Origin of the sequence: Streptomyces sp. NPDC056503 (assembly GCF_042794995.1) — a bacterium.
Taxonomy (GTDB): domain Bacteria; phylum Actinomycetota; class Actinomycetes; order Streptomycetales; family Streptomycetaceae; genus Streptomyces.
The window spans coordinates 1-104,646 of the sequence record NZ_JBHTST010000009.1 but is presented as its reverse complement, the minus strand read 5'-3'; the positions used below and the strand labels follow the sequence as shown (position 1 = coordinate 104,646).

Here is a 104,646-nt window from a genome sequence, read left to right as displayed (position 1 = left end):
GCCCCGGCCGGGCCCGGCCGGGGCCGACGGGACTGGCCCGGGGCCGCGCACCTCTGGAAGGATCGCCTCCCAAGGAACGCGAACTCGGGGGGCCCGTGCACGACTTGCAGCCGGACGATCCGGCCACCATCGGCCCGTACCGCCTCTCGGCGCGGCTCGGCGAGGGCGGCATGGGCCAGGTCTTCCTGGCCGTCTCCCGCAGCGGCCGGCGGCTCGCGGTGAAGGTGATCCGCCCCCAGATCGCCGCCGACCCCGGGTTCCGCGAGCGCTTCCGCCGCGAGGTGGCCGCCGCGAGGACCGTAGGCGGCTTCTGGACCGCGCCGCTCGTCGACGCCGACCCGGAGGGCCCGGTGCCCTGGGTGGCCAGCGACTACATCGACGCGCCCGACCTGGCGGCGCTCGTACGGGACCGGGGCCGGCTCCCCGAGCCGGAGCTGCGCTCGCTCGCCGCCGGTCTCGCCGAGGCCCTGGAGGCCATCCACCGGGCCGGTCTGGTGCACCGCGACCTGAAGCCGTCGAACATCCTGGTCACCGAGGACGGCCCGCGCGTCATCGACTTCGGCATCTCGAAGGCGGTGGAGGGCGCCACGGCCCTCACGGACACCGGCCTGGTCGTCGGCACCCCGGGGTTCATGAGCCCGGAGCAGGCCTCGGGGGCGCCGGTGGCCCCGTCGAGCGACGTCTTCTCGCTGGGCGCGGTCCTGGCCTACGCGGCGACCGCCCGGCCCCCCTTCGGCGAGGGCCCCGTCCCGGCCCTCCTCTACCGCGTCGTCCACGACGACCCGGACCTGGACGACGTCCCCCGGGAGCTGCGCGCGCTCGTCGCCGCGTGCATGGAGAAGACCCCAGAGCGGCGCCCGTCCGCCTCGCGGGTCCTGGACCTGCTGGGCACCGAGGCCCCGGCGGAGCCCCGGCGGCCGGTGCCCCCGCGGGCGGCTCCGACCCTGGCGGAGGCCCCGGCGGAGGCCCCGGCGGAGGCCCCGGCGACGGTGGAGGTGCGCGCGGGCCTGCTGGCGAAACCGAGCCGCCGCTCGAACAACAGCGACCTGCTGTTCTTCCTGGGCATATTCGCCGCGCTGCCCGGCTCCTTCGTGGTCGCCTTCTTCGCCCCCTGGCTCGTCACCGTCGCCGTCGCGGGGCTCGGCCTGGCCGCCCTGACGACCGGGACCGTCCTCGGCTCCGGGGAGCCCCCGGTGCGGCGCACGGTCACCCTGACCGAGGCGTATCTGCACTGCCGGTTCCAGAACCGCGTCTGGTCCTCGGCGTGGCCGGACGTCAGGCGCGTCACCGTGCGCCCCACGACGCCGCGCGTCCGGGACGAGCGCCGCTGGGAGGTGGCCGCCACCCTGGGCGCGGGGGTGCCGGCTCCCCCCGCCGGCTTCGCCAAGGGCGGCCAGGCCGTCATGCCCCTCGTCTTCGACGCCTCCGAGGACCCCCGCCCGGCGCTCCGGGAGCTCGACGCCGCGCTGCGCCGGCACGCGGGGAAGCGCTACTCCCCCGACCCCGGCCTCACCGGCTTCCTGGACCGGCCGCCGTCCGCTACTTCTCCGGGCGGGCCAGGCCGCGGCTGATGACGAGCCGCTGGATCTGGTTGGTGCCCTCGAAGATCTGCATGATCTTCGCTTCGCGCATGTAGCGCTCCACGGGGAAGTCGCGGGTGTAGCCGTAGCCGCCGAGGACCTGGACGGCGTCCGTGGTGACCTTCATGGCCGTGTCCGTGGCGATGAGCTTCGCCGCGCTGGCCTGGCGGCTGAAGGGGCGGCCGAGGTCGCGGCGGCGGGCTGCGTCGAGGTAGGTGGCGCGGGCCGCGTCGACGGCGGCGGCCATGTCGGCGAGGAGGAAGCCGAGGCCCTGGTGGTCGACGATCCGGCGGCCGAAGGTGGTGCGCTCGTTGGCGTAGTCGACGGCCGCGTCCAGGGCGGCCTGGGCGAGGCCGGTGGCGCAGGCGGCGATGCCGAGGCGGCCGTTGTCCAGGGCGCTGAAGGCGATCTGGAGACCCTGGCCCTCGGTGCCGATGAGCCGGTCCTCCTCGATGAGGGCGCCGTCCCAGTAGGCCGAGGTGGTGGGGACCGCCTGGAGGCCCATCTTGCGCTCGGGGGCGCCGAAGGAGAGGCCGTCGGTCTCGCCGGGGGCGAGGAAGCAGGAGATGCCGTGGCCGCCGGGGGCGGTGCGGGCGAAGAGGGCGTAGAAGCCGGCCTTGCCGCCGTGGGTGATCCACGCCTTGGTGCCGGTGATCCGGTAGCCGCCGCCGTCCTCCTGGCGCTCCGCCTTGCAGGAGAGGGCGGCGGCGTCGGAGCCGGCCTGCGGTTCGGAGAGGCTGTAGCCGCCGACGAGCCGGCCCTCCAGCATCGAGGGGAGCCAGCGCTCCTTCTGCGCGTCGGTGCCGAAGGCGTACAGCGGGTGGCAGGCCAGCGTGTGGACGCTGGTGGCGACGGCGACGGCCGCCCAGCGGGCGGCGAGCTCCTCCAGGACCTGGAGGTAGACCTCGTACGGCTGGCCGCCGCCGCCGTACTCCTCGGGGTAGGCGAGGCCGAGCAGGCCGGCCCGGCCGAGCGTGGTGAAGAGACCCTCGGGATAGGTCTCGGCGGCCTCGTGTGCGTCCACCCGCGGAGAGAGCTCGTTGTCGGCGATCTCGCGGGTGAGGGCGATGAGGTCCGCCGCCTCGGGGGTGGGAAGCAGGCGGTCGACATCCATGGCGACTCCATCGGCGCGCAAAGTGGTACTAGGACGGGTACTCCAGTACCGCTAAAAATAGCGCATGAGTCCGTGGACGTAACCCCTCCGTCCAGGCGGACCGGCATACTGTTCGGGTGATCGAGACCTCCGCCGCCGACGCCCCGAAGCTCACGGGCCGGGGAGCGGCACGCCGTTCCGCGCTCTTCGAGGAGCTGGTCGCCCTCCTCGTCGGCGAGGGCTTCGCCCGGCTGACCCTCGACGACCTGGCCGCCCGGCTGCACTGCTCCAAGCGGACCCTGTACGGCCTGGCCGGCAGCAAGGAGCAGCTGGTCCGGGCGGCCGTCGTCCACTTCTTCCGGCGCGCCACGGCCCGCGTCGAGTCCGTCCTCGCGGCGGCGAGCGGCCCCGCCGAGCGGCTCGCCGCCTACCTTCGGGCCGTCTCCGCCGAACTGGCCCCGGTCTCCCCGCAGTTCTTCGACGACGTGGCCGCCTTCGAGCCGGCCGCCGAGGTCTACGAGCGGAACACCCGCGCCGCCGCCGGCCGGGTGCAGCAGCTCATCGAGGAGGGCGTCAGCGCCGGCGTCTTCCGGGAGGTCCACGTGGCCTTCGCCGCCGACGTCATCGCCTCCGTGATGGTCCGCATCCAGCGCCGGCAGGTGGCCGCGTCCACCGGCCTCGCCGACGCCGAGGCCTACGACCAGCTGGCCGAGCTGCTGCTCAGCGGGCTGCGCCGGACCTGAGACGGCCGCACGATGAACCGCCCGAGCCCGTCCCACCTCCCGATGGACCACGACCGCGAGGGGCCCCAGTGACCAGACCGAACGGCCGGACCGTGCGGGACCTGCGGCGCGAGAACCGCACCGCGGTCCTCCGGCGGCTCTACTTCGACGGCCCGATGAGCCGCTTCTCGCTCGGCCCCGCCACCGGGCTCAGCTCCGGCTCGGTCAGCAACGTGGTGGCGGAGCTGGTCGCCGAGGGCCTCGTCGAGGAGGCCGGCAGCGTCGACTCGGCCGGCGGCCGGCCCCGGATCCTGCTGCGGGTCGCCCCCGCCAGCGGCCGCATGATCGGCGTGGACGTGGGCGAGACCCGGATCAGGATCGAGCTGTTCGACCTCACGCTCACCGAACTCGCCCGCGCCGAGCGCCCCTTGTCCCCCTCGGAGGAGGACGGCGAGCGGTACGACGTCGAGGTCGTCGTCGGCCACATCCGCGAGGGCATCGCCGAAGTGCTCCGCACCGCGGAGGTGCCCGCCGAGACGCTGCTCGGCGTCGGCGTCGGCGTCCCCGGCATCGTCGAGCACCCCGACGGCGGCGGGGCCGTCGTGCACGGCCAGACCGTCGGCTGGGACGCGGTGCCGCTGGAGCGGCTGCTGCGGGACGCGGTGGACCTGCCGCCGGAGGTCCCCTACCGGATCGACAACGGCGCCAAGACCCTGGGCCAGGCCGAGATGTGGTTCGGCGCGGGCCGGGGCGCGACCAGCGCGGTCGTGGTCCTCTTCGGCTCCGGCGTCGGAGCCTGCGTGACGACCGACCCGCTCGGCCCCGGGCGGGCCCTGGAATGGGGCCACCTGAAGGTGAGCGTCCGGGGACGCCGCTGCCGCTGCGGCGCCCAGGGCTGCCTGGAGGCGTACGCCGGGGCCGGGGCGCTGCTCGAACGGTGGCGGGAGGCGGGCGGCCGTCCGCCGGCCGGCGCCGACGAGGAGACGGCGCTCGCGGCGATGGCGGCGGCCGCGCGCCCCGACGACGGCGGCGCCCCCGACGCGGCCGCGCTCGCCGTCCTGGAGGAGACCGCCGAGTACCTGGGCGCCGGTTTCGCCGACCTGATCAACCTCTTCCAGCCGGAGCGGATCCTCGTCGGCGGCTGGGCGGGACTGCTGCTCGGCACCCGCTTCCTGGCGGCCGTCGAGGAGCACGCCCGCGCGTACGCCCTGGCGTACCCGGCGGCCCGGGTCACCCTCGGCATGGGCACGCTCGGCCCGGACGCGGTCACCGTCGGCGCGGCGATACTCCCCCTGGCCGACTTCTTCGCCCGGGGCGGCCGCCGCGAGGACCCGGGCCCCGTCGAGGCGTCCCCGGCCTGGGCGGAGACCGTACGGGAGCGCACCGCGCACTGAGGCACCGCGCACCCGCGGGCGCGCGCGGCCCCGCCCGGCGGGAGCGCTCGCGGCGGCTCCGGCGGCCGAGGAGGACGGGGCGCCGTCGTACGCCTGGGTACGGAGACGACGGGCCCGGGCGACGGGCCCGGGCGACGGTCTAGGCGACGGAGCCTATGCGGCCGGCGACCGGCGCGTCCGGGCCGTCGTGGTGGATCGGGGTGTGGGCGCCCGTGAGGGAGAGGCCGCTGCCGCCGCGGCGGTCGGCGACGATCTCCGCGGCGATCGACAGGGCCGTCTCCTCGGGGGTGCGGGCGCCGAGGTCGAGGCCGATCGGGGAGCGCAGCCGGGCGAGTTCGAGTTCGGTGACGCCGACCTCGCGGAGCCGCTCGTTGCGGTCCTCGTGGGTGCGGCGGGAGCCCATCGCGCCGACGTAGGCGACGGGGAGCCGGAGGGCGGCCTGGAGGAGGGGGACGTCGAACTTGGCGTCGTGGGTGAGCACGCAGAGCACGGTCCGGGCGTCGACCTCCGTCGACTCCAGGTAGCGGTGGGGCCACTCGACGACGATCTCGTCGGCCTCGGGGAAGCGGAGCTTCGTGGCGAAGACCGGGCGGGCGTCGCAGACGGTGACGTGGTAGCCGAGGAACTTGCCGACCCGGACGAGGGCGGAGGCGAAGTCGATGGCACCGAAGACGATCATGCGGGGCGCGGGGACGGAGGACTCGACGAGCAGCGTGAGCGGCTGCCCGCAGCGGCTGCCGTCCTCGCCGATCCCGACCGTGCCGGTGCGGCCGGCGTCGAGCAGCGCGCGGGCCTCGGCGGCGGCGGTGCGGTCCAGCTCCGGGTGGCCGCCGAGCTTCCCCTCGTACGAGCCGTCCGGGTGGACCAGGAGCGCCTGGCCGAGCAGTTCCTCGGGGCCGGAGACGATCCGGGCGAGGGCCGCCGCCTCCCCCGAGACGGCGGCGGCCAGCGCGGCGGGGAAGACCCCGCCGCGGACCGGGGTGACGAGGATGTCGATGATGCCGCCGCAGGTCAGGCCGACCGCGAAGGCGTCCTCGTCGCTGTAGCCGAAGCGTTCGACGACGACCTTGCCGTCGTCGAGGGCCGCCTGGCACAGCTCGTACACCGCACCCTCCACGCACCCGCCGGAGACCGAGCCGATCGCCGTGCCCTCGCTGTCGACGGCGAGGGCGGCGCCGGGCTGCCGGGGCGCGCTGCCGCCGACGGCCACCACGGTGGCCACGGCGAAGTCGCGTCCCTGCTCGACCCACCGGTGCAGCTCTTCGGCGATGTCCAGCATGTCGGTCTCCTTGGCGGTGTGAGGGGAGGGCGGTCGGGCGTCAGCTGACGCCCAGCCAACCCTCGATCGGGTGAAGGGCGAAGAACACGATGAATATCGCGGTCAGGCACCACATGAACGCGCCGACCTCGCGGGCCTTGCCCTGCGCCACCTTGATGACGGTGTAGGCGATGACGCCGGCCGCGACGCCCGGGGTGATGCTGTAGGTGAACGGCATCAGCACGACGGTCAGGAAGACCGGGATGGCGACGGAGCTGTCGCCCCAGTTCACGTGCTTGGCGTTCATCATCATCATCGCGCCGATGACGACCAGGGCGGCGGAGCCGACCTCGCGGGGCACGATCTGGGTGATCGGGGTGAAGAAGAGGCAGGCCGCGAAGAAGAGGCCGGTGATCACCGAGGAGAAGCCGGTGCGGGCGCCTTCGCCGACGCCGGTGGCGGACTCCACGAAGACGGTCTGGCCGGAGGCGCCGGAGACGCCGCCGATCGCGCCGCCCGCGCCGTCGATGAAGAGGGCCTTGGACAGGCCGGGCATGCGGCCCTTGTCGTCGGCGAGGTTGGCCTCGGTGCCGACGCCGATGATGGTGGCCATGGCGTCGAAGAAGCCGGCGAGGACCAGGGTGAAGACGATCACGCCGACGGTGATGTAGCCGACGTCGCCCCAGCCGCCGAAGGAGACGTCGCCGAAGAGCGAGAAGTCCGGGGCGGAGACCGCGCTGCCCTTGAGCTCCGGGGAGCCGTTGGCCCAGGCGCCCGGGCCCTTGGCCGGGATGTCGGCGACGGCGTTCACGATCAGCGAGACGATGGTGCCGCCGACGATGCCGATGAGGATCGCGCCCGGGACCTTGCGGGCCTGGAGGGCGAAGATCGCGAGCAGGGTGATCGCGAAGATCAGGACGGGCCAGCCGACGAGTTCGCCGCCGGAGCCCATGGTGACGGGCGGGCCGAACTGCGGGCCGGCGCCGACGAAGCCGGCCTTGTTGAAGCCGATCAGGGCGATGAAGAGGCCGATGCCGATGGTGATGCCGTGCTTGAGCGGCAGCGGGATGGCGTTCATGATCATCTCGCGGAGACCGGTGACCACCAGGAGGCAGATCACCAGACCGTAGACGACGCACATGCCCATGGCCTGCGGCCAGGTCATCTGGGGCACCACCTGGGTGGCGAGCACACCGGAGACGCTGAGGCCGGCCGCGAGCACGAGCGGCACCTTGCCGACGAAGCCCATGAGCAGGGTCGTCACCGCCGCCGCGAGGGCGGTCGCCGTGATGACGGCGGAGGAGGCGAGGACGTGCTTGTCGACGTCCGGGCCTCCGAGGAGGATCGGGTTGAGCAGGAGGATGTACGCCATCGCCATGAAGGTGGTGACGCCACCGCGGATCTCCGTTCCGACGGAGGATCCTCTCTCCGAGATGTGAAAGTACCGGTCGAGCCAAGACCGTCCGGCGGGGTTGCGCGAGCCGGAGCCCGCGTCTTCCGCGGCGGTCTTCGGCTCCACAGACGACTGGGTCATGGGGCCTACTCCCAAGGTTCAAAGGGGCACCCGCACGAGGGGGACTCGCATTCGCGGGATTTGGGAAACGCTGTTGGCTGCACGACCCGGGGGACGGCCCGAGACGAACGGGGTACTGCGGGTACTGCGGGTACTGCGGGTGTTTCCGGGTGGTACCGGGGTACTGCGCTCCGGGCGGTGCGGGCGGGAGGAAGGTGTGACGTTCCCGGGAGGCACGCACCGCCCGGAGGGGCTACAGGGTGCCGGTGAGCGCCTCGGGGCGGACCGGCGTCTTGTTGAGCTCCAGACCGGTCGCCGCCCGGATCGCCGCGAGGACGGCCGGGGTGGACGACAGGGTCGGGGCCTCGCCGATGCCCCGGACGCCGTACGGCGCGTTGGGGTCGGCCAGTTCGAGGTAGTCGACCGGGATGGTCGGCGTGTCGAGGATGGTGGGGATCAGGTAGTCCGTGAAGGAGGGGTTGCGCACCTTCGCGGTCTTCGGGTCGACGATGATCTCCTCCATCACCGCGACGCCCAGGCCCTGGGTGGTGCCACCCTGGATCTGGCCGACCACGGAGAGCGGGTTGACCGCCTTGCCGACGTCCTGGGCGCAGGCCAGCTCGATGACCTTCACGAGACCGAGCTCGGTGTCCACCTCGACCACCGCGCGGTGCGCGGCGAAGGCGTACTGGACGTGGCCGTCGCCCTGGCCGGTGACGAGGTCGAAGGCCTGGGTCGGACGGTGCCGCCACTCCTCCTCGATCTCGACGACCTGGTCCTCCAGGACGTCCGCGATGGTGGCGAGGGCCTCGCCGCCGTCGGTGACGACCTTGCCGCCCTCCAGGAGGAGTTCGGCGTTGGCCCACGCCGGGTGGTACGAGCCGAACTTGCGCCGGCCGATCTCCAGGACCTTCTCGCGGACGAGTTCGCAGGAGTTCTTGATGGCGCCGCCGGTCATGTACGTCTGGCGGCCCGCGGAGGTCGAACCGGCCGAGCCCACCTGCGTGTCCGCGGGGTGGATGGTGACCTGCTGGACACCGAGCTCGGTGCGGGCGATCTGCGCGTGGATCGTGACGCCGCCCTGGCCGACCTCCGCCATGGCGGTGTGGACCGTGGCGACGGCCTCGCCGTTGATGACCTCGATGCGGATCTTCGCGGTCGAGTAGTCGTCGAAGCCCTCGGAGAAGCCGACGTTCTTGATGCCGACGGCGTAGCCGACACCGCGTACGACGCCCTCGCCGTGCGAGGTGTTGGAGAGGCCGCCCGGCAGCGCGCGGACGTCCGCGCTCTCGCCGGCGGTCTCCCACTGGCGCTCCGGCGGCATCGGGCGGGCCTTGACCCGGCGGAGCAGCTCGGCGACCGGGGCCGGCGAGTCCACGACCTGGCCGGTCGGCATGATCGTGCCCTGCTCCATGGCGTTGAGCTGGCGCAGCTCCACCGGGTCCATGCCCAGCTTGGCCGCGAGCTTGTCCATCTGCGCCTCGTAGGCGAAGCAGGCCTGGACCGCGCCGAAGCCGCGCATGGCGCCGCAGGGCGGGTTGTTGGTGTAGAGGCCGATCGCCTCGATCTCCACGTCCTCGACGACGTAGGGGCCGACCGAGAGGGAGGAGGCGTTGCCGACGACCGAGGCCGTGGACGACGCGTACGCGCCGCCGTCGAGCACGATCTTGCACTTCATGTGCGTGAGCTTGCCGTCCTTGGTGGCGCCGTGCTCGTAGTAGAGCTTCGCCGGGTGCCGGTGGACGTGCCCGAAGAAGGACTCGTACCGGTTGTAGACCATCTTGACCGGCTTGCCGGTGCGCAGGGCGAGGATGGAGGCGAGGATCTGCATGGAGATGTCCTCGCGGCCGCCGAAGGCGCCGCCGACACCGGCCATGGTCATCCGGATCTTCTCCTCGGGCAGGCCGAGGCAGGGGGCGATCTGCTTGAGGTCCGAGTGCAGCCACTGGGTGGCGACGTACAGGTCGACGCCGCCGTCCTCGGCCGGTACGGCGAGGCCGGACTCGGGGCCGAGGAAGGCCTGGTCCTGCATGCCGAAGGTGTACTCGCCGGTGACGATCACGTCGGCGCGCTTGGCGGCCTCGGCGGCGTTGCCGCGGATGATCGGCTGGCGGTGCACGATGTTGGGGTGCGGGACGTGGCCGGAGTGGTGGTCGTCGCGGTTCTCGTGGACCAGGATCGCGTCCGGGGCGAGGGCGGAGGCCTCGTCCGTGATGACCGGGAGCTCCCGGTACTCGATCCTGATCTTGGCGGCGGCGCGGCGGGCGGTCTCCGGGTGGTCGGCGGCCACGAGGGCGACCGGCTCACCGTGGTGACGGACCTTGCCGTAGGCGAGGACCGGGGTGTCCTGGAACTCCATGCCGTAGTTCTTCGCGGCCGGCAGGTCCTCGTGGGTCAGCACGGCGTAGACGCCGTCCATCGTGAGGGCCTCGGAGGTGTCGATGGACACGATCTCGGCGTGCGCGACGGTGGAGCGGAGGATCTGGCCCCAGAGCATGTCCTCGTGCCACATGTCCGAGGAGTAGGCGAACTCGCCGGTGACCTTGAGGGTGCCGTCCGGGCGGAGCGTGGACTCGCCGATGCCGCCCTTGACGTGGTTCTGGGTGACGTCGGTGGGCGTGCCCACCGGTGCGGTACGGGTGTTCTGAGCCATCGTCAGACCGCCTCTCCCTGGCGCTCCTGGCGCGCGGCCGCGAGGCGGACGGCGTCGAGGATCTTCTCGTAACCGGTGCAGCGGCAGAGGTTGCCGGAGAGCGCCTCGCGGATGTCCGCGTCCGTCGGGGACGGGTTGCGCTCCAGCATCTCGTCGGCCGCGACGAGCAGGCCGGGGGTGCAGAAACCGCACTGGACCGCGCCGGCGTCGATGAACGCCTGCTGGATCGGGGAGAGTTCGACGCCCTCACCGGTCTGCGAGTCCTGCGGCTTCGCCTCCCACTTCTTGGCGGCGTCGACCGAGGTGCCGCAGGCGCCCGAGGCGCAGCCGCCGTGCTCCTCACGCTGCTTGGCGTAGTCCGCCAGGCCCTCGACCGTGACGACCTCGCGGCCCTCGACCTGACCGGCGGCGACCAGACAGGAACAGACCGGCACTCCGTCGAGGCGGACCGTGCAGGAGCCGCACTCGCCCTGCTCGCAGGCGTTCTTGGAGCCGGGCAGACCCAGGCGCTCACGCAGAACGTAGAGGAGCGACTCGCCCTCCCAGACGTCGTCGGCTTCCTGCGGACGACCGTTGACCGTGAAATTCACGCGCATGGTTATGCAGCTCCCTCAAGCGTGCGGCCGGCGCCGCGGTACTGCTCCCACGTCCAGCCGAGCTGGCGGCGAGCCATGATGCCGACGGCGTGGCGCCGGTACTTGGCGGTGCCCCGGACGTCGTCGATCGGGTTGGCGGCGGCCGAGCAGAGGTCGGCGAACTGCTTCGCGATCGAGGGGGTGATGATCTTCCCGTTGTCCCAGAAGCCGCCCTCCTCCAGGGCCGCGTTCAGGAAGGCCTCGGCCTCCTTGGCGCGGATCGGGGTCGGCGCGGCCGAACCGATGCCGGTGCGCACGGTCCGGGTCTCCGGGTGCAGCGCCAGGCCGAAGGCGCAGACGGCGATGACCATCGCGTTGCGGGTGCCGACCTTGGAGTACTGCTGGGGGCCGTCCGCCTTCTTGACGTGGACGGTCTTGATGAGCTCGTCGGGCTGGAGCGCGTTGCGCTTCACGCCCGTGTAGAACTCGTCGATCGGGATGAGGCGGCTGCCTCGCACCGACTCGACCTCGACCTCGGCGCCGGCGGCGAGGAGGGCGGGGTGGGCGTCACCGGCCGGGGAGGCGGTGCCGAGGTTGCCGCCGACGCCGCCGCGGTTGCGGATCTGCGGGGAGGCGACCGTGTGCGAGGCGAGCGCCAGGCCGGGCAGCTCGGCGCGCAGGTTCTCCATGATCTGCGTGTACGGAACGGAAGCGCCGAGTCGGACGTTCTCCTCGCCGACCTCCCACTCGCGCAGCAGCTCGACGCGGTTCAGGTCCAGCAGGTACTCGGGGCGCCGGTGGTCGAAGTTGATCTCGACCATGACGTCGGTACCGCCGGCGATGGGCACGGCTGTGGGGTGCTCGGCCTTGGCGGCGAGCGCCTCCTCCCAGCTGGCGGGGCGAAGGAAGTCCATGGTGGCTCTCTTCTAGTGATTCTGGTGGGGGTCGGACGTCTGGGCCCTGGGTGACGTTCGGCCCTCGACTTCGGTGTTCATGTCCTGTTCACGCGGTGTGTGGCCTAGTACACAAGCCACGATGGCCGGGGTGCAGTCACCGAAAACATGAAGGAGTTGGCCGGTGCCCCCGCACGTCTTGTAGATTCGAACGAAAGACGGGGAACGGAAACCTCACCGTTTTCCCCTGGAAACGGTGGCACCACCTTCACCGGCCCCACCGTCGAATACCCGACAACCCCGACCCCACCACCCACTCGAAGGAACGGCGGCGACACGATGCGGCTGCGCGCACTGCTGGAGAACGACGCGCTCGGGCTGCGCCTGCTGGGCGGCGAGGAGGAGCTGGACCGCTCCGTGCGTGGCGTGATGACCACGGACCTCAAGGATCCCAGCCGGTACCTGTCCGGCGGCGAGCTGGTCCTCACCGGCCTCGCCTGGCTGCGGGACGCGGCCGACGCCGAGCCCTTCGTCCGGATCCTGGCCTCCGCCGGGGTCTCCGCCCTCGCGGCCGGCGAGGCCGAGCTGGGCGACATTCCCGACCATCTGGTGGAGGCGTGTTCACGCCACCGGCTGCCGCTCTTCGCGGTCAACGAATCCGTTGCGTTCGCGACGATCACCGAACACGTCGTTCGACAGGTGTCGGGCGAGCGGGCCGGCGACCTGGCGGCCGTCGTCGATCGGCACAGGCGGCTGATGACCTCCGGCCCGACGGGCGGCGGCCCCGAGGCCGTCCTCGACCTGCTCGGCTCCGACCTGGACCTGCGCGCCTGGGTCCTCTCCCCCACCGGACGCCAGATCGCCGGCGCCGGGGAGCCGCTGGACCCGGCCCTCGCCGCCGGCCTGGCGGGCGAGCACCTGGCCGCCACCCGCACCGGCCGGCGCGGCCCGCACCGGCTGACCATGCAGGGCACCGCGTACTCGCTCTTCCCGATCCGCAACGTCGGCCGGGCCGCCGGGCCCGCCGCCCGGGACGTCCGGGAGACGGTGCTGTCCGACTGGCTGCTCGCCGTGGAGGCGGACGCCGGGGACTGGCCGGCCGCCCGGCTCGACCTGCTCCAGGGCGTCACCCAGCTGATCTCCGTCGAGCGCGACCGGCGCGACGCGGCCCGCACGGTGCGCCGCCGGCTCGCCCAGGAGGTCCTCGAACTGGTGCAGACGGGCGCCGCGCCCGCCGAGATCGCGGCCCGGCTGCGGGTCGCCGCCCCGGTGCTGCTGCCCGGCCTCGGCGCGGCCCCGCACTGGCAGGTCGTCGTGGCCCGGGTCGAGTGGGACCAGGAGGGCGGCCAGACGCCGGTGGAGCCCGGACCGGTCACCCAGGCGCTCCTGGAGGAGATCCTGGTGGACCCTGCGACCGTCGGCCCCGAGTCCGCCGACCGGATCGCCGTCGCCCACACCGGCGACGAGGCCATCGCGCTGGTGCCGCTGGCCGCGGGCCCGCTCCCGGAGAGCGAGGACGACGGCGCCTCGGGCGCCCTGGGCCTGCACGCGGACGCCCTGCTGGCGGCGGTACGGGCTCCGCTCTCGTCCGGCCTCGCCGACGACGGGCGGCTCACCCTGGGCGTCAGCGCCGCCGTGCACTCGGCGGAGGGGCTGCGCGGGGCCCTGGAGGAGGCCCGGCACGCCCGCCGGGTGGCCGCCGCCCGCCCCGGCCGGGTCTGCGCGGCCGGTCACCACGAGCTGGCCTCGCACGTGCTGCTGCTGCCCTTCGTCCCGGACGACGTGCGGCGCGCCTTCACGGCCCGGCTGCTCGACCCGCTGCGGGACTACGACCGGCGTCACCGGGCGGAGCTGATCCCGACCCTGGAGGCCTTCCTGGACTGCGACGGCTCCTGGACGCGCTGCGCCACCCGGCTGCACCTGCACGTGAACACGCTGCGCTACCGGGTCGGCCGCATCGAGCAGCTGACCGGGCGGGACCTGTCCCGTCTGGAGGACAAGCTCGACTTCTTCCTGGCCCTGCGGATGAGCTGACGGACGCGGCGCGGCGGATACGGAATTCACTCCTTCGGTTGAGTCCGGAGGAGTGAGGAAGAACCCTCCGCCGCGCCCCTCCGGCGGGGTCCGCCGAACCGTCCCCCTCCCTGATCACCGCCGTGATCACGGGCCACAGCGCCCTCTGACGCCCCGTCGGACCCGGTCCCGGCGGGGCGTCACGGCTGCCCCGCACCTTTGTGAAATTTTTCACCCGACCCCTTGGCCGGGTGCGGCCGTTCGTGCTGAGATGCCGTCCTACTCAACAGCTCGATGGCGCGCTCGGGGAGGGCAATGTGGCGGACACCGCCATGTCTGGTTCCGAATCAGGGGGCGGCGGAAGTCCGTCCCTCGCCTACGGCAAGGAGACTCCCGTGGAGACCGCCATATGGCGGCTCCGCTCCCGCGGCTGCTGGGCCGACGCGGCGGCACTGCTCGCCCCCCGCGCCCACGAACCGGCCGCGGCGCTCGAACGGGCCGCGCTGCTGATCGAGCGCTGCCTCTACACCGAACAGGGCTGGGCCGAGGCGGAGGAGGCGCTGCGCGCCGCCGAGGCGGTCGCCGGCAGCGACGAGGAGCGCGGGGCGGCGGCCTGCGAACGCGGCTATCTCGCCTACGCCTCCACGCTGTTGGGCGTCCGGGACCGGGCCGACGAGGCCCGGATGGCGCTGGGCCGCGCGGCGGCCCTGATCGCCCCCTCCGAGGCGGGCCGGCCGCTCCTGGACTACCGGCGCGGGCTGATCGCCCAGAACCTGGGCGACTCCCCGCAGGCGGCCCGGGCGGCGTACCGCCGCGCGCACGCCGGCGCCACCGCGCAGGGCGACTCGCTGCTGCTCTCCTCCACTTGGCGCCATCTCGCCGGACTGGCGCTGCGCGAGGGCGAGTTGGCGGAGGCCCGGCACGGCTTCGCCGAATCGCTGCGGATCCGGGAGGAGTTGGGCTACCTGGTGGGCACCGCTCCGGCGCTGACCGCGCTGGCCGACACGGAGACGGAACCGGAGGCCGGCCGGCTGCGCGCCGAGGCCCGCCGCCTCTTCCGCCTCCTCGGCGGCGTACCGACCTGGCTGGCCGGGCAGTTGACGCCCCGGACCGCCATGTGAGGGCGGCCGCACGGAGGGCGTCACCCCCCGTGCGGCTCCAGGCAGACGAGGCTCTCGTCGGTACCGACGACGAGCGCTCCGGTGGCGGTCACCGCGACGGCCCGGACCCCGGGTCCGGGCCGGAAGGCCCGGCGCCGGCCGCCCTCCGGCGGGATCAGCTCGACCCGGCCGTCGGCCCAGGCGACCGCGACGAGCGGGCCGCCGGGGGCGGGGGCGGCGTGCAGGGCGACCACCGGCGCCGGACGCTCCGCCAGCGGCTCGGGCACCGGGGCGCGGCCCGGGGTCCAGAGCCGTACGGTGCCGTCGGCGCCGCCCGAGCAGACGAACGGGGTCCCGGACTCGACGGCGGTCACGGCGGTGACCCGGCCGCTGTGCGAGGCGGCCTGGTGCAGGCCGTTGACGCCGAAGGCGTGGACCGAGCCGAGCCGGTCGCCCACCACCACCGAGCCCGCGATCGCGGCGAGCGCGGTGCCGGGGTGCCGGGACAGGGTGGTGGAGACGGCCTCGGTGAGCCGCTCCAGATAGGGCGGGCGGGGCGCCGTGCCCCGTACGGTGTGCAGCCGGCCGCGCTCGTCGAGCAGCAGCACCGTCCCGTCGGCGGTGGGCGCGAGGGCGGTGATCCGGCCCTGGACCCGGTGGGCGAGCCGGCCCTCGCCGGAGGCGTCGGCCTCCCGCAGCAGCCGCACCGTCCCCGTGCGGTCGCCCACCAGCACCAGATCGGCCGAGGGCCCGCCGGCGGTCGCGCCGAGCACCGCGACAGGACCGGGCCACGGCGGGGAGACGTCCCCCCGGTGCCGCGCCCAGCGCACCCGCCACGGCGCCGGGGCCGCCTGCTCGGCGAGCGCGGGCCGCAGCCGCGGATCGGCGCCGTCGCCGAGCGCGGTGAGCAGCACCAGGGCCCGGCCGGCCGGGCCGTCCGCCGCGCACAGCGCCTGCCCGGCCCGCAGCCAGGCGTCGCGCAGCCCGCCGTGGTCGTCGGCGGAGGCGGTCGCGTACCCGGTGGTGACGAGGAGGGGATCGGCGGCGCAGACGGCGACCGGGTCCGAGAGGTCGGGCAGCGGCGGTGCCGACGGCGGCGTCACCGGGCCCGCGTCCCCGTCGAGGTCGACCACGGTGGTGCGGGCGGCCCTGGGGGTGCGGACGCCGGTGCGGGCCTCCACCACGAGCCGGATCCGCCCGACCTCGGCGAGCCCGCCGAGCAGCTCGGCGACGGCGTCCGGTTCGGCGGCGGCGTGCAGATCGGTGAGGAGCAGCACGGTCCGCCCGGCACGGCGGGCCTCGCTGGTGGCGAGGGCGTGCCCGAGGTCGGCGGGGGTCCGCGCCACCACCCCCAGCCGGTTCGCGAGCGTCCAGGCCACTCCGAGCGCGCTCTGCCCGGCGAGCGGCACGAGCACCCGCTCGGTCCGGGCCCGTCCGCGCCGGGCCCGCGTCCCGTGCGCCGCCAGCCATCCGAGGAGCGCGCTCTTGCCGCTTCCCGGGGCGCCGGTGACCAGGCACAGCCGCGGCGCCTCGGGATCGGTGAGCCAGCCGAGCAGTGCGGCGGCCTCGGGCTCCGTGCCGCCGGGTATCCCCCTGGTCCGCGCGAGGCCGAGAGCTGGGGGGAGGGGTCGGCGTCCGCCCGCGGGGGACGGGGTCGCGGACGGCATGGGACACCTCACGGGCGACGCGGTGCGAACGGCTGTCTCCTCCGACCTTAGTGGGCCGGGGCCCGGCTGACCGCCCCCTCGGGAGGGGTCAGATCCCGGCGCCCGTGAAGTGCTCGCGGACCAGGGCCTCGACGACCGGGAGGTTCCGGGCGCCGAGGGCGTCGAGGAGGGCGGAGTGTTCGGCGGCGTCGGCGACGAGGTCCGCGTGACGGGGCGCGGGGGCGCTGAGGAGGGGCCACTGGGAGCGGCGGTGGAGGTCGTCGGCGATGACGAGGAGCTGTTCGTTGCCGGCGAGGGCGAGGACCGCGCGGTGGAAGGCCCGGTCGGTCTCCGCGTAGTGCGCGCGGTCGCCCCGGGCGGCGGCCGCTCCGGTCGCCTCGGCGAGCGGCCGGAGCGCGGCCCAGCGGCCGGCCGGGACGGTGCGGGCCAGCCGCAGCATGACCGGGACCTCGATCAGGGCGCGCACCTCGGCCAGCTCGGCCAGCTCGCGGGGGGTGCGGACGACGACGCGGAAGCCCCGGTTGGGGACGACCTCCACGGCGCCCTCGACGGCGAGGCGCTGCATGGCCTCGCGGACGGGGGTGGCGGAGACGCCGAACCGCTCGCCGAGGGCGGGCGCGGAGTACACCTCGCCGGGGCGCAGCTCGCCGGCGACGAGGGCGGTGCGGAGGGCGTCGAGGATCTGGCCCCGGACGGAGTGGCGCCGCACGGCGCGCGGGCCGTCGCCGGAGAAGGGGAGAGAAGGGAGAGGGTCGAGAGGAGAGAGAGAAGAGAGAGGGGGGAGCGGGGCCGGCGGAAGGGGCTGCTCGCCGTGGGTGTGCTCGCCCCGGGCCTGCTCGGGGACGCGCGCGGCGTCGGGGCCGGGCGCGGGGGCGGCCTCGTACGCGTACGGCCCGGTCGCGGGGTCGCCGAATCGCACGGACGGTCCATCCGTCGCCCGCTCGCGCGCTGCGCCCTGCTCCACCCGGGTCCTCCTGTGGCCTCGTGCCGGGCCCGGCTCGCGATACCCGGGCCCCCTGTGCACCATAGGCGAACGGACCGTTCCGCGGGGCCGCGCCCACGAGGCGCAGGTGGGAGCCGGTCTGCCGGTGGTGAGACGCGATGCCGTTTCGGGTAAGGTAAGGCTAACCTGCTAACGATCGCGATTCGGTGGTCCACATGACCGTCCACGCCCTGCTGCCCACCCCCCTCGCCTCGCCCGTCGCGGCCTCCTACGCCCGGCTCGCCGAGGTCTTCTCCGGCCTGCGGACCGAGGAGACGGCCGGGGACGAACGGCTGCCGAGCGGCGCCGGCTGGGTCCGCGCCGAGGAACTCGCGGCCGGCGGGGCCGTCCTGGACGCCTTCCTCGCCTGGGACAACGCCCAGGTCCTCCGTGACTACGGACAGCAGGCCCGCCCCGACGTGGTCGCGAGCTTCGGACTCCACCGCTACGCCTGGCCCGCCTGCCTGCTGGTGACCGTCCCCTGGTTCCTGCACCGCCGGGTCCCCCGCCTCCCCGTCGAGGCGGTCTCCTTCCAGCGGGCCCTCGGCCGCATGGCGGTCCGCGTCGAGGAGTTCGCCTGCCTGCCCGACGACCCGGCGGCCGCCCTGCCCGGCGCCCGCGTGGTCTCCGGCGAGGACGCCCTGCGCGCGGAGGTCCGCGCCTCGCTCGCCGAGCACTTCGAGGCCCTCCTCGGCGGCTTCGGCCCCCGGATGCGGCGCGGCCGCCGCGCCCTGTGGGGGATGGTGACGGACGAGATCGTCGAGAGCCTCTGGTACATCGGCGCCCTGCTCGGCGAGGAGGAGCGGGCCATGGCCGAGCTGGAGCTGCTGCTGCCGGGGAGCACCGGCAGGCCGGAGAAGCCGTACGCGGGCGGGGCCGGCTTCCGGCCGCTGCCCGGGACCGAGGGGCCGGACGGCGCCCCCCGCGCCACCCGGGACCGGGCCACCTGCTGCTTCTTCTACACCCTGCGCCCCGAGGACACCTGCATCACCTGCCCGCGCACCTGTGACGCGGACCGGGTCCGGCGGCTCGACGCGACCGCCTGAGCCACCCCTCGCCCCACCCGGCTCACACCACCCTCACGAGTGACGGGAGTCGAACGCAACTCCGTCCGGACGGCAAGCCGTTCGACCAGAAGGTACCTATTCGTATGCCCTGAGACCCCGTTGGCGTGCTCTTGCCCCGAAACCCCGTGTGGCCCGTGATCGGTCGGACAGTATGGGCGGCCAAACGCACCACTGCGATGCGAGGGACACCGCATGAGACTGACCGACATATCGCTGGACTGGCTGCTTCCGGGTGGCGTGATGGTGGCCGGAGTCCTGACGGCGGTGGCGGTGCTCGCGCGCGGGAAGCGCGCCGGTGACCAGGCCGCGGCCGAGGACTCCTGGGAGCGCAGCGAGGAGCGGCGCAGACGCAAGGAGGCCATCTACGGATTCGCCTCGTACGGGCTGCTGTTCTGCTGCGCCGCCGTCGCGGCGGCGCTCTCCTTCCACGGGCTCGTCGGCTTCGGCCGGCAGAACCTCAACCTGACGGGCGGCTGGGAGTACCTGGTCCCGTTCGGCCTCGACGGCGCCGCGATGTTCTGCTCGGTGCTCGCCGTCCGCGAGGCCAGCCACGGTGACGCGGCCCTCGGCTCGCGCCTCCTGGTCTGGCTCTTCGCGGGCGCGGCCGCCTGGTTCAACTGGGTGCACGCGCCGCGCGGCCTGGGCCACGACGGGGCCCCGCAGTTCTTCGCGGGGATGTCCCTGTCGGCCGCGGTCCTCTTCGACCGGGCGCTGAAGCAGACCCGCCGGGCGGCGCTGCGCGAGCAGGGCCTGGTGCCCCGCCCGCTGCCGCAGATCCGGATCGTGCGGTGGATAAGGGCTCCCCGGGAGACCTTCGCCGCCTGGTCGCTGATGCTCCTGGAAGGCGTACGGACCCTGGACGAGGCCGTGGACGAGGTCCGGGAGGACCGCCGGGAGAAGGAGCAGAACAGGATCCGCCGGCGCGAGCAGGCCAAGCTCGACCGGGCGCAGATCAAGGCCCTCAACCGCCAGCACCGGGCCTTCGGCCGGGGCGGCGGGCGCCAGGTGGAGGTGGCGGCGCTGACCGCCGCCCCCGGGACCGGCGGGGGCCAGGCCCCCGGGTCCGGGCCGGGTTCCGCGACGGCCTCGGTGACGGCCGCCGTCGCGGAACCCGCCATACCGGATCCGGGACAACTGCCGCTTCGGCCCCGGCCCTCCCTGCAAGCCGTCAGGGAAAGTGAGAAGCGGGAGTCGCGGACGGTGGACCTCACCGCCGAGGACGACACCCAGGCGCTGCCCCGGCTCGACTCCCTGGAGGCGAAGATCTCCGAGATGGAGCGGATGCTCGGCTAGCGGTACCGCGTCACCCGGCGGCGGGGTCGCCCCTCAGGCGGCCCCGCCGTTCAGTTCGAACCAGACGACCTTGCCCGTGCCGCGCTCCTCGATCCCCCAGGAGTCGGCGAGCTCCCGCACCAGGAAGAGTCCCCGGCCGCTCGTTCCGTCGTCGGCGGGCGGTACCGGCGACCCGGTGAGCCCGGCTTCGAAGTCGCGGACCTCGACCCGGAGTTGTCCGGGATCGACCGTCGCGGTGACCACCGCGCCGTGGTCGGTGTGGACCAGCGCGTTGGTGACCAGTTCGCTGGTGAGGAGCTCGGCCACGGCCCCAGCGTCCGGCCCTCCCCAGGCTCCCAGGAGTTCGCGTAACGCGTGGCGCACCTCCGGCACCGCCGTGAGGTCCGCCCCTCCCACCTTTCTGAGCAGTTGAGTCGGCTGTCGTGCCTTCCCGGCCATAGCCCCCACCCACACGGTCGCTTCGAACAGGCTCACGGAAGAGCCTGCCCCGCGAGCCGGTCCGCATGCGCCGCTCCCGGGGCCCTCAGGGGCGGGGCACGTTGCGCAGGTTGGATCGGGCCATCTGGAGCATCCGGCCCACTCCCCCGTCGAGGACGATCTTGCTGGCGGAGAGGGCGAAGCCGGTCACCATCTCGGCGCTGATCTTCGGGGGAATGGAGAGGGCGTTGGGGTCGGTGACGACGTCGACGAGGGCGGGGCCCTGGTGCCGGAAGGCGTCCTTGAGGGCGCCCGCCAGGTGCTTGGGCTTCTCGACCCGGACCCCGTAGGCGCCGGCAGCCCGGGCGACGGCGGCGAAGTCGGGGTTCCGGTTGTTCGTCCCGTACGAGGGCAGGCCGGCGACCAGCATCTCCAGCTCGACCATGCCGAGCGAGGAGTTGTTGAACAGCACGATCTTCACCGGGAGTTCGTACTGGACGAGGGTGAGGAAGTCGCCCATGAGCATGGAGAAGCCGCCGTCGCCGGAGAGCGAGACGACCTGCCGGCCCCGGTCGGTGAACTGGGCGCCGATCGCCTGCGGCAGCGCGTTGGCCATCGAGCCGTGGCTGAAGGAGCCGATGATCCGGCGGCGTCCGTTGGGGGTGAGGTAGCGGGCCGCCCAGACGTTGCACATACCGGTGTCGACGGTGAACACGGCGTCGTCGTCGGCGAGTTCGTCGAGGACGGAGGCGACGTACTCGGGGTGGATCGGCGTGTGCTTCTCGACCTTGCGGGTGTACGCCTTCACCACCCCCTCCAGGGCGTCGGCGTGCTTCTTCAGCATCTTGTCGAGGAAGCGGCGGTCGGTGCGCTCCCGGATCCGGGGCGTGACGCAGCGCAGGGTCTCGCGGACGTCGCCCCAGACGGCGAGGTCGAGCCGGGAGCGGCGGCCGAGGTGTTCGGGGCGGACGTCGACCTGCACGATCCGGACGTCGTCGGGGAGGAAGGCGTTGTACGGGAAGTCGGTGCCGAGCAGGATCAGCAGATCGCACTCGTGGGTGGCCTCGTAGGCGGCGCCGTAGCCGAGCAGTCCGCTCATGCCGACGTCGAAGGGGTTGTCGTACTGGATCCACTCCTTGCCCCGCAGGGCGTGGCCGACCGGGGCCTTGAGCCGCTCGGCGAACTGCATGACCTCGGGGTGGGCGCCGGCGGTGCCGCTGCCGCAGAAGAGCGTCACCCGTTCGGCCCCGTCGATCATCCGGACCAGGGCGTCGATCTCGGAGTCGCCGGGGCGGACGGTGGGGCGGGAGGTGACGAGAGCGGAGCCGGTGACCTTCTCGGGGGCGGGCTGGTCGGCGATGTCACCGGGGAGCGCCACCACCGAGACGCCGCCGCGGCCGACGGCGTGCTGGACGGCGGTGTGCAGCAGCCGGGGCATCTGCCGGGGGTTGGAGATGAGTTCGCTGTAGTGGCTGCACTCGCGGAACAGCTGGTCGGGGTGGGTCTCCTGGAAGTAGCCGAGCCCGATCTCGCTGGACGGGATGTGGGAGGCGAGGGCGAGGACGGGGGCCATCGAGCGGTGGGCGTCGTACAGGCCGTTGATGAGGTGGAGGTTGCCCGGGCCGCAGGAGCCGGCGCAGGCGGCGAGACGGCCGGTGATCTGGGCCTCGGCGCCCGCGGCGAAGGCGGCGGTCTCCTCGTGGCGCACCTGGATCCAGTCGATGGCGGGGTTGCGCCGGATGGCGTCGACGACCGGGTTCAGGCTGTCCCCGACCACGCCGTACAGGCGCTGCACACCGGCGCGGACGAGGACCTCGACGAATTGCTCCGCTACGTTCTGTTTGGCCATGGATCCATCAACACACGGCCGGGCGCCTCACGCCTCCCAGACGGCGGCCCCCGTACGGTCATCGGCGTACCCCGTCACCCTCAGCTGGGTGTCGGCGAGGAAGGCGGCGAGGCCGGGCGGTTCGGCGCCGGTCCAGCGGGCCGCCAGCTCGCGGGCGAGGGCGGGCTCGCCGCGCATCGGCTCGGCGAGTCCGGGCGAGGCGAGGAGGAGGGTGTCGCCGGGGCGGGCCACCGAGGCCCGGAAGCGGAACGGTTCGGCGGGCGGCGGGACGGGCTCCTCGATGAGCGGCCCGGGGGCGGTGGTGATGCCGAGGTCCATGGTGAGCCGGTCGCCCTCCTCGGTCACCTCCGGGATCCCGCGCGGCGGCGTCGAACCGAAGCCGACGACCGGCGCGCCGGTGACCGAGGCCGGGTCGGGCAGCAGCGGCTCGATGTCCTGCCAGGCGCCGTCGCGGAGCCGGAAGAGGCCTCCGCCGCCGATCCCGAAGAAGACCCGGGTGCGGCAGTCGGGGTCGGCGGGGATCAGCAGACAGCGCAGGGTGGCGGTGTACGTGTCGGCCGCGAGGCCCCGTTCGGCGGCGCGGGCCCGGAGCCGTCCGTAGGTGCGGTCGGTGAGCCGCTGGAGCCCCGACTTGAGCTCGCCGCGGCGGCCGGAGCGGATGTCCTCGGAGAGGCGGGCGTGACTGCGGCCGACGGCCTCGCCGATCCAGCGGCAGGCGTCGCCGGCGGCGAGGTGCGCCTCGTCGGCCGCGCGGGAGCCGGCCGCGACGGCGACCAGCACGAGCGCGGTCTCGTCGTGCCCGAACCGCGCGGTGAGCAGGGCGTCCCTGCGCGGTTCGCCCCGGTAGCGGGCGGAGTCGCCGCGGACGGAGGCGGCGCGGAGGGTGGCGGTGCCGTAGCGGGCGCCGTCGAGGACGGTGTCGGCGACCAGGTCGTCGAGTTCACCGGGCCGGGCGGCGGGCAGGGCGGTGGGCTCGGCCTCGTACGTGGGCGGCCGGCTGCCCAGGAAGCCGGTGCGGGGCCGGGGCACGGGCGGGGGCACGGGCACCTGGACGGTCGGCTCGTGCCCGAGGGGCAGCGCCACCCGCACGGTGGCGTCCCGATCGCTCCCGCTCCCGGTCTCGGGAACGGGGGCGGGGGCTGTGTCCGGGCCCGGTTCAGGTCCGGCTCCGGGTCCGCGTCCGGGGCGGCGTCCGGTCGCGGGCTCGGGCCCCGGATCCGGCTCCGGTTCCGGCTCCACCGCGGCGGGCGGCGGCGCCGCCGGAAAGGTCCGGGGTCCCCCGGTCGGCGCCTCCCAGGGAGCCGGCCCGAGCACGGCGGGCGCGGGCGGGACGGACGGCGGGGGCGGCGGCGGTGAGGGCGGCGGCGCGGAAGGCGCGGGCGGCGCGGAAGGCGCGGGCGGCGCGGCGGCTTGGGTCGCCTGGGCGGCGGAGGTGAAGTGGGCGTCCAGGGAGTCGGCCGAGGGCGTCGGCGCGAGGTCCTCCGCCGCGTCCTCGTAGAGCGCGTCCCACCAGTTGTCCCCCTGCTGAGTCATGCCCTTATTGTCCACCGCGGGCGGCCTGGGAAAACGGGACACGAGGAAAACCGTTGCTGCGAATGGGTGGTCCGCCGGGCGACCCCACCCCCCACGGGAAGGACGCCCGGCGGACCGGCGTGGTCAGCGCACGTCGTAAGCGCGGACCACGGTCTGGGTGACGGAGTTGCCGTTGGCGTCCGTCAGTTCGGTCTTCAGGGTGACCGGCTTGCCCGTCGCGCCCGCGTGGTTCACGGTCGCGGTCCAGGTGCCGCCCTGCTGGGAGACCGGTGCTTCGGTCCAGGTCGTACCGCCGTCATAGGAGTACGAGAGCCTGGCCGAGGTGAGAGCCGCCGCCTGGTAGCCGGCGTGCCCGGTCGCGGTGAGGCCGATCTTCTGGCCGTCGGTCGCGGCGAGGGTCTTGAGTCCGTCCTCCGGCAGGTCGTACCGGGGGAAGAGAATCGGGATGCCCTGAGAATAGACGGTCTCGTCAAGCCGTGAGGTGAATTTCCAGACGGACCGCACGGAGGTCGAGCGGGCCCAGACCCTGCTGCCGATCTTCATGATGTTCTGTTCCAGCTCGTACGTGCTCCGCTCGGCGGGCACCTCGAAGGCGCCGAAGGGCCACGCGTTCTCGCCGACGAGCTCGCCGTCGCGGTGCAGCCGCAGGTTGCCGATGTCGCCGAAGGAGCCGGGCTCGGCGTGGTGGGTGCCGTCGCCCCACATCGCGGCGGCGAAGCCGAGCAGGTTGCCCTGGCGCTCGGAGACGAGGACCGGCGCGCCGGTGGCGTCGCGGGGGGCAGTGGGGGCGAGGACGCCGTCGTACCACTTCTCGGTGCGCCGCTCGCCTGCGGTGTACGCGTGCCGGGTGCCGGACATCAGCTCGCCGAAGGGGAAGCTGCTGCCGACGTACTGGTGCCAGCTCGTGTCGCCGGGGGTGTGGAACTCGGTGCGGGTGCCGGGGGCCGGGACGGTCTCCAGGCCCGCGAAGGAGACGCCGAGGCCGTTGGGCCGGCGGGCGTCGGTGAACTCCATGAACTCCGCGGCGATGCCGGCCGAGCCGTAGACGGAGTCGGTGCGGCCGAGGCGGGCGTCGCGGACGCGGTAGGCGCGGTCGTCCTCGATCTCGTCGGTCTCGGGGAAGCCGAGGTTGTAGACGTACGGGGACTTGGCGGTGGCCTTCCAGGTGAGGGTGACCTCGCCGGCGGCGAGCCTGCCGAGGAGCGCGCGGGCCTCGTCGGTGGGCAGGCCGAGGACCGGCAGCGGGAGCCCGTTGTAGGCGCCGCCCGGGTACCAGCGGCCGGGGGCCTCGCGGTAGGCGACGACGCCGACGGCGCCGGCCGCCTTGGCGTTGCGGGCGAGCAGGCCGCCGGCGGTGTCGTCGTCCGGCATGCGGACCAGGGCAAGCCCGCCCTGGACGCCGGCGGCCTTCAGCTCGTCCGGGGTGCCGGTGCCCGCGTCGACGAGCGGGGCGGAGCCGGTGCCGTCGAGGTTGTCGGCGCCGGTGGAGGCGGTGACGGGGTGCAGGGTCAGGCCGTCCGTGGTGCGCAGTTCGGTGATCTTCGGGGCGGCGGTGCGCCAGTAGCTGCCGAACTCGAAGTCGCCGTCGCGGGGCTCGCCCTCCACGGAGGCGTAGTAGTGGCGGACCGTGCGGGGCGCGGAGGCGGTGCCGCCGTGCGACCAGACGTCGTCCCAGCCGCGGGCGAACCCGAGGGTGGCGCCGTGGAGTTCGGAGGGCCGGTCGGTGCGGATCGTCAGCTCGTGGGCCTCGCGGGCGTCGAGGACGACCGTGGTGTCCTTCCTGACCTCCAGCTGCGGGCGGGCCAGGTAGCCGAGCGAGTCGTTCAGCGTGGCGCCCTCGTCCGCGTCGGGGGTGGTGACGAAGGAGGAGAGGAAGTAGCTGCCGGGACGCACCCGGAAGACCTGGTCGGCGGAGCCGTCGTTGAAGCGGCGCTCGCCGGTGGCGGTGTCGGTGCCGATGACGTCGAGCGAGGAGGAGCCGGCGGCGGGCTTGCCGAGCCGGTCGATCAGCTTGACGCGGAGGGTGACGGTCTCGGGCTCGACGTAGAGCGCGAAGGGGGTGGAGACGTGGACGCCGGCCCGGTTGGTGGCGACGACCCTGCCCGTGACGTCGCCGTACTGCGCGCGCTCCAGGCGTGCGGTGGGGTCGATGGCCAGCGGGACCTCGACGGTCGCGCCGGCCGGGACGGTGACGGTGCGCTTGCCGAGGCGGGCGACGGCCGACCGGACGGCGGAGCCGTCGTTGCCGGTGACCTTCTCGACGGCGAGGTCGAGGGTGACCGGGGCGTCGGAGGTGTTGGTGTAGGGGACGGTGACCGTGGTGCGGTCGCTCTTCGCCTGCGGCCAGTGGTGGGTGCCGCCCTGGACGGCGGGGGCGGAGAGGACCGTCTGGCCGACGGCCGCCTTGACGTCGAGCCGGCCGCCGCCGGTCTCCCGGACGTCGCCGGGTATGTCGGTCTCGGCGGAGGAGACGAGGGCGGCCTTCAACTGCTGGGCGGTCCAGTCGGGGTGACGCTGCTTCAGGATCGCGGCGGCGCCCGCGACGTGCGGCGTGGCCATCGACGTCCCGGACATCGCCTGGTACGCGTAGAGGCCGCGGCCGCCGGCCGCGGCGGCGGAGATGGAGACGCCGGGGGCGGCGATCTCGGGCTTGAGGGTGTGGGCCTCGTTGGCGATCGGGCTGCGGCTGGAGAACCAGGCGGTGGAGTCGTCGCGGTCGGTGGCGCCGACGGTGAGGACGCTGGGCGCGCAGCCGGGCGAGGAGACCGAGTTGAGGGAGGGGCCGGAGTTGCCCGCCGCGATGACGAACAAGGTGCCCTGGTTCTGGGCGAGTTCCTCGGCGGCGGCGCTCATCGGGTCGTCGCAGTCGGTCTCGGAGGGATTGCCGAGGCTCATGGAGACGACGTCGGCGCCCTGGGCGACGGCCCACTCCATGCCGGCGATGATCCACGAAGTGGCGCCGGAGCCGGAGTCGTTGAGGACCTTGCCGTTGAGCAGCTGGGCGCCGGGAGCGACGCCCTTCTTCTTGCCGCCGCTCGCGGCGCCGGAGCCGCCGACGGTGGAGAGGGTGTGGGTGCCGTGCCCCTGCCGGTCGCCGGTGCCGTCGGAGTCGGTGAAGTTCTCCGAGGCGGTGATCCGGCCCTTGAGGTCGGGGTGTTCGGCGTCGGCGCCGGTGTCGAGCACGGCGACCTTGGTTCCGGTGCCGTCGTAGCCGGCGGCCCACGCCTCGGGGGCGTGCACCTGCCGGGTGGACTGCTCCAGGGTGGCCTCGACCTTGCGGTCGAGCCAGAGCTTCTCGATGCCCGCGGCGGCGGAGCGGGCGGTGGGCGCGGAGACCTCGGACCAGAAGGTGGCGGCCTGCTTCTTGTCCGCCGTGAGGGCGACGCCGCCGATGGTCTTGAGGACCTGGCCGCGGCGGGCGCCCCGGGGGGCGGCGGGAGCGGTGCGGGCGGTGGCGCCGGCGCCGTAGACGGCGATCAGCGGCAGGGTGGCGGTGGAGGCGTCGTCGTAGCCCTGGCGGACCAGGCCGGTGACGTTGAAGAGCTCCTCGTCGACCAGGTCGGCGGCGAGGGCGTCGGTGGCGCCCTCGGGGTACACGTAGAGGTCCTGGCCGGAGCGGCGGGTCTGGACCAGCGGCACCGTGCCGTCCTCGCGGGGCAGCACCGTGGCGGCCGGGGTGCCCTGGTCGTCCCGGGTGACCAGCACCCGGTCGCCGGTGACCAGGGTCACCGTGGCGGGCCGTTCCCCGGTGCGGGCCTGGGCCTCGCTGCCGACCGGCGGGCGTTCGGCGGAGCCGCCGGCCGGCGGCTGGGCCGCGACGGACGGCAGGGCCGCGGTGACGGCCAGGACGGCGGCGGTCGCCGCTCCCAGGGCCGTACGCGAAATCGGGCGCATCGCTCTCCCCATCAGAATCCGGACAACAGGCGCAAGTTGCCTGAATCCGGAGGCGGTTGGTGCTGCGGTGGCGCCACATTGGCAGAGGTGAGGGCGGTACAGGGATGATGGGCGCGGCGGGAATACGCCGTGGCCGATTCCCGCCAGGTCACCAACGGAACGAATGCCTCCGGAGAGCGTGCGCGGAACCTCCCGCGCGCTCCCCCGGAGACACGGCGAGGGGCGGGAACCGATGCTGGGTGCGATAGGACTGGACGAGCGGCAGGAGTCCGCGTACCGGGCGCTGATCGCGCTCGGGGCGGCGGAGGTCACCGACCTGGCGCACCGGCTCTCCCTCCCCGAGCAGGACACCGAGCGGGCGCTGCGCCGGCTGGAGGCGCAGGGCCTCGCCGCCCAGTCCTCGGCGCGCACCGGCCGCTGGGTGGCGGCCCCGCCCGCGGTCGCGCTGGGCGCGCTCCTCACCCAGCAGCGGCACGAGCTGGAGCAGGCGGAGCTGGCGGCGGCGCTGCTGTCGGAGGAGTACCGGTCGGAGGCGGCCGAGCCGGCCGTGCACGACCTGGTGGAGGTGGTGACGGGCGCGAGCGCGGTGGCGCACCGCTTCTTCCAGCTTCAGCTCGGCGCCACCGAGGAGGTCTGCGCGCTGGTCACCGGCAAGCCGATCGCCGTCTCCGGCCTGGAGAACGACGCCGAGGAGCTGGCCGCGGGGCGGGGCGTGGGCTACCGGGTGGTCATCGAGCGGGAGGTCCTCACCCTCCCCTCCGGCCTGCTCGAACTCTCGGCGGCGCTCGGCCGGGAGGAGCAGATCCGGGTCGTCGACCGGGTTCCGACCAAGCTGGTGGTCGCCGACCGCACCCTCGCGATGGTCCCGCTCACCGGCCGGGGCGCCGAGCCGGCCGCGCTCGTGGTGCACGCGAGCGGGCTGCTGGAGTCCCTGATGGGCCTCTTCGAGGCGGTGTGGCGGGAGGCGCTGCCGCTGCGGCTCGGCGCGGGCGCCCAGATCTCCGAGGAGCAGGCCCCCGGCCCGGACACCACCGACCTGGAGATCCTCTCCCTGCTGCTCGCCGGCATGACCGACGCGAGCGTGGCCAAGCAGCTCGACCTGGGCCTGCGGACCGTCCAGCGCCGGGTGAAGGGCCTCATGGAACTGGCCGCCGTCACCACCCGGCTCCAGCTGGGCTGGCACGCGTACGAGAAGGGCTGGGTCGCCAGGAGCTGACCGCCCGCCGCGCGGGCGGTGCGCACGCGCGGGCGCGACGCCCGGTCCACGGGGGCGGGCGCGGCGGGGACCGGTCGTCGGGTATCGGCACGGGGCCACCCCATCGGCCCTCGCGACCTGCGGGAACGGCCCGGGTGGGGGAGGCTGGGCCCGTGGGTGTGTGGCAGCTCCTGATGGTCGCGGCGGTCATGCTCCTCGGCCTGTTCGGGGTGCTGGCTCCCGGTGTGCCGGGCAGTTGGCTGGTGTGGGCCGCCATGCTCTGGTGGTCGCTGCACGAGCAGACCGGCCTCGCCTGGATCCTGCTGGTCTCCTCGACCGCCCTGCTGCTCCTCACCCAGGTGGTGGTCTGGCAGCTGCCGCCGCGCCGTTTCCGGGGCGCCGGCCTCACCCGCAGGGTGCTCGGCCACGCGGGCGCCGGGGCCCTCCTCGGCTTCGTCCTGATCCCCGTGCTGGGCGCGGTCCCCGGTTTCGTCGGCGGGATCCACCTCTCCGAGCGGCGCCGTCTCGGCGGCCACGGCCAGGCCCGCGCCGCCACCCGCGCCGTCATGCGCGCCGGAGGCACGAGCATCCTGGTCGAGCTCTACGCCTGTCTGCTGATCGTGGGGGCGTGGGTGGGCGCCGTCATCCTGGGCTGACCTCCCGATACCGCCGCGCGTACGACCTCCAGGGCGCCCACTCCGAGGCGTCCGGCGCGTCCGGGTCCGGTACGTCCGGGTCGCCGAGGGAGCGGATCCGGATCAGGGCGGCGGCGCGGGCGTCGACGCCGGGTACGGCTCCGAGGACGCGCGCCGCCTCGTCGCGGTCGGCGCCCGGGTCGAGGCGGAGCCCGCCGTCGGTGAGCGCGCGGGCGAGCGGACCGGCGACGGGGTGCGCGGTGAGCGCCCGCGGGGGCGGGAAGAGCGCGTGGAGGGTGCTGTCCGGGGTGTCCGGTCGGGGGCCGAGGGGGGTGCCGGACTCCGTCAGGACGCGGGCGGACTCCTCCGGGCCGAGGACGGTCCGGAGGGCGTACTCCTCCGGGTCCGCGGCGCCCGGCGAGCGGAGCCCCGGCCGGGCGGCGACCGCGGCGGCGAGGAGCGGGTCGGCGCCGAGCCGCTCGGCGACCGCGTACGGATCGGCGTCGAGGTCGAGGAGGCGGCGGAGCCGGTGGACGGCGGTGGTGAGGTCGCGCAGCTCGGCGAGGTCCAGCCGGGCCTCCAGCCAGCGGCCGGGTGCCGCTTCGTCCACGGCGACGACCCCGGGGCCGTACGGCAGCCGCAGGGCGCGCCGGTAGGTGCGGGCGCCGGGTTCCCCGGTGACCTCCTCCACGCCGGGCAGCGCCTCGGCGGCCAGGAGGTCGAAGACCTCGGCGGCGGCGTACGGTCCCCGGTAGGAGAGCCGCAGCGGTACGCCGGTGGCGGCGGCGCGCGGCCCCGGCGCGCCGGCGGTCTCGGCGCGGAGTCCGGTCGGGGTGCGGGCGTAGACGGCGCGGATGGTGTCGTTGAACTGGCGGACCGAGGCGAACCCGGCGGCGAAGGCGATCTCCGTGACCGGCAGCGCGGTCGTCTGGAGCAGGACGCGGGCGGTGTGGGCCCGCTGGGCGCGGGCGAGCGCCACCGGTCCCGCGCCCAGCTCGGCGGTGAGCTGGCGCTGGACCTGGCGGGTGCTGTAGCCGAGCCGGACGGCGAGGCCGGGGACGCCCTCGCGGTCCACGACCCCGTCGCCGATCATCCGGACGGCCCGCCCGACGACGTCGGCCCGGACGTTCCACTCGGCGGAGCCGGGCACCGCGTCGGGCCGGCAGCGGCGGCAGGCCCGGAAGCCGTGGCCCTGGGCGGCGGCGGCCGTCGGGAAGAAGGCGACGTTGCGCCGCTTGGGGGTGACGGCGGGGCAGCTGGGCCGGCAGTAGATGCCGGTGGTGCGGACGGCGAAGAAGAACTCCCCGTCGAAGCGCGCGTCCCTGCTGCTCACCGCCTGGTAGAGGGTGTCGCCCTCGTCGTCCGTCATGCCTCCAGTGTGCGGCGGCGGACCGCCGCGCACCGGCGGGTTTCGGACGCGGGGGTCGCGGGTTACCGGAGCCGGCCCTCGCGCTTGAAGGCCATGGCGGCGCGGCCCTCTGCGCCCTTGCGCTTCCAGTCCTTGAGGATCTCGGTGCGCAGCCGGGCGTCGGTCTTGGCGACGAGCCGCTGGTTCTCCCGGAGCAGCTTGCGGTAGCTCTCCAGCCGGCGCGCCGAAAGCGTGCCCTCGTCGAGGGCGGCGGTCACCGCGCAGCCCGGCTCGGACTCGTGGGAGCAGTCGTGGAAGCGGCACTCGGCGGCCAGCTCCTCGATCTCCGCGAAGGTCTGCCCGACGCCCGCCTCCGCGTCCCACAGCCCGACGCCGCGCAGTCCGGGGGTGTCGATGAGGACCCCGCCGCCGGGCAGCACGAAGAGGTTGCGGGTGGTGGTCGTGTGCCGGCCCTTGCCGTCCACGTCACGGGCCGCCTGCACGGTCATGACGTCCTCGCCGACGAGGGCGTTGGCGAGGGTGGACTTGCCGGCGCCGGAGACGCCGAGCAGGACGGTGGTGCCGCCGGCCACGACGGCCTTGAGCACGTCGACCCCCTCGCCGGTGGCGGAGCTGAGCGGCAGCACCTCGACGCCGGGGGCCGCGCCCATGACGTCCTCGACGAGATGGGAGAGGACGACCGGGTCGGGCACGAGGTCGGCCTTGGACAGCACGACGGTGGGCAGGGCGCCGGACTCCCAGGCGAGGGCGAGGAAGCGCTCGATCCTGCCCAGGTCGACCTCGACGGCGAGCGAGACGGTGATGACGGCGTGGTCGACGTTGGCCGCGAGGATCTGGCCCTCGGACCGCTTGGAGGAGGTCGACCGCGCGAACGCGGTACGGCGCGGCAGGCAGGCCCGTACGTACCGGGGGTCGGAGGCGCCCTCGGGGTCGACGGCGGCCCAGTCGCCGGTGCAGACGACCCGCAGCGGGTCGTGCGGGGTCACGAAGGCGGTGTCGGCGCGGACGATCCCGTCGGCCGTGGCGACGTCGCACTGACCGCGGTCGACCCGGACGACGCGCCCCGGGACCAGCCCCTGGGCGGCGTGGGGCGCGAAGGCCTCGGCCCAGCCGGAGTCCCAGCCGTGGGCGTCGAGGGAGGAAGAGGTGGTGGTGGAGAAGGAGGAGGAAAGCGGGAAAGACAAGGGGGACCCTTCACAGGGGTGGCCCCGGCGATGCGGTGAGTCCGGTAGGGATCAGCCGGTGGCCACGGAGGTGATGTGAACGAACTTCTGCGTGCGGGCAAGGCCCTTCGTGGCGACAGCCATCGGTCACACCTCCTGCGTCTTTCCTGGCGCACGACGTGCGTGCGGGGGTCCGGTGCTCCCGGACGTCCGTGACTCTAACCGGGACCCCGTGGACCGCGCCACGGGTTTTTCCCGGTGTCCGGTCCGCACCCGGCGCGGCACCGCGTGCCGAGGGGTCAGTCCTTCTCCCAGCCCGTGTGGAGGCGGGACTTCACGTCGTCCGGGGGGAGGAAGCGGGACCAGCGCTCGGGGAACTCGGAGGGCATGTCGGGGTCGTCCTCGTCGACGTCCTCCGCTTCCGCGCGGATGCGGGCGACGAGTTCGGCGGCCTGCACCGCGCGGGCGCGTTCGTTGGCCTCGCGGGCGGCGGCGGTGGCGACGGACGGCCAGACGCGGTCGATCGCCGCGTTCACCGCCGCGCCGACGAGGACCGCGAAGGCGGAGACGCCGATCCAGAGGAGGATCGCGATGGGGGCGGCCAGCGAGCCGTAGATCGTCGGGCCCTCGACCTGGCTCGTCAGGTAGATCCGCAGCAGGAAGCTGCCGAAGGCCCACATCGCGAGGGCGACGAGCGCGCCGGGGATGTCCTCGATCCAGGGCGATCTGACGGGGACGGAGACGTGGTACAGGGTCGTCAGGAAGGCGATGGAGAGCAGGATGACGGCCGGCCAGTAGAGGACGGCGACGACGTCGGTGCCCCAGGCGACCAGTTCGACGACCCGGTCGGGGCCGACCACCGCGAGCGGCAGCACCACCGCCCCGATGATCAGCGCCACGATGTAGAGGAGGAAGGCGAGGAGGCGGGTCTTCACGATGCCCCGCTGCCCGTCCAGGCCGTACATGACGGTGATGGTGTCGATGAAGACGTTCACGGCGCGGGAGCCGGACCAGAGGGCGATGGCGAAGCCGAGGGAGACGAGTTCGGGACGTTTCGCCTGGGTGATGTCGTCGAGGATGGGCTGCGCGATCTCGTCGACGCCCCGGTCGGAGAGGACCGTGCCGGCCGCCCGGAGGATGTTCTCCTGGATGCTGGCGACCGTGTCGGTGTTGGTCCAGTCGTCGGCGTAGCCGAGGAGGGCGATGAGGCCGAGCAGCAGGGGTGGCAGGGACAGCAGCGTGAAGAAGGCGGCCTCGGCGGCGAGGCCGAGGATCCGGTACTCGATGCACGAGTTGACGGTGTCCTTGAGGAGCAGCCAGACCATCTTCCGCTTGGAGACGTTGCGGTAGAGGACGCGGGCCCGGTGGAGCCTGCTCCAGGGTCGCCGCTCCGGCCGTTCGGGTGTTTCGCTTGCTGCCTGCACCTGCTTACCGTATCGGCATGGAAGCACGCTCCCACACCGTGACCAATCAGGCTCCGCCCCTGGTGGGGTACGACGTCTTCACATGCGACCGGGCGCTGTCCGAAGCGGTCGGTCGCCACCTGCCCGCGGACCTCCTCGACGGGGCCCGCGAGGAGCTGCGGACACTGGGGCGGGCGACCGGTTCGGAGCAGGTCCGGGAGTGGGGCGAGCTGGCGAACGCCTTCCCGCCGCGGCTGCGGACCCACGACCGGTACGGGCGGCGGATCGACGAGGTGGAGTTCCATCCGGCCTGGCACCGGCTGCTCGGCAAGTCGGTGGCGGCGGGGCTGACCGACGCCTGGGACCGGCCGGGCGGACACGTGCGGCGGGCCGCCGGGTTCATGGTGGCCACGCAGGCGGAGGCCGGGCACGGCTGCCCGGTGTCGATGACGCACGCGGCGGTGCCGGCGCTGCGGGCCGAGCCGGCCCTGGCCGCGGTCTGGGAGCCGCTGGCGGTCTCCCGGGTGTACGAGCGGGAGCTGCGGCCGGCCGCCGGGAAGGCGGGGGTGCTGCTGGGCATGGGCCTGACGGAGAAGCAGGGCGGCAGCGACGTACGGGCGAACACGACGTCGGCGCGGCCGCTGGCCGCCGCCGGCGAGTACGTGCTGACGGGGCACAAGTGGTTCTGTTCGGCGCCGATGTCCGACGCCTTCCTGGTGCTGGCGCGGGCGCCGGGGGGCCTCACCTGTTTCCTGGTGCCCCGGGTGCTCGACGACGGCGGCCGGAACGCCTTCGCGCTCCAGCGGCTCAAGGACAAGCTGGGCAACCGGTCGAACGCCTCGGCGGAGGTCGAGTTCGACGGGACGACCTGGGCGCGCCGGGTCGGCGAGGAGGGCCAGGGGCTGCGCACCGTGATGGGGATGGTGGCGGCGACCCGGCTGGACTGCGTGCTGGGCTCGGCGGCGCTGATGCGGCAGGCGGTGGCGCAGGCCGTGCACCACGCCTCGTACCGCTCCGCCTTCGGCGGGCCGCTCGCCGACAAGCCGCTGATGCGGAACGTGCTGGCGGACCTGGCGGTGGAGTCGGAGGCGGCGACCGTCCTCGGGATGCGTCTCGCGGCGGCGTACGACTCCGGTACGGAGCGGGAGCTGGCGCTGCTGCGGATCGCGGTGCCGGCGGCGAAGTACTGGGTGACGAAGCGGTGCGTGCCGGTGGTGGCCGAGGCGCTGGAGTGCCTGGGCGGGAACGGGTACGTGGAGGAGTCCGGGCTGCCCCGGCTGCTGCGGGAGTCGCCGCTGAACTCGGTGTGGGAGGGCGCGGGGAACATCCAGGCGCTCGACGTGCTGCGGGCGCTGCGGACCGAGCCGGCGGCGCTCGACGCGTATCTGCGGGAGGTCGGGGAGGCGCGCGGCGCGGACCCGCGGCTCGACCGGGCGATCCGCGGGGTCCTCACCGAACTCGCCGACCTGGAGGGCGTGGAGGCCCGGGCCCGGCGGCTGGCGGAGCGGATGGCCCTGGTCCTCCAGGGCGCGCTGCTGGTCCGCTGGGCGCCGCCGGAGGTGGCGGACGCCTTCTGCGCGGGCCGCCTGGGCGGCGACACCGGCTCGGCCTTCGGCACGCTGCCGCACACCCTGGACCTGCGCGCGGTGGTGGAACGGGCCCGTCCGGTGGAGTGAGACCGGCCTCGGACGGGCGTGCGGGGACCGGTCGCGCGCTCGGGAGGGGGCGGGTCCGGGATCGGGGGGACCCGGGAAGCCGGACCGGGAGGCCGGGAGGGGTGCCGGGCGCCCGGGAGGACGGGCCGGACCGGGAGGCCGGACCAGGGGGCTCGGGAGGCTGGGCCGCGCGTACCAGGGGTGGACCGGGCGGCCCGCGGAGCGGGGCGCGGGGTCGGCACGCGCGGAAGGCGGGGGTGGTGCTGCGCCGACACGGCACCACCACCCGCCGTCACCACCCTCACGCACCGGGGCGGGGCGGGGCCAGAGTTGCAAAGGGTTGCAGGATTACCCGAACCGGGCTCCACCGAGGGCTTCCGGACGGCACGATGGACCCGCGACACTGCGAGCCTCGGCCCTGGAGGACAATTCGGACGGGGCCGTACGGCGCCCACGACGCTCCGGTCGTCCGCCCGGGCACTGCAGAAGCGATACGGCACACCGGGGGGCGGGGAGGGACCGATGAACAACACGCGGCTCGACATGAAGCGGCTGGCCACCATGGACGCCGTCCAGGCGGCCCGGCTGCTGCACCGCGTCCGCGAGGAGACCCTGGCCGGACGGACACCGCCGATCGCGCCCCGCGCGGAGATCGACGCCTCCTGGCGGCGGATGGCCCGGCTCGGCCTCGACCCCGACCAGGGGACCAGCAGTGTGCTGCTCCGCCGCGACGAGCTGGAGCAGCGGCGGCGGAGCACCCTGCTCGCCGAGGTGATGCAGACCCTCAGCTCCGGCCTCGCCGGGATCGCCGACGCCTCGCTCCAGATCATGGTGGTCACCGACGAGCACGGCAGGATCCTGTGGCGCGAGGGCCACCCCTCGGTGATGCGGCAGGCGAACGGCATCTGCCTGGAGGAGGGCGCGGCCTGGACCGAGCACACCACCGGGACCAACGCCGTCGGCACCGCGCTCGCCACCCACCGGGCCGTGCAGGTCCACTCCGCCGAGCACTACGTGCAGTCCCTGCACAACTGGACCTGCGCGGCGGCCCCCGTCCACGACCCGCGCGACCAGCGGCTGCTCGGCGTGCTCGACGTCAGCGGACCGGCCTCCACCTTCCACCCCTCGATGCTGGCCCTCGTCGGCTCCGTCGCCCGGCTCGCCGAGGCCGAGCTGCGCGAGCGGCACCGCTCCACGGTCGAGCGACTGCGGGCGGTGGCCGCGCCGATCCTGTGCCGGGTGGGGGGCCGGGCCGTCGCGGTGGACTCCCACGGCTGGACCGCCGCGGTGACCGGGCTCGCCCCGATGGACCGGATCACCCTGCCGAAGGGGCTCGGCGCCGGGCGGGTCTGGCTTCCCTCGCTCGGGCGGTGCACGGTGGAGCCGCTGCCGGGCGGCTGGCTGCTGCGGGTCGAGGAGGACACCCTGCCGGCCGGTACGGAGTCGGGGGCGGCGAGCCGGGTGGTGCTGGACCTGAGCCGGCCGCGCCGCTGGACGGTGGCGGTCTCGGGGGCGGCGGGGAGCTGGCAGCAGGAGCTGAGCCCGCGCCACGCCGAGCTCCTCTATCTGCTGGCGCTGCACCCGGACGGGCGGACGGCGGCCGATCTGGCGGAGGACGTGTTCGGCGACCGGACGAGGACGGTGACGGTCCGGGCCGAGATGTCCCGGGTGCGGCGCACCCTCGCGGGGGTCCTGGCCCACCGCCCGTACCGCTTCCGTGAGGAGATCGCGGTGGAGGTGCTGCGCCCGCAGCACCCGGACGACCTGCTCCCCCACTCGACGGCGCCGGCGGTCCGGACGGTCAGCAGGGTCTGAGCGGGCGCGGGCGGGGCCGAGCGGGCGCCGGGCGCCGGGCGGCGGGGCCGAGCGGGCGCGGGGCGGGGGCCGGGCGGGCGCCGGACGGGGGCCGGGCAGGCGCCGGACGGGCGCCGGATGGGGCACGGTCCGGGTACCGCGGCGCACCGTCCACATGCCGGACACCCTGTCCGGCGGACTCGGGGGCGGACAGGGCGACGGCCCGGAGAGGCCCGGACGACAGCCCCGGGAGGCCCGGCCCGCGGCCGGGGCGGGACCAGGGTGACGGTCGCGACCCCCGGCCGGCCTGGGAATCCGGCGCTCCGCATGATGCGATAAGAGCATGAGCATCACTCTCACCACGTGGTCCCTGGAACAGACCTCGCCGGACGACCTGCGTCCGGCCCGGGTCCCCGAGGGCGACGACATCACCATCCGCCGCTCCGAGGTCCCCTCCCCCGAGTTCAGCCGCTTCCTCTACACCGCGGTCGGCGGCGACGTCCACTGGGCCGATCGCCTGCCGCTCTCGTACGAGCAGTGGAAGGAGGTCGCCGAGAAGCCGGCCGCCGAGATCTGGGTGGCGTACGACCGGGGGACGCCGGCCGGCTACGTGGAGTTCGACCCGCAGGACGACGGGGTCGTCGAGATCATCTACTTCGGCCTGATCGCCGCCTTCCGGGGCCGCGGCATCGGCGGCCACCTGCTCTCCGAGGGCATCCGGCGCGCCTGGGACCTGGCCGAGCGCTGGCCGGACCGGGAGCCGACGAAGCGGGTGTGGCTGCACACCTGCTCGCTGGACGGGCCGCACGCGATGGCCAACTACGAGCGCCGCGGCTTCCGCCTCTTCGACACGAAGACGGAGACGGCCGAGGAGACCGAGACGCCCGGTCCGTTCCCCTGCGCGCACTCCTGACGCCGCACCGGTTCGCCGCGACACCGTGAAAGGGGCCCTGGTCAGGGCCTCTTTCACGTGACCCAGACCACACCGTCTCGCCTAGCGAGACGTTCATGTCCACATACCGGACGATGCTGGACTGGGTCCAAACTCCCGTGACACGCTTCCGCCATGCCTGGAACTGGAACTGCCTTGGTGAGTCGGCGGCACGTCGACCTCGGCCGCATGTCCAGCGCCATCTGTCCGGCGCGCTGAGCAAGCCAGCACTGCCGCCCCTCCCTCTCTGCCCGACCCTGCTGCGCACCGCCGCGCCACTCTCTGTACTGCGCGCGAGTGTGCAGGTCAGAGCCGCCCTCTCGCAGTCCCGAAGGACAAGACGCCATGGCCGCCACCCCGGAAAACCCCACTCCCGCCACCGCCCGCCGCAAGACCGGGCGTCACCGTGGCGAGGGTCAGTGGGCCGTGGGGCACTTCACCCCGCTGAACGGCAATGAGCAGTTCAAGAAGGACGACGACGGTCTCAATGTGCGGACACGTATTGAGACGATCTACTCCAAGCGTGGATTCGACTCGATCGACCCCAACGACCTGCGCGGGCGCATGCGCTGGTGGGGCCTCTACACCCAGCGCAAGCAGGGCCTGGACGGCACCAAGACCGGCGTCCTGGAGCCGGAGGAGCTGGACGACGAGTACTTCATGCTCCGCGTCCGCATCGACGGCGGCCGGCTGACCACGCGCCAGCTCCGGGTGATCGGCGAGATCTCCGAGGAGTTCGCCCGCGGCACCGCCGACATCACGGACCGGCAGAACGTCCAGTACCACTGGATCCGCATCGAGGACGTCCCCGAGATCTGGAACCGCCTGGAGGCGGTCGGCCTCTCCACCACCGAGGCCTGCGGCGACACCCCGCGTGTCATCCTCGGCTCCCCGGTGGCGGGCATCGCCGAGGACGAGATCATCGACGGCACCCCCGCCATCGACGAGATCCAGCGCCGGATCGTCGGCAACAAGGACTTCTCCAACCTGCCCCGCAAGTTCAAGTCCGCCGTCTCCGGCTCCCCGCTGCTCGACGTGGCGCACGAGATCAACGACATCTCCTTCGTCGGCGTCGTCCACCCGGAGCACGGCCCCGGCTTCGACGTCTGGGTCGGCGGCGGCCTTTCCACCAACCCCAAGCTCGGCGTCCGCCTCGGCACCTGGGTCTCCCTGGACGAGGTCCCCGACGTCTACGAGGGCGTCATCTCGATCTTCCGCGACTACGGCTACCGCCGGCTGCGCAACCGCGCCCGCCTGAAGTTCCTCGTCGCCGACTGGGGTCCGGAGAAGTTCCGCCAGGTCCTGGAGGACGAGTACCTGAAGCGGAAGCTGACCGACGGACCCGCCCCGGCGGAGCCGGCCGGCCGCTGGCGCGACCACGTCGGCGTGCACCGGCAGCAGGACGGCAACTTCTACGTCGGCTTCGCCCCGCGCGTCGGCCGCGTGGACGGCCCCACCCTCACCAAGATCGCCGAGATCGCGGAGGCGCACGGCTCCGGCCGGGTCCGCACCACCGCCGAGCAGAAGATGCTCGTCCTCGACGTCGTCGAGTCGCAGGTCGAGTCACTCGTCGCCGCCCTGGAGGCGCTCGACCTGCGGGTCACGCCGTCGCCGTTCCGGCGCGGCACGATGGCCTGCACCGGCATCGAGTTCTGCAAGCTCGCGATCGTCGAGACGAAGGGCCGCGGCTCCGCGCTCATCGACGAACTGGAGCGCCGCCTCCCGGAGTTCGACGAGCCGCTGACCATCAACATCAACGGCTGCCCGAACGCCTGCGCCCGCATCCAGGTCGCGGACATCGGCCTCAAGGGCCAGCTGGTCCTGGACGACGAGGGCAACCGCGTCGAGGGCTACCAGGTCCACCTGGGCGGCGCCCTCGGCCTGGAGGCCGGCTTCGGCCGCAAGGTCCGCGGCCTGAAGGTCACCTCGGCCGAACTGCCCGACTACGTGGAGCGGGTCCTCTCCCGCTACCAGGCGGAGCGCGAGGACGGCGAGCGCTTCGCCACCTGGGCGGCCCGGGCGTCCGAGGAGGCCCTGTCGTGAGCGAGCGCGCCGCCCCGTTCTTCTGCCCCTACTGCGGGGACGAGGACCTCCGTCCGAACGAGCAGGGCCACGGGGCCTGGGAATGCGCAGCGTGCAGTCGAGCCTTCCAGCTGAAGTTCCTGGGGCTCCTCGCCCCGGCGACTTCGAGCGACACCACTGGAGGGGAAGAGATATGACGGTCACTCAGGTCACCAGCGAGACCACCGACGCCGAGCTGAAGGCGCTCGCCGAGCAGGCCGGACGCGACCTGGAGGACGCCTCCGCGCTGGAGATCCTCCAGTGGGCGACCGCCACCTTCGGCCCGACGTTCTGCGTCACCTCCTCCATGGAGGACGCGGTCGTCGCCCACCTCGCCTCGCGCGCCATGCCCGGCGTGGACGTCGTCTTCCTCGACACCGGCTACCACTTCGAGGAGACGATCGGCACCCGTGACGCGGTCGAGGCCGTCATGGACGTCAACGTCATCACCCTGACCCCGCGTCAGACGGTGGCCGAGCAGGACGCCGAGTACGGCCCCGCGCTGCACGACCGCGACCCCGACCTGTGCTGCGCGCTGCGCAAGGTCAAGCCGCTCCAGGAGGGGCTGACCGCGTACACCGCGTGGGCGACCGGACTGCGCCGCGACGAGTCCCCCACCCGGGCCGCCACCCCGGTCGTCGGCTGGGACGAGAAGCGCCGCAAGGTGAAGGTCTCCCCGATCGCCCGCTGGACCCAGGACGACGTCGACGCGTACGTGACGGAGTTCGGGGTCCTCACCAACCCGCTCCTCATGGACGGTTACGCCTCCGTCGGCTGCGCCCCGTGCACCCGCCGGGTCGAGGCGGGCGAGGACGCCCGGGCCGGCCGCTGGGCCGGCCGCGCCAAGACCGAATGCGGGCTGCACGGCTGATGACCATCCCCCACACCCCCCTGGAGACCCCCGTGACCGGTGCCACCGTCTGGCTCACCGGGCTGCCGAGCGCCGGCAAGACCACGATCGCCTACGAGCTGGCCGGCCGGCTGCGCGAGGAGGGCCGCCGCGTCGAGATCCTCGACGGCGACGAGATCCGCGAGTTCCTCTCCGCCGGCCTCGGCTTCTCCCGCGAGGACCGGTTCACCAACGTGCAGCGGATCGGCTTCGTCGCCGAGCTGCTCGCCTCGCAGGGGGTGACCGCGCTCGTCCCGGTCATCGCCCCGTACGCCGACAGCCGCGAGGCGGTCCGCAAGCGGCACCAGGCCGAGGGCACCGCCTTTGTTGAGGTCCACGTGGCCACCCCGGTCGAGGTCTGCTCGGTCCGCGACGTCAAGGGTCTGTACGCCAAGCAGGCCGCCGGCCAGATCTCCGGCCTGACCGGCGTCGACGACCCGTACGAGGCCCCCGAGGCCCCCGACCTGCGGATCGAGTCCCAGAACCAGACCGTGCAGGAGTCCGCGGCGCAGCTCCACGCGCTGCTCACCGAGAAGGGTCTGCTGTGACCACTGTTGCCCACGCCCACGACACCACGGACAGCCCGTTCGCGTTGTCGCACCTCGACTCGCTGGAGTCCGAGGCCGTCCACATCTTCCGTGAGGTGGCGGGGGAGTTCGAGCGGCCGGTGATCCTCTTCTCCGGCGGCAAGGACTCCATCGTCATGCTGCACCTGGCGCTGAAGGCCTTCGCCCCGGCGCCGGTCCCCTTCACGCTGCTGCACGTCGACACGGGCCACAACTTCCCCGAGGTCATCGAGTACCGCGACCGCGTCGTCGCCGAGCACGGACTGCGCCTGCACGTCGCCTCCGTGCAGGAGTACATCGACCGCGGCGCCCTCAAGGAGCGCCCGGACGGCACCCGCAACCCGCTGCAGACCGTGCCGCTGACCGAGGCGATCCAGCAGCACCGCTTCGACGCCGTCTTCGGCGGCGGCCGGCGCGACGAGGAGAAGGCCCGCGCCAAGGAGCGGGTGTTCAGCCTCCGCGACGAGTTCTCGCAGTGGGATCCCCGCCGCCAGCGCCCCGAGCTGTGGCAGCTGTACAACGGCCGGCACGCCCCCGGCGAGCACGTCCGGGTCTTCCCGCTCTCCAACTGGACCGAGCTGGACGTCTGGCAGTACATCCAGCGGGAGGAGATCGAGCTCCCCCAGATCTACTTCGCCCACGAGCGCGAGGTCTTCGCCCGCAACGGCATGTGGCTCACGGCCGGCGAGTGGGGCGGCCCGAAGGAGACCGAGCAGGTCGAGACGCGGCTGATCCGCTACCGCACGGTCGGCGACATGTCCTGCACGGGCGCCGTCGACTCCGACGCCACCACGCTGGACGCCGTCATCGCCGAGATCGCCGCCTCCCGCCTCACCGAGCGGGGCGCCACCCGGGCCGACGACAAGCTGTCCGAGGCCGCGATGGAAGACCGCAAGCGCGAAGGGTACTTCTAACCATGAGCACGTCCACCGAGCAGCCGGCCGCCGAGCTGGCCGCCACCACCCTGCTGCGCTTCGCCACCGCCGGCTCCGTCGACGACGGCAAGTCCACCCTGGTCGGCCGGCTCCTGCACGACTCCAAGTCGGTCCTCGCCGACCAGCTGGAGGCCGTGGAGCACGCCTCGCGCTCGCGCGGCCAGGAGGCGCCCGACCTGGCGCTGCTCACCGACGGCCTGCGGGCCGAGCGGGAGCAGGGCATCACCATCGACGTGGCCTACCGCTACTTCGCGACCCCGCGCCGGCGGTTCATCCTCGCCGACACCCCGGGGCACGTGCAGTACACCCGGAACATGGTCACCGGCGCCTCGACGGCCGAGCTGGCCGTGGTCCTCGTCGACGCCCGCAACGGCGTCGTCGAGCAGACCCGCCGGCACGCCGCCGTCGCCGCCCTGCTCCGCGTCCCGCACGTGGTCCTGGCCGTGAACAAGATGGACCTCGTCGACTACGCCGAGCCCGTCTTCGCCGCGATCGCCGCGGAGTTCACCACGTACGCCTCCGAGCTCGGCGTCCCGGAGATCACCGCGATCCCGATCTCGGCGCTCGCCGGCGACAACGTCGTGGAGCCGTCCGCGAACATGGACTGGTACGGCGGCCCGACCGTCCTGGAGCACCTGGAGACCGTCCCGGTCAGCCACGACCTGACGACCTGCCACGCCCGCTTCCCGGTCCAGTACGTGATCCGTCCGCAGACGGCCGAGCACCCCGACTACCGGGGTTACGCGGGCCAGATCGCGGCCGGCGCCTTCCGGGTCGGCGAGCAGGTCACCGTGCTGCCCTCCGGGAAGACCTCCACGATCACCGGGATCGACGCGCTGGGCGAGCCGGTGGACATCGCCTGGGCCCCGCAGTCGGTCACCATCCGGCTCGCCGACGACATCGACATCTCGCGCGGCGACCTGCTCGCCCCGAGCTCCGACGCCCCGGCGACCAGCCAGGACGTCGAGGCGACCGTCTGCCACGTGGCGGACCAGCCGCTGACCGTCGGCCAGCGGGTGCTGCTCAAGCACACCACCCGCACGGTCAAGGCGATCGTCAGGGAGATCCCGTCCCGGCTCACCCTGGACGACCTCTCCCAGCACCCGGAGCCCGGGCAGCTGGTCGCCAACGACATCGGCCGGGTCAAGGTCCGCACGGCGGAGCCGCTGGCCCTGGACGCGTACGCCGACTCCCGCCGCACCGGTTCGTTCCTGCTGATCGACCCGGCCGACGGCACCACGCTCGCCGCGGGCATGGCCGGCGAGTCCTTCGCCACCGCCAAGGCGGTCGCGACCACCGACGACGAGGAAGGCTGGGATTTCTGATCATGACTCAGGACTTCTACGGATCCTTCGCGAAGGAAGGGGGCCGGGTGGGTTCCGGCGCCCTCGGCGCAGGCAGGGGAGGTGTCGCGCGATGTGCGTGCTGACCGCCTCCGCGCACGGCTGTCGCCGTGCGACGCCGCTCCACCCGCACCGTCGCAAACGCAGACTTCGCATCCACTGAATCGAGGGGAAGACCTCCCGTGCCTGCCACCACCCGTACCACCCCGCTCCGCGGCCTCGCCGCCGCCGCCACGCTGCCGCTGCTGATCGGCGCACTGGCCTCGTGCGGCTACGGCTCCGAGGCCAAGACCGACGAGAAGAAGGTGGCGGCGACGGGCGAGAAGCTCTCCGCCGACGCCGTACGGCTCGGGTACTTCCCCAACCTGACGCACGCCACCGCCCTGGTCGGCGACCAGGAGGGCATCTTCCAGAAGGAACTGGGCGGCACCCAGCTGAAGGTGTCGACCTTCAACGCCGGTCCGTCCGAGATCGAGGCGCTCAACGCCGGCTCGATCGACATCGGCTTCATCGGCCCGTCGCCGTCCATCAACGGCTACACCAAGTCCAAGGGCACCAACCTCCGCATCGTCGGCGGCTCCGCCTCCGGCGGCGTGAAGCTCGTCGTGAACCCGGCGAAGATCAAGACCCTGGACGACGTCAAGGGCAAGCGGATCGCGACCCCGCAGCTCGGCAACACCCAGGACGTGGCCTTCCTCAACTGGATCTCGGAGAAGGGCTGGAAGGTCGACGCCCAGAGCGGCAAGGGCGACGTCTCGGTCCTGCGCACCGACAACAAGGTGACGCCGGACGCCTACAAGTCCGGTTCCATCGACGGCGCCTGGGTCCCCGAGCCGACCGCCTCCAAGCTGGTCAGCGAGGGCGCGACGGTCCTCCTCGACGAGTCGAAGCTGTGGCCGGACGACAAGTTCGTCATCACCAACGTCATCGTCTCCCAGAAGTTCCTGAAGGAGCACCCGGACGTGGTGGAGGCCGTCCTGCGCGGCTCGGTGAAGACCAACGCCTGGATCAACGCCAACCCCGAGAAGGCCAAGGACAGCGCCAACTCCAAGCTGAAGGAGCTGTCCGGCAAGCCGCTCGGCGCCAAGGTCATCGACGGCGCCTGGCCCTCGATCCAGTTCACGAACGACCCGCTGGCCGCCACCCTCCAGGCGCAGGCGGACCACGCGGTGAAGGCCGGTCTCCTCAAGGAGCCCGACCTGAACGGCATCTACGACCTGAAGCTGCTCAACAAGGTCCTCAAGGCCGAGGGACAGCCCGAGGTCTCCGACGCCGGTCTCGGCGCCAAGTAACAAGCCAACCGCTGCTACCCAGGAGGTGACGACCATGGCCACGCCCACGACGCTCGCCAAGGCCGAGGACCGCGCGCCCACGACGGGTCACGCCGCGCGCCTCGCGCACGTCTCCAAGTCCTTCGGCGGCCCCGCCGGCGGCCAGCTCGTCCTGGACGACATCTCCCTCGATGTCGCCCCCGGCGAGTTCGTCACCCTTCTGGGAGCCTCGGGCTGCGGGAAGTCCACGCTGCTCAACCTGGTCGCCGGGCTCGACCGGCCGTCCGCGGGGTCCATCGAGACCCCCGGCGGCCGGCCGGCCCTGATGTTCCAGGAGCACGCCCTCTTCCCCTGGCTCACCGCCGGGAAGAACATCGAGCTGGCCCTGAAGCTGCGCGGGCTCCCGAAGCCGGAGCGGCGCCCCGAGGCCGAGCGGCTGCTCGAACTGGTCCGGCTCGGCGGTTCGTACGGCAAGCGGGTCCACGAGCTGTCCGGCGGCATGCGGCAGCGCGTGGCGCTGGCCCGTGCCCTCGCGCAGGCCAGCGACCTGCTCCTGATGGACGAGCCGTTCGCCGCGCTCGACGCCATCACCCGAGACGTCCTGCACGACGAGCTCACCCGTATCTGGCGGGAGACGAACCTCTCCGTCCTCTTCGTCACCCACAACGTGCGCGAGGCCGTGCGGCTGGCCGAGCGCGTCGTCCTCCTCTCCTCCCGGCCCGGCCGGATCGCCCGGGAGTGGACCATCGACATCCCTCAGCCGCGCCGTATCGAGGACGCCGCCGTGGCGGAACTGTCCGTCGAGATCACCGAAGAACTGCGTGGGGAGATCCGCCGCCATGGCCAGCACTGAGACCACCGTCCGCAAGGGCGACGACCTCGCGGGCCTGGAGGCCGGGCTCGACGCGCTGGACAGCGTGCAGATCAGCCGTACCCCGCTGCGCGAGGTGCTGCTCAGGAAGGTGCTGCCGCCGGTCCTGGCGGTCGTGCTGGTCGTCGCGGTCTGGCAGCTGCTCGTCACCCTGGAGGTCGCCGACGAGGGCAAGCTGCCCTCTCCCGGCGCGGTCTGGGACAGCCTGACGACGATGTGGCTGGAGGGCACCCTCCTGGAGGTGCTGTGGACCAGCGTCTCCCGCGCGCTCCTCGGCTTCCTGTTCGCCCTGGCGATCGGCACCCCGCTGGGGCTGCTCGTCGCCCGGGTGGGCGTGGTCCGCACGGCGATCGGCCCGATCCTGGCCGGCCTCCAGTCGCTGCCGTCGGTGGCCTGGGTGGCGCCGGCGGTGCTGTGGCTGGGCCTCAACGACTCGATGATGTTCGCGGTGATCCTGCTCGGTGCCGTCCCGTCCATCGCCAACGGCCTGGTGGCCGGCGTGGACCAGGTGCCGCCGCTCTTCCTGCGGGCCGGGCGGACGCTCGGCGCGACCGGGCTCAAGGGCGCCTGGCACATCGTGATGCCGGCCGCGCTCCCGGGCTACCTCGCGGGCCTCAAGCAGGGCTGGGCGTTCTCCTGGCGCTCGCTGATGGCGGCCGAGATCATCGCCTCCTCCCCCGACCTGGGCCTCGGCCTCGGCCAGCTCCTGGAGAACGGCCGCAACAACTTCGACATGCCGGGGATCTTCCTCGCGATCTTCCTCATCCTGCTCGTCGGCATCGCGATCGACCTGCTCTTCTTCAGCCCGCTGGAGCGCGCGGTGCTCCGCCGCCGCGGCCTGCTCGTGAAGGCCTGACCCATGCGCACGTCCCCGTCCCTCCTCGTGATCGCCCACGGCAGCCGCGACCCGCGGCACGCGGCGACCGTCCAGGCGCTGGTGCGCCGGGCCGGCGCGCTGCGGCCTGGGCTGCGGGTGGAGACCGCGTTCCTGGACTTCAACCTGCCCTCGGTGGCGGGCGTCCTGGACCGGCTCGCCGCCGAGGGGGTACGGGACGTGGTGGCGCTCCCGCTGCTGCTGACCCGGGCCTTCCACGCGAAGGCCGACGTCCCCGCCGTCCTGCGCCAGGCCCCCGCGACCCTGCGGATCCGGCAGGCGGAGGTCCTGGGCCCCTCTCCGCTGCTCCTCGCGACGGTGGAGCGGCGCCTGTACGAGGCCGGGCTCACGCCCGGCGACAAGAGCACCACCGGGGTCGTCCTGGCCTCGGCGGGCTCCACAGACCCGGAGGCGATCGCGGCGATCGCAGAAACGGCGCGGGAGCTGCGGCGCACCGGTTGGTGCTCCGTGCGACCCGCGTTCGCCTCCGCATCCCTTCCCCGGACCGAGGACGCGGTGCGGGCCCTGCGCGCCGAACCGGGCGTCCGCCGGGTCGCGGTGGCCCCGTACGTGATCGCCCCGGGCCGCCTCCCGGACCGCATCGCCGCCGGCGCGGCCGGCGCGGACGTGCTCGCCGACGTCCTCGGCTCCTCCCCCGAACTGGCCGCCCTCCTCGTGGAGCGGTACCGGGAGGCGGTCCGCGCCCCGGAGCGGCTGGCGGTCGCGGCCGGCTAGCCGGCGGTCATCTCCACCAGCTTGCGGACCGTGTTCCAGTTGCGGGCGGTGGCCACCAGGCCCTTGTTCAGGGACGGGCGCAGCACGGCCTCGGCGAGCTTGGAGCGGCCGAGGCCGTCCGGTGTGTAGAGGTACATCACGCGGTCGCCGAGGGCGAAGGACTCGGGGCGGTGGGCCTCGGTGTCGACGGCGGCGAAGCGGTCGGGGGCGACCGGGGCCGAGTAGTAGACGGCGTGCAGCTGCTTGCCCTCCAGGTCCCCGGCGGGGAAGGGGCAGGCCTCGGCGACGGCGGCCAGGTAGGCGCCGTCGCGGACCAGGCAGTCGCAGGTGAATCCGAGGCGCCGCTCGATCTCCCGCTCGACGGCGGCGGCGAGGGTGTCCTCCGGGGTGTCCTCGTCCGTCGAGAAGACGGCGTTCCCGCTCTGGAGGTAGGTGCGTACGTCGCCGTGGCCGAGGCCTTCGAGGAGTGCGCGCAGCTCGGCCATCGGCAGCTTGCGGCGGCCGCCCACGTTGATGCCGCGGAGGAGGAGCGCGTACGTCGTGGTCATGCGGTCCACCTTAGGGGCCACCGCGCCTCGTGGGGGGCGGCGCGGTGGCTGGTCCGAACCCTTCCCGATGGGTGGGCGGGAACGGAAGGGCCGTCACGCATCTGTGACTTATAAAACAAGGTTTCGTAATGACGGGGGGCGTGGCCGGGGGTGGGAGACTTCGGGCACACGTACCACCGGGTAGGGAGAGAGTGATGGACGAGGCGAGGGCGCGGGAGATCCTGGCCGCTGCGGGGCTTCCGGCCGGCGGGGCGCGGCTCCTGGCGCTGGGCGAGAACGCGGTCTTCGCGGTGGACGGTCTGGTCGTGAAGGTGGGCCGGTCCGCCGAGCTGTTCGGGCGGGCGGAGCGCGAGGTGGCGCTGGCCGGCTGGCTCGCGGAGGCCGGGGTGCCGGCGGTGCGGGCCGCGGAGAAGGAGCCGCGCCTGGTCGAGGGCCACCCGCTGACCTTCTGGCACCCGCTGCCGGAGGCCGTCCGGCCCGCCGAGCCGCGGGACCTGGCGCCGCTGCTGCGGGCGGTGCACGCGCTGCCCGAGCCGACCGGCCTGAGCCTGCCCCGGCGCGAGCTCCTCGGCGGGGTGGAGCGGTGGCTGCGGCTGGCCGGGGACGCGATCGACCCGGCGGACGCCGCCTTCCTGCGGGAGCGGCGGGACGCCTTCGCCCCGGCGGCGGCGGCACTCGCCCCGCGCCTGGCTCCCGGCCCGATCCACGGCGACGCCCTGCCCCGCAACGTCCAGGTGGGTCCCGACGGGCCGGTCCTGATGGACCTGGAGACCTTCTCCTCCGATCTGCGCGAGCACGACCTGGTGGTCCTGGCGCTCTCCCGGGACCGGTACGGGCTGGACCCGGCCGCCTACGACGCCTTCACCGAGGCGTACGGCTGGGACGTGCGGGAGTGGGAGGGGTGCGCGGTGCTGCGCGGGGCGCGGGAGACCGCGAGCTGCGCCTGGGTGGCCCAGCACGCGCCGCACAACGCGAAGGCGCTCGCCGAGTTCGAGCGGCGGGTGGCGTCGCTGCGGGAGGGCGATCCCGAGGTCCGCTGGTACCCCTTCTGACCGGCGCCCGCCTCCCTACCGACTGGTACGCGTTCCGCCCGGGCTGCCATCATGGGCCCCTGGTGAACCGGCCGACGGGAACGGGGTGTTGTGATGCGCGTACAGCTGTCCGAGGTGGGTCTGGACGTCGAGGTGAGCGGTGAGGGGCCGGCGGTCCTGCTGCTCCACGGCTTCCCCGACAGCCATGTGCTGTGGCGCCATCAGATCCCGGCGCTGAACGACGCGGGCTTCCGGACCATCGCGCCGACCCTGCGCGGCTTCGGCGGCTCGGACCGTCCGGAGGGCGGCCCGGAGGCGTACCACCCGGCCAAGCACGTCGGCGACCTGCTCGAACTCCTCGCCCGGCTGGACGTGGACCGCTTCCACCTGATCGGCCACGACTGGGGCTCGGGCATCGCCCAGGGGCTGGCCTCGGTGGTGCCGGAGCGGGTGCGCGGCCTGGGCCTGCTCTCGGTGGGGCACATCGCGGCGATCCGGGGCGCGGGCTGGGAGCAGAAGCAGCGCTCCTGGTACATGCTGCTCTTCCAGCTGGCCGGGCTGGCGGAGGAGTGGCTGTCGCGGGACGACTTCGCGCAGCTGCGGGAGATGCTGGCCGAGCACCGGGACGCCGAGTCGGTGGTCGAGTCGCTGCGGGCGCCGGGGGCGCTCACGGCCGCTCTGAACATCTACCGCTCGGGGCTCCCGGCGGAGGCGCAGTTCGGCCCGGAGCTTCCGGCGACGCCGCTGCCGGCCGGGGTGCCGGTGATGGGGGTGTGGTCCACCGGGGACCGTTTCCTCACCGAGCGCTCGATGGCGCGGACGGGCGAGCTGGTGACCGGTTCCTGGCGGTACGAGCGGGTCGAGGAGGCGGGGCACTGGCTCCAGCTGGACCAGCCGGAGGCCGTGAACGAGCTGCTGCTGTCCTTCCTCAAGGAGCACGCCTGAGGCCCGCCCCCGTCAGGGGGTGACAGCCGCCGGCTCGCCGCGCAGCGGCCACACCGGGTCGACGACCGCGTCCGGGTCGCCCTTGCGCCGCAGGAAGTCCTGGAAGTTCTCGGCCCAGGCGCGGTACCAGCCGATCTGCCGCTCGTGCAGTTCGGCCGGGTCGAGCGCGGCCACCCGCGGGTGGCGGGCGGCTATCGCGAGGGCGACCCGGACGGCGGCGAGGGCGTCGGCGGAGGCCTGGTGGGCGCTGGTGAGCTCCACGCCGTACTCGCCGCAGACCGCTTCCAGGGTGCGCTTGCCGCGCCGGTAGCGGTCGACGGCGCGGTCGATGGTGTAGGGGTCGAGGACGGGGCCGATGGCGCCGCCCATGCGCTCGGCGAGCGAGGGCAGTCCGTGCCGGCGCAGCTCGGCGGAGAGCAGGGTGAGGTCGAAGGAGGCGTTGTACGCGACGACGGGGACGCCCTGGGACCAGTAGCCGGTCAGGGTCTCGGCGACCTCGTCGGCGACCTCGCGGACCGGGCGGCCCTCGGCGGCGGCGCGCTCGCTGCTGATGCCGTGGATGGCCGCGGCCTGCTCGGGGATGGGGACACCGGGGTCGGCGAGCCAGTCCCGCTGCCGGACCACCGCGCCGCGGTGGACGCCCACGACCGACGCGGTGACGATGCGGGATTCGAGCGGGTCCGTCCCGGTCGTCTCCAGGTCGAAGCCGACCAGTGGTTCCCCATGCCAGGCCATCGGGTCCTCCTTACGTGATCTCCCCCGTTGGTGCTGTCACCCTCGCACGCGCCACTGACAACGCCGCCGTGGGGTGCGGGGGCGGGGGGTCAGGAAACGGGGCGGGAGTCGAGCCAGACGGACTCGAACTCCTCCCGGTAGGTCTCGAAGAGGCCGTGGTCCGCGTCACGTCCGGGGGTGTCGTGGCGGACGACGGTCCGGCCGCCGCCGCGCAGGACGAGGACGGGCGCCTCCATGCCGCGGGCCCTGCGGAGGTAGGACTGGACGACGCCGACGCCGTCGGGTCCGTCGCCGTCGACGAGGTAGGCGGTGAAGCGGGGGGTCTCGTCGAAGACGTGGATCTGGAAGGCGTCGGGGTCGCGGAGCTTGGAGCGGACCCGCCGCATGTGCAGGATGTTCATCTCGACGGAGCGGCTCAGCTCGCCCTTGCGGATGCCGAGCTCCCGCTCGCGGCGCTTGACGGCGCTGCTGGCGGGGTTGAGGAAGAGGAGCCGTATCCGGCAGCCGGACTCGGCGAGACGGACCATCCGGCGGCCGGAGAAGTTCTGCACGAGCAGGTTCAGGCCTATGCCGGTGGCGTCGAGGCGGCGGGCGCCGCCGAAGAGGTCCTCGGCGGGCAGCTGGCGCTGGAGCCGGACCCGGTCGGGGTGGACGGAGACGACGTCGGCGTACCGGTCGCCGACGAGGTCCTCGACGGCGTCGACGGGGAGCCGGTCGGCGGAGGGGACGCCGGCACCGCTGCCGAGGATCTCCAGGATGCGGGCGGAGGCCCGTTCGGCCTGGGCGAGGACGGTGGGCGAGAGGGCCCGGTTGCGGGAGACGACGTTGCGGGTCACCTCCAGTTCGTCGAGGGCGAGCTCGACCTCGCGCCGGTCGTCGAAGTAGGGCTCGAAGCAGGGCCAGTGCTGCACCATCAGCTCGCGGAGCTGGGGCAGGGTGAGGAAGGAGAGGACGTTGTCGTCGGCGGGGTCGAGGAGGTAGCCCTTGCGGCGGGAGACCTCGCGGACGGCGACGGCCCGGCGGACCCACTCCTGGCCCGCCGGGCCGGCCGCGGCGACCACCCACTCGTCGCCGTGGACCGGCTCGTAGACGGGTCTGAGGACGGCGGCGACGACGGCCCGCATCCGCTGTTCGACGAGATTGAGCCAGATGTAGGCGCGGCCGGCGCGCTGGGCGCGGGTGCGGACCTCGCTCCACGCCTCGGCGCCCCAGTCGAGCTCGGCGCCGATCTCCACGGGGCGGGCCACCGGGACCACCCCGGGGGGCGCGGCCGGGCCGGGAGGGAGGATCACCGTGGGCGGCGCCTCCCCGAGGTCGGCCGGTCCCCCCTCGTGACCCGCGTCACCTGGGGGCAGCTCAAGGCCTCCCGAGCTCACCCGCGCACCGCCTTCTGCTCTGGACGCCCGTCCCGATTCTTCCGACAAGATCAAGGAAGGGTACTCCGCGAGCGGGAGGCGGTGCAGCAGGATCGGTCGGCCGCTTGCTCAACTCGGGGTGTCCGGCTGTCCGTTCTGGGAGGCGAGATCGGCCGGAGTGAGGGGATTCATTGCGGTTACGTCCCTGGGGGCGAGCTGGAAGCCCTGCCAGTGGACGGGCATGGGCTGCTGGTCCTCGTCCCGGGCGATGTGGTGGAACCCGATGTTGACCCACACGGTCGGTTTGGTCAGGGTCTCCCCGTTGACCCATGTGTCCACGCTGTCGCCGGCGCCGGCCGGGCAGTTGCCGATGTTGTTGCTGGCGTACTGCTCGCAGGCGCGGGCCTGGGTGAAGTAGACGTCGTGCCGGGTGAAGCCGCGGCCGGCGTGGGTGTCGGTGTGGCCGGGGACGATCTCGTAGCTCCGGGCGTGGCCGTCGGCGTTCTTGCCGGTGCCGCTGACCACCCGCCACCAGCGCATGTTCTTCGCGTCGCCGGCGAGTTCCCTGGTGACGGCGGTGCGCTTGGTCTTCACCGTGGGGCTGCCGTCGCCGGCGGGCGGGGTGACGGTGGAGTCGTACTGCTCGACGCGGTCCCTGCCGCCGTCGAGGCCGAAGTCGAGCTTCCAGAAGACGTTGTGGGCATGGCTGGTGGCGTAGCCCCGGGCGTCCTTGCCGATGGGCCAGCCGCGGCCGTCGGTGGCGTTGTAGTCGACGGGCGAGAGGCTGCCGGTGGCCCCGACGTTGGCGCCGACGGTGCCGTCGGCGGAGAAGCGCCACTCGGAGATGTACTCGTACCAGCCGACCTTGTTGACGGTGTAGACGAGCAGGTCCTTGGCCTGGGCCTGGTAGACGCCGGCGCCGGTGTCGCTGGCCATGCGGTAGGCGTGGCCGCGGGCGCGGGTGGTGGTGCAGAGGCCCTTGACCGTGCCGACCTCGGGGACCTTGACGGAGGAGAGGGTGCCGCCGGGGCATTCGGCGGGCTTGAGGTCCTGGAGGCCCCAGCCGAAGCCGGCGCCGGTGAGGTCGTCGTACTCGGCGCCGCCGTCGTCGTAGGGCACGTGGATCTGGGCGAGCCGGGCGGTGGTGAGCACCTTGACCGGGGCGCCGCCGGGCGGCTGGTAGGTGACCCGGTCGAGGATCAGGCCGGCGTCGGTGCTGTAGCGCCAGCACATGTCCCAGGTGGCGCCGCCGTCGAGCTTCCGGGTGATGCGGTACGCCGGTGAGCAGGCGGCCGAGACGGGCGGGCGGGGCTGGAGGGTGGGCCGGGGTCCGGGCGGCGGCGGGGTCGGCGCGGCGGGCGCGGCGGCGGCGGTCGCGGTGCCGAGGAACGCGGTGGCCGCGAGGGCGGCGAGGATCCCCCGGACTCGCCGGTGGTGCGGGTGGGTCATGCGGTCGTACTCCTTGCGTGCGGGCCCCGGTCGCGCGGGGGCGGGTGGCGGAACGGCGGGCGGCGGTGGTCAGCCGACGCGGACGACGTTCCTCGCGGAGAGGTCGACGATCAGGTTCCGGGTGTCGATCCAGGCGCCGTTGCGGACCTTGGTGACGAGCCGGACGCAGCGGTGTTCGCCGCAGCGGGAGAGCGCCTCGGGGACGTTCTTCTCGCGGTGGGTGCGGTAGACGTCGCCGTTGAACCAGAGCTGGTCGGCGCTGCGCAGTTCGGTGCCGGTGGCGTCCCGGTAGTCCTCCTTGACGCCCTGGCCGAGCGGGCTCGCGAGGATCAGCCCGAGGGCCGCGCGCAGCTCCTCGGGGTGGGCCGAGGGCTGCACCCCGCGCCGGGCCGAGGTGGCCTCGACCTTGCCGGTGGCCAGGTCGACGGTGCGGGTGACGAGCTCGTCGCGGGCGTAGTCGTAGAAGCGGACCTGGGCGCGGCGGGCGGCCTCCCGGCCGGGGGCCGGGTCGGCGAGTTCGGTGCCGAGGTGCTGCGGCCGGCCCCGGTCGCCGTCGACGTCCTGGCGGGCGGCGCCGTCGGCCGGGCCGAACGCGAGCGTCCGGGCCCGCTCCAGTTCGGCGTCGGTGAGCGGATCGGTGCCGGTGCCCTTGTCGCCCTCGGCGGCGGCCGGGGCGACGGTGGCGGGGGCGAGCGCGGCGGCCCCCCGGCCGCCCGTTCCCTCCGCGCCCCCGGCGCCGTCCGTCCCGCGCGGGCCGTCCGCCGCGGCGGTCCCGGACGCGCCGGGCGTTCCGGCGGCGCGGCCGGCGGGGGTGGGCTCGGCCCCGGCCGCGCCCGGCAGGCTGATCGCGACCGCGACGGCGGTCCCCGTCACCGCCATGGCCGCTCCGGCCACCACCTTCCCCAGGTGGCGGCGCACTATTTCGTACACATTTCCCCCTCTATCCCCCGCTTGGTCTGCGGTCACCCAGTAGGACGGGGCGAGTTCCTGGGAGGTTGCGCATCTTTCGGGCAGGATCTGGCCGAAGAGCACACCCGAACCCGGACAGAAGAGGAAGATTCATATCCATGCAGGTCTGGCCGGGACAGGCGTACCCCCTGGGCGCCACCTATGACGGAGCGGGCACCAACTTCGCGGTCTTCTCGGAGGCGGCGCACCGCGTGGAACTGTGTCTCATCGACGACGACGGCACGGAGACGTCCGTCGAACTGCGCGAGACGGACGCCTTCGTCCGCCACGCGTACCTGCCCGGCGTGATGCCGGGGCAGCGGTACGGCTTCCGGGTCCACGGGCCGTACGCGCCGGAGCGCGGGCTGCGGTGCAATCCGGCGAAGCTCCTCCTCGATCCGTACGCGCGGGCGATGTCGGGCTCCGTCGACTGGGGCGAGGCGGTGTACGGGTACCCCTTCGGGCGCCCGGACGCCCGCAACGACCTGGACTCGGCGGGGCGGACGATGACCTCGGTGGTGGTGAACCCGTACTTCGACTGGGGCGACGACCGGCGGCCGCGCACCGAGTACCACCACACGGTGATCTACGAGGCCCACGTGAAGGGTCTGACCAAGCTCCACCCGGACCTTCCGGAGGAGCTGCGCGGCACCTACGCGGGGCTCGCCCACCCCTCGGTCATCGGGCACCTGAAGGAACTGGGCGTCACCGCGCTGGAACTGATGCCGGTCCACCAGTTCGTCAACGACCACCGGCTCGTCGACGCGGGGCTCTCGAACTACTGGGGCTACAACACCATCGGCTTCTTCGCCCCCCACAACGCCTACGCCTCCTGGGGCGACCGGGGCCAGCAGGTGCTGGAGTTCAAGTCGGCGGTACGGGCGCTGCACCAGGCGGGCATCGAGGTCATCCTCGACGTGGTCTACAACCACACGGCCGAGGGCAACCACCTGGGTCCGACGCTCTCCTTCCGCGGCCTGGACAACCCGTCGTACTACCGGCTGGGCGACGACCCCCGCTACTACACGGACACCACCGGCACCGGGAACTCCCTCCTCATGCGGTCCCCGCACGTGCTCCAGCTGATCATGGACAGCCTGCGGTACTGGGTGACCGAGATGCACGTGGACGGTTTCCGCTTCGACCTGGCGGCCACCCTGGCCCGCCAGTTCCACGAGGTGGACCGGCTGTCGTCCTTCTTCGACCTGGTGCAGCAGGACCCGGTGGTGAGCCAGGTGAAGCTGATCGCGGAGCCGTGGGACGTCGGCGAGGGCGGCTACCAGGTGGGCAACTTCCCGCCGCTGTGGACCGAGTGGAACGGCAAGTACCGGGACTGCGTCAGGGACCTGTGGCGCGGCGAGCCGCGCACCCTGGCCGAGTTCGCCTCCCGGCTGACCGGTTCCTCGGACCTCTACCAGGACGACGGGCGGCGCCCGCTGGCCTCGGTCAACTTCGTGACCTGCCACGACGGTTTCACGCTGCGCGACCTCGTCTCGTACCACGACAAGCGCAACGAGGCCAACGGCGAGGGCAACCGGGACGGCGAGAGTCACAACCGCTCGTGGAACTGCGGTGCGGAGGGGGAGACCGACGACGTCGGGATCAACGAGCTGCGGGCCCGCCAGATGCGCAACTTCCTCGCCACGCTGATGCTGTCGCAGGGCGTTCCGATGCTCAGCCACGGCGACGAGTTCGGCCGGACCCAGGGCGGCAACAACAACGCCTACTGCCAGGACGGCGAGGTGTCCTGGGTGCGGTGGCCGAAGGAGAACAGCGAGGCGGAGGCGGTGCTGCTGCGCTTCACCCGGGCGATGGTACGGCTCCGCCGCGAGCACCCGGTCTTCCGGCGGCGCCGCTTCTTCCACGGCCGGCCGGTGGAGGGGACCCACGACGAGCTCACCGACATCGCCTGGTTCACCCCCGAGGGCGAGGAGATGACGGCCCGCGACTGGCAGGCCGCGCACGCCCGGGCGCTGACCGTCTTCCTCAACGGCAACGCGATCTCCGAACCGGGCACGCAGGGCGAGCGGATCGCCGACGACTCCTTCCTGCTGATGTTCAACGCCTCCTCGCAGGAGCTGGGGTTCGCGGTCCCGGACAGCCACGGCCGGTGCTGGCGGACGGTGGTGGACACCTCGGAGCCGGAGGGGATGCCGCCGCTGGAGGGGCCGGAGATCGTGGCGGGCGAGCGCGTCACCCTCGCGCCGCTGAGTCTGACCGTGCTGCGCCGGCCGGCGTGAGCACCCCGCGCGGCGCTCCGGTCCGTACGGTCCAGGAGAGCGCCGCGCAGGCCACGGCCGCCCCCACCGCCACCGCGAAGGCGGCGGGGGCGCCGTGCTGTTCGGCCAGCCGCCCGGAGAACGCCAGGGCGAGGGCCTGGCCGCCGACGATCCCGCTGGTGAGGAAGGCCATGGACTCGGCGAGCCGGCCGGCCGGGACGGCCCGCTCGGTCAGCGCGAAGACCGTGATGAGGTGCGGGGCGTAGGCGGCGCCGAGCACGGTCACCACCGCGTAGAGCCCGGTGAGGGAGTCGACCGCGAGCAGCGGCAGGGAGAGCAGGACGAGTCCGGCGGTCGCGGTCCGCCAGCGCGTGGTGAGTCCGATCCGGGCGGGCAGCGCGGCGAGCGAGAGACCGACGGCGGCGCTCATCACGCCCATCGCCGCGTAGACGAGCCCGGCCTGGGCGGGGGCGCCGAGGCCGGCGGTGAGCGCGGTGATCCCGGCCTGGGAGGCACCGAACATGGCGCCCTGGAGGACCATCGTCACCCGGAGGGCGTAGGCGGAGCCGGGCAGCCGCGTCCGTTCGGCGGCGCCCGTCCGGGTGGCGCGACCGCCCGGTGCGGGGGCGAGGGCGCGGGCGGTCGGGTGGAGCGCGAATCCGGTCCCGCAGAGGGCGAGGAGCAGGGCCGCGCCGAGCAGGGCCGCGCCGGGGTGGGCGAGGGCGGCGGCGAGGCCGACGAGCGCCGGGCCGAGGACGAAGGACACCTCGTCGAGGGTGCCCTCGAAGGAGAGGACCGCGCCGACGGTCCGGTCGTCGGCGCCGGCCCGGCGGGCGAGCGCCACCGAGCGGGTCCGGGCGAGCGGCCCGATCTGCGGCACGGTCGCCCCGGCGAGCAGGGCCAGCGGCACGAGGAGTCCGGTGGGCGCCCCGGCCACGGCGGCGAGGACCAGGGCGGCGACGGCCAGGGCGTTGGCGAGGGAGGCGGCGAGGACGGGACCGCGCTGGCCGCGCCGGTCCGCGAGCCGGCCGAGGAGCGGACCCGCGACGGTCTGCCCGGCGGCCAGCGCGCCGCCGACGAGCCCCGCCGTGGCGAGCGAACCGCTGGTCTCCGCGACCAGCAGCACGCTGCCGAGCTGGCACATCGCGGTGGGCAGCCGGCCGAGGAAGGAGAGGACCGGAAGGGCGGGGCCGAGCAGGGAGAGGGTGTCGCGGTACATCCGGAGCATCGGCCGAAAGTAACGCGATACCCCCGAACGGGTGCATCGGGCGATGACACGGAAGCTTCCGTACGGGGTACGTACGTTCGCATGACGCCCAACCCGTCCGCGCCCGACCCGTCCGCGCCCGACCCGTCCGCGCCCCCGCCGTCCTCCGTCGGCCCCGTGGTGCCCACCGCCACCTACCGGCTCCAGCTCCAGCCCGCGTTCCCCTTCGCCGCCGCCGAGCGGGTGGTGCCGCACCTCGCCGGTCTCGGCGTCTCCCATCTGCACCTCTCCCCCGTCCTGGAGGCGGTGCCCGGTTCCGCCCACGGGTACGACGTCACCGACCACCGGTCGATCCGGGCCGAGCTGGGCGGCGAGGCCGGTCTGCGGTCGCTCGCCGCCACCGCCCGCGCGCACGGACTCGGCCTGGTGGTGGACCTGGTGCCCAACCACATGGCGGCCTCCCCGCGCCACAACCACGCGCTGCGGGAGGTGCTGCGGCACGGCCCGGACTCCCCGTACGCCCGCTGGTTCGACGTCGAGTGGACCGCCGGGGACGGCAGGATGCTGCTGCCCGTGCTGCCCGCGCGGCTCTCCGAGGTACGCGACCGGCTGCGGGTCGAGGACGGCGTGCTCCGCCTGGACGGGCAGGAGTTCCCGCTCCGGCCCGGCACCGAGGAACTGCCGCTGGACCGGCTCCTCGACCGCCAGCACTACCGCCTGGCCTGGTGGCGGCTGGCCCGCACCGAGCTCGGCTACCGGCGCTTCTTCACCGTCTCGGACCTCATCGGGGTACGGGTGGAGGACCCGGAGGTGTTCCGGGAGACCCACGCGACGATCCTGCGGCTCGTCGCCGACGGGGTGATCGAGGGGCTGCGCATCGACCACCCGGACGGACTCGCCGATCCGCAGGGGTACCTGGAGCGGCTCTCGGCGGCGACCGGGGGCCGGTGCTGGACCGTGGTCGAGAAGATCCTCACCGGGGAGGAGACCCTGCCGGCCGCCTGGCCGGTGGCCGGCACCACCGGCTACGACGCCCTCCGGCTGGTCGACGGCGTCCTCACCGATCCGCGGGGTGCCGAGGAACTCACGGCGCTCTACCGGGAGTTCACCGGGCGCTCCGCCGACCGGGGCGGGGAGTGGGAGGCGACCGCCCGGCGCGCCGGGTACGAGGTGGTGCGGCACGACCTGGCGGCCGAGACGGCCACGCTGACCCGGGCGGCGGTCCGGCTCTGCGACGCCGACCCCGCGCTGCGGGACCACGCGCCCTGGGCGCTGCGGACCGCGATCGAGGAACTCCTGGTCCGGGTACCGGTCTACCGCCCCTACCGGACCGGCGCCGAGGAGGTGCTCACGCCGGAGGCCGCCCGTGGCGCGCGGGCGGCGTTCGCCGTACCGGAGGAGGGCGCCGCGGTGGACGCCGTACGGGGGCTCGTCCTCGGCGTCCACGGCGACTCGCCGGAACACCGGGCGTTCCGGGCCCGGTTCGCGCAGACCTCCTCGGCGCTGCGGGCCAAGTCCACCGAGGACACCGCCTTCTACCGGTACGCCCCGCTGCTCTCGGCCAACGAGGTCGGCGGCGACCCGGGCCGGCCCGCCGTCGGGGTCGCGGAGTTCCACGCGGCCTGCGCCCGGCTCGCACGCGACTGGCCGGCCACCGGCACGGTCCTCACCACCCATGACACCAAGCGCAGCGCCGACGTGCGGGCGGCCATCGCGGTCCTCGCCCAGCGCCCGGACGTGTGGGCCGGGCTGCTCGCCGAGGTCGCCGGGGTCCCGGCGCCGGACCCGCACCTCGCCTGGACGGCCTGGCAGACCGCGTTCGGCTTCGGCACGCCGGACCCGGAGCGGATCGGCCCCGCCGTGCTCAAGGCCGTACGGGAGGAGGGGCTGCGGACCTCCTGGACCGAGCAGGACCCGGCGTACGAGCGGGCGGTGGCCGACTTCACGGCCGCCGGGCCCGGTCGGGTGCCGCTGCGGGCGGCGTCCGAGGCGGCGTTCGCCCTGGAGCCGCACGTGCGGGCCCACGCGGACGGCGCGGCCCTGGTCCAGCTGACCATGCCGGGCGTGCCGGAGCTGTACCAGTCGACCGAGCGGGAGTACCGGGCGCTGGTCGACCCCGACAACCGGACGCCCTACGCGCCGGGGCCCGACGACGGCCGGACCGCGCTGGTGCGGGCCGCGCTGCGGCTGCGCCGGGAGCGCCCGGCGGCCTTCGGACCCGGCGGCGACTACGCGCCGCTCGCCGCCGAGGGTCCGGCGGCCGGGCACTGCCTCGCCTTCGCCCGGTCGGGGGAGGTGGTGACCGCGGTGACCCGGCTGTCGCTGCGGCTCGCGGAGGAGGGCGGCTGGCGGGACACCGAGCTGGTGCTGCCGGAGGGGCGGTGGGCGGATGTCCTGGACGGGGTAAGGGAGTTCACGGGGGGTCCGGAGAGCGAGCTGAAGCTGGCGGAGCTCTTCGCCGACCGGCCCGTCGCGCTCCTCGCGCGGATCACGGAGTGACCGCATACTGACGGGGAGCGGATCCACGCTCGACGAGAGGGGGGAAGACCGTGGCCATGTGGCTGCTGTTCGGGGTCCTGGGGAGCGTCGTCGTCCTGCTGATCGTGGTGCTGCTGCGCCGGGGACGGTCCGGCACCGAGAACGCGGAGGGCCTGCGCATCGAGGAGCAGGCCCGTCTTCAGGCGTCCCAGGACCGGGTCTCGTACAACGCCTTCGCCGTGCACAACGCCCCGCCGAACCAGAGCGACGCCTACCGGCGTCGCTCCTGACGCGGGAGCCGGAGGACCGGAGCCGGGAGAGGGTCACGGGCCGCACGGCCCGTGACCCGTCCGCCGGTCAGATCCGGCTGGCGCGGGTGACCTCGCACTTGGTGTACTCGGAGCCGTCGCCGGTGCCCGGGTACGGGGTGGTCAGCTCGGCGCTCGCGGAGGCGCCCGCGGTGACCGCGATGCCGGTCTTGACGGCGGTGGCCGGGACCGCGCCGCTGCCGGTGAACTTCATGGTGACGCTGTAGTCGTAGTCGAGCGCGCCGTCGTTCTTGACCGTGATCCGGGCGGTCAGGTTCTTCGTGGCCGCGTCGTAGGCGCACTTGTCGATGGTGACGTCGCGGGAGGCCTTGTCGGCGCTGCCGCCACCGCCGGGCAGGGAGCCGCCCGACGTGCCGTTGCCGTCGCTGTCGTTGTCGCTGTGGCTGCCGCTGCCACCGGAGCTGGAACTGGAGCTGGAGCTGGAACCGGAGCTGCTGTTGTCGCAGCCGCCGCCGTGGGAACCGCGGGCGCCGGTGAGGGCGAAGACGGCGATGCCGAAGACGGCGACCGCGCGGGCATGACGAAGCTTCACGTGTTTCTATCCCCGTTGGAAGTGGTTCATCAGAAGGGCTCGCTTGACGAGCGCACGTCACCCTAGCAGCGGGGCGGGACCTGTCGTCTCAGCCGTTCGGCCGGACGAGGAGCGTGCGCGGGGCACGGGTGATCAGACCGGTCGGCACCGGACGGAAGCCGTCCGCGAGGCGCAGCCGGGGCATCGCCTCGAAGAGCGCGCGGAGTCCGTACTCGGCCTCCAGGCCGGCCAGGATCACCGCCGGGCAGAAGCCGGAACCGTACGTGAGCTGGCCGGGGTCGTCGCGGAGCGGGTCGAAGCGGTCCGGCTCGCGGAACCGCTCCGGGTCCCGCCCGGCCGCGCCGACCAGCAGCGCCACCGAGGAGCCTCCCGGCAGGATCCCGCCGCTCACCCGCACGTCCTCCCGGGTGCGCCGGACGGCGATCTGCACCGGCGGGTCGCGGCGCAGCGACTCCGTCCACGCCCGGGCCACCAGGGCCGCCGGGGCGTCCCGCAGGGCGGCGACCTGGTCGGGGTCGGCGAGGACGTTGCCGAGGAAGGAGGCCAGCGCCTTCTCCCGTACGGCGATCTGGCCGCCGCACTCGCCGGCGAGCGCGGTCGCGGCCCGGCCCCTGACCAGCCGCATCATGTCCCGGTAGGGGACTCCGACGGCGGCGGCGACGGTCCCCGCGGGCAGCCAGTGGCAGAAGTCCGCGACCAGGTCGGCGCGCGGCCGGTCGGCGATCCGCCGGGCCAGCACGTAGGCGGTGCGCTCCGCGACGGACCGCAGCTCGGCGAGGTCCACGTCGACGTGGGCGCGGGAGCAGGCCGGGTCGCCGGGCCGGTGGCCGTGGGTGAAGCGGGTGTCGGTGAGAGCGGTGGCGACGTCCGCGTACCGGCTCAGCACCCAGGCCCGCAGCAGCGGGTCGTAGGTGAGCGGGAACTCCTCGCGGAGCCGGCGGTGCACGGGGTGCGGGTCGAGGGCGGCGCCGGGATCCAGCGGACTGGGCGCGACGGTCCGCCCGCCGGGTGGCAGGGGCGGCCCCGCGGCGGGGTCGGCGACGCTCCGCACCAGGCCGGGCGTGCCCCCGGCGGACCCCGCGCCGGGCGCCGTGGCGGGCAACCGCCGCCAGAGCGCCGTGATCCGCGGGGCCCGGGCGGCGGCCGGGGGCGGGGGCTGGTGGCTCGTCTCGTGGTTCGGCTCGTCGTGCATCGCGTCGCGCCCCCAGTCGTTCGGCTCGTTCGGCGGTGACTGCCGCGGCCGGGATGCTGGCGCGCGTCCCCCCAGCCCACCATCCACGGCCCCGCACCGCCCGCCGCGTACCGCCGAACGGGTGAGGCGGCACCGCTCTGACCAGGGCCGGGCCGTCAGTCGACGGAGAGGCGGAAGGTCATCTCGCCGAAGCCGACCACGTCCCCGGCCCGCACCACGACCGCGCCGACGACCCGGCGGCCGTTGACGGTCGTGCCGTTGGTGGAGCCCAGGTCGCGCAGGACCCAGAGGCCGCTCTGGAGGGAGAGCTCGGCGTGCAGCCGGGAGGCCGTCTCGTGGCTGAGGCGGAGGCCGTTCACCGGGTCGCGGCCGATGCGCAGCGGGTACGGGCCCGGCTGCGGCAGCAGCAGCTTCGGGAGCCGTTCGGAGTGCCAGGCCCGGCCTATGCGCGCGGTGAACGCCGACATCCGCTCGACCGCGCCGACCACCCGCCGGGTCCAGGTGCCCTCGCTGCGCAGGTCGGCGGTGAGTACGGCGAGTTCGTCGGGGCGGCGGGCCTGGAGGGCCCGCTCCATCCGGAAGAGGAAGGTGTCGTGCGAGAGGCGGCCCTGTGCCGCGCCGTCCCGGAGCAGGACCAGCGCACGGTCCCGCTCGGCGTCGGTCAGCCGGGGGGAGTGCGCCGGGGGCTCGTAAGGGGTCGTCACACCGTGATTGTCCGGGTGCCCGGGCCGGGCTGTCCAGAAGCCTCCCGTACCGGGGACGCACCAGGTACGTACCGGGGACGCGCCCATGACGCGGCGGCTCCCGGACGAAAATCCCGCCGCCGTGTCACAAGATCACTGCTACGGTCTGCGGGCTTCGATCAAACGTACCCATGGGGGAACCACCGTATGACCGACGACCTCGTCGTCCGCCCGCTCGCCGGGCCCGAGGAGCTGGACCTGTTCCTCGGCCTCCGTTACACGCTCGACCACGAACTCGCCGACGACCTCGGCACCGGCCGCCGCCGCCCCGACTGGCTGTGGGTGGCCCTCCGCGACGGCCGGCTGCTCGGCCGGATCGCCTGGTGGACCAACAAGGACGGGGGCGAGCCGCTCGCCCTCGACTTCTTCGACCTCGACCCGGAGCTCCCGGCCGGGGAGGCGGCGGAGGTGGGCCGGCGGCTGCTGGCCACCGCCATGGCCGCCGTCGTCCCGGCGGGCACCGTGCCGCCGGAGTACAACCGCTACCTGCCGCCCGACTGGCGCGAGGTCCCCGAGACCCGCGACCGCGTCGAGCTGCTGCTCTCCCTCCTGGCGGAGACGGGCGCCCGGCCGCTGGTCGAGCGGCTGCGCCTGGAGTGGCTGCCGGGCACCCCGGTGGCGGCGCCCACCGGCCGGCTGGTGTTCCGTCCGGTGCGGGACCGCGAGGACCTGCTCGCGCTGATGACACCGGTGATGGAGGGCACGCTCGACGCCCACGGGCAGGCCGACCTGGGCGAGGGCCTCTCGCTGCGGGAGGCCGCCGAGCGCCACTACGACGAGGAGTTCCCGCACTACACCTCGCCGCGCGAGTGGTGGCAGGTGGCCGAACTGCCGGACACCGGCGAGGCGGTCGGCTTCGTGGTCCCGGCCCGCAACAACTACAACCCGATCATCGCGTACATCGGGGTGCTCCCCGCCCACCGGGGCCGGGGCTACATCGACGAGATCCTCGCCGAGGGCACCCGGATCCTGGCCGAGGCCGGGATGCCGCGCGTCCGGGCCGCCACCGACCTGGGGAACGTGCCGATGGCGGCCGCCTTCGGCCGCGCCGGGTACGTGAACTTCCAGCGCCAGGTCGACTACGTGTGGGACGCGCCGGGCGCGTCGCGGTCCTGACTGCCAGGATGGGAGCGACGTAGCCGACCGTACCGACGTCTGCGAGGAGAACCGCCGTGCTCTTCGAGGTCTGGGCGCCGCACGCCCGCGACCGGGTGACCCTGGAGCTGAACGGCGCCGGGCACCCCCTCGACCGGGACCCCCTGAGGGACGGCTGGTGGACCGGCACCGTGCCGGCCGCCGACGGCGACCGGTACGGCTTCCGCCTCGACGACGGACCCGTCCGGCCCGATCCGCGCGGCCGCAGGCTGCCGGACGGGCCGGACGGGCTCAGCGCCGTCGTCGACCACGCGGCCCACACCTGGCTGCACGAGCCGCCCCGGCTGCGGCTGCGCGGCGCGGTCCTGTACGAGCTCCACGTCGGCACCTTCACCCCGGAGGGCACCCTCGACGCGGCGGCGGCCCTGCTCGGGGAACTGGCCGGGCTCGGCGTCACCCATGTGGAGCTGATGCCGCTCTGCCCCTTCCCCGGGGTGAACGGCTGGGGGTACGACGGGGTGGCGCCGTGGGCGGTGCACGAGCCGTACGGCGGTCCGGCGGCGCTCAAGCGCTTCACGGACACCGCGCACGGCCTCGGCATGGCCGTGGTCCTCGACGTGGTCCACAACCACCTGGGTCCGTCCGGCAACCATCTCCCGTCCTTCGGGCCGTACTTCACCGACACCCACCACACCCCGTGGGGCGCGGCGGTGAACCTGGACGCGCCCGGCTCCGACGAGGTGCGGGCGTACCTCGTCGGCAGCGCCCTCGCCTGGCTGCGGGACTACCGGATCGACGGGCTGCGGCTCGACGCGGTGCACGCGCTCGCCGACGACCGGGCCCTCACCTTCCTGGAGGAACTCTCCGCCGCCGTCGACGAGTTGGCGAAGGAGCAGAGCCGGCAGCACTTCCTGGTCGCCGAGTCCGACCTGGCCGACCCGCGCTCGACCACGCCGCGCTCGCTCGGCGGCCTCGGGCTGCACGCGCAGTGGAACGACGACTTCCACCACGCCCTGCACACCGCGCTGACGGGTGAGGCCCAGGGCTACTACGCGGACTTCGCGCGCGCCCCGATGGCCGCGCTCGCCAAGACCCTCACCCGGGTCTTCTTCCACGACGGCACCTGGTCGTCCTTCCGGGGCCGGCACCACGGCCGCCCGGTCGACCGGGAGCGCACCCCCGCCCACCGCTTCCTGGGCTACGCCCAGACCCACGACCAGATCGGCAACAGGGCCCTGGGCGACCGCCTTTCGGCCTCCCTCTCCCCCGGGCTGCTCGCCTGCGCGGCGGCACTCGTCCTCACCGGTCCGTCGGTGCCGATGCTCTTCATGGGCGAGGAGTGGGGCGCCCGGACGCCCTGGCAGTACTTCACCGACCACACCGACCCGGAGCTCGCGGAGGCCGTACGGCGGGGCAGGCGGCGGGAGTTCGCGGCGCACGGCTGGGACGAGGGCGAGGTGCCCGATCCGCAGGATCCGGCGACCCGGGACCGCTCGGTCCTGGACCGCGCGGAGCGCGAGCGCGACCCGCACCGGCGGATCCTCGCCTGGCACCGTGAGCTGATCGCCCTGCGCCGCACCCTGCCGGACCTGACCGACCCGGACCTCGGCGGCGTGAAGGTCGCCTTCGACGAGGAGGCCCGCTGGCTGGTCTTCCGGCGCGGCGACGTCCGGGTGGCGGTCAACCTGGCCTCCCGGCCGGCCGCGATCCCCCTCGGCTCCAACGGCCGCGACCGCGTCCTGGCCGCCTGGGAACCGACCGAGCCGCCCGCCCGCGACGGCCTGCTGCGCCTGGCCCCCGAATCGGCGGTGGTCCTGGCGGACGGCTGACCCGGGCCGGCCCCGGCGGCCGGCTGGGCCGCACGGGCCACGGACGGGCTCCACATGGGCGCACGGCCGGAGTGTTCCGGGCGGGCGGGGGCCGCGCGCGGCCATAGTGCCCGCATGACACCCCGCACCCCCTCCCGCCGTCCTGCCCGTCCCCGGGTCCGGGCGGCGGTGCTCGGCGCCGCGCTGCTGGCGCTCGTCCTGCCGTCGACCGCCGTCTCCGTTCCCGCGGGGGCCGCTCCCCGGCACGGGGAGGAGGCGTGCGCGCGGACGCCCGAACCGCTCTCCGGGGACGCCCGGCGCGTGCTGGACGTCGCGCGGAAGGCCAGGAAGGACCTGCGGCTGAACGCCGTGCTGCTGCGGGTGACGGTGGACGGGCGGGAGCTCGTGACCGGGGCGCTCGGCGAGTCCATGACGGGTGTGCCGGCCGAGCCGGACATGCACTTCCGGGCCGGCTCCGTGGCCTTCGCCCACATCGGGACGGCCCTGCTGCGGCTGGTCGAGCAGCGCCGGGTGCGGCTCGACGACACGGTGGAGCGCTGGCTGCCGGAGGTCCCGAGGGCCCGCGAGATCACCCTGCGGATGCTGGCGAACAACACCTCGGGCCTGCACGACTACGTCACCGACCCGGCGTTCGGCGCCGAGCTCACCCCGCACCCCTTCAAGCAGTGGACTCCCGACGAGCTGCTCGCCTTCCCGTTCAGTCACGACTTCTGGTACGACCCGGGCACCAACTGGAGCTACTCGCACGCCAACTACCTGCTGCTGAGCCGGGCCCTGGAGCGGATCACCGGCACCCGCATCGACCGCCTGGTGCGGGAGCTGGTGACCGGACCGCTGGGGCTGCGCGAGACCCGGAACTCCTTCACGCCCGAGATCCCGGCCCCGGTCCTGCACGCCTTCACCTCGGACCGGGGCTTCTACGAGGAGTCCACCTTCTGGAACCCCTCGTGGACCACCGGTCCTGGCGCCGTCATCACCAGCACCGTCTGCGACATGGCCCGCTCGGCCCAGGGCATCGGCAGCGGCGAGCTGATCGGCCCGCGCTCGTACCGCGTCCTGCTCGACCCCGGCACGGTCGGCCTCGGCACGCCGACGAGCACGTGCCCGGCCACCATCTGCCTGAAGCAGACCGAGGAGCGGCACTTCGGGCTGGGTGTGATCGTCTCCGGCGGGTGGCTGCTCCAGAACCCGTCCTTCTCCGGCTACGCGGCCCTCCAGGCGTACCTGCCGTCGAAGAGGCTGGCGATCGCGGTCTCGGCGACGAAGACGGCGACGACCGCCGACGGGAACATGGCGCAGGAGGTCGCCGGCCGGATCGCCGCCGCGCTCGCCCCGGAGGACCCGCTGGTGCCGTGACCCGGCCCGCCCGGCCGCCGCTACCCGACGATCGCCATCTCGTGCGGGGTGGCGTTGAAGCGGCGGCCGGTGCCGTCCTCGGTCATCGTCACGATGTCCTCGATGCGGACGCCGAAGCGGCCGGGGAGGTACACGCCCGGTTCGATGGAGAAGCACATGCCGGGGACGACCGGACGCTCCTCGCCCTCGATCATGTACGGCGGCTCGTGGGTGGTGACGCCGATGCCGTGGCCGGTGCGGTGGATGAAGTACTCGCCGTAGCCGGCGTCCGTGATCACCTTGCGGGCCGCGCGGTCCACGTCCTGACAGGCGATGCCGGACCGCACGGCCTCGAAGCCGGCCTGCTGGGCCTCCCGGACCAGGTCGTGGACCCGGCGCTCCTCGTCGGTGGGCTCGCCGACGTGGACGGTCCGGGTGGTGTCGGAGCCGTAGCCGTGCTTGAGCCCGCCGAAGTCGAGGACGACCATGTCGCCGCGCTCGATGACGCGCTCTCCGGCCTCGTGGTGCGGGTTGGCGCCGTTGGGGCCGGAGCCGACGACGGTGAAGTCGACCTGCGAGTGGCCGAACTCCATGAGCAGCCGGGCGAGGTCCGCCGCGACCTCGGTCTCGCGGCGGCCCGCGAACCGCACCTTCAGGATCTCGCCGTACGCCCGGTCGGCGGCGGCCCCCGCGGCGGCGATCCTGGCGAGCTCGTGCGCGTCCTTCACGGCCCGCAGCATCGGCAGGGCCTCGGTGAGGGAGACGTACGAGGTCCCCGGCAGCGTCCGCTGGAGGCCGAGGAGGTGCATCGCCCAGGCGTTGTCGCTGACGCCGAAGCGCCCGGCGGCGTCGAGGAGCGGGGCGGTGACGGCGTACGGGTCCTTGCCGTCGGTCCAGTCGCGGAGGGTCAGCGCGGGCGCGCCGACGGCCTTCTCCGCGTCGGGCGCCTCCAGGGTGGGGACGACGAGGACCGGGTCCGCGCCGGGGGCGAGGACGAGGACGGTGAGCCGCTCGGTGATCGCGGTCGGCTGGTAGCCGGTGAGGTAGACCAGGTCGGGGCCGGGGGCGACGAGCACCCCGGCGAGTCCGGCGTCGGCGGCGGAGGCGGCCGCGCGGTCCATCCGGGCCCGGTAGTCGTCGGCGGTGAAGGGGGTGGGGGCGTCACCGGCTGCGTCGGCGGGGGCGGTCGGCATGGGGTCTCCTTCGCGGCGGCGGGCGGGCGGTCGTCCTCCAGCATCCTGCCCGTCCCCACCCGCCGCCGCGACCGCGCGGCGACCGGCCGGCGGCCCGTCGGCGGCCCGTCAGCGCGGTCCCGGCCCCTGGGCGATCAGCCGTTCGAGCAGGTCCTGGAAGTCGTCGCCGACGACGATCCGCAGCTCGCCATGCTCCTCGTCGTGCTCGCTGAGCTGGGTGAGCGTGCCGCCCCGCCACCAGAAGACGTACGGGCTGATGGCGCCCGGGGTGTCCTCGTACTCGGAGGCGGCGAAGGAGGCCATGGCGCCGAGGGCCGGGATGATCGAGGTGTCCCGGATGGGGTGGAAGGCGATCTGGTGGCGGAAGGGCACGGCGACCAGGGCGCCGTGCTCGCCGAGCGGCAGCCCGGTGACCCGCTGGGCCAGCGCGTCCAGGTCGAGGACGCGGCTCGCGGTGTAGAAGGAGTCGCCGACGACGACCTCGAAGGACATCCCGTCGGCGTCCCGGACGGTCTCGTGCTCCTCGACGGGGAGCCCGCGCAGGTTCTTCAGCGCGCGGGCGCGCAGCTGCGTGGGGTCGCCGAGCCGGTCGAGGGCGTCGTCGGTGAGCATCATGACGCTCTCCGGCAGGTCGAGCGCCAGCACCTCGTACAGTCCGGGGGCGAGCGTCCTGGCGTAGCCGAAGGCGGCGGGGTCGATGCCCTCGCCGTTGACGACCCGGGGGTACAGCTGGGCGCGGATCTGCTCCGGCGGCAGCGTGTCGAGGGCCGAGGGACCGTCCAGGGTCCTTACCACGAGGGTGACGTGACGGCGGATCAGGTCGGGCCAGACGCGGGGCCCGCGCCGGTCGCGGTGGCAGACGGCGGCGAGGTTGCCGAGGCCGAAGCGGCGCTGCTTGTCGTCCTGGACGGAGGAGGCGTAGACCGTGACCTCCAGGCCGAGTTCGGCGAAGGCCTCGCGGACGGTGGCCCGGAAGAGCGCGGCCTCCCGCTCGGAGAAGTAGGCGAACTCCGGGTCCCTGGGCGCTTCCTCGCCGTCCCGCTTGGGTCTCCTGCGCAGCCACCCCACGTCAGCCCGCCTTCCGTCGCCGTTGCGTTCAGCGTAGCGAGTGGGGCGGGGCCGTCACCGGCCGCCCGCCGAAGTCACCGACGTCGCCGATGCCACCGGCGCCGCCGGAATCGCCGGAGTCGCCGGAGTCGCCGGAGTCGCCGACGTCACCCGGGCTCAGGAGCCGTCGGGGGCGGTGAGGAGAGCGCGGGCGTAGTGGGCGAGGGAGCGGTTGTAGCGGGGCAGCAGCGGGGCGAGGGCGCCGAGGGCGAGGGAGGCGGCCTCGCGGTCCCGGCCGGTGTCGGCGAGAGCGAGGGCGAGGAAGGCGTCGACGGCCGGGGCGAGGGCGAGCTCGTCGGCGTCGAGCCGCTCGGCGGGCCGGGCCCGCTCCTCGGTGAGCAGTTCCACGCTGCGGTCGGGCCGGCCGAGGTTCCGCAGGCTGCTCGCCAGCTGGATGACGGCCCGGCGGCGGCGCAGCCCGCTCAGCCCGAGTTCGAGCGCCCGCCGGTAGTACCGGACGGCTTCGACGGGCTGCCCGGTGGAGTCGTGGGCGGCCCCCCGCTCGAAGACGGCGGCGGCGTCCTCGTCGCCCCGCTCCGCGGCGAGCGCCGCGATCCGCTCGCGGAACTCCTCGGGCCCGTGGTCGTCGATCCGCTCCCAGAGGGCGGCGACCCGCCCCTCCCACCCGCTGTCGCTGCCCGGCTCGTCGTTCATGCCGCCACCCTACTCACGGGGCCGCGCCCGGCCGCCTCAGTCCCCGCCGCCCCCGCCGCCGTCGGAGCCGCCGCCTCCGCTGTCCCCGCCGCCGTCGCCGCCCCCCGAGTCCCCGGCGTCGCCGCCGTCGGAGCCCCAGCCGTCGCCGCCGCCGGGCTCGTTGTCGAAGCCGGAGGTGCCGAGGTTGCTGAACCAGGGGCGGGACCAGTCGGTGTCCACGGCGGCGGGTTCGTACCCCTCCCGGATGCGCCACTGGGCGGGGAAGCGGGCCAGGCCGGTGGTGTCGCCGAGGCCGAAGGCGGCGGCGAAGGCGTGGGCCATGACCGCGTCCAGCGGGTCGGAGGTCTCGTGGCCGACGGGGCCGAGGGGCAGCAGGAGCGGTTCCGGTCCGGTCGGCCGGCGGCGCGGCGGCCGGGCCAGGAGGGCGACGCGCACGCCGTCCCGGAGCAGCCAGGAGCTGGTGGAGCCGTACCGCCGCAGCTCCCACAGCCGCCCGAACGGTCCGGGCGGCGCGGGGAACTCCGCCTCCACCACGCTCTTGGACTTGCGCAGCTTCTTGTGCGTCAGGCGGAGTTCGGCCGCCGTCTCGCCGACCGTGAGGGTGAGGCCCCGGGACGGGTGGGGCTCGGCGGGATGGAAGCCGTACGGTGCCCGGATCCGTACGGTGGGGGCGTTCGGGCCCCAGACGTCCACCCGCACCAGGCGCCGGTCCACGGCGACGGTCACGTCCCCGTGGGGTCCGGGCGCGGTGCGGCGGGCCAGCCACAGCGGCACGCCCTCGGCCCCGGCCCGCCGGGCGAGCGTGGCGACCCACTCGGGGCCGCCGCTCAGCCGTACCGCCAGCTGCCCCAGCTCACGGGCGAAGTCGGCGGTCCTGCGCACCTTGAGCGGGGTGCTGGTGCCGGTGACGCGGACGACCGGGACGACGCCGGGGCCTTCGTCGAGGTGGGCCAGCGGCCGTTCGGTCCCGCCGCCGCCGAGCCACTGCCCGCGCAGGTACGCCTCGGCCATCGCGGCCAGGTTCAGCTCTCCGGCCGGCGTCAGCCTGCCGCCGCGCCGCACCCCCTCCTCCGTCAGTTCGACCGTACGGGCCAGTGGATTCCACGACCTCTCGCCGTACAGGACCTCGTTCACGTCTCCCCCTGTCGTCATCACGGACCGTCGTCATCACGGACCGTCGTCATCACGGACCGCCGTCATCGCGGACCGCCGTCATCGCGGACCGTCGTCTTCGCGGACCGTCGTCTTCGCGGACATGACGGCCGGCACCCATGGTGACCGACCGGTCAGTCCATGTTCACCACGCGGTCGGCGCGGTCGCGGTTGCGCGCGATCAGCCGGGCGTTGGACTCGTCGGAGCGGCTCACCCAGGCCTCGGCCTCGGGGCGGGCGCGGCCGAAGGCGATGTGGCGGGCGACGAGCCGGGGGACGCGGAGGGCGTCGGGGAGGTCGAGGTACCAGACCTCGTCGAGGAGGGGGCGGACCGAGGCCCAGGGGCCGGCGTCGTGGAGGAGGTAGTTGCCCTCGGTGACGACGAGCGGGGTCCCGGGCGGTACGGGGACGGAGCCGGCGACCGGCTCCTCCAGGGCGCGGTCGAAGGCGGGCGCGTAGACGACGGTCCCCGGCTCGGGGGCGCGCAGGCGGGCGAGGAGGGCGGCGTACCCCGCGACGTCGAACGTGTCGGGCGCCCCCTTGCGCTCCGCCCGTCCGAGCCGCTCCAGCTCGGCCCCGGCCAGGTGGAAGCCGTCCATGGGGACGAGGACGGCGAGCCCGTCGAGCCGCTCGACGAGCCGCGCGGCGAGGGTGGACTTCCCGGCCCCGGGGGGCCCGGCGAGGCCCAGCACCCGTCTCCGTCCCGACCGGGCGAGCCCCCGGGCGGACCCGACCAGTCCCTCGAACCCCTGCGCGTCCATGCGGGGCATTCTCCCACCGGGCCGGGCGGCGGGGGAGGGCTCCGCCCCTCGGGGCACCCCTCCCCCGACCCTCGTACGGACCCTCGCCGGGTCGAGGGTCGGGCCGGCCGCGACGCGGGTCCGCGCGGGGGGTTGCTGCACTTTCCACGTATTACGTTGGGGTAATGCCGTCCATCGCACTCGTCACGCTCGTCGTCCGTGATTACGACGAGGCCATCGCCTTCTACACCGACGCCCTCGGCTTCGAGCTGGTCGAGGACACCGACCGGGGCAACGGCACCCGCTGGGTCGTCGTCCGTCCGCTCGGTGCCGCCGGCGTCGGCGGGCTCGGGAACGCGGGCCTGCTCCTCGCCCGCCCCAAGAACGACGAGGAGGAGGCCTCCGTCGGCAACCAGACCGGCGGCCGGGTCGGCTTCTTCCTCCACACCGACGACTTCGCCCGCGACCACGCGCGGATGACGGCCGCCGGGGTGAAGTTCCTGGAGGAGCCCCGGCACGAGCCGTACGGCTCCGTCGCCGTCTTCGAGGACCTCTACGGCAACCGCTGGGACCTCCTCCAGCCGACCGCTCCGTAGCCACCGCCCCCGCCCCGCCCCGCTCCCGAGCGACGGCGGCGGCGGCTCGCGCGGCGGCTCGCGCGGCGCGACCGCTAATTCGCTGTCGCCGGAGCGGCGGCCCTCCCTAGACTCGCCGCACGGCCCGCCGCCCGGTGTGCCGTGCCGTCATGTCGACCGAGGGGAGCCGGCCGTGCGCAGTCACCCGTCGGCTGCCCGTGCCCGGCGCTTCGACGTGATCCTCGCCTCTCCCGCCTGCCGGTGACGGCTGCGCGCCCGTCACCGCAGGACCGTGCCGTACGCACCCGTGTGTACGGACGGTAATCGCGCTGTCCTGTCTCGGCACAGCAGCGAAAGGCACGTCACCGTGCGCGTTTTCCCGAACCCCCTCGTCCGCAACCTCGGCATCCTCGCCCACGTCGACGCCGGCAAGACGACCGTCACCGAGCGGATCCTCTTCCTGACCGGCGCCGTCCACAAGCAGGGCGAGGTCCACGACGGCACCACCGTCACCGACTTCGACCCGCAGGAGCGGGAGCGCGGCATCACCATCTCGGCCGCCGCCGTCAGCTGTTCCTGGGCGGACCACCGCCTCGCCCTCATCGACACGCCCGGCCACGTCGACTTCTCCGACGAGGTCGAGCGCGCGCTCCGCGTCCTCGACGGGGCCGTGGCCGTCTTCGACGCGGTCGCGGGCGTCGAGCCGCAGAGCGAGACGGTGTGGCGCCAGGCCGACCGGCACGGCGTGCCCCGGATCGCCTTCGTCAACAAGATGGACCGGGCGGGCGCCGACCTCGACGCGGCCGTCGCCTCGATCCGCTCCCGCCTCGGCGCCGTCGCGCTCCCCGTCCAGCTGCCCGTCGGCCGGGAGGACGGCTTCCGGGGCGTGGTGGACCTGGTCCGGATGCGGGCGTACGTGTGGGACGACGGCCTCGCCGAGACCGACGTCCCCGCCGGGCTGAGGGACGAGGCGGTACGCCGCCGACGCGCCCTGGAGGAGGCCGTGGCGGAGCTGCACCCCGACGCCCTGGAGGAGTTCTGCGCGGACGACACCCTCTCCGACGGGACGCTCGCCCGGGCGCTGCGGGCGCTCACCCTGGCCGGCACGGCCGTGGTGGTGCTGTGCGGCTCGGCGTACCGCGACCGGGGGATGGAACCGCTCCTGGACGCGATCGTCGCCTACCTGCCCGCCCCCACCGACCGGCCGCCGGTCGGCGGCGGCGAGCGGGCGGCCGATCCGCACGCCCCGCTGGTCGCGCTCGCCTTCAAGGTGAACGCGGCCCCGACCGGCCGCATGACCTATCTCCGCGTCTACGCGGGCGCGCTGACGAAGGGGGACACCGTGCTCGACACCGCCACCGGGCGGACGGAACGGATCTCGCGCGTGCTGCGCGTGCAGGCCGACCGTACGGCCGAGGTGTCCGTCGCCGTCGCCGGTGACATCGTCGCCGTCGTCGGTCCGAAGACCGTCCGCGCCGGGGCCACCCTGTGCGTCCCGGACGTGCCGGTCGTCCTCGAACCGCCCGTGCCCGCCGCGCCGGTGGTCTCCATGGCGGTGGAGGCGCGCCGGAGCACCGACACCGGCCGGCTGGCGACCGGGCTCGCCCGGCTCGTCGAGGAGGACCCGTCGCTGGTGGTGCGGACCGACCCGGAGACGGGCCAGACCGTGCTGTCGGGCCTCGGCGAACTCCACCTGGAGGTCGCGGTGGAGCGGCTGCGGCGCGACCGGGACCTGGAGGTCACGGTCGGCCGCCCGCAGGTCGCGTACCGCGAGACGGTGGTGCGGGGCGTCACCGGCCTGCTCCACCGGCACGTCAAACAGGACGGCGGCGCGGGCCAGTTCGCCCACGTCGTCATCGACGTCCGGCCCCTCGAAGGGCACGACGGAGAGGAGGAGTTCGCCTTCGCGTCGACGGTGACGGGCGGGCGGGTGCCGCAGGAGTACGTCCGGGCGGTCGAGGCGGGCTGCCGGGACGCGCTCGCCGAGGGCCCCCTCGGCGGACACCCGGTGACGGGCGTCCGGGTCACGCTCACGGACGGGGCGACGCATCCGAAGGACTCCTCGGAGATGGCGTTCCGCACGGCGGGCCGCGCCGCCCTGCGGGAGGCGCTGCGCGCGAGCGCCATGACCCTCCTGGAGCCGGTGGCCGAGGTGACGGTCACCGTCCCCGCCGAGTCCGTCGGCGCGGTCCTCGGCGACCTCGCGGCCCGCCGCGGCCGGGTCACGGACTCGCAGGTCAGGGGCGGTACGTCGGTGGTGACGGCGACGGTCCCGCTGGCCGAGCTGTTCGGCTACGCGACCCGCCTGCGCGGCCGCACCCAGGGCCGCGGCACCTTCACCACCCGCCCGGCCGGCTACGAGACCCTCACGGCCTGAGGTCCAGCTCGGCCCGTACCGTCTTCCCGACCGGTACGCGGTCGAGCACCTCCCACCGCGTCGCCAGCACCCCGACGAGCAGCAGGCCCCGCCCGCCCTCGTCGAGCGGCCCCGGCGACGCGGCGGGGGCGGGCCGGCACTCGCCCCGGGTGTCGGTGACGTCGACCCGCAGATGCAGCCCGGGCGCGTACAGGAGCCCCAGCTCGCAGTCGCGCCCGGGCACCCGCCCGTGGGTCACGGCGTTGGCGGCGAGCTCGGCCACGAGCAGCCCGGCGGTGTCGGCCAGCGCGGAGTCGTACGGGACGCCCCACTGGTGCAGTTGGTGGAGCGCCAGCCTGCGGGCGAGGCGGGCGCCGCGCGGGGTGGAGCTGAAGCGCTGCACGAACATACGTACGGTGACGGGCCGTTTGCGCGTCAGGGGGGTCGTCATGCGGCCAATCTGGCGGCGATCATGGCGCGTTACCAGCTACCCGACTCGTACTCCGGGCGCTGTACCAGTCCACTCGCTGGACTGTACCGGTCACTACCAGTGACGCTGATCCCGTTCGGTGCGAGCACACGGGTGTGGGAGGTGGCGTGGTGGCCGACGAGATCCCCAAGGGGAGCAGGCCCGAGACGTCGGAAAGCCTGAAGGCTTTCGGGGAAGTGGTCAAGGCCTTCCGCAGACGGGCGGGCCTGACACAGGAACAGTTCGCGCCACTGGTGGGCTACTCGGTCCCGATGATCGCCTCGATCGAGCAGGGGCGCCGCCTGCCGTCGAAGGAGTTCATCGACCGGGCGGAGGAGAAGCTGGACGCGTTCGGGGTGATCCGGGCGGCGGCGAAGCACCTGACGCGCAGGGCCGGGCTGGCGAAGTGGTTCGAGGAGTGGGCGGAGTTGGAGCCGCTTGCGGTGACGCTGTACACGTTCGAGAGTCGCCTGGTGCCGGGCCTGTTCCAGACGCCCGCGTATGCCCGAACGCTCTTCGAGAAGCAGATCCCGGCGATGGGGGATGACAAGATCGAGTCGAACCTGGTCGCCCGCATGGCGCGGGCGAGCATCCTCACGGGACGCCCAGAGACAATCTTCAGCTTCATCATTGAGGAGCATGTGCTGCGTCGCCAGATGGGTGGCGCAGAGGTCATGAGCGAGCAGATCGACCACATCCTCGACCTCGGCGATCGGCGCAACATCGACATCCAAGTGATGCCTCAGTCACGCGGGCATCACGCAGGTCTCGACGGCCCTTTGTGTCTTCTGGAGACCCAGGAGAACGCGTGGTACGCGTACTGCGAAGGCCAGGAGACCGGCCAGCTCATCTCCGACCTCAAAGTGGTCAGCATGCTCCAGCAACGGTATGCCAGGATGCGGGCACAGGCTCTGCCTGTAGAAGCATCCGTGGGCCTGTTGCGGGAGATCCGAGGAGCACTATGAGCACCACTGACCTGGCCTGGTTCAAGAGCAGCTACAGCGGTGGAAGCGGCGACAACTGCGTCGAGGTCGCCCTCTCCTGGCACAAGTCCAGCTACAGCGGTGGCGACGGCGACAACTGCGTCGAGGTGGCCGCCTGCCCCTCCACCGTCCACGTCCGCGACTCCAAGGTCCCGGACGGGCCGCGGTTCGCGGTGGCGTCCGCCGCCTGGACGGAGTTCGTCGCCCGGCTCGTCTGAGACGCGCACCACCCACCGAAGCCCGGTGTCACGGCCGCCGCCCGTGCCACCGGGCTTCGGCGTCCTCCCTGGCGGCCGGGGGGCGTGTGCCAGGATGCATGCCATGCACACCGATCCCGCCGCCACGTACCTCTCCGGCCTCTTCTCCCTCGAAGGCCGCACCGCGCTCGTCACCGGGGGCAGCTCCGGGATCGGGCGGGCGATCGCCGGGGCGCTGGCCCGGGCCGGGGCGCGTGTGGTGGTGCTGGCGCGCAGGGAGGCGGAGCTGGTCGCGACCGTCGAGGAGCTGACGGCCGACGGGTGCCGGGCGGCCTGGGTGAGCGCGGACCTGAGCACGCGGGAGGGGATCAGGGCGGGCGCGGAGGCGGCGGCCGAGGTGTTCGGCGAGCCGGACGTCCTGGTCAACTCCGCCGGGATCAACCTCCGTCCGCCCTTCGGGGAGCTGGGCGAGGAGGTGTGGGACACGACGATGACCGTGAACCTGGAGGCGCCGTTCCTCCTGGGGCAGCGGTTCGGGCCGGGGATGGCCGAGCGGGGCTACGGGCGGATCATCCACGTCACCTCCCAGCAGGCGCACCGCGCGTTCGTGCAGAGCGGGGCGTACGGGGTGTCCAAGGGCGCGCTGGAGTCGCTGGCCCGTTCGCAGGCCGAGGCCTGGTCCTCGTCCGGCGTCACCGCCAACACCCTGGTCCCGGGCTTCGTGATGACCCCGCTGAACGCACGCCTCTCCTCCGACCCGGACAGGGTCGCCGCGCTCGCCGCCCGGACGATGACCGGCCGCAACGGCCTCGCCGGGGACTTCGCCGGCGCGGCCGTCTTCCTGGCGAGCCCCGCCTCCGCGTACGTGACGGGCCACTCCCTCTTCGTGGACGGCGGTTTCTCCGTCCACTAGGACCCGCGGGAGCCCCCTCCGACTTACGCTGGCCGTGGTCACGACCGAGGCCGAACGAGGGGGGTACGCCATGCCGTACGAGACCGGCGCGATGGTGAGGCTGACGAGGGACGTCCAGGTGACCCCGGACGGGGCGGCGGCCCGGGGCGGTCTGCCCGGTCCGCTCTTCCTGGCCGAGGGCCTGGAGGGCCTGGTCACGAACGTGGCGAAGGAGGCCGGGGGCGGTTCGACCGCCGTCCAGGCCGGCCTCGCGGAGTTCGACCGGATCGTCGGCAACAGCCGGTTCACCGGCTTCACGGCCCACATGGTCGACGACCTCCGTCAGCGGATGGTCCAGCAGGTCGGGTACGGCTCCGGGGCCGCCGGAGCCGGGGGCGGGACCCGGGTCGCCTACCGGGTGCGGTTCGTGAACGGCTTCGTCCTCGACGGGCTCGAAGAGGACTCCCTGACCCGGGCCTGAGTCGCCCGCCACGGCCGCCCGTCCCGGCCGCCCACCACGGCCGCCCGCCCGGACTCAGACCGGGTAGACGATCGAACCCAGCGGCGGGCAGGGCAGCGGTACGGCGCCGGCGCCCGGGCGTTCCACGAAGGCCCGGGCCTCGGCGGCCCGCAGACGGCGGGAGTCCAGCTCGTCCGCGCCCCAGGCGTCGCGCCGGGCGCGGGCGTAGTCCCACGAGTCGTCGATGAGGCTGAGGGCGGTGTTGCCGGAGCTGCGCTGGAACTCCGCCTTCAGGGCGGTCCGCTGGAGCGCGCTCTGGGTCGAGGCGAAATCGAGGCGGGTGACCCAGACGCCGGACGTGTGCGGCCGGCGGGTCGGCATCGGGACCTGCGGGAGGGACGAGACGCCCGTGTCGAGGCGGCCGAGGTTGTCGACGCTCGCCTGCTGCGCGTCCCTCGACATGACCTGCATCTCCTGGTGCAGCCAGAAGACCTCGTCGAGGTCGGCCTGGGTGATGAGCATCCGCTGGTAGAGGGCGCGGAAGCGGGGGGTGCCGTGGAGCGGGCGCAGGGGGTCGGCGTGGAGCATCACGCAGTCGTTGAACCCGGCCGTCACCGCGGCGTCGAGGTGGAGGAGCGTCTGGTCCGTCCGCCCGTGCGCGAGGGCCAGCATGCCGAGGGTCGTGTGGCCCGCCGCGGCGAGCCACGCGCCGTCGGGGCCGAGCGCCGCGCCGCGCGCCACGACGTCCTGGAGGCCCGCGGCGGCGCCCGCGGAGGGCCCCTCGGTCAGGATCGCCACCAGCAGGTCGTGCACGCGGGTGGCCAGTGAGTCGACGGTGTCGGCCATGGATCTCCTCGAACCTCGATGGTGAAGTGCGCAAGGGCGATGGGGAGTTGCCTCGTCCGGCGGCCCCCCTCGGCATGACGGGCGGAAGGGGCCGACGGTTCCTTCCGCGGCGCCCTCACGCGAAGTCGAGCCCCCCGGTGCGCTCGCGCTTCAGCTCGAAGAAGCGGGGCTGCCGGGCCAGGACCCGGACCGCGTCGAAGAGTTCCGCGGCCTCCTCGCCGCGCGGGACGGCGCCGAGGACGGGGCCGAAGAAGGGGACGCCGTCGAGGTGGAGGGTGGGCGTGCCGACGTAGCGGCCCGAGGCGGGGTCCGTGCCGGCCTCGTGGCTGCGCCGGAGGGCGTCGTCGTACGCGTCGGTGTGCGCGGCCCCGGCCAGCTCCGCGGGGAGCCCCAGCTCCTCCAGGACCTGGGCGGTCACCCGGTCGAAGTCCTTGTCCCCGCCCTGGTGGACGCGGGTGCCGTAGGCCGTGTACAGGTCGCGCAGGACCTCTTCGCCGCACCGCTCGGCGGCGGCCGCGGCGACCCGCACCGGGCCGATCGACCGGTCCACCAGATCCCGGTACCAGTCCGGCAGTTCGTTGCCCTCGTTGTGGAGGTACAGGCTCATCACGTGGAAGCGGACGTCGAGCTCGCGGAGCCGTTCCACCTCCAGGATCCAGCGGGAGGTGATCCACGCGAAGGGGCAGGCGGGGTCGAACCAGAAGTCCACCCGGGTGCGGGTGGAGGCGGACGCGGAGGTGAGGGGGCGCTGGGCCTCGTCGATCGTCATGGTGACAGCCTGCCGGGTAGGCGGCCCTGGCGCGTGGGCCATTGTGGAGCCGTGGGACTGGGCCAATACCCGGCCGCCGACCCCCGCACGCACCCTCCGCGTTCGCTCCGGCACCGTGGGTGATCTGCGTAAAGGGCCTGCGCGCGGCGGTTTCTTCTGCTGGGATGGAGCCCGAGTGAACGCACGAGCGCGAGGGACGGGGGATGCGACGGGGGTTCGGTGAACGGCTGGGCCTGCCCGGCGCCCTGGGTCCCTTACCCCTCGCACCGCTCGCACCCCAGTACGACAGGCTGACGGAAGATCAGCGGACGGCGGGATTACGGTACGCGGGGGAGGCTCTGACGGACCCTCGGGAACGGTCCGACGGAAGCGTGTTCCTCTCCGTCCTGGACGGGGTCGCGCTGTGCACACCCCGCCGTCGGCGGCTCGTCGACGACGCCACCCTGCTCGCCCTCGCCGACGCCAGACCCGCGCACGCGCCGGTGCTGCGGCTGCTCGCCGGGATCCGGCGGCACGATCCGGCACTGCTCCGCCGGGTCCTCCTCTACCAACTCCTCCCCCTCGCCCGGCAGGGCGCCACCGACCTCGGACTCGACCCCGCCGAACTCGCCCTCCTGGCGAAGGCGTCACGCACCCTCCCCCAGCTGGACGACCGGCAGCGGACCGCCGCCGAGGCCCTCGCCCCGCTCTGGTCGCGGCGGCGGCTGCGGGCCTGCGCCCACGCCGTCACGGCCCTGGGACCGGACGCCCTGCGCGCCGACCCGTGGCTCGCCGCCTTCGACGCGCGGCTGCGGCGACGCCTGGACCGCTGCGACCGGGACCTCGCCGCCGCCGGGACCGACCCCGCCGGGGCCGAGGCCGGCTACCTGCGGGTCCTGGCCGTCGCCTCCGACGACGACGAGGCCGTGCGGGGCCTGATCCGCCTCGGGGCCGAAGCCGTACCCGCCTCCGCCGACGCCCCGATGACCGTCCGCCCCGTCGAGGGCGGCCGGGTCGCGCTCTCCTGGCCCGGCCGGCCCGGCGCCCGCTGGCGGGTCCTCCGCGACGGCCCCGGCCTGGCCCGCGCGGTACCGGTGCCCGGCACCGGCGGGACGGAGTCCACCGCGATCGACGCCGACCCGCCGGTCGGACTCCGGGTGCGGTACGCCGCCTTCCCCGTGCGCGACGGACGGCCGACCGGAGCCCCGCTCGTGTCGCGGCCGCTGCTCGTGGCGCCCGACGCCGAGGAGGCCGCCCTGGAGGACGGACCCGGCCGGATCGCCGTGCGGTGGCAGCGGCCCCGTACCGCCTCCGCCACCGTCCTGACCCTGACCGGACCCGGGTCGGGACCCGGCGCCCCGGTCGTCCGCCACACCGTCGACCGAGCCCGCGAACACACCTTCGCCGACCTCGAACCGGGCCGCTACGCACTGACCCTGACCGCACGTCACCCCTCGCCCGCCGGCGGGACGGTGGACGCCCCCGGGATCCGGCGGACCGCCACCGTCCACCCCTGGCCCCGGCCGCTCACCACGCTCACCGCCGACGCCGGGCCCGAGGAGGGCGTGCGGTTCACCGGGCACGGCGCCGAGGGCGCCGAGGTGCGGATCGTGGTCTGGCCCGAGGGGACCGCGCCCGCGCCCGGCACCGAACTGCGCACCGCCGCACTGCCCGCCCCCCTGCCCTGGGCCCGCTACGGCGCGCCCGGCCGCACCACGCCGGACACCGCCTTCGCCGGGCTCGTCAGCGCCGTCACCGTGCTCGGGGAACGGGCGCTCGCCGGGCCCGGGGTACGGCTCGACGTGCCCGGCCCCGTCGGCACGCCCCGGGCCGTGCGCGAGCCCGGCGGACAGGTGCGGCTCCTCTTCGACTGGCCGTCCGGCGCGGGCGCCGTGGTCGCCGTCTGGGACGGCGGCGAACTGCGGATCAGCCGCAGCTCCTACGTCCGCGAGGGCCTCCGGCTCCCCCTCGGGCCCGGCCCCTCGCACGTGACGCTCCGGCCCCTCGTCCCCGGGGGACGCCCCGGGGACGGCGGGACGCCGGCCGTCGGTGTCCGCCGCGCGCCCGTCGGCGTGGACGTCCCCGGGGAGGCCGTGGTCCGGTACCGGCTGCTGACCCGGCGGCGCGGGCTCGGCCGACGGGTGCCGTACGCCGTCGAGGTCAGCGCGGAGGGGCACGACCCCGCCGTGCCCCTGCCCGAGCTGGTCCTCGTCCACCAGGCCGCCGTCCGCCCCCGGCACGCCGAGGACGGCACCGTCCTGCTCAGGATCGACGGCGCGGAACTCGCCCGCGCCCCGCTCCAGACCCGCGAACTCCCGCCGGCCCCGGACCTCGCCCGCCCGCCGTACGCGCTCCGCGCGTTCCTGCTGGGCGACGGGGCCGGAGCCGTACGCCTCGAAGAACCCGCCCTCACGACCCTGGTGGTGCGCTGACATGACGACGGTGATCTGCCCCTACTGCTTTCACCGCACACAGGCCGCACGGCTGCCCTACCGCTGCCTGATGGCGCGGACCGGGCTGCGCGGCGGCACGCCCTGCGACCCCGAACGGGACGACCGGTGGGCGGGCTTCACCGGCTCGACCCGGGCCCCCGCCGCGTACATGCGGGGCCCCGTCTTCACCCCGCCCCGCACCCTCGGCGGGCTGCGCGGCCCCGGGCCCCGCGCCGAATGCCCGCACTGCGGCGTGCCCACCCCGGTCAGGGTCTGCGCGAACTGCCACAGCGACCTGCCCAGCGACTACTCCGAGCAGGACAGCCGGATCATCGCCCTCGTCGGCGCGAAGGCCTCCGGCAAGAGCACCTACGTCTCCGTCCTCGTCAACGAGCTGAGGCACCGGGTGGGGCAGGCCTACGGGGCGGCTCTCGCCGCCATGGGCGACGAGAGCCAGCGGCGCGACCGCGAGATGGCCGAGGACCTGTACGACCGGATGCGGCTGCCCGACGCCACCATCCCGTCCGCGGCCGGCTTCAACGACCCGCTGCTGTACCGGCTGAGCCTGCCCCGCAAGGGCTTCGGACGGGACGGCAGCCGGCACACCGCGCTGGTCTTCTTCGACGCGGCCGGCGAGGACCTCAAGTCGGCCGAGGCGATGAACCTCTACACCCAGTACCTCGGCGCCGCCGACGGGATCGTGCTGCTCGTCGACCCCCTCCAGCTCGGCGCCGTCCGCGACACCGTCGGCGACCGCGGCGGGCCCATGCCCGCCCGGGACACCCCCGCCCTCCAGATCGCCGCCGAACTCGCCACCCAGCTCCGCTCCCACGGGCGCGCCGGCTCCCGGGGCCGGGTCGACACCCCGCTGGCCGTCGCCGTCACCAAGACGGACACCGTCCGCGGCATGCTCGACCCGCACTCGCCGCTGCTCGGCAACGCCCCGCACGCCGGCGGCAGGTACGACCCGGCCGACCGGCTCGCCGTCCACGAGGAGACCCGCTCGCTCCTGGAGGGCTGGGGCTCCGGATCGCTCTGGCGGCAGCTCGAACGGGACTTCTCCGACGTGTCGCTCTTCGGCATCTCCGCGCTCGGCGCGCCGCCGCCCGACGCCTCCCCCGCCGACGCGCCCGCCGCCGGACCCCAGCCGGTCCGCGTCGAGGACCCGCTGCTCTGGCTGCTCGCCCGGCGCGGCCTCGTGCCCGTCGCCAAGCCGCCGCGCGAGAACGGCAAGGGGGTGCCGGCCGCGTGAGCCTCCTCCAGATGCACTACACCTCGGCCCCGCCGGGACCCGACGGCGCCGGCTTCCGGTTCACCGCCGTCAGCCCCGGAGTGCCGCACGCGGTGCTGCGCGAGGCCGAACAGCTCGTCGGCTACGAGCCGCCCCGGGACGCCCCGGCCCGCCCCAGCGAGGCCGAACTCGGCGCCTTCCCCGAGATGTTCGGCTTCACCCGGCTCTCCGACGGCAGCGGACTGCTGAGCCGGACCGTCTACACCGGCGCCGACTACAGCGGACGCTGGGGCAACTTCCACGCCCACGCCGTCCTCGTCCCCGCGGGCGAACCCCTCCCCGACGACCTGCCGCCGATCGCGCTGTGGGGAGCGGCCGAGTGGACGGACCGCTCCCCCCAGGACGGCCCGCCGCCGCCCCTGGACCGGCTCACCCCCCGGCTCCCGCACGACCTCGACCCCCTGCTCACCGCGTTCGCGGCCGGGACCGGACCCCGGCTCGCCGCCCTCCTCGCCGACCTGCGGCGCCTCACCGAGGACCCGCAGGCCCCCCAGGTGGTGCTCGCCGAACACGACACCCGGGACATCGCCCACTGGCTGCTCGTCGCCTGCGCCGCACTCCCCCGCGACGTGGCCCGGAGCCTCACCTTCACCACGTACACCCGACGGCCCCAGCACGCCCGCCACCAGGTCGTCGGCGTCCGCCCCGAGGACGCCAGGGCCGTCACCGGACAGCCGCACCGGTACGCCGTCCACGACCGCTCCGACGACCGCGCCGAACCGCCCGCCACCGACGACGTGTGGGCGCTGACCGCCGCCGCCGTCTGGGCGGCCGGCGCCAGCGGGCTCTTCAAGCGGGCCCAGACGCTCCCGGGCGCCGGGCCCTTCGCCGCCGGGCCGCTCGCCGCGCTCGCGCTGACCGAGGGCGTCGCCGTCCCGGCCGGCGCGGTCGCCGACGCCGCCGAATGGGCCGCCGCCCACCCCCGGGCCCTGAACGAGACGGCCCTGGAGTCCTTCCTGCGCGCCGTCTGCGAGGAGGGCCGGCCCGGCGCCCTCGCCCCGGCCGCCCTCGCCACCCTGCTCGACGCCTTCCGCGACACCGTCCCGCTCGCCGTGACCGCCCCGGTCACCGCCCGGCTCGTCGCCGCCGCCGTCCACGACCCGACCGCCACGCCCCCGCCCCTGCCGCCGGGCGCGCTCCCCGAGCCGTACCGCGGCCGGCTCGCCGCCGAACTCGGCGAACCGGTCCGGGCCGGGCTCGCCACCCCCACCACCCCGCTGCGGCGGACCACCGGACTCCTCGGCACCGCGAAGGCGCTCGGCGTCGAGCACGAGGACCTGCTGCCGGGACTCGCCGAGCGGCTCTGCCGACGGGTCCTGGACCACTCCGCCACCGCGCCCGACGCCGTACGGGACGTGCCGGACGTCCTGGCCGGCTCCGAGCGGCTCCGCATCCGCTTCCTCGACCTCCTGGAGACCCGGGCCGCCGACCATCCGACGGCCGTGGCCCGCGCGCTGCGCGCCGTCCCCCTGCCGCTCGGCGACGGCCCCGGGGACCGGCCCCACCTGCGGCTGTGCGCGGCCGCAACGAAACCGAAGCCCGGCACCGGGAACCGGACGACGGTCCTGCGCGAGCTGTACCGGGCCGCCGGCACGGACGGCCCCGGCACGCCGCTGGTGCTGCGCACCGCCCTGAGCCTCGTCTGGCCGGACCGCACCCAGACGGCGGCGGAGGCGGCCGCCCTCCTCGACGACGGGGCCGCCCTCCACCAGGCCGCCGGCACCTGGAACGACCTGGTCGGCGCGGCCGTCGACGCGCCCGCGAGCGACACCGGCGCCCCGCTCCTCGCCAAACGGCTGCTCGCCGCGGGCGTCGAGGCGCTCGGCCGCTCGGTCGTCGCCGACCTCAAGCTCCTCTCCCTCGTCCACGCCCTCCAGCACCCCGACGGCGACCCCAGCGTCCCCCACGGCAACCTCGTCCACCGGGTCCAGGGCCTCTCCTACAACGCCCGGCCGGCCGTCCAGGCCCGCGCCGCGCACGCCCTGGCCCTGCTGCTGCTCAGGCCCACCCGGCCGGCGGAGGAACTCAAGGCGCTGGCCGAGAGCAACGACCCGACCCTCATCGACGCCTACGACAAGGCGGCCCGCTCCCCCGTCCTCACCGACTTCCTCGCCGCGCCGCACCGCGTCGCCGACTGCTACGTCGTCTGGACCTCCCACGAACACGTCGGCCCGCTCTGGGAACTGACCCGTCTCGGCCTCCTCGACGAGGTGCTGCGGCCCGTCGTGCGCAAGCTGCCCGACGACCAGATCCGGGCGGCGGCGGCGCTCGTCGCGCGGTCGGCGCCCGCGCGGCGTGGCGCCTTCGAGGAGTGGTGCCGTCCGGCCGGCGGGGTGAAGCAGCTCTTCCGCCGCTTCGGCGGACGCCGGCCCGACAAGGCCCAGGAGCCCCGCTGGGGCGACGTCCAGCGGCCCGGCGACGGGGGGAGGTGACGGCATGGACGGCGGACGACTGACCACCCTGGTCCTCACCGCGCTCGTCGCGCTGTGGGCCGTCACCGCCCTCGCGGTCTGCGTCGGCAACGCGTTCTGGAAGCTGCTCGCCCTCGCCGTGAGGCAGGCCGTGGTGGAACTCGGCCCGTTCGACGCCGGCCGCTCCGACCAGCGGGTCATCGCCATCGGCGCCGAACCCGCCCACCCCTCGTACTGGGCTCGGCAGCTGTGGACCGATGCGAGGGGCGTCATCGGGGCCGGACTGCGCGCACCCTGGCGGCGGTGGCGGGACCACTGGATGGCGACCGTCGCCGCACGGCTCCTCCAGCGGCGCAACCCCTCCACCGGGCGGCGCGGCGCCAACCCCGTCACCCGGCTCTGGCTGCTGCTCATGGGCCCCGGCACCGCGCTCGGCGCCACCGTCGCGGTCCTGCTCGTCGCGGTGCTGCACGGCGCCGCGCTGCTCCTCTTCGGCCTGCTCACCGCCGCCGTGTGGACCGGCTGGCTCCTCGCCGTCGGCCTGCTGCGCGGCGCCGAGCGCGCCTGGCTGCTGTTCTTCCGGGTCCGGACGGTGTGCCCGCACCCCGGCTGCCACCGGCCGGTCCCGCTGGCCGCCCACCGCTGCCCGCAGTGCACCACCGAGGTCCACCGGGAACTGCGGCCCGGACGGTACGGCGTCTTCCGGCACGCCTGCCGGTGCGGGGCCCGGCTGCCCTCCTCGCTGCTCACCGGCCGGGCGCGGGTCCCCGCCGAGTGCCCCGCCTGCGACCGGCCGCTGCCGCCGTCGCTGGCCACCACCCGGGTGGTGCACGTCCCCCTGATAGGCGCCTCCTCCTCCGGCAAGACCATGCTGATGGCCGCCGTGGTGGCCGGGCTGCGGTCCTGGGCCGCGAGCGGGGCGCTCACCCTCGACTACGCCTCCGACGCCGACCGGCACGACGGCGCCCTCCTCGACCGGCGGCTGCGGGACGACGACTGGGCGCTGAAGACCCAGGGCGACCAGCGGGCCTGGATGATCCTCGTCGGCAAGGGCCCGCGCCGCCGGCTGCTCTATCTGTACGACCCGATGGGCGAGGCCCTCCAGGGCGCCGACCGGCTGCGCGAGCAGCAGTACCTCGCCCACGCCGACGGGGTCCTCTTCGTAGTCGACGTCCTCGCCGACCGGGCCGTGCGGCAGCGGATCGCGGAGGGCGACAGCGCCGCGGCCGCCGACGCCCGGCCCGCCGCCCAGGGACCCGTCGAGACCTTCGACGGGCTCAGCGGCGAACTCACCGCACTCGTCGGACGGAGAGGAAAGCTGCCCGTGGCCGTCGTCGTCACCAAACGGGACGTGCTCGACCGGATCGCCTCGCTGCCGCCCGCCGGCGCGCACGTCGACACCTGGCTGACCGGACTCGGCCTCGGCGGCCTCGTCCGCAACTTCACCCACCAGTTCGCGACCGCCCGCTACTGGTCCGTCAGCGCCTTCACCGCCACCGGCACCGGCGCCCTCGACCCCGAGGGCCGGCGGGCCGCCGAACCCGTCCTGTGGCTGCTCGCCCGGTCCGGACTGCGGGTCGGCGCGCTCGTCGACGCGCGGGAGCGCCCCACGGGGGTGGGCGGCCGATGACCGTCGTCACCCCGCGGGTCGCCCGCTCCCGGAAGGCCGTACGCGCCCTGCTGACGGCGGCCACCGTCCTCGTCCTCGCGGCCGCGGCCCTCGGCGCCGTCTACGGAGCGCCCGGGCTCCTCGACGCGATCGTCCGGCTCGCCGAGGACGTCCCCGCCCGCTGGGAGGAGCTGACGGCCTCCGGCTCCACCCCCTGAACCGCTCTCCACCGTCCCCGAACCACCCACTCCCCAGGAGGAAATCGTGACCGACCTCCCCGGCGGCGCCATGGCGAACCGCCCGGTGCACTTCATCTGGCTGCTCGACACCTCGTACTCGATGTTCGGCGAGAAGATCGGCCAGCTCAACTACGCGATCCGGGAGGCGATCCCGGAGATGCAGGCGGTGGCCGACGACAACCCGGCCGCCCAGCTCCTGCTGCGCACCATCACCTTCTCCACCACCGCCCGCTGGCACCACAAGGACCCGGTGTCGGTGCACGACTTCACCTGGCAGGACGTGGCGCCCGACGGCACCACCAACCTCGGCGAGGCGCTGCACCTGGTCGCCGGGGAGCTGCGGACCCCGCCCATGCCGGAGCGGGCCCTCAAGCCGGTGATCGCGCTGGTGTCCGACGGGGCGCCGACCGACGACTGGCGGGCCGGACTCCGGGCGATCGAGGCGACGCCGTGGGGCCGCAAGGCGGTCCGGGTGGCCATCGCGATCGGCTCGGACGCCGACCGGGGCGTGCTCCAGGAGTTCCTGGCCAACCCGGAGCTGCGGCCGCTGGACGCCAACAGCCCCAAGCAGCTGGCCGCCGCGATCCGCTGGGCGTCGACGGCCGCGGTGAAGGCCGCCTCGCAGCCCGTCGCCGCGGGCACCGGAGCGGGCGACGGCCCGACGAAGCCCGCCGCGCCCTACGCGCCGCCGGTGCTGGCCACCGACGACGACGACGTGTGGTGAGCGCCCTGCCGACCTGGGAAGTCCTCCACACGAGCGTCATGGGGCTCGGCAAGAAGCTCAACCAGGACTGGGGTCTGGTCGACGGCACGGGATCGGCGGACGACCCGCTGGTCCTCGCCGTGGCCGACGGCCACGGCTCCGTCTCGTACCCGCGCAGCGACCTCGGTGCGCGCTTCGCCGCCGACCTCTTCGCCGCCAAGGGGCGGGAGTTCGGCGCGCTGGTCCGCCCGGGCCGGCTGCCCCGGCTGCTCGACTACGCCCGCTACGAGCTGCCGGAGCAGCTGGTGCGGGACTGGCAGGCCAGGGTGTGGGAGCACTGGGGCCGCCAGCCCGGCCCCGAGGGGGCCGACGCGGCCCGGGAGGACGTCCTGCGGCTGTACGGCTCCACCCTCATCGGGGCCGTGATGGCGCCGGGTCTCTTCGTCGCCTGGCAGCTGGGCGACGGCGAGCTGACCGTGGTGGACGAGGACGGGCGGGTACGGCTGCCGCTCGCGCCCGAGCGGGCCGAACTCGGCGACGAGACCGCCTCCCTGTGCATGCAGGAGGCGTGGCACCTGATCCGGGTGCACTGGGAGCCGCTGCCCGACCCGGAGCGGGGCCCCCGGCTGGTGGCCCTGTCGACGGACGGCCTGTCGAAGAGCTTCACCTCGGACGAGGGTTTCACCGCGTTCACGGCGGGGCTGTACGAGCGGCTGGCCGAGCGCGGTGTGTCCGGGATCGCGGAGGACGTGCCGCGCTGGCTGGAGGAGGCCTCCCGGCACTCCGGCGACGACACCACCCTGGCGCTCGCCCGGCGTACGGAGCGGGCCCCGGATCCGCGGGAGGCGTGGGCCACGGCTCCGGCTCCGGCGCCGCCGTGGGACGCCGGGGCGGGTGTGGATCCGTCATCCGATCCATCGGGTGCGTCAGGTGCATCGGATCCCACATCCGATGCGTCGGATCCAGCATCCGATGCGTCGGATCCAGCATCCGATGCGTCGGATCCAACATCCGATCTATCGGATCCAGCATCCGACCCATCGGATCCATCCGACGGCACGAGGAACGACGACGAGGAGACGGAACGACCATGAGCGGCATGCTCGACAACGGGGACACGCTGACGACCGGCACCGGGGAGACGCTCTTCGTCGACCGGCTGCTCGGCCAGGGCGGCCAGGGCGAGGTCTACCGGGTGACGCTCCCCGACGGCTCCGCCAAGGCGCTCAAGTGGTACTACCCCGAGAGCGCGACCCCGCAGCAGCGGCAGGTCGTCGAGGACCTGGTGGCCCGGGACTTCGACGACGAGCGGTTCCTGTGGCCGACCGCGTTCGTCGACGCGGCACCGGACCGCTTCGGCTATCTGATGGACGTGCGCCCCGACCGCTTCCGGGGGCTGCCCGAACTCTTCCGGCGGACGGTCACCACCACCTACCGGGAGCTGCTGACCGCCTGTCTGTACACGGTGGAGGCCTACCAGGCGCTGCACTCGCGCGGCATCGCCTACCGGGACATCTCCTGGGGCAACATCTTCTTCGACCCCGCCACGGGTGACGTCCTGGTCTGCGACAACGACAACGCGGTGGTGGAGGGCGACCAGAGCGGCATCTCCGGCACCATGGGCTTCATGGCCCCGGAGCTGGTCCGCGGCGACCCGGGGTCCATGCCCGGCACCCAGAGCGACCTGCACTCGCTGTCGGTGCTGCTCTTCATGTTCCTGGTGAACCACCACCCCTTCAAGGGCGCCAGGGAGCTGGCGATCCGCTGTCTGGACGAGCACGCGGAGCGCCGGCTGTACGGCCGCGACCCGCTGTTCGTCTTCGACCCGGACAACGAGGACAACCGTCCGGACCCGGTGGAGCACACCACGGCGAGGCTGCTGTGGCCGCTGGTGCCGCCGTCGCTCCGGAAGCTGTTCACGCAGAACTTCACCGTGGGGCTGCGGGAGCCCTCGGCCCGGGTGCGCGAGTCCCAGTGGCGCGACGCCCTCCGGGCGGCCCGTGACGCGGTCGTGGAGTGCCCGAACTGCGGCCGGCAGAACATGACCGAGCCGGGCGCGGCGACGCCCGGGACCTGCTGGAAGGACGGGGCTCCGCTGGTGCTGCCGCCCCGGCTCGTGGTGACCACCCCGCCGCCCCGGACGGAGCGGCACATCATGCTGGGGCGGGCGGCGCGGATCCACCGCCACCACCTGACCGCCGAGCCGACCCGGCACGACTACTCGGACGGCAGCCTGGTCGCCGAGCTCGTCGAGCACCCGCAGAAGCCGGGCCGGTACGGGCTCGCCAACCGCTCGACGGAGGCGTGGACCGGCACCCGCTCGGACGGCACCAGCCAGCGGATCGTGCCGGGCCAGACGGTGCCGCTGCGCGCCGGTCTCGCCCTCGAACTGGCCGACGGCGCCCGGGCCGAGGTCCGCGCCCGCTGATCCGGCCGGCCGGCGGCCCCTGAGCGTCCGCCCGGGTGCGCCGCACCCGGGCGGGGAGCGCTCAGCCGCCGAAGAACGCCAGGATCCCCTGGAGCAGCGCCATCCCGCCGCTGCCGACCGTGACGTACGGCTCGACGGCGGCGAGAGCGGTGCGCACCCTGCCCTCGTCGACGGGACGGTTCTCCCGCTCGGCGGCGGCGAGTTCGTCCCGTACCGTCTCCGCCCGCGTGACCACGGGGGTGGCGGCGGGCTGCTCGCGCAGCAGGGCCACCAGCTGCTCGGCGAGTTCGCGGGCGCCGACCGGCTCGGCCGCCTGGTGGAAGTGGTTGTTGGTGACGGTGTTGTCGTTGCCGAAGGCGTTGCCGCTGACCGGACCGTTGAAGTTGAAGGTGTTCACGGGGTCCCCTTTCCTTGTGCCCACTGCCCGCCGGGGCCGGGCTGTCCGCCGCCCGCACCGGGCTGGCCGGGGGTGTTCTGGACGACGTTCTGGTGGCCGAAGGCGTTGCCCTGGACGATCCCGTTGAAGTTGTACGTCGGGTTCGAGTTGATGATCTGCTTCGTCGAGTCGAAGGACGCGCTGTCGATGTGATGGTCCTTCAGGAAGCGTTCGGTGGCGATGAGGATGCCGCCCTGGAGGCGCTGGAGGTAGTCCTGGGCGTCGGCCGAGTCGCTGAAGAGCATCTGCTCCGCGTCCGAGACGCGTTCGCGGAGGCTGTCGGTGGCGCCGTGGTCGTACAGCGTGTTCCGCCGGGTGATGTCCCGACGGGCGCGCTCCAGGGCCCGGGCGCGGGTGCGCCGGAGGGAGCGGCGCCGGGCGGCGCGGGACCAGGAGCCGGTGAGGCAGCGCCACCAGATGGCGTTGGTGCCGCTGATGAGCATCCTGACCCGGTCGAAGCCCTGGGTGGGGAGGGTGGTGACGGTGTAGTAGCGCGTGGCCGGCGGCGGGATCACGAAGATCATGAACTCCCAGGAGAGGCTGGGGGGATGGAGCCGCGCCCGCATGTGGACGGAGACGACGACCCGGCCGCCGTCGCTGATCCGCTCCAGGCTGAGGTAGGTGCGGGTGCCCGCGCCCGGCTTGATCAGGCCGCTGCGGACGAGGTCGGGGGAGATCTGGGGGCGGGGGCGGTCGACGCGCGAGTCGAGGAGTTCGCCGACGAGGTAGGGGACGTGGTCGCCGGAGACGTACAGGCGGTTCCTGGCGCGCAGCCCCTCCAGGCCGGATATGTTCTCCATCTCGCGGGCGACGAAGGTGTGCAGGTCGACCGCGTCGAAGGGCCGGACGGTGAGCTTCCGGCCGGGGTGGGCGGGGTCGTCGGCGGGCTGCGAGACGTCGACGGGGTGCCACACGACGTCCTTGACCTTCTCGCCGTGGCCGACGAAGGGGTCCTGGTGGCCGGCGGTCGCCGTGTACGCCAGGACGTTGGCCTTGGCGAGGGCCCGCAGCCGGTCCTCGGCGTCGCTCTCGACCGGCGGGGCCTGCTGCTCCGGACGGGTGTCCTCCTGGAAGACCCGCTGGGCTTCCCGCCAGGAGACAGCGAGGTCGTGGTGGGTGGCCCACCAGCCGCCGACGAGGGCGGCGAGGCCGATCACGGCGCCGGCCCACGTCAGGAGCGGATCGACGGCGAGGCCGAAGGGGACGAGCACGACGCCCAGCCAGAGCGCGAGGAACAGCAGGGAGAGGGTGCGGTCCCGGGCCCGGACCCGGCGGGCGGCGACCCGCGCGTGCCGGGCGAGCGCGACCAGGTTGATCCCGAGCGGCAGCCCGAGGGCGGTCAGCCGGTCACCGGTGAGCTCGACGTCCGTGTCGTGGGCGAAGGTGTCGTCGAGATAGACGTGCGCGCAGAGCTTCCTCGTCACCGCGTCCTTGCGGTAGGTGGGAAGCGGAGCTAAGTGCCGGCCGGCCATGCGGTCCCCCTGATCCGTCTCCGGACACCCTAGGGGGGACCGCCCGGTCGTGTCAGTCCTCCGCGGGCGCCAGCCTGAGGGAGATCGAGTTGATGCAGTAGCGCTGGTCCGTGGGGGTCGGGTACCCCTCACCCTCGAACACGTGACCGAGGTGCGAGCCGCACCGGGAGCAGAGGACCTCGGTGCGGACCATCCCGTGGGAGGTGTCCGCGACCAGCTCGACGGCCTCGCTGTCCTTCGGGTCGAAGAAGGACGGCCAGCCGCAGTGCGACTCGAACTTCTCCTTCGACGTGAAGAGCTCGGCCCCGCAGGCGCGGCAGGAGTAGACACCCTCGGCCTTGGTGTCCGTGTACTCGCCGCGGAAGGCGGGCTCGGTGCCGGCCAGCCGGAGCACCTGGTACTCCGACGGGGTCAGCTGTGCCTGCCACTCCGCGTCCGACTTCTCGACCTCGTACGCCATCGTCCGTCCACTCCCTCAGTTCGCCAGGCGGGCCAGGATCAGCGGACCGAGGTCCGTGACGTCACCCGCGCCCATGGTCAGAACGAAGTCGCCGGGCCGCGCCATTCCCGCGATCGCGTCGGGGACGGCGGTCTTGTCGTGGACGGCGGTGACGTCGGCGCCGGCCACGCGGGCCGCGTCGAGGATCAGCTCGCTGGTGACGCCGGGGATCGGGTCCTCGCGGGCCGGGTAGATGTCGAGGACGACGGAGCCGTCCGCGAGGGCCAGCGCCTCGCCCATCTCCTTGCCCAGCTCCTGGGTGCGGGAGAAGAGGTGCGGCTGGAAGACGACGAGGAGGCGGGAGTCCCCGGCGGCGCCGCGCATGGCCTCCAGGTCGGCGGTCATCTCGGTGGGGTGGTGCGCGTACGAGTCGATGACCTGGACGCCGGCGGCCTCGCCCTTGAGCTGGAGGCGGCGGCCGACGCCGGTGTAGGCGGTGAGCGCCTGGGCGAGGGCGGCCGGGTCGAGGCCCGCGCGGGCGCCGGCGGCGAGGGCCGCGGCGGCGTTGTGCGCGTAGTGGCGGCCCGGGACGGAGACGGTGAAGGTGTGCTCGGCCCCGTCGAGGGCGACGGTGACCTCGCTCTTCATGCCGTTCGGGACGATCTTGAGGATGCGGGCGTCGGAGCCGTCGCCCTCGCCGACGGTGACGATGGCGAGGTCCTCGCGGCCGGCGGCGGCGACCCGGGCGGCCAGCTCGCGGGCGCCGGCGTGCTCGCCGACGACGAGGGTGCCGCCGGGGCGGAGCTTCGCGGCGAACTTCTCGAAGGACTCGTAGATCTCGTCCATGGAGGCGTAGTTCGCGTGGTGGTCCAGCTCGACGTTGAGGACGATCGCGACCTGCGGGTCGTACTTCTGGAAGCTGCGGTCGCTCTCGTCGGCCTCGGCGACGAAGACCTCGCCGGCGCCGTGCCGGGCGTTGGTGCCCGGGCCCGAGAGGTCGCCGCCGATCGCGTACGAGGGGTCGAGGTCCAGCTCGGTGAGGGCGACGGCCAGCATCGAGGTGGTCGTCGTCTTGCCGTGGGTGCCGGCGACGGCGATCGCGGTCAGCCCGTCCATGAGGGAGGCGAGCGCGTCGGAGCGGTGCACGACCGGGATGCCCAGCTCGGCGGCGCGGGCCAGCTCGGGGTTGTCGGCGCGGATGGCGCTGGAGACGACGACGGCGGAGGCGTCGTCGGCGAGGTGCTCGGCGGCGTGGCCGAGGTGCACGGTGACGCCGTGGGCGCGCAGCGCCTCGGCGGTCGGGGAGTCCTTGGCGTCGCTGCCCGCGACCTTGGCGCCCCGCTGGGCGAGGATCTTCGCGATGCCCGACATTCCGGCACCGCCGATGCCGATGAAGTGCGGCCGTTCCATGGCGGCAGGGATGGCGGGTGCCATGCGGATCTCTCCCCGGGTGTGCGTACGACGTGTCGCTCCCAGCCTAGTGGCTGGCGGCGGGCGGGCCGGGGAACGGTCCGGGGACGCGGTGCTCCGCGCCCCCGGACCCGGTGCCGCTACTCGCTGTGGGCGAAGAGCTTCAGGACGGGGACGCCCACCTTGTGCCGGGCCCGGGAGGCCCAGTCCCGGTGGAAGAACTCCTCCACGTAGTGGGGGGCGGTCAGGACGATGACCTCGTCCGCCTCCGCCTCCTCGACGACCGCCTTCATCTTGTTCAGGGGGTGGTCCTCGACCACTTGTCCGACCGCCTCGCAGCCCGCCTCTCTCAGGGCCCGGAGCGAGTGCTCCAGGGCCAGCTCGGCCGGCTCGCGGGCCGCCTTGCCCTCCGGTTCGTCGCCCTCGCGGGCCGCCTCCTTGAGTTCGCCCAGGGCGACGTCGTCGATGGCGCGCAGCAGTACATCGGCCTGATCACCGCGCGGCTGCATCAGCACGATGAAGGACACGCCCTCGTCGCCGTGCAGGGTGGTGACGAATTCCACGTCCACGGACGTCAGGGGCTTCTCGATCATCAGAACGCTTGTGAACACCTCAGGAGCCCTTCTGCGGAAACCATCCTTCCCCGTGACCGCACGGGGACTGCGACTGTGATTGTGCCCAGCCGACGCTAAGCGGAACGACAAATTCCGCCGATTGTCAGATCCGACGGTAGCGGCTGAAGAGGAAGCCGTCCTGCTCCAGGAGAGAAGCCAGCCCAAAGCGTGTCGGAAGCGCGGTCGAAGGCCCGTGGGCGATCCGCTGGGCATCGCCCGCCGTCATCGTCGGGGAGACGGTCAGGCACAGCTCGTCGAGCACCTCGGCGGCCGTGAACTGGCCGAGCAGCCGGGGTCCGCCCTCGGTGAGCTGCCGGCGCAGCCCGCGCTCGGCGAGCAGGGCGACCGCGCGGGCCGGGTCGACGCCGGCCCCCTCACCGGCGAGGAGCACCTCGACCCCGGCCTCGCGCGCCGCCGCGATCCGCTCGGCGGGCGCCCCCGCGCCGGTCAGGACGAGGGTGGGGACCAGCGGGGAGGCGAAGAGCGGAAGGGTGAGGTCCAGGTCGAGGGAGGCGGTGACGACGGCGATGGCGGGGGCGGGGCCCTGCCCGGCGGCGGCCCGGCGGGCGGCGAAGGCCTCCCGGGCGCGAGCGGGCCGGTACCCCTCCAGGCGTACCGTTTCCGCACCCACCACGACCACGTCGGCGAGCCCCCGGAGCGTGCCGAAGATCCTCATGTCGGCGTCGGAGGAGAGCGGCTGCGAGCGGCCCTCGTGCTGCCCGGCGCCGTCGAGCGAGGAGACCATGTTGGCCCGCAGCCAGACCTCGGCCTCCGCCGGATAGGCATAGGCGTCGGCCAGCTCGTCGAGGGACCACTCCCGGTCTCCCCCGTTGACCTGGGGGTTCGGGGCTGTCATGTCCGTCACAGGAAACAGGCGTCGCATTCTCGCAGTCTGACACGGCGCTTACAGTGGTGAACTGTGTCGACCCGTGCCCTGAACGAAGCCGCCCCCGCAGCGGCGACCCCGCTCTCGCTGTGCTCGCGTGAGCCCCACGTCCCCGCCGACCGGCTGGTCGCGGAGATGGTCCCGCCGCCGCGCTTCGACTCGGTGCGCTTCGACACCTATCTCCCGGACCCGAACCAGCCCAGCCAGTGCGAGGCCGTCAAGGCCCTCTCCGGCTTCGCCGAGACCCTCGGCGGGGCGCACGCGACCGGCGCGGGCAGGCGCCGGTGGTTCGCCCGCAAGCCCGCCGCCCCGGCCGGCCCGCGCGGCGTCTACCTCGACGGCGGCTACGGCGTCGGCAAGACCCACCTGCTCGCCTCGCTCTGGCACGCCACGCCCGCCGAACCCTCGCTCAAGGCCTTCGGCACCTTCGTGGAGCTGACCAACCTGGTCGGCGCGCTCGGCTTCCAGAAGACCGTGCAGACCCTCGGCGGGCACCGCCTCCTGTGCATCGACGAGTTCGAGCTGGACGACCCGGGCGACACCGTCCTCGTCTCCAGCCTGCTCGGCAAGCTGGTCGAGGCCGGCGTGGCGCTCGCCGCCACCTCCAACACGCTCCCGGGCAAGCTCGGCGAGGGCCGCTTCGCCGCCGCCGACTTCCTCCGCGAGATCCAGGGCCTCTCCGCGCACTTCAAGCCGCTGCGGATCGACGGCGAGGACTACCGCCACCGGGGGCTGCCCGAGGCCCCCGCGCCCCACTCCGACCAGGTCGTCACGGAGACCGCGTACCGGACCCCCGGCGCCTCCCTCGACGACTTCCCCCACCTGCTCGACCACCTGGCCAAGGTCCATCCGAGCCGGTACGGCGCCCTCACCGACGACCTGACGGCGGTCTGCCTCACCGACGTCGGCCCGGTCCCCGACCAGTCGACCGCGCTGCGGCTCGTCGTCCTCGCCGACCGCCTCTACGACCGCGAGATACCCGTGCTCGCCTCCGGACTCCCCTTCGACCGGCTCTTCGGCGACGAGATGCTGAACGGCGGGTACAAGAAGAAGTACTTCCGCGCCATCTCCCGGCTCACCGCGCTGGCGCGGGACGCAAAGGGGCTCGTGGCGCAGTAGGTTGGGGGCCATACCCGATCGAAAGGGATCCACCATGGCCACCGTCCGTCACGCCCACACCATCTGGCAGGGCGACCTCCTCAAGGGCTCCGGCGTCGTCTCCCTCGACTCCTCCGGTCTCGGCTCGTACGACGTCTCCTGGCCGGCCCGCTCCGAGGAGCCGAACGGCAAGACCAGCCCCGAGGAGCTCATCGCCGCCGCGCACTCCTCCTGCTTCTCGATGGCGCTCTCGCACGGCCTGGCCGGCGCGGGCAACCCGCCCACCCGTCTGGAGACCAAGGCGGACGTCACCTTCCAGCCGGGTGAGGGCATCACCGGGATCCACCTCACCGTGCGCGGCGAGGTCCCCGGCCTCGACGCCGAGGGCTTCGCGGCCGCCGCCGAGGACGCCAAGAAGAACTGCCCGGTCAGCCAGGCGCTCACCGGCACGACGATCACGCTGACGGCCGAGCTCGCCTGACGTCGCGTCACCCCGCCCGCGCGAGGGCGGGATTACGCCATCCGAGGCGCAGTGGACCCGCGTCATGGCATCACGCGCACCCGTGCGTGGTACATGAAGCGGGTCCACACCTGTTTCGGCGGGAAGGCTCTCCCCCATGTCAGTGACGCGACGTCAGATCCTGGCCCGCACCGGCGCCTCCGTCGCCGGGATCGCCTTCACCGGCGCCCTGGCCGACCTCTTCACCGGCGCACCCGCCACCGCGCAGCCGCTCGGCGGCTACGGCCCCCTCCTCCCCGACCCGGCAGGCCTGCTCGACCTCCCCGCCGGCTTCTCCTACCGGGTCCTCTCCCGCGAGGGCGAGCCGCTCCGCTCCGGCGAGGGCGCGGTCCCCAGCCACTGCGACGGCATGAGCGCCTTCGCCGGCCCGCGCGGCGGCGTCCGTCTGGTCCGCAACCACGAGAACCGCCCCGAAGCCCGCCATCCGGTCCCGCTCGTGCCCGGCCTGGTATACGACCGGGGCGGCAAGGGCGGCTGCACCGTCCTCGACCTCGACGCCTCCGGCGAGGTCCGCTCCGAGCGCGTCGGCATCGCCGGGACCGCCGTCAACTGCGCGGGCGGCCCGACCCCTTGGGGCACCTGGCTGACCTGCGAGGAGACCGAGGACAAGGCCGGGACCAAGGGGTACGAGCGGGACCACGGCTTCGTCTTCGAGGTCGACCCGGCCGACCCGCGCCGCAGCGGCGCCGTCCCGCTCACCGCCCTCGGCCGCTTCGCCCACGAGGCCGTCGCCGTCGACCCGTACACCGGGATCGTCTACGAGACGGAGGACGCCTTCGAGCACCCCTTCGGCCTCTTCTACCGCTTCCTGCCCGAACGGCCGAACGGCGGACCCGGCTCGCTGCGCGCGGGCGGCACCCTGGAGGCCCTGCGGGTCCCCGGTGTCCCCGACCTGTCGGTGGTGCGGGAGGCGGGGACGGTCTTCGAGTCCGTGGAGTGGGTGCCGGTGCCGGACCCGCAGGCGACGGGGACGCCCCTCCGCTTCCAGGACTTCGGCCCCGGCGGGATCACCCACGCGCAGAAGCTGGAGGGCTGCTACTGGGGCGGCCAGAGCGTCCACTTCGTCTCCTCCTTCGCCCGGGCCTCCGACGGCTCCGGGGCCACCCACTTCGGGCAGGTGTGGAAGTACGAGCCGCGCGCCCGGCGCCTCACCCTCGCCGTCGTCTTCGGCCCGGACACCGACGTCCGGCTGCCCGGCGAGTCCCCCGACAACATCTGCCTGGCGCCCACCGGCGGCCTGATGGTGTGCGAGGACGGCGCCGGGGCACAGCACGTCTTCGGGGTGGACCGGAGGGGCGAGGTGTACCCGGTGGCCCGGGGCCGGCAGGACGTGGGGAAGCCGGGCGCCCCGGAGTGGGGCGAGTTCGCCGGCGTCACCTTCTCCCCGGACTCCTCGACGATGTACGTGAACTGCTACGAACCCGGCACCACGTTCGCCGTCACCGGCCCCTGGCGCTGACCGCCCCGCCCGGGGCGCCCTGATACGTGGTCCCGGCGGACCGGAAGCGGTACCGGAACCGGGCGGTCAGCACGCTGCTCCCGGAGCACCTGGAGGCGCTGGACCCCCGGTACCCGCCGGGCGACTTCGACGTGGCGGAGTGCCGGCGCCGGCTGCTCGCGACCTGAGCTCCGGCGCCTGACGGGTGACGCGGCCCGTCGTGGCCCGGGTACGACGGCAGCTGTTCGACTCCCATCGTATAACTTCCGTTCGTGACCATTTCTGTACGTAAAGTGGCGGCGCTCGGTCTGCTGAGCGCCGTTCTCGTCGGCTGCGGCGGGGGCGCCGACACCTCCTCCACGGGCCCGTCGGACCCGTCCGCCCCGACGACCCCGGCCGCCTCCGCCACCACCCCGCCCGCCTCCGCCACCCGGACGGCGAAGCCGACCGCGGCCCCGGGCGCGAAGCCCGCCCCCGCCGCGCCGCCCACCCTGGCCGCGGGACCCCAGGGCCGCACCCCGGTGTACGAGCGGCGGACCGGCCGGAGCGCGGAGAAGGTCGTCGCGCTCACCTTCGACGCCGACATGACCGCCGACCAGGGCCCCCGGGCGGCGAGCGGCGAGCGCTTCGACAACCCGGAGCTCATCGCCACGCTCCGCCGCCTGAAGGTGGACGCCACCATCTTCATGACGGGCCGCTGGGCGGAGGAGTACCCCGACCAGGTCCGCGCCATCGGCGGCGACCCCCGCTTCGAGATCGCCAACCACTCCTACAGCCACTACGCCTTCGCCGAGCCCTGCTACGGCCTGCCGACGGTCGCCGAGCCGGACATGGCGGCCGACGTGAAGCGCGCCTTCGACTCCTTCCGGGACGCCGGCGCCGTCAACGTCGTGCCGTACTTCCGCTTCCCCGGCGGCTGCTACGACGACACCGCGCTGCACGCCCTCTCCCCCGCCCGGGTCACCGCCGTGCAGTGGGACGTGGTCGGCGGCGACGCCTTCGCGAAGGACCCCGACGCGGTGGCGGAGCAGGTCCTCTCCGGCGTCCGGCCGGGCTCCCTGGTCGTCCTCCACTGCACCCGCAGCGCCGCCCCCGCCACGGAGCGGGCGATCCGCCGGATCGTCCCCGAACTCCGCGCCCGCGGCTACCGCTTCGTGAAGGTCTCCGAACTGATGCGAGCGGGCTGACGAGGGCGGGCCCGTCGGGGAGTCGACCGGGGGGCCGACCGGGGGCGGCGGCGCGGGAAAGGCGGGGGCGGCGCTGCGGGAAAGGCGGGGGGCGGCGCTCAGTCGCACAGCTCCGCCAGCCTCACCAGCTCGTCCCGCACCTCCTCCCGCTCCTCCCCGGAGAGCGGCACGGCCCCGGCCTCGGCGAGCGCCGCCACCGCGACCTCCTCCTCGCCGAGCCGCCGGGCGACGTCCGCGCGCAGCACCAGGAGGCGCAGCAGCTGCACCGGGGTGGGCCGCTCGTCGTCGAGGCGGAGCGCCCGCTCGACGACCTTCGCGGCGCCCGCGAGGTCCTCCTTCGAGTCGGCGAGGAGGGCGGCGTGGTGCAGGGCGCGGGCGAAGGTGCCGCCGGGGGCGCGGTCGTGGTGGAGGTCTTCGCGGATGCGCTGCCCGACGCGGACGCAGTTGCCGCCGGGGTCGGTGAGCAGGAACTGCCGCATCCCGTAGCTGGTGTCCCGCAGCGCCCCGAGGCGCGGCAGCCCCCGGGTCGGGATCCGCCCGTACGCCTCCTTCAGTCCGTCCCGGAAGGCGGCGTACAGCCCGTCGACGTCGTCGGTGACGACGTAACAGGTGCTCGTCGAGGCGGCGGGGTCATGGTGCTTCACCCCGAAGAACTGCAGCTCCAGGGAGCCGCGCGCGACGGAGGCGTACGGGTTGGGGCTCCGCTGCCGGAAGGTGACCTCGAATCCGAGGGCGGTGTAGAAGTCCAGGACGGGCTGGAGGGCGTGACAGGGCAGGATCGGAATCGTTCGCTCGGCCATGCGCACCAGACTACTCAAATTTGACTAGTGAGGGGAACGGATCCGTGGATCCGCGGGGTCCCGCCTCAGCCGGAACAGGCCGTGCGCTGGGCCTCCTGCCACTCGCAGACCGGGCACAGCACGATCCCCTTGACCGACTCCGCGTACTCGGTCGGCTCCAGGCACAGCACACAGCGCGCGTACGGCCCCTCCGCCGCCTTGGGCGGACGGGGCGCGGGCTCGGGGGCGCAGTACGCACCGGATTCCGTGGTCATGTCATCGAGGCTACGCCCTACTCCAGACGCGCGGTGGCCCTCCCGGCCACGACCGCCGTCACCGCGGCGAGGACGACGGCGGCGGCGCAGGCGGCCCAGGGCGGGTCCGCCCCGCCTCCGGCGGCGACCAGGGCGGTGACCGCGTGCTTCGCGGGCGAGCCGGTGGTCACCAGCGCGAGCAGCGAGCCGAGCGGCAGCGCGGCCACCGACCAGCCCGGCGCCCTCACGAACGGCCGGGAGACGAGCGCGCCGACGACCCCGCCGGTGAGCGCGCAGGCCGTGGTGGCCAGGAGTCCGGCGAGCAGGGCGGCCGGGCCGCTCGTCCCGGCGAGGTCGCCCGTGCCCGTCACCGCGCCGGCCGCGACCGCGCCGACGAGCACCGGCCAGCCGGCGCCGGCGAGCAGGGCGGCCAGGTGCCCGCGGGACCGGCCGCCGGCCGCGGCGGTCACGGCGCGGGCGGCGGGCGGCTCCTGCGTCAGACAGATCCGCACCGACCAGGCGGAGACCGGCAGCAGCCCGGCCGCCGCGATGCCGAGCGACCCGAGGACGGGATCGCCCGGGCGGACGCCGACGGCGACGACGGCCGCGTACAGCAACAGCGGGGCGAGCCACCGCTGGGACCGGAGGAACAGCGCGGAGTGGTACCGCAGGAGCGCCGTCACACCCGCTCTCCTTCTCCACCGGCCCGGTGGGCGGCCACCGTCCCGGTCTCGACGCGGTGGACGTGCCAGGTGGCGCCGAGCAGGACCCGCAGCAGGTCGTCGGAGTCCGCTCCGCCGACCCGGAACAGCACGCCCTCGCCGTCGGCGAGCGGCACCCCGGCGGCCCCGCCGGGCAGGACGTCGGGCAGCGCCCGGCTCCCGGAGGCGACGATCCGCACGGAGGCGTGGTCGGAGGCATGGTCGGAGGCGTGGCCGGAGGCGTGGCCGGGGGTCTGCGCCTCCGCCCCGACCCGCCCGCCCGCGACGCGCAGGGTCGTGCCGGCCTCCCCCGCGAGCCGGCGCGGATCGTGGTCGACGAAGAGGACGGTGGCGCCCGCCGCGACCCGCTCCCGCACCGCCCGGTCGAGCTCCGCGCGGGCCTCGGGGTCGAGACCGGTCCACGCCTCGTCCAGCACGAGGAGCCCGGGTTCGGCCAGCAGGGCCTGGGCGACGGCCACCTTCTGGGCGGTGCCCTTGGAGAGGGCGGCCAGGGCGGTCCCGGCGTACGCGCTCGCGCCGAACCGTTCCAGCCACTCCCCCGCCCGGGCGCGGGCCGGGCCGGTCCGCAGACCCTGGAGGCGGCCCAGGTGGACCAGGTAGTCGAGGGACGTGAACGGCAGGGCGGGCGGGAAGCGCTCGGGGACGTACGCGGTCCGGGGCGGGCGGCCGGTGATCCGGCCCTCGGCGGGGGCGTCGACACCGGCGACCAGCCGCAGCAGCGTCGACTTCCCCGACCCGTTCGCGCCGCCCGCCCGGACGAGCCGGCCCGGGGGCAGCTCCAGGTCGACGCCGCGCAGCACCCACGGGCCGCGCGGCCCGTACCGGCGCCCCACCCCCGCGAGCCGCACCGGCCCCCGCCCTCCCACGCTCGTGCCCATGGACGCGATCCTCGCCCGGCCGACGCCCCGCCCACAAGATCCGGCCGCGCGGGGCGGTGGCAGACTTGCCGGGTGAGCAGCAACGACACCGATCCCCGCGACGAGAAGCCGCAGTTCGTCCTCCCCCTGGTGGTGCGGATCGAGCGCGACGCGCCCCCGGCCCGTACCGACGCCCTGGAGACCGCCGCCCGCGCCGTGCTCCGCCTCCTCACCGACGAGCGCGCGCTCGGCGAGGGGGAGTGGGCGGCGGCCGTCGCCGACTGGGAGGACGCCCGCATCCGCAAGGTCGTGCGGCGGGCGCGCGGCGCGGAGTGGCGGCGGGCCGAGGCCCTTCCCGGCATCACCGTGACCGGCGAGGCCGCGGAGGTACGCGTCTTCCCGCCGGTGCCGCTGGACGGCTGGCCCAAGGTCCTGGCCAAGCTCCAGGTCTCCGGCACCGACCTCGACGACCCGGCCGCGCCCGGCCCCGTGCCGGAGGGCTCGGCGCTGCTCTGGACCAACCCGGGGCTCGGCATGTCGGCCGGCAAGGCGATGGCCCAGGCCGGGCACGGCGCCCAGCTGCTGTGGTGGGCGCTGGACGACTCCGCCCGCGCGGCCTGGCGGGAGGCGGGCTTCCCGCTGGCCGTGCGCACGGCACCGGAGGCCGACTGGCCCGCCCTCGCCGCGAGCGGCCTGCCCGTCGTCCGGGACGCGGGCTTCACGGAGATCGCGCCGGGCAGCGCGACGGTGGTGTCGGCGTTCCCCGGCGTGCTGACGACGGCGGGCGGCGCGGCCTGAGCCGGGCCGCGGCGGGGACCGGGGGCGGGGCGGGCGGGGCCGGGCGGGCCTGGCGGGACCGGGAACCTCAAATGAAGCTCTGAACCTCTTCCCCCTTGGGTTCGACCGGCTTCGCCGGGGTCATCACGTGGGTGACTGAGGACCGAAGGAGGGGGACATGACGGAACTCGGCATCGGCATCGGCTGGCGTCCCGAGATCGCGGACGCGGTCGAGGAGCTGCCCGGGGTCGACTGGGTGGAGGTCGTCGCGGAGAACGTGTGCGCCGACCACCCGCACGCGTCGCTGGCGAGACTGCGGGCGCGCGGCGTCACGGTCGTACCGCACGGGGTGTCGCTGGGGCTCGGCGGGGCGGACCGGCCGGACCCGGAGCGACTGGCCGCGCTCGCGGCGAAGGCGGAGGCGCTGGGGGCGCCGCTCGTCACCGAACACATCGCGTTCGTCCGGGCCGGGGGGCCGCTGACCGCGACCCCGCGCCTGGAGGCCGGGCACCTGCTGCCGGTCCCCCGCACCCGGGACGCCCTGGACGTGCTCTGCGAGAACGTGCGGATCGCGCAGGAGTCGCTGCCGGTGCCGCTGGCCCTGGAGAACATCGCCGCGCTCTTCTCCTGGCCGGGCGAGGAGATGACGGAGGGCCGGTTCCTGGCGGAGCTGGTGGAGCGTACGGGGGTACGGCTCCTCATCGACGTCGCCAACCTCCACACCAACCACGTCAACCGCGGCGAGGACCCGGCGCTGGCGCTCGCCGAACTGCCGGTCGAGGCCATCGCGTACGTCCACGTCGCGGGCGGCCTCGAACGGGACGGCGTCTGGCACGACACCCACGCGCACCCGGTCCCGGAGCAGGTCCTGGACATCCTCGCCGACCTCGCCGGGCGGGTCGCCCCACCGGGCGTCCTCCTGGAGCGCGACGACCACTTCCCGCCCGCGACGGAGCTCGCCTCGGAGCTCTCGGCGATCCGCGCGACGGTGGCGGCGGCCCGCCGGACGGACGCGGCGGACGTCCGGGCCGCCGAGGCCGCCGGCACCGGCCGGCTCGCCGGGCGCCACGGCGTCGGCGCGGCCGCCCTGCGCGCGGGCCGCGCCCTCGCGGGCGG

Annotated in this window: 94 protein-coding genes; 52 read left to right on the top strand and 42 right to left on the bottom strand. The window is 74.3% G+C overall.

Annotated features, from left to right (window positions below):
- Window positions 1-95 precede the first annotated feature (95 nt).
- Window positions 96-1,571, top strand: a complete 1,476-nt coding sequence (locus tag ACFQ8C_RS04975; RefSeq protein WP_383452340.1) for a serine/threonine-protein kinase — start codon at window positions 96-98, stop codon at window positions 1,569-1,571.
- Here ACFQ8C_RS04975 and ACFQ8C_RS04970 read toward each other — a convergent pair.
- Window positions 1,540-2,694, bottom strand: a complete 1,155-nt coding sequence (locus ACFQ8C_RS04970) for an acyl-CoA dehydrogenase family protein (RefSeq protein ID WP_383452338.1) — start codon at window positions 2,692-2,694, stop codon at window positions 1,540-1,542. The two genes, ACFQ8C_RS04975 and ACFQ8C_RS04970, sit on opposite strands and share 32 nt — an antisense overlap.
- Window positions 2,695-2,810: 116 nt before the next feature.
- Between ACFQ8C_RS04970 and ACFQ8C_RS04965 the strand changes: the two genes are divergently transcribed.
- Together ACFQ8C_RS04965 and ACFQ8C_RS04960 are read left to right on the top strand one after the other, a co-directional pair.
- Entirely contained in the window at window positions 2,811-3,416 is a 606-nt protein-coding gene (locus ACFQ8C_RS04965; RefSeq protein WP_383452336.1) for a TetR/AcrR family transcriptional regulator, read from the top strand.
- Between the two features lie 68 nt (window positions 3,417-3,484).
- Window positions 3,485-4,789: an ROK family protein gene (locus ACFQ8C_RS04960; RefSeq protein WP_383452334.1), complete on the top strand. Its 1,305-nt coding sequence runs from the start codon at window positions 3,485-3,487 to the stop codon at window positions 4,787-4,789.
- Between the two features lie 139 nt (window positions 4,790-4,928).
- Here ACFQ8C_RS04960 and ACFQ8C_RS04955 read toward each other — a convergent pair whose 3' ends face one another.
- The 5 genes from ACFQ8C_RS04955 to ACFQ8C_RS04935 all read right to left on the bottom strand — a co-directional run bounded on the left by ACFQ8C_RS04955 (window position 4,929) and on the right by ACFQ8C_RS04935 (window position 11,702).
- On the bottom strand, window positions 4,929-6,068 hold the full coding sequence (locus ACFQ8C_RS04955) for an XdhC family protein (RefSeq protein ID WP_383452332.1): 1,140 nt from the start codon (window positions 6,066-6,068) through the stop codon (window positions 4,929-4,931).
- A gap of 40 nt (window positions 6,069-6,108) precedes the next feature.
- Window positions 6,109-7,581, bottom strand: a complete 1,473-nt coding sequence (locus ACFQ8C_RS04950) for an NCS2 family permease (RefSeq protein ID WP_383452330.1) — start codon at window positions 7,579-7,581, stop codon at window positions 6,109-6,111.
- A gap of 232 nt (window positions 7,582-7,813) precedes the next feature.
- Window positions 7,814-10,213, bottom strand: a complete 2,400-nt coding sequence (locus ACFQ8C_RS04945; RefSeq protein WP_383452328.1) for a xanthine dehydrogenase family protein molybdopterin-binding subunit — start codon at window positions 10,211-10,213, stop codon at window positions 7,814-7,816.
- Window positions 10,214-10,215: 2 nt separating this feature from the next.
- Window positions 10,216-10,809 carry a (2Fe-2S)-binding protein gene (locus ACFQ8C_RS04940; protein WP_383452326.1) on the bottom strand — a complete coding sequence of 198 codons (594 nt, stop codon included), beginning with the start codon at window positions 10,807-10,809 and terminating at the stop codon, window positions 10,216-10,218.
- 2 nt (window positions 10,810-10,811) lie between these two features.
- Window positions 10,812-11,702 (bottom strand): FAD binding domain-containing protein, encoded by an 891-nt coding sequence (locus ACFQ8C_RS04935; RefSeq protein ID WP_383452324.1) that lies wholly within the window; start codon window positions 11,700-11,702, stop codon window positions 10,812-10,814.
- Between the two features lie 318 nt (window positions 11,703-12,020).
- Between ACFQ8C_RS04935 and ACFQ8C_RS04930 the strand changes: the two genes are divergently transcribed.
- Both ACFQ8C_RS04930 and ACFQ8C_RS04925 read left to right on the top strand, forming a co-directional pair.
- Window positions 12,021-13,715 (top strand): PucR family transcriptional regulator, encoded by a 1,695-nt coding sequence (locus ACFQ8C_RS04930; RefSeq protein WP_383452322.1) that lies wholly within the window; start codon window positions 12,021-12,023, stop codon window positions 13,713-13,715.
- Window positions 13,716-14,011: 296 nt separating this feature from the next.
- A complete protein-coding gene (locus ACFQ8C_RS04925; RefSeq protein WP_383452320.1) occupies window positions 14,012-14,815 on the top strand; it encodes a hypothetical protein in 804 nt (267 codons plus the stop codon).
- A gap of 20 nt (window positions 14,816-14,835) precedes the next feature.
- Here the strand turns inward: ACFQ8C_RS04925 and ACFQ8C_RS04920 are convergent, their stop codons facing one another.
- Together ACFQ8C_RS04920 and ACFQ8C_RS04915 are read right to left on the bottom strand one after the other, a co-directional pair.
- Entirely contained in the window at window positions 14,836-16,461 is a 1,626-nt protein-coding gene (locus ACFQ8C_RS04920; protein ID WP_383452318.1) for a WD40 repeat domain-containing protein, read from the bottom strand.
- A gap of 88 nt (window positions 16,462-16,549) precedes the next feature.
- Window positions 16,550-17,425, bottom strand: coding sequence for a GntR family transcriptional regulator (locus tag ACFQ8C_RS04915; RefSeq protein ID WP_383452316.1), 876 nt, complete (start codon window positions 17,423-17,425; stop codon window positions 16,550-16,552).
- 194 nt (window positions 17,426-17,619) lie between these two features.
- Between ACFQ8C_RS04915 and ACFQ8C_RS04910 the strand changes: the two genes are divergently transcribed.
- Both ACFQ8C_RS04910 and ACFQ8C_RS04905 read left to right on the top strand, forming a co-directional pair.
- On the top strand, window positions 17,620-18,489 hold the full coding sequence (locus tag ACFQ8C_RS04910) for a (2Fe-2S)-binding protein (RefSeq protein WP_383452314.1): 870 nt from the start codon (window positions 17,620-17,622) through the stop codon (window positions 18,487-18,489).
- 213 nt (window positions 18,490-18,702) lie between these two features.
- Window positions 18,703-19,803 carry a DUF2637 domain-containing protein gene (locus tag ACFQ8C_RS04905; protein WP_383452312.1) on the top strand — a complete coding sequence of 367 codons (1,101 nt, stop codon included), beginning with the start codon at window positions 18,703-18,705 and terminating at the stop codon, window positions 19,801-19,803.
- A 33-nt stretch (window positions 19,804-19,836) separates the two neighbouring features.
- Here the strand turns inward: ACFQ8C_RS04905 and ACFQ8C_RS04900 are convergent, their stop codons facing one another.
- From ACFQ8C_RS04900 to ACFQ8C_RS04885, 4 genes are all read right to left on the bottom strand, one after another.
- Window positions 19,837-20,241: an ATP-binding protein gene (locus tag ACFQ8C_RS04900; protein ID WP_383452351.1), complete on the bottom strand. Its 405-nt coding sequence runs from the start codon at window positions 20,239-20,241 to the stop codon at window positions 19,837-19,839.
- 85 nt (window positions 20,242-20,326) lie between these two features.
- Window positions 20,327-22,069: a pyruvate dehydrogenase gene (locus ACFQ8C_RS04895; RefSeq protein WP_383452310.1), complete on the bottom strand. Its 1,743-nt coding sequence runs from the start codon at window positions 22,067-22,069 to the stop codon at window positions 20,327-20,329.
- Window positions 22,070-22,096: 27 nt separating this feature from the next.
- A complete protein-coding gene (locus ACFQ8C_RS04890; RefSeq protein WP_383452308.1) occupies window positions 22,097-23,602 on the bottom strand; it encodes a protein phosphatase 2C domain-containing protein in 1,506 nt (501 codons plus the stop codon).
- A gap of 123 nt (window positions 23,603-23,725) precedes the next feature.
- On the bottom strand, window positions 23,726-27,496 hold the full coding sequence (locus ACFQ8C_RS04885) for a S8 family serine peptidase (protein WP_383452306.1): 3,771 nt from the start codon (window positions 27,494-27,496) through the stop codon (window positions 23,726-23,728).
- Window positions 27,497-27,728: 232 nt separating this feature from the next.
- Between ACFQ8C_RS04885 and ACFQ8C_RS04880 the strand changes: the two genes are divergently transcribed.
- Both ACFQ8C_RS04880 and ACFQ8C_RS04875 read left to right on the top strand, forming a co-directional pair.
- The gene (locus ACFQ8C_RS04880; protein ID WP_383452304.1) at window positions 27,729-28,712 is read left to right on the top strand and encodes a helix-turn-helix domain-containing protein; all 984 of its coding nucleotides are present in this window, start codon (window positions 27,729-27,731) and stop codon (window positions 28,710-28,712) included.
- 152 nt (window positions 28,713-28,864) lie between these two features.
- Window positions 28,865-29,347 (top strand): DUF456 domain-containing protein, encoded by a 483-nt coding sequence (locus ACFQ8C_RS04875; RefSeq protein ID WP_383452302.1) that lies wholly within the window; start codon window positions 28,865-28,867, stop codon window positions 29,345-29,347.
- Here ACFQ8C_RS04875 and ACFQ8C_RS04870 read toward each other — a convergent pair.
- The 3 genes from ACFQ8C_RS04870 to ACFQ8C_RS04860 all read right to left on the bottom strand — a co-directional run bounded on the left by ACFQ8C_RS04870 (window position 29,334) and on the right by ACFQ8C_RS04860 (window position 33,282).
- The gene (locus tag ACFQ8C_RS04870) at window positions 29,334-30,695 is read right to left on the bottom strand and encodes an AlkA N-terminal domain-containing protein (RefSeq protein ID WP_383452300.1); all 1,362 of its coding nucleotides are present in this window, start codon (window positions 30,693-30,695) and stop codon (window positions 29,334-29,336) included. The two genes, ACFQ8C_RS04875 and ACFQ8C_RS04870, sit on opposite strands and share 14 nt — an antisense overlap.
- A 62-nt stretch (window positions 30,696-30,757) precedes the next feature.
- Window positions 30,758-31,879, bottom strand: coding sequence for a ribosome small subunit-dependent GTPase A (rsgA, locus tag ACFQ8C_RS04865; protein ID WP_383452299.1), 1,122 nt, complete (start codon window positions 31,877-31,879; stop codon window positions 30,758-30,760).
- 278 nt (window positions 31,880-32,157) lie between these two features.
- A complete protein-coding gene (locus ACFQ8C_RS04860) occupies window positions 32,158-33,282 on the bottom strand; it encodes a YihY/virulence factor BrkB family protein (protein ID WP_383452297.1) in 1,125 nt (374 codons plus the stop codon).
- 17 nt (window positions 33,283-33,299) lie between these two features.
- Here ACFQ8C_RS04860 and ACFQ8C_RS04855 point away from each other — a divergent pair, with 17 nt between their 5' ends.
- The 14 genes from ACFQ8C_RS04855 (at window position 33,300) to ACFQ8C_RS04790 (ending at window position 47,186) form a co-directional block, all read left to right on the top strand.
- Window positions 33,300-34,937, top strand: a complete 1,638-nt coding sequence (locus tag ACFQ8C_RS04855) for an acyl-CoA dehydrogenase family protein (protein ID WP_383452295.1) — start codon at window positions 33,300-33,302, stop codon at window positions 34,935-34,937.
- Window positions 34,938-35,438: 501 nt separating this feature from the next.
- Window positions 35,439-36,731: a GAF domain-containing protein gene (locus ACFQ8C_RS04850; RefSeq protein WP_383452293.1), complete on the top strand. Its 1,293-nt coding sequence runs from the start codon at window positions 35,439-35,441 to the stop codon at window positions 36,729-36,731.
- A 322-nt stretch (window positions 36,732-37,053) separates the two neighbouring features.
- Window positions 37,054-37,623, top strand: coding sequence for a GNAT family N-acetyltransferase (locus ACFQ8C_RS04845; RefSeq protein ID WP_383452291.1), 570 nt, complete (start codon window positions 37,054-37,056; stop codon window positions 37,621-37,623).
- Window positions 37,624-37,776: 153 nt separating this feature from the next.
- Window positions 37,777-37,860 (top strand): putative leader peptide, encoded by an 84-nt coding sequence (locus tag ACFQ8C_RS04840; RefSeq protein ID WP_311136957.1) that lies wholly within the window; start codon window positions 37,777-37,779, stop codon window positions 37,858-37,860.
- Window positions 37,861-37,986: 126 nt separating this feature from the next.
- Window positions 37,987-39,684 carry a nitrite/sulfite reductase gene (locus ACFQ8C_RS04835; RefSeq protein ID WP_383452289.1) on the top strand — a complete coding sequence of 566 codons (1,698 nt, stop codon included), beginning with the start codon at window positions 37,987-37,989 and terminating at the stop codon, window positions 39,682-39,684.
- Window positions 39,681-39,860, top strand: coding sequence for a hypothetical protein (locus ACFQ8C_RS04830; RefSeq protein ID WP_383452287.1), 180 nt, complete (start codon window positions 39,681-39,683; stop codon window positions 39,858-39,860). Before ACFQ8C_RS04835 ends, ACFQ8C_RS04830 begins: the two co-directional genes overlap by 4 nt.
- Window positions 39,857-40,573 carry a phosphoadenylyl-sulfate reductase gene (locus ACFQ8C_RS04825; protein ID WP_383452285.1) on the top strand — a complete coding sequence of 239 codons (717 nt, stop codon included), beginning with the start codon at window positions 39,857-39,859 and terminating at the stop codon, window positions 40,571-40,573. Before ACFQ8C_RS04830 ends, ACFQ8C_RS04825 begins: the two co-directional genes overlap by 4 nt.
- Window positions 40,573-41,139, top strand: a complete 567-nt coding sequence (cysC, locus tag ACFQ8C_RS04820; protein ID WP_383452283.1) for an adenylyl-sulfate kinase — start codon at window positions 40,573-40,575, stop codon at window positions 41,137-41,139. The genes ACFQ8C_RS04825 and cysC overlap by 1 nt, the downstream gene beginning before the upstream one ends.
- Entirely contained in the window at window positions 41,136-42,071 is a 936-nt protein-coding gene (gene cysD, locus ACFQ8C_RS04815; protein WP_383452281.1) for a sulfate adenylyltransferase subunit CysD, read from the top strand. Before cysC ends, cysD begins: the two co-directional genes overlap by 4 nt.
- 2 nt (window positions 42,072-42,073) lie before the next feature.
- The gene (locus ACFQ8C_RS04810; protein ID WP_383452279.1) at window positions 42,074-43,417 is read left to right on the top strand and encodes a sulfate adenylyltransferase subunit 1; all 1,344 of its coding nucleotides are present in this window, start codon (window positions 42,074-42,076) and stop codon (window positions 43,415-43,417) included.
- A 200-nt stretch (window positions 43,418-43,617) separates the two neighbouring features.
- Window positions 43,618-44,727, top strand: coding sequence for an aliphatic sulfonate ABC transporter substrate-binding protein (locus tag ACFQ8C_RS04805; protein WP_383452277.1), 1,110 nt, complete (start codon window positions 43,618-43,620; stop codon window positions 44,725-44,727).
- 34 nt (window positions 44,728-44,761) lie between these two features.
- Complete coding sequence (locus ACFQ8C_RS04800) at window positions 44,762-45,559, top strand: ABC transporter ATP-binding protein (protein ID WP_383452275.1); 798 nt, start codon at window positions 44,762-44,764, stop codon at window positions 45,557-45,559.
- Complete coding sequence (locus tag ACFQ8C_RS04795) at window positions 45,546-46,433, top strand: ABC transporter permease (protein ID WP_383452273.1); 888 nt, start codon at window positions 45,546-45,548, stop codon at window positions 46,431-46,433. Before ACFQ8C_RS04800 ends, ACFQ8C_RS04795 begins: the two co-directional genes overlap by 14 nt.
- 3 nt (window positions 46,434-46,436) lie before the next feature.
- Window positions 46,437-47,186, top strand: a complete 750-nt coding sequence (locus ACFQ8C_RS04790; protein WP_383452271.1) for a sirohydrochlorin chelatase — start codon at window positions 46,437-46,439, stop codon at window positions 47,184-47,186.
- Here the strand turns inward: ACFQ8C_RS04790 and ACFQ8C_RS04785 are convergent.
- A complete protein-coding gene (locus ACFQ8C_RS04785) occupies window positions 47,183-47,734 on the bottom strand; it encodes a DUF1697 domain-containing protein (RefSeq protein WP_383452270.1) in 552 nt (183 codons plus the stop codon). The two genes, ACFQ8C_RS04790 and ACFQ8C_RS04785, sit on opposite strands and share 4 nt — an antisense overlap.
- A 194-nt stretch (window positions 47,735-47,928) precedes the next feature.
- Between ACFQ8C_RS04785 and ACFQ8C_RS04780 the strand changes: the two genes are divergently transcribed.
- On the top strand, window positions 47,929-48,786 hold the full coding sequence (locus ACFQ8C_RS04780) for an aminoglycoside phosphotransferase family protein (protein WP_383452269.1): 858 nt from the start codon (window positions 47,929-47,931) through the stop codon (window positions 48,784-48,786).
- 93 nt (window positions 48,787-48,879) lie between these two features.
- Window positions 48,880-49,710, top strand: a complete 831-nt coding sequence (locus ACFQ8C_RS04775) for an alpha/beta fold hydrolase (RefSeq protein WP_383452268.1) — start codon at window positions 48,880-48,882, stop codon at window positions 49,708-49,710.
- Window positions 49,711-49,722: 12 nt separating this feature from the next.
- On the opposite strand, the gene ACFQ8C_RS04770 is transcribed toward ACFQ8C_RS04775, so the two are convergent.
- The 4 genes from ACFQ8C_RS04770 to ACFQ8C_RS04755 all read right to left on the bottom strand — a co-directional run bounded on the left by ACFQ8C_RS04770 (window position 49,723) and on the right by ACFQ8C_RS04755 (window position 54,179).
- Window positions 49,723-50,445: a 3'-5' exonuclease gene (locus ACFQ8C_RS04770; protein ID WP_383452267.1), complete on the bottom strand. Its 723-nt coding sequence runs from the start codon at window positions 50,443-50,445 to the stop codon at window positions 49,723-49,725.
- Between the two features lie 89 nt (window positions 50,446-50,534).
- Entirely contained in the window at window positions 50,535-51,821 is a 1,287-nt protein-coding gene (locus ACFQ8C_RS04765; RefSeq protein WP_383452266.1) for an SAV2148 family HEPN domain-containing protein, read from the bottom strand.
- A 108-nt stretch (window positions 51,822-51,929) separates the two neighbouring features.
- Window positions 51,930-53,249: a copper amine oxidase gene (locus ACFQ8C_RS04760; RefSeq protein ID WP_383452265.1), complete on the bottom strand. Its 1,320-nt coding sequence runs from the start codon at window positions 53,247-53,249 to the stop codon at window positions 51,930-51,932.
- 69 nt (window positions 53,250-53,318) lie between these two features.
- A complete protein-coding gene (locus tag ACFQ8C_RS04755) occupies window positions 53,319-54,179 on the bottom strand; it encodes a Tat pathway signal sequence domain protein (RefSeq protein WP_383452263.1) in 861 nt (286 codons plus the stop codon).
- A 137-nt stretch (window positions 54,180-54,316) separates the two neighbouring features.
- Here ACFQ8C_RS04755 and glgX point away from each other — a divergent pair, with 137 nt between their 5' ends.
- Window positions 54,317-56,437 (top strand): glycogen debranching protein GlgX, encoded by a 2,121-nt coding sequence (gene glgX, locus ACFQ8C_RS04750; RefSeq protein ID WP_383452261.1) that lies wholly within the window; start codon window positions 54,317-54,319, stop codon window positions 56,435-56,437.
- Here the strand turns inward: glgX and ACFQ8C_RS04745 are convergent.
- Window positions 56,391-57,635, bottom strand: coding sequence for an MFS transporter (locus ACFQ8C_RS04745; RefSeq protein ID WP_383452349.1), 1,245 nt, complete (start codon window positions 57,633-57,635; stop codon window positions 56,391-56,393). The genes glgX and ACFQ8C_RS04745 overlap by 47 nt on opposite strands.
- A gap of 165 nt (window positions 57,636-57,800) precedes the next feature.
- Between ACFQ8C_RS04745 and treY the strand changes: the two genes are divergently transcribed.
- Complete coding sequence (gene treY / locus ACFQ8C_RS04740; protein WP_383452347.1) at window positions 57,801-60,122, top strand: malto-oligosyltrehalose synthase; 2,322 nt, start codon at window positions 57,801-57,803, stop codon at window positions 60,120-60,122.
- Between the two features lie 56 nt (window positions 60,123-60,178).
- On the top strand, window positions 60,179-60,391 hold the full coding sequence (locus tag ACFQ8C_RS04735) for a hypothetical protein (protein ID WP_383452345.1): 213 nt from the start codon (window positions 60,179-60,181) through the stop codon (window positions 60,389-60,391).
- 67 nt (window positions 60,392-60,458) lie between these two features.
- Here ACFQ8C_RS04735 and ACFQ8C_RS04730 read toward each other — a convergent pair whose 3' ends face one another.
- From ACFQ8C_RS04730 to ACFQ8C_RS04720, 3 genes are all read right to left on the bottom strand, one after another.
- Window positions 60,459-60,962: a hypothetical protein gene (locus ACFQ8C_RS04730; protein ID WP_383452259.1), complete on the bottom strand. Its 504-nt coding sequence runs from the start codon at window positions 60,960-60,962 to the stop codon at window positions 60,459-60,461.
- A gap of 88 nt (window positions 60,963-61,050) precedes the next feature.
- Complete coding sequence (locus ACFQ8C_RS04725) at window positions 61,051-62,154, bottom strand: cytochrome P450 (RefSeq protein WP_383452257.1); 1,104 nt, start codon at window positions 62,152-62,154, stop codon at window positions 61,051-61,053.
- A 155-nt stretch (window positions 62,155-62,309) separates the two neighbouring features.
- The gene (locus tag ACFQ8C_RS04720; protein WP_383452255.1) at window positions 62,310-62,858 is read right to left on the bottom strand and encodes an FHA domain-containing protein; all 549 of its coding nucleotides are present in this window, start codon (window positions 62,856-62,858) and stop codon (window positions 62,310-62,312) included.
- Between the two features lie 186 nt (window positions 62,859-63,044).
- On the opposite strand from ACFQ8C_RS04720, the gene ACFQ8C_RS04715 reads away from it, so the two are divergent.
- The 3 genes from ACFQ8C_RS04715 (at window position 63,045) to ACFQ8C_RS04705 (ending at window position 67,177) form a co-directional block, all read left to right on the top strand.
- The gene (locus tag ACFQ8C_RS04715) at window positions 63,045-64,013 is read left to right on the top strand and encodes a GNAT family N-acetyltransferase (RefSeq protein ID WP_383452253.1); all 969 of its coding nucleotides are present in this window, start codon (window positions 63,045-63,047) and stop codon (window positions 64,011-64,013) included.
- 56 nt (window positions 64,014-64,069) lie between these two features.
- Window positions 64,070-65,821, top strand: coding sequence for a malto-oligosyltrehalose trehalohydrolase (gene treZ, locus ACFQ8C_RS04710; RefSeq protein WP_383452251.1), 1,752 nt, complete (start codon window positions 64,070-64,072; stop codon window positions 65,819-65,821).
- A gap of 114 nt (window positions 65,822-65,935) precedes the next feature.
- Window positions 65,936-67,177 (top strand): serine hydrolase domain-containing protein, encoded by a 1,242-nt coding sequence (locus ACFQ8C_RS04705; protein WP_383452250.1) that lies wholly within the window; start codon window positions 65,936-65,938, stop codon window positions 67,175-67,177.
- Window positions 67,178-67,197: 20 nt separating this feature from the next.
- Here ACFQ8C_RS04705 and ACFQ8C_RS04700 read toward each other — a convergent pair whose 3' ends face one another.
- The 5 genes from ACFQ8C_RS04700 to ACFQ8C_RS04680 all read right to left on the bottom strand — a co-directional run bounded on the left by ACFQ8C_RS04700 (window position 67,198) and on the right by ACFQ8C_RS04680 (window position 72,032).
- Window positions 67,198-68,349, bottom strand: coding sequence for an aminopeptidase P family protein (locus tag ACFQ8C_RS04700; RefSeq protein ID WP_383452248.1), 1,152 nt, complete (start codon window positions 68,347-68,349; stop codon window positions 67,198-67,200).
- Window positions 68,350-68,457: 108 nt separating this feature from the next.
- Window positions 68,458-69,417: a hypothetical protein gene (locus tag ACFQ8C_RS04695; RefSeq protein ID WP_383452246.1), complete on the bottom strand. Its 960-nt coding sequence runs from the start codon at window positions 69,415-69,417 to the stop codon at window positions 68,458-68,460.
- A 156-nt stretch (window positions 69,418-69,573) separates the two neighbouring features.
- Window positions 69,574-70,110 (bottom strand): tetratricopeptide repeat protein, encoded by a 537-nt coding sequence (locus ACFQ8C_RS04690; RefSeq protein WP_383452244.1) that lies wholly within the window; start codon window positions 70,108-70,110, stop codon window positions 69,574-69,576.
- A 36-nt stretch (window positions 70,111-70,146) separates the two neighbouring features.
- Window positions 70,147-71,244 (bottom strand): hypothetical protein, encoded by a 1,098-nt coding sequence (locus tag ACFQ8C_RS04685; protein WP_383452242.1) that lies wholly within the window; start codon window positions 71,242-71,244, stop codon window positions 70,147-70,149.
- 152 nt (window positions 71,245-71,396) lie between these two features.
- Window positions 71,397-72,032: a nucleoside/nucleotide kinase family protein gene (locus ACFQ8C_RS04680; RefSeq protein WP_383452240.1), complete on the bottom strand. Its 636-nt coding sequence runs from the start codon at window positions 72,030-72,032 to the stop codon at window positions 71,397-71,399.
- A gap of 155 nt (window positions 72,033-72,187) precedes the next feature.
- On the opposite strand from ACFQ8C_RS04680, the gene ACFQ8C_RS04675 reads away from it, so the two are divergent.
- Window positions 72,188-72,598, top strand: coding sequence for a VOC family protein (locus tag ACFQ8C_RS04675; protein ID WP_383452239.1), 411 nt, complete (start codon window positions 72,188-72,190; stop codon window positions 72,596-72,598).
- Between the two features lie 346 nt (window positions 72,599-72,944).
- On the top strand, window positions 72,945-74,954 hold the full coding sequence (fusA, locus tag ACFQ8C_RS04670) for an elongation factor G (RefSeq protein ID WP_383452237.1): 2,010 nt from the start codon (window positions 72,945-72,947) through the stop codon (window positions 74,952-74,954).
- Here the strand turns inward: fusA and ACFQ8C_RS04665 are convergent.
- Entirely contained in the window at window positions 74,944-75,384 is a 441-nt protein-coding gene (locus ACFQ8C_RS04665) for an ATP-binding protein (protein ID WP_383452235.1), read from the bottom strand. The two genes, fusA and ACFQ8C_RS04665, sit on opposite strands and share 11 nt — an antisense overlap.
- A gap of 149 nt (window positions 75,385-75,533) precedes the next feature.
- Here ACFQ8C_RS04665 and ACFQ8C_RS04660 point away from each other — a divergent pair, with 149 nt between their 5' ends.
- The 4 genes from ACFQ8C_RS04660 to ACFQ8C_RS04645 all read left to right on the top strand — a co-directional run bounded on the left by ACFQ8C_RS04660 (window position 75,534) and on the right by ACFQ8C_RS04645 (window position 77,955).
- Entirely contained in the window at window positions 75,534-76,367 is an 834-nt protein-coding gene (locus ACFQ8C_RS04660) for a helix-turn-helix domain-containing protein (RefSeq protein WP_383452233.1), read from the top strand.
- Window positions 76,364-76,603: a DUF397 domain-containing protein gene (locus ACFQ8C_RS04655; protein WP_383452231.1), complete on the top strand. Its 240-nt coding sequence runs from the start codon at window positions 76,364-76,366 to the stop codon at window positions 76,601-76,603. The genes ACFQ8C_RS04660 and ACFQ8C_RS04655 overlap by 4 nt, the downstream gene beginning before the upstream one ends.
- A 103-nt stretch (window positions 76,604-76,706) precedes the next feature.
- The gene (locus ACFQ8C_RS04650) at window positions 76,707-77,495 is read left to right on the top strand and encodes an SDR family NAD(P)-dependent oxidoreductase (RefSeq protein ID WP_383452229.1); all 789 of its coding nucleotides are present in this window, start codon (window positions 76,707-76,709) and stop codon (window positions 77,493-77,495) included.
- 70 nt (window positions 77,496-77,565) lie between these two features.
- Complete coding sequence (locus ACFQ8C_RS04645; RefSeq protein WP_383452227.1) at window positions 77,566-77,955, top strand: hypothetical protein; 390 nt, start codon at window positions 77,566-77,568, stop codon at window positions 77,953-77,955.
- 54 nt (window positions 77,956-78,009) lie between these two features.
- On the opposite strand, the gene ACFQ8C_RS04640 is transcribed toward ACFQ8C_RS04645, so the two are convergent.
- Window positions 78,010-78,780, bottom strand: a complete 771-nt coding sequence (locus ACFQ8C_RS04640; RefSeq protein WP_383452225.1) for a hypothetical protein — start codon at window positions 78,778-78,780, stop codon at window positions 78,010-78,012.
- A 115-nt stretch (window positions 78,781-78,895) separates the two neighbouring features.
- The gene (locus ACFQ8C_RS04635) at window positions 78,896-79,549 is read right to left on the bottom strand and encodes a DsbA family protein (RefSeq protein WP_383452223.1); all 654 of its coding nucleotides are present in this window, start codon (window positions 79,547-79,549) and stop codon (window positions 78,896-78,898) included.
- Window positions 79,550-79,920: 371 nt separating this feature from the next.
- On the opposite strand from ACFQ8C_RS04635, the gene ACFQ8C_RS04630 reads away from it, so the two are divergent.
- From ACFQ8C_RS04630 to ACFQ8C_RS04595, 8 genes are all read left to right on the top strand, one after another.
- Window positions 79,921-81,960, top strand: a complete 2,040-nt coding sequence (locus ACFQ8C_RS04630; RefSeq protein ID WP_383452221.1) for a hypothetical protein — start codon at window positions 79,921-79,923, stop codon at window positions 81,958-81,960.
- 1 nt (window position 81,961) lies between these two features.
- Complete coding sequence (locus tag ACFQ8C_RS04625; RefSeq protein WP_383452220.1) at window positions 81,962-83,212, top strand: hypothetical protein; 1,251 nt, start codon at window positions 81,962-81,964, stop codon at window positions 83,210-83,212.
- Window positions 83,209-85,683: a GTPase-associated protein 1-related protein gene (locus tag ACFQ8C_RS04620; protein WP_383452218.1), complete on the top strand. Its 2,475-nt coding sequence runs from the start codon at window positions 83,209-83,211 to the stop codon at window positions 85,681-85,683. Before ACFQ8C_RS04625 ends, ACFQ8C_RS04620 begins: the two co-directional genes overlap by 4 nt.
- A gap of 4 nt (window positions 85,684-85,687) precedes the next feature.
- Window positions 85,688-87,292 (top strand): hypothetical protein, encoded by a 1,605-nt coding sequence (locus ACFQ8C_RS04615; RefSeq protein ID WP_383452216.1) that lies wholly within the window; start codon window positions 85,688-85,690, stop codon window positions 87,290-87,292.
- The gene (locus tag ACFQ8C_RS04610; protein WP_383452214.1) at window positions 87,289-87,489 is read left to right on the top strand and encodes a hypothetical protein; all 201 of its coding nucleotides are present in this window, start codon (window positions 87,289-87,291) and stop codon (window positions 87,487-87,489) included. Before ACFQ8C_RS04615 ends, ACFQ8C_RS04610 begins: the two co-directional genes overlap by 4 nt.
- A 70-nt stretch (window positions 87,490-87,559) precedes the next feature.
- A complete protein-coding gene (locus ACFQ8C_RS04605; protein ID WP_383452343.1) occupies window positions 87,560-88,234 on the top strand; it encodes a tellurium resistance protein in 675 nt (224 codons plus the stop codon).
- A complete protein-coding gene (locus tag ACFQ8C_RS04600; RefSeq protein ID WP_383452212.1) occupies window positions 88,231-89,307 on the top strand; it encodes a protein phosphatase 2C domain-containing protein in 1,077 nt (358 codons plus the stop codon). The genes ACFQ8C_RS04605 and ACFQ8C_RS04600 overlap by 4 nt, the downstream gene beginning before the upstream one ends.
- Entirely contained in the window at window positions 89,304-90,641 is a 1,338-nt protein-coding gene (locus ACFQ8C_RS04595) for a protein kinase (RefSeq protein WP_383452211.1), read from the top strand. The genes ACFQ8C_RS04600 and ACFQ8C_RS04595 overlap by 4 nt, the downstream gene beginning before the upstream one ends.
- Before the next feature lie 61 nt (window positions 90,642-90,702).
- On the opposite strand, the gene ACFQ8C_RS04590 is transcribed toward ACFQ8C_RS04595, so the two are convergent.
- From ACFQ8C_RS04590 to ACFQ8C_RS04565, 6 genes are all read right to left on the bottom strand, one after another.
- A complete protein-coding gene (locus tag ACFQ8C_RS04590; protein WP_383452209.1) occupies window positions 90,703-91,038 on the bottom strand; it encodes a hypothetical protein in 336 nt (111 codons plus the stop codon).
- Window positions 91,035-92,549, bottom strand: a complete 1,515-nt coding sequence (locus ACFQ8C_RS04585; RefSeq protein WP_383452207.1) for a hypothetical protein — start codon at window positions 92,547-92,549, stop codon at window positions 91,035-91,037. The genes ACFQ8C_RS04590 and ACFQ8C_RS04585 overlap by 4 nt, the downstream gene beginning before the upstream one ends.
- A 52-nt stretch (window positions 92,550-92,601) precedes the next feature.
- Window positions 92,602-93,009, bottom strand: coding sequence for a peptide-methionine (R)-S-oxide reductase MsrB (gene msrB / locus ACFQ8C_RS04580; RefSeq protein WP_383452206.1), 408 nt, complete (start codon window positions 93,007-93,009; stop codon window positions 92,602-92,604).
- A 15-nt stretch (window positions 93,010-93,024) separates the two neighbouring features.
- Window positions 93,025-94,422, bottom strand: a complete 1,398-nt coding sequence (gene murC / locus ACFQ8C_RS04575) for a UDP-N-acetylmuramate--L-alanine ligase (RefSeq protein WP_383452204.1) — start codon at window positions 94,420-94,422, stop codon at window positions 93,025-93,027.
- Window positions 94,423-94,538: 116 nt separating this feature from the next.
- Window positions 94,539-95,009 carry an indole-3-glycerol phosphate synthase gene (locus ACFQ8C_RS04570; protein WP_383452202.1) on the bottom strand — a complete coding sequence of 157 codons (471 nt, stop codon included), beginning with the start codon at window positions 95,007-95,009 and terminating at the stop codon, window positions 94,539-94,541.
- Between the two features lie 106 nt (window positions 95,010-95,115).
- A complete protein-coding gene (locus tag ACFQ8C_RS04565; protein ID WP_383452200.1) occupies window positions 95,116-95,895 on the bottom strand; it encodes a pyrimidine reductase family protein in 780 nt (259 codons plus the stop codon).
- A gap of 36 nt (window positions 95,896-95,931) precedes the next feature.
- On the opposite strand from ACFQ8C_RS04565, the gene zapE reads away from it, so the two are divergent.
- From zapE to ACFQ8C_RS04540, 5 genes are all read left to right on the top strand, one after another.
- Entirely contained in the window at window positions 95,932-97,017 is a 1,086-nt protein-coding gene (gene zapE, locus ACFQ8C_RS04560) for a cell division protein ZapE (RefSeq protein ID WP_383452198.1), read from the top strand.
- A gap of 34 nt (window positions 97,018-97,051) precedes the next feature.
- Entirely contained in the window at window positions 97,052-97,477 is a 426-nt protein-coding gene (locus ACFQ8C_RS04555; protein WP_383452196.1) for an OsmC family protein, read from the top strand.
- Window positions 97,478-97,613: 136 nt separating this feature from the next.
- Window positions 97,614-98,975, top strand: coding sequence for an alkaline phosphatase PhoX (locus tag ACFQ8C_RS04550; protein WP_383452194.1), 1,362 nt, complete (start codon window positions 97,614-97,616; stop codon window positions 98,973-98,975).
- 26 nt (window positions 98,976-99,001) lie between these two features.
- Window positions 99,002-99,142, top strand: a complete 141-nt coding sequence (locus ACFQ8C_RS04545; RefSeq protein WP_383452192.1) for a hypothetical protein — start codon at window positions 99,002-99,004, stop codon at window positions 99,140-99,142.
- 84 nt (window positions 99,143-99,226) lie between these two features.
- Window positions 99,227-100,141: a polysaccharide deacetylase family protein gene (locus ACFQ8C_RS04540; RefSeq protein WP_383452191.1), complete on the top strand. Its 915-nt coding sequence runs from the start codon at window positions 99,227-99,229 to the stop codon at window positions 100,139-100,141.
- Between the two features lie 98 nt (window positions 100,142-100,239).
- Here the strand turns inward: ACFQ8C_RS04540 and ACFQ8C_RS04535 are convergent, their stop codons facing one another.
- The 4 genes from ACFQ8C_RS04535 to ACFQ8C_RS04520 form a co-directional block, all read right to left on the bottom strand.
- Window positions 100,240-100,941: a bleomycin resistance protein gene (locus ACFQ8C_RS04535; protein ID WP_383452189.1), complete on the bottom strand. Its 702-nt coding sequence runs from the start codon at window positions 100,939-100,941 to the stop codon at window positions 100,240-100,242.
- 65 nt (window positions 100,942-101,006) lie between these two features.
- Entirely contained in the window at window positions 101,007-101,195 is a 189-nt protein-coding gene (locus ACFQ8C_RS04530; protein WP_383452187.1) for a hypothetical protein, read from the bottom strand.
- Between the two features lie 17 nt (window positions 101,196-101,212).
- A complete protein-coding gene (locus ACFQ8C_RS04525) occupies window positions 101,213-101,857 on the bottom strand; it encodes an ABC transporter (RefSeq protein WP_383452185.1) in 645 nt (214 codons plus the stop codon).
- Window positions 101,854-102,774 carry an ATP-binding cassette domain-containing protein gene (locus ACFQ8C_RS04520; RefSeq protein WP_383452183.1) on the bottom strand — a complete coding sequence of 307 codons (921 nt, stop codon included), beginning with the start codon at window positions 102,772-102,774 and terminating at the stop codon, window positions 101,854-101,856. The genes ACFQ8C_RS04525 and ACFQ8C_RS04520 overlap by 4 nt, the downstream gene beginning before the upstream one ends.
- Before the next feature lie 72 nt (window positions 102,775-102,846).
- Here ACFQ8C_RS04520 and ACFQ8C_RS04515 point away from each other — a divergent pair, with 72 nt between their 5' ends.
- Window positions 102,847-103,551, top strand: coding sequence for a peptidyl-tRNA hydrolase (locus ACFQ8C_RS04515; protein ID WP_383452181.1), 705 nt, complete (start codon window positions 102,847-102,849; stop codon window positions 103,549-103,551).
- A 157-nt stretch (window positions 103,552-103,708) separates the two neighbouring features.
- On the top strand, window positions 103,709-104,646 hold a 938-nt coding region (locus tag ACFQ8C_RS04510), incomplete at its 3' end, for a DUF692 domain-containing protein (RefSeq protein ID WP_383452179.1).

Bases quoted from the DNA above. Each gene is read 5' to 3' on its own strand.
- ACFQ8C_RS04835 (WP_383452289.1), top strand. From the start codon at position 37,987: ATGGCCGCCACCCCGGAAAACCCCACTCCCGCCACCGCCCGCCGCAAG.
- ACFQ8C_RS04535 (WP_383452189.1), bottom strand. From the start codon at position 100,941: ATGGCCGAGCGAACGATTCCGATCCTGCCCTGTCACGCCCTCCAGCCC.
- ACFQ8C_RS04790 (WP_383452271.1), top strand. From the start codon at position 46,437: ATGCGCACGTCCCCGTCCCTCCTCGTGATCGCCCACGGCAGCCGCGAC.
- cysC (WP_383452283.1), top strand. From the start codon at position 40,573: ATGACCATCCCCCACACCCCCCTGGAGACCCCCGTGACCGGTGCCACC.
- ACFQ8C_RS04610 (WP_383452214.1), top strand. From the start codon at position 87,289: ATGACCGTCGTCACCCCGCGGGTCGCCCGCTCCCGGAAGGCCGTACGC.
- ACFQ8C_RS04825 (WP_383452285.1), top strand. From the start codon at position 39,857: ATGACGGTCACTCAGGTCACCAGCGAGACCACCGACGCCGAGCTGAAG.
- ACFQ8C_RS04890 (WP_383452308.1), bottom strand. From the start codon at position 23,602: ATGACTCAGCAGGGGGACAACTGGTGGGACGCGCTCTACGAGGACGCG.
- ACFQ8C_RS04800 (WP_383452275.1), top strand. From the start codon at position 44,762: ATGGCCACGCCCACGACGCTCGCCAAGGCCGAGGACCGCGCGCCCACG.
- ACFQ8C_RS04785 (WP_383452270.1), bottom strand. From the start codon at position 47,734: ATGACCACGACGTACGCGCTCCTCCTCCGCGGCATCAACGTGGGCGGC.
- ACFQ8C_RS04945 (WP_383452328.1), bottom strand. From the start codon at position 10,213: ATGGCTCAGAACACCCGTACCGCACCGGTGGGCACGCCCACCGACGTC.
- ACFQ8C_RS04675 (WP_383452239.1), top strand. From the start codon at position 72,188: ATGCCGTCCATCGCACTCGTCACGCTCGTCGTCCGTGATTACGACGAG.
- ACFQ8C_RS04855 (WP_383452295.1), top strand. From the start codon at position 33,300: ATGGAAGCACGCTCCCACACCGTGACCAATCAGGCTCCGCCCCTGGTG.
- ACFQ8C_RS04760 (WP_383452265.1), bottom strand. From the start codon at position 53,249: ATGACCCACCCGCACCACCGGCGAGTCCGGGGGATCCTCGCCGCCCTC.
- ACFQ8C_RS04655 (WP_383452231.1), top strand. From the start codon at position 76,364: ATGAGCACCACTGACCTGGCCTGGTTCAAGAGCAGCTACAGCGGTGGA.
- ACFQ8C_RS04880 (WP_383452304.1), top strand. From the start codon at position 27,729: ATGCTGGGTGCGATAGGACTGGACGAGCGGCAGGAGTCCGCGTACCGG.
- ACFQ8C_RS04870 (WP_383452300.1), bottom strand. From the start codon at position 30,695: ATGACGGACGACGAGGGCGACACCCTCTACCAGGCGGTGAGCAGCAGG.
- ACFQ8C_RS04955 (WP_383452332.1), bottom strand. From the start codon at position 6,068: ATGCTGGACATCGCCGAAGAGCTGCACCGGTGGGTCGAGCAGGGACGC.
- ACFQ8C_RS04795 (WP_383452273.1), top strand. From the start codon at position 45,546: ATGGCCAGCACTGAGACCACCGTCCGCAAGGGCGACGACCTCGCGGGC.
- ACFQ8C_RS04940 (WP_383452326.1), bottom strand. From the start codon at position 10,809: ATGCGCGTGAATTTCACGGTCAACGGTCGTCCGCAGGAAGCCGACGAC.
- ACFQ8C_RS04625 (WP_383452220.1), top strand. From the start codon at position 81,962: ATGACGACGGTGATCTGCCCCTACTGCTTTCACCGCACACAGGCCGCA.
- ACFQ8C_RS04910 (WP_383452314.1), top strand. From the start codon at position 17,620: ATGACCGTCCACGCCCTGCTGCCCACCCCCCTCGCCTCGCCCGTCGCG.
- ACFQ8C_RS04680 (WP_383452240.1), bottom strand. From the start codon at position 72,032: ATGCCCCGCATGGACGCGCAGGGGTTCGAGGGACTGGTCGGGTCCGCC.
- ACFQ8C_RS04900 (WP_383452351.1), bottom strand. From the start codon at position 20,241: ATGGCCGGGAAGGCACGACAGCCGACTCAACTGCTCAGAAAGGTGGGA.
- ACFQ8C_RS04930 (WP_383452322.1), top strand. From the start codon at position 12,021: ATGCGGCTGCGCGCACTGCTGGAGAACGACGCGCTCGGGCTGCGCCTG.
- ACFQ8C_RS04840 (WP_311136957.1), top strand. From the start codon at position 37,777: ATGCCTGGAACTGGAACTGCCTTGGTGAGTCGGCGGCACGTCGACCTC.
- ACFQ8C_RS04970 (WP_383452338.1), bottom strand. From the start codon at position 2,694: ATGGATGTCGACCGCCTGCTTCCCACCCCCGAGGCGGCGGACCTCATC.
- ACFQ8C_RS04520 (WP_383452183.1), bottom strand. From the start codon at position 102,774: ATGGGCACGAGCGTGGGAGGGCGGGGGCCGGTGCGGCTCGCGGGGGTG.
- ACFQ8C_RS04645 (WP_383452227.1), top strand. From the start codon at position 77,566: ATGCCGTACGAGACCGGCGCGATGGTGAGGCTGACGAGGGACGTCCAG.
- ACFQ8C_RS04555 (WP_383452196.1), top strand. From the start codon at position 97,052: ATGGCCACCGTCCGTCACGCCCACACCATCTGGCAGGGCGACCTCCTC.
- ACFQ8C_RS04530 (WP_383452187.1), bottom strand. From the start codon at position 101,195: ATGACCACGGAATCCGGTGCGTACTGCGCCCCCGAGCCCGCGCCCCGT.
- ACFQ8C_RS04605 (WP_383452343.1), top strand. From the start codon at position 87,560: ATGGCGAACCGCCCGGTGCACTTCATCTGGCTGCTCGACACCTCGTAC.
- ACFQ8C_RS04935 (WP_383452324.1), bottom strand. From the start codon at position 11,702: ATGGACTTCCTTCGCCCCGCCAGCTGGGAGGAGGCGCTCGCCGCCAAG.
- ACFQ8C_RS04650 (WP_383452229.1), top strand. From the start codon at position 76,707: ATGCACACCGATCCCGCCGCCACGTACCTCTCCGGCCTCTTCTCCCTC.
- ACFQ8C_RS04665 (WP_383452235.1), bottom strand. From the start codon at position 75,384: ATGACGACCCCCCTGACGCGCAAACGGCCCGTCACCGTACGTATGTTC.
- murC (WP_383452204.1), bottom strand. From the start codon at position 94,422: ATGGCACCCGCCATCCCTGCCGCCATGGAACGGCCGCACTTCATCGGC.
- ACFQ8C_RS04550 (WP_383452194.1), top strand. From the start codon at position 97,614: ATGTCAGTGACGCGACGTCAGATCCTGGCCCGCACCGGCGCCTCCGTC.
- ACFQ8C_RS04780 (WP_383452269.1), top strand. From the start codon at position 47,929: ATGGACGAGGCGAGGGCGCGGGAGATCCTGGCCGCTGCGGGGCTTCCG.
- ACFQ8C_RS04810 (WP_383452279.1), top strand. From the start codon at position 42,074: ATGAGCACGTCCACCGAGCAGCCGGCCGCCGAGCTGGCCGCCACCACC.
- ACFQ8C_RS04725 (WP_383452257.1), bottom strand. From the start codon at position 62,154: ATGCACGACGAGCCGAACCACGAGACGAGCCACCAGCCCCCGCCCCCG.
- ACFQ8C_RS04770 (WP_383452267.1), bottom strand. From the start codon at position 50,445: ATGGCCTGGCATGGGGAACCACTGGTCGGCTTCGACCTGGAGACGACC.
- ACFQ8C_RS04705 (WP_383452250.1), top strand. From the start codon at position 65,936: ATGACACCCCGCACCCCCTCCCGCCGTCCTGCCCGTCCCCGGGTCCGG.
- ACFQ8C_RS04615 (WP_383452216.1), top strand. From the start codon at position 85,688: ATGGACGGCGGACGACTGACCACCCTGGTCCTCACCGCGCTCGTCGCG.
- ACFQ8C_RS04850 (WP_383452293.1), top strand. From the start codon at position 35,439: ATGAACAACACGCGGCTCGACATGAAGCGGCTGGCCACCATGGACGCC.
- ACFQ8C_RS04885 (WP_383452306.1), bottom strand. From the start codon at position 27,496: ATGCGCCCGATTTCGCGTACGGCCCTGGGAGCGGCGACCGCCGCCGTC.
- ACFQ8C_RS04640 (WP_383452225.1), bottom strand. From the start codon at position 78,780: ATGGCCGACACCGTCGACTCACTGGCCACCCGCGTGCACGACCTGCTG.
- ACFQ8C_RS04565 (WP_383452200.1), bottom strand. From the start codon at position 95,895: ATGCGACGCCTGTTTCCTGTGACGGACATGACAGCCCCGAACCCCCAG.
- ACFQ8C_RS04905 (WP_383452312.1), top strand. From the start codon at position 18,703: ATGAGACTGACCGACATATCGCTGGACTGGCTGCTTCCGGGTGGCGTG.
- ACFQ8C_RS04845 (WP_383452291.1), top strand. From the start codon at position 37,054: ATGAGCATCACTCTCACCACGTGGTCCCTGGAACAGACCTCGCCGGAC.
- ACFQ8C_RS04635 (WP_383452223.1), bottom strand. From the start codon at position 79,549: ATGACGATCGACGAGGCCCAGCGCCCCCTCACCTCCGCGTCCGCCTCC.
- ACFQ8C_RS04920 (WP_383452318.1), bottom strand. From the start codon at position 16,461: ATGCCGTCCGCGACCCCGTCCCCCGCGGGCGGACGCCGACCCCTCCCC.
- ACFQ8C_RS04735 (WP_383452345.1), top strand. From the start codon at position 60,179: ATGTGGCTGCTGTTCGGGGTCCTGGGGAGCGTCGTCGTCCTGCTGATC.
- glgX (WP_383452261.1), top strand. From the start codon at position 54,317: ATGCAGGTCTGGCCGGGACAGGCGTACCCCCTGGGCGCCACCTATGAC.
- ACFQ8C_RS04715 (WP_383452253.1), top strand. From the start codon at position 63,045: ATGACCGACGACCTCGTCGTCCGCCCGCTCGCCGGGCCCGAGGAGCTG.
- msrB (WP_383452206.1), bottom strand. From the start codon at position 93,009: ATGGCGTACGAGGTCGAGAAGTCGGACGCGGAGTGGCAGGCACAGCTG.
- ACFQ8C_RS04585 (WP_383452207.1), bottom strand. From the start codon at position 92,549: ATGGCCGGCCGGCACTTAGCTCCGCTTCCCACCTACCGCAAGGACGCG.
- ACFQ8C_RS04745 (WP_383452349.1), bottom strand. From the start codon at position 57,635: ATGTACCGCGACACCCTCTCCCTGCTCGGCCCCGCCCTTCCGGTCCTC.
- ACFQ8C_RS04950 (WP_383452330.1), bottom strand. From the start codon at position 7,581: ATGACCCAGTCGTCTGTGGAGCCGAAGACCGCCGCGGAAGACGCGGGC.
- ACFQ8C_RS04690 (WP_383452244.1), bottom strand. From the start codon at position 70,110: ATGAACGACGAGCCGGGCAGCGACAGCGGGTGGGAGGGGCGGGTCGCC.
- ACFQ8C_RS04895 (WP_383452310.1), bottom strand. From the start codon at position 22,069: ATGGCCAAACAGAACGTAGCGGAGCAATTCGTCGAGGTCCTCGTCCGC.
- ACFQ8C_RS04775 (WP_383452268.1), top strand. From the start codon at position 48,880: ATGCGCGTACAGCTGTCCGAGGTGGGTCTGGACGTCGAGGTGAGCGGT.
- ACFQ8C_RS04700 (WP_383452248.1), bottom strand. From the start codon at position 68,349: ATGCCGACCGCCCCCGCCGACGCAGCCGGTGACGCCCCCACCCCCTTC.
- ACFQ8C_RS04595 (WP_383452211.1), top strand. From the start codon at position 89,304: ATGAGCGGCATGCTCGACAACGGGGACACGCTGACGACCGGCACCGGG.